This is a genomic window from Acidocella aminolytica 101 = DSM 11237, from assembly GCF_900129125.1.
Classification (GTDB): Bacteria; Pseudomonadota; Alphaproteobacteria; order Acetobacterales; family Acetobacteraceae; genus Acidocella; species Acidocella aminolytica.
Window position 1 is genome coordinate 1 of sequence record NZ_FQVJ01000001.1, and the last position, 115,343, is coordinate 115,343.

The following is a 115,343-nucleotide window of genomic DNA, read 5'->3' on the forward strand; positions in this document are numbered from 1 at the left end:
TTACAGTACAGCTTTCACCTGCAAGCCGAAGACCCATGCATTGGGGATATGGGTGTAGGAGAACGTGCCTGGATCCATCACATATTGCATATTCGGATGGATAGTCAGCCAGGGCGTGGCGCGGAAGCCATAGCCAAATTCAAGAACGCCTTCGCCTGTGGACAGGTTGGTTAAAGTCCCGTTTGACGCTGCTTCCTTCGCGTCCACGGCACGCTTGTTGAGAATGGCGCGGACATAGCCTAGATCGATAAAGTCATTCGGCCGTGAGGCGAAGGGGCCTTGCGCGATCAACCCGCCCAGCACGGAACCTTGGAACAATGCTGTGGTCGGATCGGAATAAGAGACCATGGCAATGGCAACCAACCCCCTCTTCGGTGTACCGAAATTCACCAGCATCTGATGGCCGATGGCATAAAAGCCATAGCGCCCGCTCTGCATGTCAGAGCTGTTGGTGACGGAAGCCGCATCGCTGGTATCGTAATAAGCGCCAACCTTGTACTCGCCAGGCAAGCCGCCCAGCGTCATCTTGTACCCGGCCTCAACGGGGATCAGCGCGCCGGTGGAGCCGGACATACTGATCTTCAGGCCATTATTCTTCTCGTAATAGCCGGGGTTCACATCATACACGCCGGTTTCGAGATAGAGAGATGGCACTGGCGTAATCTTGATCCGCCCGCCCCATTTTCCTGTGGGGTAATCCGACCAGCCGGAAGACGCTGGCAGGTTCTGCGCATGCGCGCAGAAGCCAACGTTCTGGAAGTCGCAGCCATCCTCGATCTCGCCAAAGTCGTTACCCATCGGCGCGAATCCCACCTTGGTGTTGACCACGCCATGGTCGAAATTCTGCTCATAAGAGAGCTCGGTGAGGCGTAGCGTTTCACCCGCGCCGTAAACTTCCTGCACCGCTAGACGGTTGCCGATGAAGTCCGACGAGACAGAGCGACCCTGACGCTGGTTGAAGGCAATATGCAGCGTTCCCCCCTGCAGCCCAAACAGTTTACCCATATCAAGGTTCACGCCAAAGCCAAGCTGCTGCGCATAGCCATTGCCCTGCCGCTTGCCGCCGGAAAAGGCGTCCGCAAAATTGCCGTCATAGAACCCTTTGAAGGTCAAACCGGCATCTTCAAGCTTCGTCCGACCGCCATTCCAGTTCCCCGTCATCGTCGGACGTGTCAGAAAACTGTCAATAAAAGAACTCTGCGCGTGGGCGTTGGTAGCGCAAATAGTGGCGCTGAATGAGAATGTTGTTAGGAAAAAAGCGCGAAGACGCTTCTGCGCGATTTTTGAGCGCATTTGAAAACCTTTCGTCCCTGTTGTTTTTGTCGGGGGCGGCCCAATATATTTTCCCGGCACGGCCGCCGCGTGCCGGAAAAAAGGCTTAGGCGCTATGCCTGAGCGTGATCGGCTTCAGTTCGCCGATTCCAAAAATCCAGGATAGTGCGCCTACCAGGGCAACCCCGCCGACGAAGATCAAGGCCCCGACAAAGGAGCCAGTATCCTGCACGATAAAGCCGATGACGATGGGAATGACGATACCGGAGAGGTTCGCTGCCGCGTTGAACAGTCCGCCTACAAGACCGAGCTTGCCTAAAGGAGAAATCTCCGACAGCACCGACCAGCCGGAAGAAGACATGGCTTGGCAGAAGAAGGCGAATGACAGAATGGCGATGACCATATTGTCAGACTTCACATAGTTGCAGGCGATGATTGTGGAAGCCCCAAGCAAGCCCATGATGACGGGCAGCTTACGCGCCACGCCGAGGCTTACACCACGATGCAGCAGCTTGTCGGACAGCCAGCCAGCGAACAGAATACCAAAGAAACCCGCAATGTAGGGCAGCGATGCAAAGAAACCGACCTTGATCCAGCCCATGTGACGCGCGGTCGCGAGATAGGTGGGGAACCAAGTGAGGAAGAAGATGAAGGTGGAGTAAACCGAGAACTGACCGATCAGCAGACCCCAGATCTGGCGGTGACGGAACAGCTCAGCCACATCGGCCCATTTGAATTTTTGACCCGACACGCCCTTGCCGGTGAGGCCACCGCCCGCGGCAATATGCTGCAATTCAGCTTGGCTGACGGACTTGCTCTCGTGTGGGTCACGGTATTTGGCGATCCAGATGGCGGCGATGATCAGGCCGGCGATACCGGTAACGATGAACAAAGAGGGCCAGCCAAAACTCTGGAGCAGCCAGAACAGGCCCGGGGTCAGGAACCCAAGACCGACATATTCAGCGGCGGTATAGATGCCAATGGCGCGCGCGCGTTCCTTACGGGGGAACCACATGCCAACAATATTGCTGTTTGCTGGGAAGCAGGGAGCTTCCGCAAGGCCGAGGCCAACGCGTAGCCCGATAAACCCGCCCACGGATGAGGCGAACGCCTGGCCCAGCGTGAACAAAGACCAGAAAGCCAAGGCCAGGAAATAGATGATACGGTTGCCAAAGCGGTCCAGCATGGCCCCGAGGGGTATCTGAGCCGCGAAATAGCTCCAGGAAAAGGCGGAGAACACGAAGCCCATCATCGCTGCGTCGATATGCATTTCGCTGCGAATGCTCGGGGCCGCAATGCCGATGATGGCTCGGTCCAGATAATTGACGAGCACGGCCAAACAGACCAGGCCCAGCATGAAGAAGCGCGTGCCACCGATGCGCGAGGCACCGGCGGCGCTGGCGCCTGTTGTGGTGATGTCTGACATGTTCAACTCCCTCTGTTTGAACAGTGTTTATAAGGTTGGACGTTGACGGCGGTGGGGTTAGACGCTGAAGCTGGTAAGCATACGCTCCGCATCAGGTTCCTGCCCGGTGAATAAGCGGAAAGCTTCCACGGCCTGAAACACGGCCATGCCGCCGCCATCGCTGACCCGACAGCCAAGGGCGCGGGCAGTTTGCACGAGGGCGGTTTCCAGCGGGAAATAAACAATCTCGGCCACCCACAGGTCGGGGCGCAGAAGAGTCGCGGGCAAGGGCAGGCCGGGATGAGCGGCCATGCCCATAGGCGTACAATTTACGAGGCCGGTGGCGCTTTGCATTGACAGTTCCGGCGTGTCGGCGGCCTCGATTTTCGCCGCGGGGAAAAGCGGCGCGTAGCGAGCGACCAGGCTTTCTGCGCGGGAGAGGTCAGTATCTATAAGAGTGAGTTTGGCCGCGCCGAGTTTCAGCAAAGCGTAAGCGACGGCACTGCCCGCGCCTCCGGCGCCGATTTGCACAGCATGGGCCATATCGGCGCCATTGAGACGGCGGTGAAAGTTTTCGGAAAAGCCAGACCAGTCGGTATTATGGCCGATGCGCCTTCCGTCGCGGAGCAGCACGGTGTTCACGGCGCCCAGGGCCTGTGCGTCGGCAGAGAGTTCGTTCAGCAGGGGAATAACGGCCTGTTTGCAGGGATGTGTAACATTCACTCCCGCATAGCCTGCGGCTTCGATGTCAGTCAGAAGCTTCGGCAGGTCGCTGACATTCAGATTCAGGGCGGAAAGGTCGAACAGATCATAACGGATATTTAGCCCTTGTGCCTTGCCTTCTGCCATCTGCATGCGCGGCGTGCGGGATGGGCCGATGCCTTCGCCAATCAAACCAAGGAGGATTTGGCCGTTGGTATGTGCGGGGGCAATGCCGGTGGGAGCCGGGGCGACATGATTCATGATAAGGACATTCCCTAACCAATGTGAGCACGCGGAACAGGCGCGCCGTGAAAACGAAACACTCCAAAAATACTTATGCAGGTGCCGGAGCCCGGTTTATTTTTGCTTCGTGAGTTAGTAACTAACCAAATAGAACATTTCAAGCATTTTTTTGCCGCGACTCTGTTCGGGACATGCGATATAATGCTGCTAAGGAGGGTATTCGCCGTGCATCCATTAAAAAAACTGCCTAAATCCATCGCTACGGTGTCACTGTCCGGTACATTGGCAGATAAGTTGGAAGCTGCTGCCGCTGTTGGATATGAGGGGGTGGAAATTTTTGAGGCGGACCTTCTAGCGTTTGATGGCACGCCGCGCGATGTGCGCAAGATGGTAGCCGATTTGGGGTTGGAGATTTTCATGTTCCAGCCCTTCCGAGATTTCGAGGGGCTGGGCCCCGCGCAATTTCAGCGCAATTTGGATAGGGCGGAGCGTAAATTCGATGTGATGGCGGAGTTGGGCACGGATTTACTGCTGCTTTGCTCCAATGTGCAGCCCCATGCGGAGGGCAACCCGGCACAGTTGACGGCCGAGTTGTCCGAACTGGCGCTGCGGGCTGCCAAGCGGGGGGTACGGATTGCGTATGAGGCGCTGGCCTGGGGGACGCATGTGAAATTTTGGCGGCAGGCGTGGGACCTAGTGCAGCGCGTCAGCCAGCCATCCTTCGGGTTGGCGCTCGATAGTTTTCATACCCTTTCGCTGGGAGATTCGTTGGCCGGGATCGAGCGCGTGCCGGGAGAGAAAATTTTCTTCATCCAGCTTGCGGACGCGCCGAAGCTTTCGTTGGATGTGCTCTCCTGGAGCCGCCATTACCGCAACTTCCCGGGCCAGGGGGATTTCGACGTGGCGGGCTTTACCCATGCGGCGTTGGCTGCGGGTTATAGCGGGCCGCTGAGCTTGGAGATTTTCAACGACAATTTCCGTGCCGGCCCCACTCGCCCGACGGCGCTGGATGGCTTGCGGTCGCTGATTTGGGTGGAAGCCGAGGCCGGGCGGACCGAACTGCCTGAACCGCCGGCACTGGGCGGGGTCGAGTTTGTCGAGTTCGCCGTGGATGCGCGGGCCGGTGCGGCGCTGGGGCGATATCTGGCAGCAATGGGCTTTGCTAGGGCAGGCAAGCATCGCTCCAAAGCGGTCGAACTGTACCGGCTGGGTGGGGTGAATATCGTGCTGAATGCGGAGCCGGATAGCGCGGCTTCTGAACATTTCGCACTGCATGGGCCGTCTGTGTGTGCGTTGGCGTTGAAGGTGAATGATGTGCCCCGCACCCTGGCACGCGCTCAGGCGCTGCTATGCCCAACATGGGCGGAGCGGACCGGCCCTGGTGAGCACCGCATCCCGGCTGTGCGGGAGCCGGATGGTACATTGCTTTATCTGGTGGATGAAGTGGCTTCCCAGCAGATGTGGGGGGCGGATTTTGATCTGGCAGCGCATGTGCCAGTGGCAGCCAGCGCGTTGCCGCGAATCGATCACATCGCCCAGGCGCTGAATCCAGGCTCCATGGACCGGTTTATTCTGTTTTATCGTACTTTGTTCAATTTGGTGCCGGAGCCGACAATAGAATATGCCGACCGATTTGGGCTTGTGCGCTCACGCACAATGAAAAACACCACTGGTAGTGTACGGATTCCGCTGAACATTTCCGAAAGCCCAGCGACAGAGACGGCGCGTTTTGTCGCAGCTGGGGCCGGGGCGGGGGTGCATCATATCGCCATTGCGACGCCGGACCTGAAAGTGGCGGCATCCCATTCTACCGAAGCTGGTATGGCCCCCGTGCCGATTCCCGCAAATTATTATGAGGATCTGGAGGCGCGCTTCGGGCTTGAAGATGAGCAACTGCGGGAGATGCGCCACCATGGCATTCTGTATGACCGGGATGCGGGGGGTGAATTCTTCCACGCTTATTTGCCGCATTTCCAGGGGCGCTTCTTTTTTGAACTGCTGGAGCGCCATGGCTACCAGGGCTACGGCGCGAATAATGCGCCCATCCGCTTGGCGGCGATGGCGCGCAAGCTCACCACCGCCTGATTATTCGGGAGTTGTCATCAAAAGCAGGATAGAATCCGCAATATATCGGCGCTGACGCTCCCGTGCGCGGGCGGCGCCGATATCAATACTATATAAAGTGCCGAACGTCGCGCGGTTGGAAACCCGGTAGAAGGAAAGGGCGCTGATCATCATATGCAGCTCCCGCGGCTCAATCTGCCGTTTGAACACACCGGTTTTGTAACCGCGCTCCAGAATATCGGTCAGCACCTCGATGGCGGGGCTGTTGGTCCGGCGCAGCAGCTCTGAATCGCGCACATGTTCGGCATTGTGGATGTTCTCGATCATCACCAGCCGAACGAATTCCGGGTGGGCCTCGTGATAGTCGAAATTGAATTCGATCAGCCGGCGCAAGGCTGTTTCAGGGTCGAGCTCATCGAGCTTCATATGCGCCTCGATCTGTCTTATCCCGCTATAAGAACGTTCAAGAACAGCGACGTAGAGCCCCTCCTTGCTGCCGAAATAATAATAGATCATCCGTTTGGTGGTATGCGTTCGAGCCGCGATGGCGTCCACGCGCGCGCCGGAGAGCCCGAATTTGGCGAATTCCTCTGCCGCGACGCGTAAGATGTCTTGTTTCGTGCGCTCAGGGTCGCGGGCGCGGGCAGGTGGAGTGGTCTCGGCCAGTTGGCTTACGTCTTCCATGTTTTACCTTGTTACTGAGGCTGGCTGCTTAAGGAGCATGACGGTTGGGGCCTTATGGCAATTCAAGGTTGTTGATATCGATCACCATCATGCCTGCGCGGCTGGCAGCTTCCAACCCCTGTGGACTATCTTCGAATACAAGGCAGCGATCAGGCGTGATATTGAGGCGTTTGGCTGCTTCAAGAAACAGGTCCGGGGCGGGTTTCGGGGTGGGAACGTCGTCAATGGTGACAATTTCATCAAATAAGTCAGCAAGGCCGGTAGCGGTGAGTGTGGCGTTGACAATGGCCGCGGGACCTGAGGAGGCCACAGCCAGCCGCCGCTGCCCATGATGCTGGCGGGCAATGGCGGTAACGGTGCCGATCTCCTGCAATGTGTGCAAATTGGTCAGCACGCTGTGGCGTAACAGCCTGATAACCTCATCGCGGGGCAAAGTTGTGCCGAAATGCGCGTCCACCTCATCCATGAGCAGATGTTCTGAAAGGCCGGTGCGTGGGCGGAACCAGTCCAGTTCTGGGGTGGCGTCAAAAGGGCGCAACGCATCCATCCACGCGCGGGCGTAGAGGGGCGGCGTGTCCACCAGCGTGCCGTCGCAATCGAAGATAAGGCCTTGGATGTGGTCGGGGATCAGCATGATGCCAGATGTGGAACATGGCAGGGTTGTTGCCAAGGCCGGGCGGTTAATTGCTTGCCTTCAGAAGGGGGATCGCTTAAAGGAACGCCATGGCAAATGCCTCTATCCTTGCTGGGCTGCTCCTTCGACTTATCCGCCCCTGAGCGATAAGTCCTTTTCGCGCGTGTTCTGAATGCCGCGCCCGCCGCTCAGGGGAATATATCCCGCTTTTACCTGAACAGGCCAGATTTTGGAGCAGTAACATGACGATCAATCATCCTAATTTCGGTAAGATGGACGAAAACCGTGTCGTCATCTTCGATACGACGCTGCGCGACGGCGAGCAGTCCCCCGGTTTCTCGATGAATTTGAACGAGAAGATCCGCATGGCGGAGGCGCTGGCGGCTTTGGGGGTGGATGTGCTGGAGGCGGGGTTTCCCATCGCTTCGCCCGGCGATTTCGAGAGCGTACAGCGCATTGCCGAGACGGTGAAGGGCCCGGTGATCACCGGCCTGTCCCGCTCCGCGCCGAACGACATTATCCGTGCAGGTGAGGCGATCCGCGCCGCTGAGCGCAAGCGTATCCATACCTTCATCTCCACCTCGCCGCTGCACATGAAGTATAAGCTGAAGATGGAGCCGGAGGTGGTGCTGGAGCACGTGACCAAATCCGTGACGCTGGCCCGTCAATATACTGATGACGTGGAATGGTCCGCCGAGGATGGCACCCGTACGGACATGGAGTTCCTGCTGCGCTGTGTGGAAGCCGCCATCAAGGCTGGTGCGACCACCATCAATATCCCTGACACGGTAGGTTATGCGGTGCCGGAGGATATGGAGCGGATTTTCTCGACCGTGCTGGAGAAGGTGCCGGGGGCTGACCAAGTTATCCTGTCCACCCATTGCCATAACGATCTGGGGTTGGCCGTGGCCAATGCTCTGGCGTCGCTGCGGGGCGGAGCGCGGCAGATTGAATGTACGATTAACGGCATTGGTGAGCGCGCGGGCAATGCCTCGCTGGAGGAGGTGGTGATGGCCATCCGCACCCGGCAGGACAACAACCCCTATATCAACGGCATTGAAACCACCCGACTGCTGCGGACGTCCAAGCTGCTGTCCACCATCACCGGCTTTGACGTGCAGCCGAACAAGGCGATCGTGGGCCGTAATGCCTTCGCCCATGAATCCGGCATTCATCAGGATGGTATGCTGAAGAACGCTGCCACCTATGAAATCATGACGCCGGAGAGTGTTGGTTGGCAGAAAACCTCCTTGGTGATGGGCAAGCATTCCGGCCGCGCCGCTTTCCGGGACAAGCTGAATGCACTCGGCTATGGCGATATCGGCGATAATGCGCTGAACGATGCCTTTACCCGCTTCAAGATTTTGGCCGATCGCAAGAAGGTTGTGTACGACGAGGATATTGTCGCGCTGGTGGATGACGAGGTGGTGCGCAGCCATGAAGCGATTAAGTTCGTGTCGTTGGAGGTGTGGGCTGGCTCGAAGGACAAGCCGCGCGCCGTGTTGGAACTGGAAGTGAATGGTGTCGTGAAAACTGCCGATGAGCGGGGCGACGGTCCGGTGGATGCCGCGTTCAACGCGATCCGCGCTATTTTCCCGCATACGGCGGAACTGCAGCTGTTCTCCGTGGGCGCGGTGACCGAGGGCACGGATGCCCAGGCCCGCTGCACTGTGCGTCTGGCCGAGGACGGTAAGAGTGTTGACGGGCAGGGGGCGGATACTGATACGATCGTAGCGGCCGTTCGGGCTTATATCCATGCGTTGAACAAGCTGGTGACCAAACGCACTCGCCACGCGCCTGAGGCCCTGAGCGCTTAAGTAAAAAATGTTCAAAACCGTCTTTTATAGCCAGTTTTGACGCGGCTTTGTAAATAAAAGACGATATTTTTTCACGCCCGGGCATGAGCATTCCGCTCTTGTGTCCGGGGGTTACAATGAATAGATACTGAGTCATCTCAAAGGGGTCGCACCGGTGCTTCGGGCCGGCGTGTCCCGCTGCAAAGGAGCGATTATATGAGCAAAGTCATTGGTATTGACCTCGGCACCACCAACTCGTGCGTGGCGGTGCTAGAGGGTAAGGATGTTCGCGTCATCGAGAACGCTGAGGGTGCGCGTACCACCCCGTCCATGGTCGCATTCGCCGATTCCGGTGAGCGTCTAGTCGGCCAGAGCGCCAAGCGGCAGGCCGTAACCAATCCGACCAACACGCTTTTCGCGGTGAAGCGTCTGATCGGCCGCCGCTATGATGACCCGACCGTGACCAAGGACAAGGGCCTCGTACCCTATGGCATCGTCAAGGGTGATAACGGAGATGCGTGGGTTGAGGCCAAGGGTGAGAAATACTCTCCCTCGCAGATTTCGTCTTACATCTTGACCAAGATGAAGGAGACGGCCGAGGCATATCTGGGCGAGACTGTGACCCAGGCGGTAATCACCGTGCCGGCTTACTTTAACGACGCCCAGCGCCAGGCGACCAAGGATGCTGGTAAGATTGCTGGTCTAGAAGTGCTGCGCATCATCAACGAGCCGACGGCAGCTGCCCTTGCCTATGGCATGGACAAGAAGAACGCTGGCACCATCGCAGTGTATGACCTTGGTGGCGGTACGTTCGACGTGTCCGTGCTCGAGCTGGGCGACGGCGTGTTCGAGGTGAAATCCACCAATGGCGATACCTTCCTGGGTGGTGAGGATTTCGACGCGCGCATCATCGACTACCTGGCTACCGAGTTCCAGAAAGATCAGGGCATCGACCTGCGTAAGGATAAGCTTGCCCTGCAGCGCCTGAAGGAAGCCGCGGAGAAGGCGAAGATCGAGCTGTCCTCGTCAAAAGAGACCGAGATCAACCTCCCCTTCATCACGGCCGACGCCTCCGGGCCGAAGCATCTAGTGCTGAAGCTCTCCCGCGCGAAGCTGGAAAGCCTGGTGGATGACCTGATCGAACGCACCTTGGCTCCGTGCCGGGCGGCGCTGAAGGATGCCGGTGTGACCGCCGGTGAAATCTCTGAAGTGATCCTGGTGGGCGGCATGACCCGCATGCCGAAGGTGATCGAGACGGTGAAGAGCTTCTTCGGCAAGGAGCCCGCCCGTAACGTGAACCCGGACGAGGTTGTGGCCATCGGCGCAGCCATTCAGGGCGGCGTGCTGAAGGGGGACGTGAAGGACGTTCTGCTGCTGGACGTGACCCCGCTCTCTCTGGGCATTGAGACACTGGGTGGAGTGTTCACCCGCCTGATCGATCGCAATACCACCATCCCGACCAAGAAGAGCCAGACTTTCTCCACTGCTGAGGACGGCCAAACGGCCGTGACCATCAAGGTCTTCCAGGGCGAGCGCGAGATGGCTGCGGACAACAAGCTGCTCGGCAATTTTGACCTGCAGGGCATTCCCTCCGCTCCGCGCGGTGTGCCGCAGATCGAGGTGACCTTCGATATCGACGCGAACGGCATTGTGTCCGTCTCCGCGAAGGACAAGGCGACCGGCAAGGAGCAGCAGATCCGCATCCAGGCTTCTGGTGGTCTGTCCGATGCCGATATTGAGCGCATGGTGAAGGATGCCGAAGCCAACGCGGCGGCTGACAAGGCGCGGCGTGAGGCGGTGGAAACCCGCAACCAGACCGAAAGCCTGATCAACCAGGTTGAGAAGGCGCTGAAGGAAGGGGGCGATAAGGTGGCCCCCGCGGACAAGGCGGAAGCCGAAGCCGCGATTACCGAAGCGAAGTCGGCTCTGGAACGTGGCGATGCGGAGGCGGTGAAGGCCGCGTCCGAGAAGCTGACCCAGGTGGCCATGAAGATCGGTGAGGCCATGTATAAGGCCCAAGGTGAGGCGGGGCCCGCCGAGTCTGGTGCCGAAAGCGCTGGTCCGAACGGCGAGAAAGTCGTGGACGCGGATTTCGAGGACGTTGACGACAAGAACAAATCCGCTTGAACCCGGGTTTGATCTGACAAGTAAAGGTCCCGGGGCGCTGCTCCGGGATTTTCCGTTTTAGCCGATTAGTAAGGATTGAAGCGCCGCCATGGCTAAACTTGACTATTACGCCGTGCTGATGGTTGAGCGTAGCGCCAGCGCCGATGAGTTGAAGAAAGCTTACCGCAAGCTGGCGATGCAGCATCACCCAGACCGCAATCCCGGTGATGCGAAGGCCGAGCAGAAGTTTAAGGAAATCAACGAGGCTTATGACGTCCTGAAGGACGAAGATAAGCGCGCCGCTTATGACCGTTATGGTCATGCTGCCTTTGAGAATGGCGGTATGGGGGGCGGTGGCGCCGGTTTCGGCGGCTTTGGCTTTGAAGGCGGCCTTGGCGATATTTTCGAGCAAATGTTCGGTGGCGGTGGTCGGCGTGGCGCGGAGCGTACTCAGACCGGTGCGGATATCAAGGCGGCTATCGAGATTGACCTGACCGAGGCATTTACCGGGACCAAGGCGAATGTGCGGGTGTCCACGCGCATGGCCTGTGATGCCTGTGGTGGCTCCGGCTCGGCGGATAAGAACGCTACGGCCGATAATTGCAGCACTTGCGGCGGCATAGGGCGCGTGCGGGCCCAGCAGGGCTTTTTTGTCGTGGAGCGGACCTGCCCGACCTGTGGCGGGGCAGGTCGCGTGGTGCGTAACCCTTGCCGCGTTTGCTCCGGCGTGGGGACGGTGCCCCGTGAGCGGACATTGGCGGTACAGATTCCAGCCGGTGTGGAAGATGGCACGCGCATCCGCCTTTCCGGTGAGGGAGAGGCCGGGCCGCGAGGGACGGCGCCGGGGGATCTTTACGTGCATGTCGCTATCCGGCCGCATCCGATCTTTCAGCGCGATGGTGCCAATATTTTCTGCCGGGTGCCGCTACGCATGGGCCAGGCGGCTTTGGGCGGTGAGGTAGAAGTGCCGTCTATCGACGGAACTGCAGCCAAGGTGAAGATTCCGGCTGGCACGCAGTCGGGCGATCAGTTCCGGTTGCGCGGCAAGGGTTTCTCAGTGCTGCGCTCCACCCAGCGGGGCGATATGTATATTCAGGTTGCGGTGGAGACGCCGCAGAACCTCACCAAACGCCAGCGTGAACTGCTTGAGGAGTTCGAGCAAGAAACGGCCGGACAGAGCGCCTCTAGCCCGGAACATGAGGGCTTTTTCGCCAAGGTGAAGGAGTTTCTGAAAAATGTGGCGGAGGGCTGAGTCTCCGTCTTTTTGCCGTAATACAAGGCTAGGCAGGATGAGCGCTACGAATTGTAATCCTGCCTGCAGATGCGTTGCCGCACCGGGAGGGGGGATCTAAATTCAGCGGTCTTTGATAACTTCTTGTCTGGAACAGGAGTTTTGAATGCTGAAGAAAATCACGGGGGTAGCCTTGCTGCCTTTGTTGGCATTGGGGGCATGTACGGCGGCTGTTCCATCGGGGCCTACCATTGTGGCGATGCCCGGCCCGGGAAAGAGCTGGGATCAATTTCAGGGGGATAATGCGGCTTGTAAGGCTTATGCGTCAGCGCAGATGCCCAATGCCGGACAGGTGGCGGTTGGCACACACAATAACTCCGTAGCGACCGCGGCGGCGGGGACGTTGATTGGCGCGGGCATTGGCGCGGCATTAGGCTCGTTGGCGGGCAATGTTGGGGCTGGCGCGGCTATAGGGGCGGGGGCTGGCCTGCTTGGCGGCGCGGCTGCGGCAGGTAATAATACCCAGGACACGGCGGATTCCCTCCAGGGCCGTTATGATGTGGCCTATGCGCAGTGCATGGTGGGACATGGTGAAACGATTCAACAGCCTGTGGCGCCGATTTATGTTGCGCCCCCAGCCTATTACGCTCCCCCGCCGCCCGTTTACTATTACGCCCCTTACTGAAGCGAAGACCGCTCAAGGCGGCTCTGTGACACTTGTAGCGGATGCGCATTTGGTGCCGCCGCTGGAGAAGTTGCGCCGCAACCCATGGGCTTGGGGCGCGGCGTTGCTTTTACACCTGCTGGTGATTGCCGCAGTGCTGCTGGTGCGGGTGAGGATGCCGCAGCAACAGCAGAGTCCTCCGGCTGTTTCCGTGGTATTTGATAATGGCGGCACCAGCGCGCAGAATACGGGGCTGAAGAAGGCTTTGCCAGGCCCACCGCAAACCGCTGAAGCCCCGCCGCCAGCGCCTCCTCCTTCGCCGCCGCAAAGGCAGGCACCAAGCGTTGCCCCAAAACCCGCCCCGCCGCCACCTGCTGCGCAAACAGCCACGCAGGACGAGGTTCAAGTGCCGGATATGCAGCTGTCCCAACTTCCCGCACCGCCACCCGCGCCGCCCGCCCGTCCTAGGCAGCACGCAGCAGCGTCCTCTTCCGCTGCGCAGCAGAAATATGTGTTTCTGAACGGGATGAGCTACGGCAGACCAGCATCGATGGCGTCCCCCGCGTCGAAAGTGCCGAAAGGAATGAATTTCTCACTCCCGACCTCGAACACTCAGGCGGCCACGGCCTCGGACTTGTCGATTAAAGGTAATGCCGGTGCGGATTGGGATGCAGCCTTAACGAAATGGGTGCAGGAACACGCCTATTATCCGCAAGCCGCTGCCGAGCAGGGGCAGGAGGGTACGGCCACCGTGGAGTTCACCGTGGACCGCAGTGGCCATGTGACGGGACTGCGGTTGCTGCAATCGGCCGGGTCGCCGTTCCTGGATCAGGCATGGGAGCAGCTTTTTAAGGACAATACGCTGCCGCCTTTCCCGCCCGACGCGAAAGATAACCATGTCACGGTGCGCTATACGGTCCATTACAAGCTGATCCGTTAAGGCTGGCGGCTTGCGCCGACTCGTTTATTCTGGCTCAACCGGTGGAATGGACGCGCATGTTTTCGGCATTACCCAGAGCTTAACCGGTAAGAGCTGGGTTTGGCGGCCAGGGCAGCACGAACGTCAGGGGGAGGGCTTGGCGCAGCAACTCGGTGTGCCTGACCTGATGGGACGGCTGCTGGCCGCGCGTGGTGTGACCGCTGATCACGCCGCAAATTTCCTCGACCCTACGCTGCGGGCCATGCTGCCTGACCCTTCCAGCATGGTGGACATGGATAGTGCCGCTGTCCGTTTGGCTGATGCTGTGATGCAGGGCGAAATGGTCGGGGTGTTTGGTGATTACGATGTGGATGGTGCCTGTTCCTCTGCTTTGATGATCACCTTGCTGCGTCAGCTTGGCTGCCCGGTGACGTATCATGTCCCGGACCGGTTGGCCGAGGGGTACGGCCCCAATGCCGAGGCGCTGCGCGCCATGGTGGAGCGTGGGGCGCGCTTGATCGTTTGCGTGGATTGCGGCACGGCCGCTCATAGTGCTTTTGCGCCGTTGCATAATGCGGTTGATATCGTTGTGCTGGACCATCACAAGTCCGAAGGGCCGCCGCCGCCTATTCGCGCCACGGTAAACCCCAACCGGTTGGATTGCCCATCGGGTCTGCGGCAGATTTGTGCGGCGGCGGTGGCGTTTTTAACTGCTGTGGCGTTGCTGCGCACATTGCGCCGTCGAGGCTTTTTTGCCGAACGGGTTGAGCCTGATTTGCGGGAGTTTTTAGACCTCGTGGCGCTGGCGACGGTTTGCGACGTCATGCCTTTGGTGGGGCTGAACCGAGCTTTTGTGATTCAAGGGCTTAAGGTCATGGCGCGCCGGGCACGGCCTGGTATTGCGGCGCTGTTGGATGTTACCAAGTTGACCGAGGCGCCAACCGCCATGAATTGCGGGTTTGCGCTGGGGCCGCGCATCAACGCATCGGGCCGTATTGCTGAAGCGGATATGGGTTTGCGGCTGCTATTGGCCGAGGATGAGGGCATCGCCTTTGAGCTCGCACAAACGCTGGATGCGGTGAATCGTCAGCGCCAGACCGTGGAAGCAGGGATTTCCAGCGATGCAATGGCCCGTGCCGAGGCTCAGGCGGCGGGCGGGCATGGTATTATTTTACTGGCACAGGAGGGCTGGCACCCAGGCGTTGTGGGGATTGTGGCCGGGCGGGTAAAAGAGCGCTTCAACCGCCCCGCGCTGGTTGCAGGCATTACCGATGGCATGGCCAAGGGGTCAGGACGCTCAGTTCCAGGGATTGACCTGGGGGCAGCGGTGATCGCGGCACGGCAGAGCGGCATCCTGGCAACCGGAGGCGGGCATGCCATGGCGGCGGGGTTTTCAGCCCCGGAGACAGCGCTTTCGACCTTCCATGAGTTTTTGAATGACCGATTGGCCAGCGCGGCCTTGCTGCCGCCCAGCGCTGAACTGGTGCTGGATGGCGTGCTGGGCGTGGCCGGGGCAGATGCCGGGCTGGCCCAGATGGTGTCGCGATTAGGGCCCTTTGGCAGTGGGAACGAGGAACCGCTTTTCGTTCTGCCACGCGCACGGGTCGTAAAGGCAGACCGCATTGGCAAGGATGGCAACACCATCCGCGTAATGGTTGAAGGCGAAGGCGGGGGGCGGTTGAAGGCGCTGCTATTCCGCGCCAAGGAAGGGCCACTGGCAGAGGCATTAAGCCGTGTCGGGGGAGCGCCGTTGCATCTGGCCGGGCACTTAAGGGCCGAATTTTGGCGGGGCAGGGTTTCGGCAGGTTTTTTCATCGCAGACGCGGCGCCCGCTTGACGTGGCGCTTCAGGCGTCGTACCAGGCGCTCCACCTTTAGTCCCCATCGTCTAGAGGCCTAGGACACCGCCCTCTCACGGCGGTAACAGGGGTTCGAATCCCCTTGGGGACGCCATTGGTTTTTCGTGATTTTTGGAAATTCTGACATCTTGGTAGTGGTCCGTTTGTACCACTATGAAAAACATCATGTAACTGATGCTGTCATCCTCCTCGAGTGAGTTACGACAATCAGAGGTCTCAGGCAGACGGCAAATCCACGATACTAGTGATGTAAGGGCAGCACATTCTGAAACCTTTGGCTCAAGAAGGAAGTGCTTAAGGCAGTGGCGGAGTTTGACTATCGTCGACACCTCCAGGCAATCATAAATTCCATATAGGGCGTTAATTGAAGGAGAGTTTTGTAAATAATACTTAGTACCTTAGTTTTATTGGCTCGTCAGGCTCATAACCTGAAGGTCTCTGGTTCAAATCCGGGTCCCGCAACCAGATCTTCCAATTAAACCAAGCATTTAAGGCCACCTTCGGGTGGCTTTTTGTGTTTCTGGGCCCTAGGGCGTCGCTAGGGCATTTTGACCGACAAAATAGAACCTGATGACGTATGGTCGCCGCGGGGCATCACCCCCGAGGCGCGGCTTCATTCCCACTAGGAGGGAAAATGGCAACCATCGATTTGCTGGGCGGCAAGGTCCAGATCTATCAGCGCGGCAATAGCCGGTTCTGGCAGGCCAGGGCCTCAGTCGGGGGCAAGCAGCGCCAGACCTCCACCAAACAAGAAAAGCAGGAACTGGCGGCCAAGGCGGCCGAGGACTGGTATCTGACCCTGCAGGGGAAGAAGCTGGCCGGGACGCTTGATGTTGGCGTGCTGTTCAAGGATGCGGCCAGGCAATTTCTAAAAGAGTACAGCGTCATCACAGAGGGCGAGCGTTCCGAGCAATGGAGCGCCTCTCATGAGGCCCGGCTGCGTTTGCATCTGCTCCCGTTCTTTGGCGAGACCCCGCTCAAGAAGATCAACCAGGGCAAGGCACAGGAATACCGGATGCACCGGATGACCAATTATGCCCAGCCCAATCCCCACGCGATGGGTAAAAATAAGCCGAAGTCGAAGCCGCCGGCGCGCAGCACTCTGCACGACGAGATCGTGACCTTGCGCATGGTGCTGAAGACGGCCATCCGCAATGAGTGGCTGGAATTTTTGCCGGATTTGTCGCCGCCATACCGGGGGCAAGCAAAAGTGTCACACCGGCCCTGGTTCAGCCCGGAGGAATATAAGAGGCTGTATGAGGCGGCCCGCGATTACGCCAAGGAGCCGTTCCATGATCATTTTAAGTGGAATGCCGAGCAGGTCTATGATCAGATTCTGTTCATGGCCAATACCGGGCTGCGGCCGGACGAGGTTTTTAACCTGGAGCACCGGGATGTAACCATTGCCCAGGACGATTCCAGTAGGGATGAGATCCTGGAGATTGAGGTCCGGGGCAAGCGTGGTGTTGGGCATTGTAAGAGCATGCCTGGTGCTGTCCGCGTGTATCGGCGGTTGTTGGCGCGGCCCAAGCCGGTCAGGGCGGAATCACGGCGGGAGCGTCAGCGCCGGCGCAAAGAGGGCAGGGAGGAGCCGCCGGCACCGGCAGTAGAATTGCCGCAGTCGACCGATCTGTTGTTCCCTGGCAATCACACAGAGATGTTCAATAATCTGCTGGAACGGACCAATCTAAAGGTTGACCGCGATGGCAAGCCGCGCACGGCATACAGTTTGCGTCACACTTATATCTGTATGCGGCAGCTGGAAGGGGCGGACATCTACCAGGTGGCCAAAAACTGCCGCACAAGTGTTGAGATGATCGAGAAGCACTACGGTGTCCATCTCAAGAATACCCTCGATGCCGCCGCCATCAATGTGCGGAAGCCCAAGTCCAAGCCGAAGGGGAAGGTCGGTGCGAAGCCCAAACCACCGGCGGAGGTTTGAGCCGGAGAAAACCAGGGTAGCAAGAACCGGTGGAACGCAATCCAGGCCGCTTGGCGGTCCGGTCAGAGCGCGCCCCTTGCGGGCGCGATCTGTGGGGCTCGGCCCCTCCCTGTAGTCAGAACAGGGGAAGCGCAACCGGTCGCAGGCAACCGGAAACTTTTTTATGTTCCGGGTCCGCCCCTCCCGTCACGATCCTTCGGGAAGCTCCGTACCGCCGTCAAGCAGGTATGCCGCCGCGACGACTAAGAGAAAATCTCAACCAACCCCGCTCCCAACAGCAGTCCTATGACGGCTGCTACAGTCATCATTAGGGGCGCATTGTAATCTGGGAGCCTCTGACTTTGCAGCTTGATGCGGCGGGAACGTATGCATTCCACTTCCTTGTCAAGCTCCGGGGATGAGTAGGGGGCCGAGACCATGCCCATAGTATAATTCCAATTCCCTTAGGGGTTGAGTCCATTTTGGGGGTTGATGTGATCGTGCCACTTGCGAATTTTAGGGGTTTGCCTCATATTTTGCCTTAAATCGGGATGATTTTAGGGGCAATTTCATGGGCGCAGTGCAATTCCTGACAGAGACGGCGGATCAGAGCGGTTTTGTGGCCGCTGACCAGTTGAGCGATCTGCTGCATATCACACGCGCTGAGTTGGCCGTGGCGGCGGGTTTGTCGCGTGACGCCATCGTCAAAACGGCGAGAGTCCGCACCCTGGCGACGCAGGCACGGCTCCGGGATGTCGTGGAGATTCTCAATCGCGTGCAGGGCTGGGCCGGCTCACCCCAGCAGGCGTTTGCCTGGTACCGTTCCCAGCCGCTTCCCTCCTTTGGTGACCAGACCGCCGAGGCTTTGGTAAAGGAAGGAAGAGCGGAAGCGGTCAAACGCTACCTCGACCGGATCGCGGTCGGTGGCTTCGCGTGAGGTTTCGAGGGACGGTCTATCGCGCGCATCATCCTCGCTGGGCATTTTCTCCGGTATCGGGCGAAGGCGCTGCCCGCTATGGCGGCAGATTTAACCCTGTCGGCGTGGCGGCGCTCTACACCTCGTTGCGGATGCCCACGGCCTGGCTGGAGGCGCAACAGGCTTTTCCGTTCAAGGCCCAGCCCATGACGTTGTGCGCCTATGACGTGGATTGCGACGATGTGCTGGATTTAACGGACCGGAATGTCTTGAATGAACGCTATGTGGCGCCGGACGATCTGGCCTGCGCATGGGAAGATATGGCCTCGCGCGGCCTTACCCCGCCGAGCTGGGACATCGCAAAGCACCTGCCAGCCGCAGGTGTCGCAGGAATTATTGTTCCGAGCTTTGCTGCAGGTGCCACGATAGATGACCGGAATCTCGTGTTCTGGAATTGGTCGGATGTCTTGCCTCATCGCGTCACGGTGATAGATGACGACCACCGGCTGCCCAAGGATGACCGATCATGGCAGTCGTAGATGGCATGTCATTGCGGTTCAGTACCATTGATGCCGGCCTGAATGGGGTGCCGAAAGCCGCACTTCCGCTGGCCAACCTCTGGACGTTCGAGCAAATCATGGGCGAGGATTTATGGTCTGGGTCATAGTTCCTAATCAGATATGAAGTGGCAAGCCCCCGATGACTGGTCCATTTCATATGTAGTTAATCCGGTGGTTGGGACTTCACCCCGTTTTTGGTCCGGGTTTCATGCGAATTTTCGGGTTGGATAAAGTTGCTCCGCAAAGGCGTTTGGCGTCAAGTTGCCAAGCGCCGAATGCGGCCGATGTTGGTTGTAGTCGATCCTCCAGTCATTGATCCTCTGCCGGGCGTCGGCCATCGATAGGAACCACGCGGTATTAAGGCACTCCTGCCGGATGCGGCTGTTGAACGCTTCAATGTAGGCGTTGTCGCTGGGCTTCCCTGGGCGGGAGAAGTCCAGTTCGATCTTGTTGAGATAGGCCCACTGGTCAAGCAATCGGCCAGCGAACTCTGGGCCGTTGTCAACGCGAATGCTCCGCGGTTTCCCCCTGAGCCGGATGATCCGGTCGAGCTCCTCCACGACCTGGTACGCCCGAAAATTTGTCTTCGCAGATGTCGCGAGAGCCTCTCTCGTATGGCAATCCACAATCGTCAAAATCCGGAACGGTTGGTCGTCAAAGAGCTTGTCCGACACAAAGTCCATCGCCCAGACATCGTTCATCGTACCGGGCTCTGCGCGCGCCAATCGGTAGCGGCACGCGCCGCCGCCTTAGGCTGCGGGTACGGATCGACAAGCCTTCTTCGCTGTAGAGCCGGTAGATGCGCTTATGGTTCACCGGCCAACCTTCCCGCCTGAGCAGGACATGGAGCCGGCGGTAGCCATAGCGAACCCGGCTCTCCGCCAAATCCTTCAACCGCAGCCGCAGCTCCACTGCCGGGTCACGCCGCGACCGGTAGCGATGAGAGGTCCGCCCAAAACCCATCGCGTCGCACGCCCGCCGTTCCGATATCGCGAAGACATCCTGATAATGCCGGACAACCTCGCGACGAGCAGCGGGCTTCACCACTTTTTTCGCAGGGCATCCTGCAGCATCGACTTGTCCAATGTCAGGTCGGCTACCAGCCGTTTCAGCTTCGCGTTCTCTTCCTCAAGCTGCTTTAGACGGCGAATCTCCGATATCCCCATCCCGGCATAGACCTTCTTCCAGCGATAAAACGTGGCATCCGACACGCCCATCTTGCGGCAAATCTCACCTACCGACGTGCCAGACTCAGCCTGCCTCAAGGCAAATGCTATCTGCTCTTCTGAAAATCGCTTCTTCGGCATCAGGGTTCTCCTCTCGTTCCAGAGAAAATACCCAAAAATTCGCGCTTCGAGTGGACCAATTTACCGGGTCAGGACCCACCTGATCGATGCGGTTTCGCCGATTGGGATGATTTGCAAGGTTCCTATTTACTTCGATTTATCGCTCAGACGTTTTGAAGATATCTATGTTCCCGTAGGCTGCCCTAGAAAAATTTTAAGAATTCCTGTCGACCGGCTGGCTCGTATGGTGGGCGCACAATGGATCGACGTCAGCCGCCCTGCGCGGGTGGTCGACGAAACGATAGAGATAGCACCTCGTGATTATATACTCGTATAGCAACGGGAATATAGTCGCCAGGAATGTGGTCGGTTGGCGGTCCCTCGAATCAAACGAGATCGAAACCAAGCGCTAAATCGGCATAGGACGGATGGCGCTGGCCTTGACGCTATTAAACCCGACCTGAATGCCAAAACGCGAAACTTTCGTATTATATGATCGAATACCCTCGGCATGGGGGCAGCAGCAGAATTTCTTAGCTAGCCCTTAAAATTCAAGCGGTCGCTTCTAATGACGAAAGGCAGCAAACCAGGGTATGACGGTTACGGTCAATAACCCGCCTTTGACGGCTGGATCGGCGTTCGCAATCGTTCGCGCTTGCTCTTGGTCGCGGTGTTAAATATCGCCATGCCGCCACTGTCATCAAGAAACGGGCCGCCCATGACAAGTTCTCCACTAGCGAAAAATCCGCTCATGTACTCAATATGCTTCATCACCGCAGGCTGATTTTGAAAACGAATCCCGGCCTACCAGAGCGGGCCAGGTTTATGGAATAGCACGAAATAGGTCGGTGGCGTTTCGTCAGCCATAGCAGCTCCCTCCATCCAACAGCTCCTCAACCCTTTCGTCGTATGCCACCATCGGTTGCCTTCCAGCGTTTCGATCGTCCCTACGCGCCCATGCCACGTTATTGAATCGGGCCTGCCTGTCGAAATGCAAAGGTCTTGATGAAATCATAGACCAGCTGGATGAAGGCCGAAGTTACCGTCGCGTAAGCTGCCTGTACACCATGGGCGAGTCATGGGCTTAAACGGGTGGTGTTTCAGTTCCATCCAAAGGCGACCATCCTTCAATTGACCATGTCGCCCAGGAGGCAGATTCCCGGCAGCTACGTGTTTAGCCGTAAATTGCAATAGACACTTTGTTACTCATATAATCCACTTACTGCCTTTTGTGTTTGAAAATCAAAGAACTGTGTAGATTTCAATAGCAGTTACATTGGATAAATGGTCTCGAGTCAACCAGTTGGAGCTGTTCGGGCCAAACCCGTACGAGATCTGTAGTAAAAGGTTGACGCCTGCACACCACAAATTCCACTAAAATCCCAACCTGCGAGACTCCGAACCCACGGCGACAATAACTTGGAACCGTTGAGCGACTTCGTTGGAATCGGCAGGTATCATCCGCATCATCCACCTGGCATGCCGGGTAATGGATGCGAGATTCAGGATATTTATATCACCTTCCGGAATATCCAAGGAGTATCCAACTCCCTCTGTGCCTCATAAACTGCAATGGTAACGTCCAACTCGAGCGTGATCGCGATCTCATCGAAGCCCTTGAGCAAACAGTCTTGCCTGAACGGCTCGATCTCAAACCTATACCAGTCAGATGGCGTGGCGATTGTGCATGTTTCTAGGTCGACAGTAATCGGCTGTTGTTCGGCGGCCCTGAGCAGGCAGTTGACCTGATCCTCCGATAGAGTAACGGTTAGTATGCCATTCCGGAACGCGTTGCCGGCGAAGATATCCGAGAAACTTGGCGCAATGATGACCCTGATGCCCATATCGATCATTGCCCAGGCGGCATGCTCGCGGCTGGATCCGCAGCCGAAGTTCTCGCCGGCGATGATAATCGGAGCATCTTTGAAGCGCGGGTCATTGAAGACATTACCTGGTTCGCTGCGGACCGTCTCAAAAGCGGCTTTTCCAAGCCCTTTCCGGCTAATCGTCTTGAGCCATTTTGCAGCGATTATGGTGTCAGTGTCGATGTTGGGGCGACCGAGTGGATAGGCGCGCCCTTCGATCCTGATGAACGGATCCATCAGATAGCTCCTACAGGACGAAAGGTACGAACGTCCGTGAGCCGGCCAGTGACTGCCGCTGCAGCAGCCATCGCCGGCGAGAGGAGATGAGTTCGTGCCCCTGGACCTTGTCGGCCAACGAAATTGCGGTTTGATGTTGAGGCACAGCGCTCACCTGCGGGCACTTTGTCTGGATTCATTGCCAGACACATGGAGCAGCCTGGTTCACGCCATTCAAAGCCCGCTTCGACAAAGATTTGATTTAGCCCTTCTGCTTCAGCTTGCCGCTTCACTTGACCAGATCCTGGAACTACAAGCGCTTGTTTGATCGTTGGCGCGATCCGCCGTCCGCGAGCAATGGCAGCAGCGGCCCGAAGATCCTCAATTCGGCCGTTGGTGCAACTACCAATGAAAACACGGTCCACCATTATATCCTGCATCCTCATGCCCGGCGTCAAACCCATATACGTGAGGGCATTTCTTGCGGCCGAGTGGTGCGCGGCATTTGGCAACTCGTCTGGGTTCGGCACACTCCCGGTGATGGGTACAACCTGATCGGGGCTGGTCCCCCATGTGACCAGAGGTGCTATGGCCTCAGCCGCAATCGTGATAACCTTGTCGTAACCTGCGCCATGATCTGTGACCAATGTCCGCCAACGTGCGACGGCTTGGTCCCAGTCGGCGCCTTGCGGGGCTCGCGGTCGTCCCTTCAGGTAGGCAAAGGTAGTTTCATCCGGCGCAACGAGGCCAGCACGGGCACCCGCTTCGATCGACATATTGCAGACTGTCAGCCGCCCCTCAATCGACATCTCTCGAAAAGTGGATCCGGTATACTCAATCACGTGGCCTGCGCCCCCGGATGCAGTCAGTTCGCCGACGATAGCAAGCGCCACGTCCTTTGGAGAGACGCCTAGCCCAAGCGTGCCGTCTATACGGACTTCGAGTGTTTTGAAGCGCTTCAGCCGCAATGTCTGGGTCGCCAATACGTGCTCGACCTCGGACGTGCCAATGCCAAAACCCAATGCGCCCAGCGCCCCGTGACTCGCGGTATGGCTGTCCCCGCAAACAAGGGTTGTACCCGGCAGCGTGAAACCCAATTCTGGACCGATCACATGGACGATACCCTGCTCTGGAGCAATGGCATCGATAAGCTCGATACCGAACTCAGCCGTGTTTTGATACAAAACCGATACTTGCTCTGCGGACTCTTGATCAGCGATCGGCAACCGGTACCCATCTGAACCGACGCGGGCAGTCGTCGGAAGATTATGGTCGGGCACAGCGAGGGTGAGTTCAGGGCGGCGTACCTTTCGGCCAGCAACCCGCAACCCTTCGAAAGCCTGAGGGCTTGTTACCTCATGTACAAGGTGACGGTCGATATAGAGCAGGCAGGTGCCGTCGTCATAGTGATGGATGACATGTTCATCCCAGATTTTTTCGTACAGGGTTCGTGGGATGTCAACTTTCGTCGTCATCATCGATTGTCACCTCAATGTCCCTAAATGATCTTTTCCGTCGCCTCGATTGTCCACTCTCATCCCGAATAACTCATGAGAATTTCGTTTTTTATGGGGAGCGCTTGACAGATCGTCTATTCATTTTCCGGCCACGCACTCCTCCATAAAGGCATCATGTGAGTTGGGCGAGGCTCGTCATGTCGAGGGGCGTATGCCGCCAAAGAGTGGCACCGCGAATTCAAACCAAACCTTGTCACCACCCGGTCGATTTCTTACAGCAAATTCGTGTTGATACTTAAGAACGATTGCGCCAAACGGAATATCATAACGAATCTGCGGGCCTATTCCGAACTCTTGTCCTCTGTTTCCATCGGCGGGAGCGGTGGGCCCAGTATCGTTGGTGAACTGCTTATAAGCGTAACCTTGTAGACCGATACTGAAATGGGGTGCCGATGGCCAAGCTTTGTAGCTAAGTCCATAGTCAAAATCGACATCATCACCGGAGTGGTAATGAGTTGAAGAGTTGGTTGTTTTGAACTCTGTAATAATACCCCCTGTTAGTTCCAAATTTTTTTCAATATTAAATGTAAAATCATAGTTTGGGGCAAATGTCCAATAGTTTAATCCCGTGTTGATGAGTGCATTTTTATTATAATCTCCTGTCGGTGCATAGAGATCTAATCCAAAATGCATAAAAATGCTATGAGATGCATTAGCATACCCAAAATAGTTTTGGAAACCCAGGTCGCCAACACCAAAGTCGTGACCATGGAGGCCATCCGCGCGGAGATCTAAATTTGCTACAGGAATGACCAATCCGCTAACGATATGGAATGGTCCGATAGCAGGCTTCCAAGTGTAGAGAAAGCGTGAGGCGTTGGCGAGTACCATCAGGTGAAATCTTGGTACTGCACTATGTCCGCTTCCATTATTATATTCGGGAGATTCCTGTAGCTCCGTATAGTTGAAATATTGAAGCATACCTGGCAGCGGGAAGTTGCCATTTGCTACCGTGCCAACTCCGATAGGATACTCTTGAGTCCCACCTTCAGTTGCGAATGCCGGCAATGCTGGCAGCATTGTCAGGGATATGATTAGAGGAAGTGTTTTCTTCATTTTATTCTCCCATAGCCAACTATATCAAGCGGGCTTTATTATTTTTTTGAGTTTTGGCTTCTAAAGATGACTCATATTCGCTCTGTGAGAATCGGATAGAATCAACCGGGGTAATGTCGATTGCATTGGTTTTCAAATAATCAAGATAATGCCTATTAATTCATGATAATAGGCGCATCGTCTTGAGGCTTCGCAATACCACTTCTGACACGCTTCATCATTGTGAAGATGGCTATAGCGGCTATAACAGCAGGCACACTACACATGAGAAAGGTTCTCGAAATTGGCATGTCGAATGAGAGCATTATTCCACCGATGATGGGGCCGATAATTGCGCCAACACGCCCGATTCCCAATGCCCAGCCGACTCCGGTGGATCGAATGGAGGTCGGGTAAAACTCCGCCACAAGCGCGTTCAATCCTGCCTGAGCACCTTGAACAACGAAACCAAGAACAGTCGTGATAATAATAATCGGCAAAAGACCTCTTGAATAGAAGAATGCAAGCAGAGTAACCAAAGCAATTGCCGCCAAAAATTCAACGAAAACGACTCTGTGGCTTCCAAATGCTCTCAATATCTGTCCGGTAACCAAACAGCCAGCTGCACCGCCGAGACTGAACGCCGTCGCTGCCGATATCCCAACTGATAGAGACAGACCGCCTTCATGTAATAGCGCTGGAAGCCAACTCATCACGAGATAAATGACTATGAGATTCATTAAATAAGGCACCCACAGCAACAATGTTCCGGTGGCCCGACCTTGCGTAAATAGGTACTTCACGGGTACCCCCTTTGCGAGGGTATGAGTTGATATAAAACGTTGGTCAGTTTGAAATGCCACGCCAGGTGCGATACGCCGCATTATTGCAAGCACTTGGCCGACGGGAGCCTGCTTCAAGAGCAAAAAACGCACGGATTCTGGAACAAGAGCAGCCAAGATTATTGTCAAGAGTATTGGCAAAATTCCGCCGATTTCAAAAATGCCTCTCCAACCGATCAAAGGGATTAACCAGTAGCTTAGTCCCCCTGCCAGGAGCGCGCCAACGGGAATGCCCGCGAATAGCCATGAGACTATTTTAGCCTGATATCGTAATGGAGAAAATTCCGTTGCATATGCTACGGCATTCGGCATGGCGGCTCCGAGCCCAAGACCGGCCAGGAAACGAAATCCAATGAGCGTTTCGAGAGAATGGGCGTCAGCGGCGGCAAGCGTAAACAAACCAAAAATTAGTGTCGCCGTGATTAATATGATGCGTCGCCCAATTTTATCAGCTATGGGCCCCAACAGCATGGCGCCAATCATCACCCCGATCAGCCCTGCCGAGAAGACAGAAGCGAAAAGTTCAACATGCAGGCCAAATGATCGTGAGATCGCTGGCACAAGAAAGCCCATGACCTGAGTGTCAAAGCCGTCGAGTACGGCAACGCACCCGCACAAAATGATCGTTCTAATTTGGAAACTGCTAAATCGTTCGTTGTCGATGATCTCGTTTATATCTTGGACGTGGCCTTGCATCTGCATGGAAAATACTCCCCTCCAATCCGGCACAGATTGCCTAGTGTCTGTGCCGTGCCAGAATCTCCGTCCGGCTATTAGGGCTGGCTAGTAGCCGCATCGAGCGCAACGAGTCAACAATTTTATCAATTTACGGTAAAAAATGTTTTCTGTTATAAGATTCGAGGAGACCTGACGCCCCGAATCCACCTTCCTCGCGGGAAAGGTTGGGTCTCCCGGCGGGTTATGACAGCCGTGCTACCAAGGGAATGACGAGGTCGAGACCGCCAGTACGCGTTGGGAATCGACGTCCCTTATCGTGAACAGACGGCATCACATATTATGATCTTCTCATGTAAAATCACGGGACTTTTGAAGGGAATGCTTCCGGGAACTTGATTGGATCATGAATTGAGGTTTCCGTTCGGCTCTTTGCACTCGGTCACAGCGGGGCATGATACCGGCGATATGCCTGAAAATACTAAACAATAATTCTTGTATAATGAGAAAAATTATATTATATGTCGGTTAACTTCGAACGAACCGAATGCAGGAGGAATAAATGGAGGATATTCAGCGTGGTGACATAATGGCTGATTTCCACGAGGAACTGGCTCAGGAGAGCCTTGCCCCCCTGTGGGAGGTCTTGAAAGCTCTGGTTCCGCGGGAACCCCGTCCTGTTGCAGCGCCTGCCCATTGGTCGTTTGACCTTTTGCGCAAATTTGCTCTTCAGGCTGGAAAGCTCATCACAGCGGAACAGGCGGAACGGCGGGTCATCGTTTTGGAAAATCCCGCGCTGCGTGGCCAATCGCAGATCACGACTTCACTTTATGCCGGCGTACAATTAATCCTGCCGGGTGAGGTGGCGCCGACGCACCGGCATACCGCGTCGGCACTTCGCCTGCTTCTTGAGGGGGAGGGAGGATATACGATTGTCGACGGCGAGCGTGTCGAAATGCACCCCGGTGACTTCATCATTACGCCGACTTGGAGTCTTCATGACCACGGTAGCGACAGCGACCAGCCCGTGATCTGGCTCGATGGGTTGGACGTGCCAATCGTCAAGCTGCTGAATGCCGGCTTCGCTGAAGATAGTGGCAATGGCCGTCAGACCGTGGTTCATCCGGAGGGCGACTCTCTCGCTCGCTACGGCAGTGGGCTCACGCCCGTCAATTATATTCCCAAAACGGCAGTCAGTCCGATCTTCTGGTATCCCTATGCACGCACGCGGGAGGCCTTGGAACGCATGCGGCAACGCGCCGAATGGGATCCTGCCGAGGGCTTGCGCCTAACCTTTACCGACCCCACGACAGGCGGATCGCCGATCCAGACGATGGCTGCCTTTATGCAACTTCTTCCAGCAGGTTTTTCCGGCAGCGAAGTCCGCTCGACCGACGGCGCCGTCTATAGCGTTGTAGAAGGTTCGGGCCGCGTGACCGTTGGGGATATCACATGGGAGGTGAAGCCTCGAGACATCTTCGTAGTGCCGGGCTGGGCGTGGCACCGCCTCGCCGCGGAAACCGATCTGATCCTCTTTAGCTTTTCCGACCGGCCTTTACAGCAGAAGCTCGGCTTCTGGCGCGAGCAGCGCGGCTGAGGTTTCTGCCGCAAAGAAACTATCGATCAAATACCTCGAGGAAATTCATAATGCGCCTATGCCTTTTCAACGACCATCGCCTAGGAGTTATCGAGGCGGATGGGGTTCACGATGTGACCACGGTCCTGAAAGCCTTGCCTGCCAAGGAGTATCCATTCCCACATTACGATTTACTCGTGGCGGCCCTCCCTGACCTCCGCCCCGCGATCGAAGAGGCGGTTCGGCAGTCTTCTCCAATTCCACTGGATGGGGTGCAGTTACTTAGCCCGGTTGCCAATCCCGGCAAGATCGTCGCGGCACCGGTGAATTACCGTAAGCATCTGGAAGAATCGATTGCCGAACCAGAGACTTTCTCGCGTGCCCACGTCCGCCAGATCCAGGAGACGGGCCTTTTTCTCAAGGCGACCAGTTCGTTGATCGGTGCATCCGAAGCCGTGCGTATCCGGCATCCTGAACGTAGGACTGACCACGAAGTCGAGCTCGCCGTGATCATCGGGCGCACGTGCGATCGCGTCAGCCGCGACCAGGCGCTCAGCTATGTCGCGGGCTATGCGATTGGCCTTGATATTACGGTCCGCGGCCCGGAGGAGCGCAGCCTGCGGAAATCCATTGACACCTACACCGTGCTTGGGCCGTGGCTGGTTACGAGCGACGAGATACCGGATCCGTCGGCATTAGCGTTCTCGCTGGATGTGAATGGCGAGGTTCGGCAATCGGCGAATACGCGCGATCTGATTCTCAGCGTTCCTGAACTGATCGAATTCGCATCTTCGTTCTACACATTGCTCCCCGGCGACATCCTTCTCACGGGAACGCCGGAGGGGGTGGGACCCATTCGGCCAGGCGATACGATGAACGCGCATATTGATTGCATCGGCGATATCAACGTTTCTGTGGTTGAGTGAGGGACATATGAGTATTTCAATGAAATCTCCCTTCCTGGTCGCGGGCGCGGGTATCGGCGGTCTAGCCGCGGCATTGGCGCTGGCGCGCAAGGGTATTCCGGTTGATGTCATTGAACAGGCAGCCGAAATCAAGGAGGTCGGTGCCGGCATCCAGTTCGGCCCGAATGGATTCCGCATGATGGACCGTCTCGGATTGCGGGACGCGGTGAATCACCTCGCCGTTTTTCCCGACGACTTGATCTTGATGGATGGCGTGTCTGCCGAAGAGATCACCAGAATCCACGTCGGGCAGGCGTTCAGGGATAAGTTCGGTTACCCCTATGCCTTGATCCACCGCGCGGATCTTCACTCTGTGCTTCTGAAGGCGGCCGAAGAATCGGGACTCGTGCGTGTTCACGCGGGACAATCTTTGGAGCGTTTTGAGGATGACGGTGAACGTGTCATTGTCGCGACAAGAGAAGGTCAGCGCTACGAGGGGCAGGCACTGATTGGAGCCGACGGGCTCTGGTCAAAGGTCCGCCAGGCGGTGATTGGAGACGGAAAGCCCCGTGTCTCGGGGCATATTGCCTATCGAGCTGTGCTTCCAATCGAGAAAGTGCCGGAGCAATATCGAAAGAATGCCATGATTCTCTGGGCTGGCCCCAAGAATCATCTCGTCCAATATCCGTTACGGGGTGGGGAGCTATTCAATCTCGTCGCCGTTTTCCACAGTGATCGCTACGACGAAGGATGGGATGCGGAAGGTGAGCGCGAGGAGCTCTTCAAGCGATTCGCGAACAACTGCGAGACCGTTAAGACACTTCTTGGGAAGATCGATACGTGGCGCATGTGGGTCCTGTGCGACCGTGATCCGATCGAAAAATGGAGTGATGGCAGGGTCACGCTGCTCGGTGATGCGGCGCACCCGATGCTACAATATCTTGCTCAAGGTGCATGCATGGCGATCGAGGATGGTGTGATCTTGGCAGACATGGTTATGTCTTCGGGTGGCGATCTTCCTTCAGCCTTCAATAACTATCAGGAAGCTCGCCACCTGCGGGCGGGCAGGTGCCAAGTGACCGCCCGCCTGTATGGTGAATTCTACCATGCCGACGGCGTCAAAGCGAAGCTTCGCACGCAGATGCTTTCAGGGCGCACCGCCGAGCAAGCGTACGAGAGTGTTAGCTGGCTCTACGACGGCCCTTGAGCCATTGGTCCAGTTGCAATGCGGCGCAGGTCACCAGTTACTTGCGCCGCGGTAAGCGGCATTTGCTTGGTTAAACGGTCCTGAAGTTCCTTACCGCAATCCCTCTCCTCGATAACTAGGCCCAGACTACCGATAACTGTGCCGTCGGGTCCGAATATCGCGGCGGCGAGCCCAAGCGCGCCGGAATCAAGTTCTGAGTGTGTTAGGCAAACCTCTGCATTCCGCATGAGCCTCAGTTGCCTTTTCAACGTCGGCCAATCGTGGCCCAGCCCGACGGCTCTGATATCCTCAAGATGTTCATCCTGATACGTGCGGACAATTCGTGCGGGGAGGTGGGCAAGGATGATCTTGGACGCCGCACCGCGGTGCAACGGCATCAGACGTCCACGCTCATAGCTGGTGGCTAGGACAGGTGTGTGGGCAGTCTCTTGATGAACACAGATCACCTGGCGCCGGTACAGCCGGCATAATAGGAAAGTTCCTGGAACCCCAATTTCCGCTGCCAAGCGCCGCATCGCGGGACTAGCCGCGCGGATCAGCGGATCACCGAGACGGGTTTGCCGGTCTAACTGTGTAATCGCCGGCCCCAACACGTATCGCCCAGCCGCAAAGCCAACGATCAAACCTGCGTCGCTGAGGCTCTTGAAGTATCGGTAGGCCGTGCTGACAGCAAGCCCAAGCTGGCTCGCGGCTTCTTCCACTGTCCACTCGGACCTTTCAGTCGTAAAGAGCGCGAAGATTGAGAGGAGCTTGTCGGTTGCACTCATAGGTGGCGTTTCATTTTTTAGAATGACGAGATGTGGTAGCCGCAACAAAGCGGCTGTCCGAGCCGGCAGTCAAGGGGGGTGACCAGAGCTTGGTTTTGGCCTGCCGGATATTTTGTACCAGCGTGATTGAGATAAAGCAGTCATGCGGCTTGGTCGAGATGAATTATGTTTGGCTGGATGGTTTGTGGCGCGGGCGGCCTGTATCCAAGTGCTGAATGTGGCCGCAGCGTATTGTAGTGGTTACGCCATAGCTCGATGAGGATTTGCGCCTCCCTCAGGCTGTAGAAGATTTCGCCGTTCAGTAGCTCATCGCGCAACTTGCTATTGAAACTCTCGCAATACCCGTTTTCCCATGGTGAGCCCGGCTCGATGTAAAGCGTCTGCGCTCCAACTTTGGCGAACCATTCCCGAACGACCTTCGATGTCATTTCCGCCCCATTGTCTGAACGAATATGCTCAGGCACGCCCCTAACCATCATCACCTTGGCCATCGTCTCCAGTACGCCAAGGCCGTTGATCCTGCGAGCAACACGAATGGCCAAACATTCCCGGGTGAATTCGTCGATCAGCGTCATCAGCCGCAGCTTACGGTCATCATGCGTCTGGGCTTCGACAAAGTCATAAGACCAGACATGGTTGCGCCGCTCCGACCGCAACCGGATGCAGGAGCCGTCATTCAGCCAGAGCCGGCCCCTGGGTTTCTGCTTCTGGGGAACCTTCAGCCCTTCCCGGCGCCAGATCCGCTGCACTCGGTCCGTGCCAACCTCCCATCCGGCAGCCCGTAGCAACGTTGTGATCCGCCTATAGCCGTATCGGCCGTAGTTGCCGGCCAGGGCGATGATGGCCTGTGTCAACTCATCCTCATCAGGGCGAAGCTGGGACACGTAACGTTGCGTGCCGCGGGGATGGTCCAGCAAGCGGCAAGCGTGACGCTCCGAGAGATCGTAGCTCTCCCGGATATTAGCCACCGCCTGCCGGCGCCGTTCAGGGCTTACAAGTTTCCCGCCGCAACGTCTTTAAGGATCTGCTTCTCAAGCGACAGATCCGCCACCAGACGTTTTAAGCGATTGTTTTCCTTCTCTAATTCCTTCAGACGCCGCGCCTGGTCCATATCCAGCCCACCGTACTCTTTCCGGTACCGGTAATAGCTCTTGTCAGAGATCCCAGCCTCTCGGCAGGCAGCTTGGATCGTCTTTCCCTGGCCGGTTTGCAACTCAATCTGCCGCAGCAGCACAATAATCTGCTCCGCGCTCATCCGTTTCGTCGGCATGCAAATGCCTCCTGTCTAAACCAGTTTGTCTCAATTCAACTGGTTCAAAAATCCCCAGGCAGGCCAACGGCAATCTTCTCATTTTCAAAAGTACCAGGTGGACCGGCACTCAGCCGAAACCGTTGAAACGAGACCACCGTATAGGCGCAAGCATATATAATCACCATATAAAATAAGCCACGGGAATCACTTGGCCCAAGCTACAAAGGCATTTTTATATTGCACATTGGCAGGATTACTTGAATGTTGTGTTTTAATTTTCCACGACTGGGAGCTTTTTTGTAGCCAAGGGCGACAAAAAACATATGCCGACCTATTAAGCCGGCCCAAATGAGTTCGCTTACAAACAGTGGCGCTTGGACCATCAGATATCCTTGCTCAGCCTGTTGAGTGAGCCAAGCCGACAGGCGACGCACGAAAAATTCGCTACCACTCTCGAAATGGGTCTTTGCAATGCTTGGCAAGGTTCGCCTCTCATCCATCGCCATCCGCACGATGTTTATGGCGATTGGGGAGAGAGCGGCGTTTGCCCAGCGATACAAAAACTCCTCTAGGATCGCAACGGCCTGCTCAGGACCTTCTACTGGACCATCAAGAAGGTCAGTAGCGTATGTTCTGATATGTTTGATTACTAGCTCGATGAGCGCTTCCTTACTTTTAACGAGGCTGTACAAGGTTCTCTTGGACATACTTGCCTCACGCGCGATCGCCGCCATACTGTGCGTGTCGAGCTCTTGCTTGACCAAGATTGCCTCAGTGGCCTGAATGACGCGCTTGAGCCCTTCCTCTGGATTTAGCATGGGCCTGCCACGGGCTACTTTCTTGGTACTCTGCATGTTGGTCCGGTGTAGGTCCCCCCGATCTGACGGCCGAGCATGCCGTCCATTGACGGATACTATATGACGCTCTTTCCCTACTGTGCAAAGGGCTAGATAAGGGCAAAGGAGGCAGACGTTGGCATAGCCATCAGGATAGCGTCATCAACTGATCGAACGCCTAGCATCGTTGAAGATTACGGCGTCACCGGTCCAGGAATGGACTCGTTCGCGCGCGCCTTGCGGGTGTCTTGAGTGGCGATCAAGCGACGCACTTGATGAACATATCGGCTCCGTGACGTGCGAGCGCCATTGTCGGCGCATTGGTATTGCCGCTAACGATGTTTGGCATGATGGATGCGTCGATTACGCGTAGCCCACTCACACCATTCACGCGCAAATGCGCATCGACCACTGCGCGATCGTCGCTCCCCATCCGGCAGGTACCCACCGGATGCCACATAGTGGTAACCACTTTCTTAATCCAGGCCGCCAGATCGTCATCCGACTGGAGTGCCGGGCCTGGAGCGATTTCCTCTTTGAGTAACGATTTCAGGGAAGGCTTCTGCACGACTTCGCGCATCGCCCGGATAGATTTGATCGCGGTCGAGAGATCGTAACTATCTCCCATGAAATTTGGATCGATCAAGGGCATCGAAGTTGGATCGCCATCGCTCAGGCGGATGCTGCCCCGACTCCTGGGCTGTAAGACTACGAGCTCGAACGTGATGCCCGGTTGCGTGCCGGTGGGCCGCAGGCCATCCTCAGAAACAATGGGCACGTGGTAGCACTGGATCGTCGGCAGCGCGGATAGGTTCTCGGGGTTCCAATAGGAGACCGTTTCGATGCCGCTGCCAGATGCCGGCCCGTCCTTCGTCAACGCGTAGCGCAAACCGGCTTTGACTGCGCCAAAGCCCTGTGCAGTATTCTGATAACCCAGTTTTTCCTTGCAGTAAGCTTTGAGGGGAACGATGGGATGATCCTGCAAGTTCAGGCCGACATCGGGAGCATCGTGAATGACCTGGATGCCATGTTTCTTCAGATGTTCTGCCGGGCCGATACCGGAGTGCATGAGGATTTTAGGAGTGTGAAGCGCGCCAGCAGAGAGAATTACCTGCTTTGCATGCACGAAAATGTTCTTGCCGCTCGCAGAATATTGGACACCCGTCGTTATGCCATTTTCTATGACGACCCGCTCGACTACGCATTTCACACGTACCTCAAGACGGCCACTCGCAAGAGCGGGACGCAGATGAGCATCGGCAGAACTGCACCGGCGACTCTTCCAAACAGTAGACTGCACCGGCGACACGCCGCTCTGTGATTCTCCATTATAGTCAGGGTTGTACGGCAACCCATACTCTTGGAATGCCTTCAGGCATCCCTGGTTCAATTCATTTATGTCCCTCGGCAATGAAACCTTTAGATACCCATCTACGCCGTGGTATTTGTTATGAAATGTGTCGCTGCATTCTTGGGCTATGAAGTGGGGGAGGAGGTCAGAGAACGACCATGCTCCAGTGTCGCCAACAGCGTCTTGCCACGCGTCATAGTCGCGAGCTTGGCCACGTACATAGGCCATCGCATTAATGGAACTGCCTCCACCAATAACTTTCCCGGACCGGTAACGGCGCACGGTACCATCGAGTTGTATCTGAGGCACCGTATTGTATGGCCACACATGCAGGTCATGCTCAAGAATCTTCGCGTATCCCGCAGGCAGGTGAATCAGCGGGTCAGAGTCGTTGCTGCCTGCTTCCAGCAGCAGAACCGATGCTTGCGTTTCTGTTGCAATTCGTCCAGCGACGACACAGCCTGCCGCGCCGCCTCCCACTACGATGACGTCATAGGTACTCTTTTCGGACTGGCTCATAAGTATCTCATATGTGATACGGCGTTTTGATCTGTGATGAATTTCTTGTCTGCTGATATGGTCTCTCTCTCACAAGGGATAGATCGGCGCATCGCTCTTGAGCGTCAGCCATTGCCATTGAGTGAACTCCTCCCAATTGGCTGGGCCACCGACGCTGCTGCCGTTGCCCGAGGCGCCAACGCCGCCAAAGGGGTTGATCACCTCGTCGTCCACGGTTTGGTCATTGATATGCAGGATGCCGGTATGTAGCCGTTCGCCGAGCTTCAGCGCGCGACCTACGTCACTGGAGATTACCGCCATTGATAGGCCGTATTCGGAATCGTTAGCTAGGTGGATGGCTTCCTCGTCCGTATCGAATGATGTGACAACGGCCACCGGGCCGAAGATTTCCTCGCGGAAAGCAGGATTGTCCGGACCAACGCCACTGAGTACAGTGGGTTCGAAGAACAGCTCGCGATAATGGCCGCCGGTTTCCAGCTTTGCCCCAGCGGCCTGTGCAGCCCGTACGAGCTGGTAAGCGTGGTCTCGCTGCTGAACGTTGATGAGGGGGCCCAGATCCACCTCCTCGGTGGCCGGGTCGCCTATGCGTAGGCTCTTAGCCTTGGCAACCAACCGTTCAAGCAGGCGCGGGTAGATGCTGCTCTGGACCAGCAGCCGGCCGGTGGCCATGCAGATTTGGCCTTGATGCAGGTAGATGCCCCAAGTGGCGCAAGCTAGCGCACGGTCCAGGTCGGCGTCGTCCAGCACGATCAGGGAATTCTTGCCGCCCAACTCCAGTGAAACCTTCTTGAGGTGGCGGCCGGCAGCCTCGCCCACCTTGCGGCCCGCGCCGGTGGAGCCCGTGAATGCGATCATGGCGACGTTCGGATCTGCCGTCAGTGCCGCGCCCGCCGCGCCATCTCCGGGCAACACATACAGCAGACCGGCGGGTAGACCAGCCAGTTCGAACAGGCGAGCGATCGAAAAACCGCCGCAAACCGCGGTGCGAGGATCGGGCTTGAGCACCACGGCGTTACCCAAAGCCAGCGCTGGCGCTACCGCACGGATAGCCAGATATAGCGGAAAGTTGAATGGCGCGATCACCCCGACCACGCCCAGCGGGCGGCGGCGAGCCAGACTGAGGCGGCCGGGCACTGAGGGCAGCACTTCGCCCGCGCTCTTGGAAGGTAGAGCCGAACTTTCGTGTAGCACCTTGGTCGACACGGCCACCTCGAAGCTGGCCTTGGCGCGCACTGAGCCGCTTTCGCGCACCAGCCATTCCGTTATCTCGCCGGCGTATTCCTCGGCCAAGCGGGCGGCCTTGCGTAACACGGCCGCCCGTTCCTCGTAAGGCAGTGCAGCCCATTCCACTTGATTTAGCCGTGCCTGCCGCGTCGATTCGGCAATTAGAGTTGGGTCGGCCATGCCGATCTGGCCTAGGGAACTTCCGGTGGCGGGTTCTGCCACCGTGCTAGGGGACAAATTGCCTTTGCGCCAGATACCAGTGAAAAGTTTCTCATGCCAGAGAGTGGTGTCAAGCAAGGGAGTAGAATTTTTTAATGCCATGATGTTTCCTGTTGTTTGAGCCTTTAACGGGCGGTTTTGATATCGCAAGTGATCTGCGGGACCACGGGATCAGCTTGAGTTGCCGTCCTTGCAGGCCGCATCGTCACCGTTAGAGTGCGTGCGACATTGTTCGCGCGTAAACCAGATCGAAACAGGTACGCAGTTTCCCATTCCTACTCTCCCGTACAAGGATCTCATCAAGCTCGAAGCTGCCAAGCCTTCTTGAATGTCGCCTGATGTAGGAAGTGTTTTTCGATAACAAGGTGCGAGGCAATCATCTGAACTCACCCTCCTTCGGTCAGTGGCGAGACTTCATAGTTGTAACCCGAGTTTCCCCAACGTCTGCTGCCCATCTAAAAGATGAGAGCAAACCAGTTGAAAACTTCTCTTTCTAGACATGTGGAGTACATCTCGCATGAACTCCGAAAATTACTCGGCGCGTATTGGGCAGGCACTCAGGTTGTCTTGCGTCCAGCAAAATCACATCGGTGCATATTAATATATTCATAGTAAATAGTAAACCGTATGGTACCGTAATTCTGGCGACTGTCACCTCATATCTTTTTCCCATAACCTGATCAATGAAGATAAGCCGCTAGGAATATATCTACCGCTTCCTCTGCGGCCGCTTTCCGGGTTTTCGCGTCGGGCCGCTTGTCGAGCCCCCATAGTTGGCGTCCTACCTGCCCGGCGGCGTCGCACAGCGACTGGAAGTTAAGGCCGGCCTTGCGTGGCTCCGCGCGCCGGAGGAACCCTTCATCCATAAACCGGTCGATTACGCCGCAAACCGACAGTAAGGTCAGGCGTGGGCCATTCTCATAAAATATCCGGACCAGTTGCGGATGACGCCCAGATTCTCCAATGATAAGGCGATGCACGGCCATGACCTCCGGGCGGGTCACGAGGTCGAGATAGGCGACGCCGAGACGGACGAGACTGGACCGGACGTCACTTTCTTCCCGGGATGCGTCGAGCGCGGCGATGCCACCTTCGCCAGCTTCCACCACAAATGCCTCGAACAGTGCCTCTTTGCCCGAGAAATACCCATAGAGCGTCGCCTTCGAAGCCCCCGCCTCTGCTGCGATCGCCTCCATCGTCACCGCGCCGAACCCCTGCGCAACAAATAATTTTCTCGCGGCCTCGACGAAGCTGAAACGGCGGGTTTCGGTTTTCCTGCGCATCCGTGGGAAGGTCTTTCTATCTGTCTGTTGGCTAAGCAGGTGGCAGCTGTCGTGGCCTGGTTGAACGGACAAACTCTTAAATAACTAAACGGTACTGTTCAAGAAGCTTGACGCCAGAAAGGCGTTGCCTTATCTAAACGGTATAGTTCAGTTAAAGGGGTTGGTCGTGACGATTTCGTGCTCGTCCCTTCGCAGCGGACAAAAGCCGGTTCAGAGTGCCAACTATGCAAAGTTCGGCCTGTCGAGCGAGGTCTACGCGGACGGCGAAGCGCTCGGCCTGAGCTTTGCTCTGCACATCGAGGCGGGAATCACGCACATCAACGACATTTCTCCCAACGAGGATCCGAACATCATGTTCGGCGGCGCGAAGAACGGCGGCATCGACCGCTTTAACAGCAACTGGATCATCGGCAACTGGCCGCCGGTCATTGGATCGGCATGCACAGGGACTTCGTGACGATCCCTTCTGATCCAAACCTACTAAGGAAAGGAGAACCCTCCCGTGAGCACCCAACCCAAAAAATGGATCCAGGCAGAAATCGAGTCACTCGATCCCGAAATCGATTATGTGCGGATTTGGCAGTTATCGAGCTGCTATGACTCAAGCGAGTTTATGTCGAATTTGATGTATGCGCTTACCTTCCCAAACTTTGTTGTGACCGAATGGGGCTCTACCGCAGTGTGGCGTGAGGACGGCGGCAAGGTGGTCGAGCGCGCGACCTCCCGAGTGGAGCAGACCCAGAGTACGAATAGCTTGTGGTGGTGGTACGGGCCGCACGACGAGCGCACCAAGAAGTCAGTCGACGGGATCAACCGCCTACATGCTTATTGGGCCAAGCAATATCCAGGCATGTTCTCGTACAATGACGACTACATCTATGTCTGCGCGTTCTCAGCTGTACTCTTGCACCGATTCCGGCTTCGTCTAGGGCTGCCTGGCGTCTCGGAGAAGGAAAAGATTGCCTCCCATAAGTTCTGGGGTGAGCTGTCCAAGCTGTTTCGATCTGAGAATGATATGCCGCTGCATGGCTATCCGGAGGATTTCGACGGGTGCCTTCGTTTTTGCGAGGAGTATGAAACCGCACCGAAGCCCAAACCGGAGCGGGGCAACCTGATCGCCTCGGCGATCTACGAACAGTTCGTGTTCCGTTACTTTCCCGAGGAACTGCACTGGCTTGGCCACCAGTTGATCCGAAGCCTCGCGCTGCCGACCACGCTGGAAACCATGCAGATCGATCCTCCGCTGCCCATGGCGAAAGAGATTCTGCCGAAATTGGTGGGCTTTATTCTCTGGTACAAGGACACCTACGAAGACGATCCGCCGCGTAGCTATATTGAGATGCGTGAAGCCATGAGTCAGGAACAGCGGCGGGCAGTCATGGATTCGATCCGCAAGCTGGACAAGCAGTTTCCCGCTCATTTTGCGTCCCTCTACAAGGACGATCCCAAGTTCGCGGGGTGCCCGTTCCATGCGGCGCTGCCGTCTTACGAGGGTGAAATCGAGTTCAAGCCATCAGTAACGGTTCGCGACATCGAGGCCGTCGTTTCAGGCGATGTCGGCGTCGCCAAAGCAGGCTGACCGGCATTTTTTGGTGGCCGGTTCGTCCGGTTGCTGCCTGCATTATCCGGCGGCGTCTTCCTTCAGTTCGGCCGACCGCGTTTTGAAATAGGGGGGAACATGGATAGTTCGGGCCAACGCAGCCGGCCAATGTCAAGAAAACGGTCCGTAAGACCCGCCAACTAGGTTGGCTTAAACAGCGACCGGAGGCACTCGTTCCAGAGACATTGTTCGAAAACGGCTCATCCGCCTCAATATTCCTGAGCGGTAGGACGAAACAGAATTTCGTTGATGTCAACGTCATCTGGTTGGCCAATGGCGAACGCCACGGCTCTTGCGAAGGAGGCCGCGGGGATTGCAATCTTGTAAAACGCTTTTGTAGTCTGCTGCGTCTCCGGATCGGTGATGCTATCCGGCAGCTCCGTCTCGACCGCTCCCGGTGAGATGATCGTCGTGCGGATGTTGTACGGTTTCACCTCCTGCCGCAAGCCCTCTGAAATGACTCGCACAGCATGCTTGGTCGCCGAATAGACCGTGCTGCCTTGACGTACTTTATGGCCCGCGACCGAAGCCACGTTGATGAAATGGCCCGATCGCTGGTGCTGCATATGTGGCAATGCCGCCGCGATCCCATAAAGCAGACCCTTGATGTTGACGTCGATCATCCTGTCCCAATCGTCGACCTTCAGCCGATCGAGCAACGAGTTTGGCATTAACCCGGCGTTGTTGATCATGACATCGATTTGGCCGAACCGTTCGACCGCGGCGCCGACGAGACCCTCGACATCTTCCCGTCGCGTGACATCGGTTACGCGCGCCAGCACGTCGCCTCCTGCCGCAGCCAATTCTTGCGCCAGATCTTCGATCCGATCCTTGCGGCGGGCACCGATAATCAGCTTTGCCCCCTTCGCAGCCAACAGCCGCGCCGTGGCTTCCCCAAGGCCGCTGCTTGCACCCGTGATCACGATGATCTTGCCTTTGATCTTGTCCGTAACGTCCATGCCATCACCTCACATCGTGCCGCTCCAATATCGTTGCCTTGCACGGAATTCTCAACCCCACGGTACAACAAAAAGTACTTTACTCACCCAGCCGTGAATGGATTCGATTCTGATTCTGGCGGTGTGGAGCCAATCGAAATTTTGAATTCAATCCTATATGGTGGCGCACATTTATGCGGTTAACCAAAAGTTGGGACACCAATATTACAAAGCTTGCTTTTTAGAGCCACCAACTGCTTAATCTATTTCTCCATTTATCGAATTGAGTGCGGCGCAGATGTGTTCCAGAACCTTGTACGCAACCTCGACTTCATGGTCGGTTAAACCTGAGAGCGAGTCGATCTGTACCTGGTCTACAATATTTCTGACTTGATTTGCTAGAGTCCGCCCTTTCCTGGTCAGGACTATCAATTTGGCCCTCCGATCAGACGCCTCTTCTTCCCGCCGTATCAAGCTCGCCTTCTCCAAATTATCCAGGAGACGAACGATCGATGAGCCGTCCAATGACATTGAGAATGCAAGATCCTTCTGCCGCATTGGTGCCGTCGCACGCAGCAAATGTATAAGGGGAAGCCAAGTTGCTTCTGTCAGCTTAAAGGGCAGAAGATAAGAATTGGCAGCACGGCGCCAAGTGCGTGTGGCAAGCCCCAACATACTCGCGAAGTTTTCACGATTTTTTTTCTTGGGCGGCATTTTTAGGGCAATCTTGATATCTGATGACGAACAACTAGATGTCATACAATCTATTTTTGTGCAATGGAGTTATGCGCATAAATTTGGTTCTAGTGCATCTGTCTTAGGTCAATATGTCAGCCGCATACCCGTTCATTCGGGCCTGCGGCAACATGCAACTCGGGAAGGGCTTGCCGAGCATGTCTTTTGTTGATTCAGTACTTGCATCTCCTCGGGCAAGACAAAAACTTTTTGATTCCTGCCCGGGGGATGGACGCCGCTGCCAAGAAAGGCGTGAGGATAGCCGCAAGTTCCATCCAACCCCCGCACCGATAGAAAGAGGGCAGCTTCTTAATGCCAACTGAAGTCGATTATCTGCTCCTCGGCGGCGGGCTTGCCAGCGCAACCGCGGCGGCAACCCTCCGGCTCGAAGGAGCCAAGGGGTCGATCATGATCCTGTCAAACGAGGAGCTGCCTCCTTACTATAGGCCGCCGCTGTCCAAGCAGTTCTTGCTTGGGGCCGCCACCGCGGAAATGCTCTCCATCTATTCGGACAGTTTTTACAAGGAACAAGAGATTGAGCTTGCCTTGAATGTGTCGGCCATCGCAGTTAACACGGAGACACGTCATGTGACTACGGATACATGCGGGGATATCCGGTATGGACAGCTTCTGATCGCGACCGGAGGCAGGCCAAAGCCGCTTGAAATTCCTGGCACTGACCTCAAGAGTATTCATTATTTACGGCGCAAGGCCGAATGTGAGGCTATCAGGCAAAATGCCCGTTCGGGAGCAAAGAGCGCCGTCGTCATAGGCGCCAGTTTTCTTGGCATGGAGATTGCGATGTCTCTTATCGCGCTGGGGCTCCATGTCACCCTCATCGAGGCCGACGATAAGGTGCTCAAGCACCTGGAATCGACAGATATCTCTGAATATTTCAAAGGACATGCCGAGAGCCAGGGAGCATCGGTCCTGCTACGCGATACACCCTTGGCGTTTCATGGCGAAGGCGGGCAGGTGCGCGAGGTCGAAACCGCATCCGGGCATCGGGTGCCATGCGATCTCGCCGTGATCAGCATCGGCGTCGTTCCCAACACGGAATTCCTCCAGGGAAGTGGCATTGTGCTGGACGAAGGTCTCGTAGTGGTCGACGAGTTGTTGAGATCAAATGTCGCGAATGTCTTTGCCGCTGGCGATGTAACCAGTTTTTATGATCCTGTCTTTGCCTTGCGCCGTCATATCGAGCATTGGGACAATGCCGTGAAACAGGGGCGCTTGGCGGCAAAAAACATGCTGGACCAGCGATTGCGTTACGACGAGGTATCGTACTTCTTTTGTGATGTTGGAGATATCAGCTTTAGCGTCCTGGGTGCTCCTGAGGAGGGCAACGAGCAGTTCAGCCGCGGCGCCCTCGACAAGAGATCTTTGGCGATATTCTATCTAAAAGACGGCGTGCCGCGCGCGCTGTTCTCCATAGGCCGGCCGGTTGAGGAAACACGGCATGCGGAAGATCTGATACGATATCGCGTCAATCTTGGCGACGTGCAAGACAGGCTGAGCGATCAGACTTTCAGTCTCGCCCAGATTCCAATAAGCACTGTGTTGATTCTACAAGGGGGCGGTGCGCTCGGCGCTTTCGAGTGGGGCGTGGTGAAGGCGCTAGAGGAAGAGCAGATTTTTCCTGACATCGTCGCCGGTGTGTCGATCGGCGCCCTGAATGGCGCCATCATTGCGGCTAATCCCCGCCACGCGACAGAGGCGCTGGAATCATTCTGGTCTGACCTCTCCGTCCGGACGCCATTCCTGCCGCCCGGGGAGGCCAGTCGCGCCATTACCTCGATGGAGATATTGATGTTCGGGGTGCCGAACTTTTTTAAGCCCCGTTGGCTTCAACCCTTTGCCAATCCGTCGCTGCTGCCGGCGGACTGGACCAGCTATTACGACACGGCGCCGATGAAGGAGCTGATCTCAAAATATGTCGATTTCCCGACGCTCAAGGCCAGTCCGGTCCGGCTTCTGGTCGGAGCGGTCAATGTCGCTACAGCGGAGCTTGAAATCTTCGACAGTTATGTCGACGATCTGACGCCTAACCATATTCTTGCCAGCGGCAGTCTGCCGCCGGGTTTTCCCTGGACCGTGATCGACGGCGAGGCTTACTGGGATGGCGGAATCGTAAGTAATTCGCCGCTCGATCTGGTTCTCGATCGGTGCGGCCCCGGCGGCAAGCATGTTTTTATCGTTGACCTGTTCGCAGGCCACAGAGACCTGCCTAAAAACATGATGGAAGTCATGTCCAGGCGCGATGAGATTTTTTATTCGGAACGAATCCGGAGCGACCGGCGACTGCGCGAAACTGTTGCTTCGTATCGCACACTGGTCAACCTGATCCTTGCGCAGGTTGACCCCTACAAACTCACCAAAATTCAACAACGTCCACTTTATATCGAGATGATGGGGGACGGAGCACTTGTGAATTTCACGAGATTCGTGCGGGAAAGCGCAAATGGAGAGCCGTCCTCCCGCGATTATGATTTTTCGGAGGAGTCGATCAGGCTTAATCAAGCGGCGGGCTACGCCCTTGCCAAGAAAACGCTCCACCACCCCGTAGGCAACGTAGAGGGGTTGACGGCGGCATCTCCTCTCCCGGTTCTATTACCCGTCCAGACCCGGCAAACCAGTCCGAGAAAACGGACTGGCCCCATGTAGGTCTTGAGAAAGGATGGATAGACTAGCCTATATTACCGCGATGGAGATATTGGACATATTCCCGTGAACAATCCGACCGGCCAGACGGCTTGTTGTATCGAATCACTGACGAGGAGCGACAAAATATGACCCGTGACGAAATTCTGAGCACACCGTCGATGCCCGCGTTCTCACCTAGTTATCCGTTCGGGCCATTTCATTTCGTTCGCCGCGAATATTTGATCATCACCTACGAGACCGACCCTGAGGTGATCAGAGAGGCTCTGCCTGAGCCGCTTGAACCGGCGCCGGGCAATCTCGCCTATTATGAGTGGATGAAGATGCCTGATTCCACTGGTTTTGGTTCCTATGAGGAGAGCGGCAGCGGCATACAGGCGCTCTGGCAAGGCGAGCCTTGTAATTTCTCCGTCCAGATGTATCTGGACGACGAACCGCCTATCACCGGAGGGCGGGAGATCTGGGGATTTCCGAAAAAATACGGCGTGCCGCGGCTGGATCTGGTCAAGGATACTCTGACGGGCACATTGCACTACGATGGAGAGCGTGTCGCCATGGGTACTATGCGCTACAAGATTAAGAGCCTCGCCGATAAGCTGGACGAGGTAAAGGCCGGCGTCGCCAAGCTGAACGTCAATCTGAAACTACTGCCGGATGTGGACGGTAAACCCAAGGTCGCGCAACTCGTCGGCTACAATCTCGAAGACATCCACATCCACGGCGCATGGGAGGGCACAGCGGATATACAATTGTTGCCGCATGCCAATTGTCGTGTGGCCGCCCTACCCGTGAAACGGGTCGTTGGCGGGCGTCATTTGGTCGTTGATCTCGTGCTGCCCTACGGCAAGGTGTTGCATGATTATCTCGCGGAACAGCAATAAGAGGATTTGAACATGGCGTTGAAGGGCAAGGTTGCACTGGTGACGGGGTCGACCAGCGGCATTGGGCTTGGCATCGCGCGTGCGCTGGCGGCGGAGGGTGCCGACATCATGCTGAACGGGTTCGGCGATGCGGGCGAGATCGAGGCGCTGCGCGCTGATCTGGCCAAGGAGTTTTCCGTGAAGGTCGAGTATGACGGCGCGGATCTGAGCAAGCCGGACCAGGTGGCGGCGATCGTTGCGAAGACGCAGAGTGACCTGGGCAGCCTGGATATTCTCGTCAACAATGCCGGCATCCAGTTCACCGCTCCGGTCGAGGAATTTCCCGAGGCGAAGTGGGAGGCGATCATCGCTATCAATCTCTCCGCCGTGTTCTACGGCATGAAGGCGGCGATTCCGGGGATGAAGGCGAAGGGCTGGGGGCGGATCATCAATATTGCCTCGGCGCATGGGTTGGTGGCGAGCCCGCACAAGGTGGCCTATGTGGCGGCCAAGCACGGCGTTGTGGGCGCGACCAAGGTGGCGGCGATCGAGACGGCGAATGACGGCATCACGGTGAACGCGATCTGCCCCGGCTGGGTGCTGACGCCGCTGGTGGAGAAGCAGCTTGAGGACCGGGCCAAGGAAGCGGGCACGGATGTGGAGACCGAGAAGAAGAAGATGCTGCAGGAGACGCAGCCGATGCTGAAATTCTCGACGCCGGAGGAGATCGGCGCGCTGGCTGTGTTTCTGTCCTCCGACGGGGCGGCGACGATCACCGGCGTGCCGCTGTCCATCGATGGCGGCTGGGTGGCGCATTAACCCCAACATCAAATATTTTTAAAACGGAGAGCAGACTATGACCCAAGAAAAAGAAAATGCCCTGGAGGGTGGCAGTACTCAGGTAAAATTCGGGCCTGAGGCCATCTTTCGTTTATGGACGAAGAATGTAGAGAAAATAGTCCGCATTAACGAGTTAACGGCGCGAACGATCATCGAAACAGCCACACGTCAGTTGGAGTTCAGTCAAGAACTATTACGGCAGGATTTGGCTGAAATACGGAAACTAACAGAAAAAGGTGTCTCGGTAAAACCCGCGGATCTGACTAAGATATATCTCGAGCATGCTTTACAAAGGGTCGAGAGTTTGGTTGTCGAGTCAAGTAATGTCGTGAATACCGCGGGGCAGCATTTCAATGGGTCTCTAAAGCTGATCCTTCATGACGTTCCATCTGAAAGCGAACCTAAATCATAGGCTGCAACGTATCCTAAGATCAACGAGATAGAAACGATATCGAAATAAATATGACGGCAAGAAACTGCGGGCTACTGGCCAGCCGTGCATCACGTGGTGAACACGGGCCTACTGGTATATCGTGCATGGCTTTGCTCGGTGGGCACAGACATTCCTTGGCTCACTCTACCATTTCTCGCACAATGCCGCTGCCATCATCGATGCCTTCATTGGTCGGCACCGCATCGCGTTGCGGTAGATCGGTAACCAGGTTAGTGAAACGCCGACCTCCGTTTGGATGGAGCTGTCCGCGGCGGACACCATTGAACGTTTGCTGATACCGTATGTTGAATATGTTTTGGAACGCCCTGACTTCCTTCCATTGTTTCACAGCCCGTCAATTGTTTCTCCCGAGCCTAACGGACGTGAAGATCTCATCCGCGTAATTCAATCGGTACTTGATGTACGGCTGCCACATGTCGCCTGGAAACAGAGGTAATTCTATGCAGTGATGTCGGATGTTGTTGCGGCAGGAACGATGCAGATGAGTTTTTAGGCTGCCCCGGCACGGGCGCATACTTGTCTGCGCGAGGTACTACGCGTGTTGACGGCGTACCCGCAGCTAATCGAGAGCGATATGGCCGATGAAAGAGCCGATTCTGGTATGTTTCGAGGAAAGGGGCGTGTTTAATGTCGGACAGTGGAGCGCAGTATCACGTCGTCGTCGTCGGGGGTGGTGTTGCGGGGCTGGAGATTGCTACAACACTTGGCCGCCGTTGGCGCCGGCAGCGCCCGCAAAATCAGGCAGTTCCAAAGGTTACGTTGATCGACAGTGATTCAGCTCATGTGTGGAAGCCCATGCTCCATACGATCGCTGCCGGAACAAGAGATATGGCAGCGCAACAGGTGACGTACGTGACGCAAGCCTATGATTCGGGTTTTATCTATCAACCTGGAGAGCTATGCGGTCTCGACCGAACGAAACACGAAGTGCTGCTAGCTCCACTCTACGCCGCGGATGGCCGGCTGCTCATTCCCGAGAGAAGGCTGGTATATCACAAGCTGATCCTAGCGGTCGGCAGCCAGGCAAATGATTTTGGCACGCTTGGCGTCGGCGAGCATTGCTGGATGATTGATTCCCGTCGCCAGGCTGACGCATTCAATCACGAGTTGCGAATTCATATGCTCCGAAGCCTGACCCAGGACCTGCCATTGGACATCGCCATCATCGGCGGTGGCGCGACCGGGGTCGAATTGGCCGCGGAACTGGTACAACTGGTTGAAGCCTCGGCCGCCTATGGAGCGCAAGGCATCGCGGAACGAATCACAGTGACCCTCATAGAGAGCGGCTCCAGGCTTCTAGCGGCGTTTCCCGAGGACATTTCGTCGGCAACGCGGCGCCGTCTGGAAGCTCTCGGCATCTGCGTCTTGACTGATACCAAGGTCAGCGCCGTGACGGCTGACGGCCTGGCGTTTGGCGATGGTAGGAAGATGAGGGCCTCGTTAAAGATTTGGGCCGCAGGGGTAAAAGCCCCTGAATTCCTGGCTCACCTCGATGGGTTGGAAACCAATCGATCCAACCAACTCGTTGTGTTGCCGTCGCTGCAAACCAGCCGCGATCCCGATATCTATGCCGTAGGTGACTGCTCGAGCCTTACCCTCCCAAAAACTTCCCGGCCGCTTCCGCCGACGGCACAGGTTGCCCATCAGCAGGCGCAGTATCTGATCCGCCACTTACCCCGAATCATCCAGCATCAAGAAGAACCTCCTCCATTTGCTTACCGCGACTTTGGCGCGCTGGTTTCTCTGAGCAACTATGACGCCTATGGGTCGCTCGGGAAATTCGGTTTGTTCAGAGGCCGGACCATTCGAGGACACCTGGCCCAGCTGAGCCATGTCATGCTCTATCGTAGCCATCAGGCGCGGCTTTATGGGGTTTGGCGTGGTAGTTTGGTGTGGCTGGTTGACTGCTTGAATGCACGCCTGCGGGCGAAGATTCGGTTGGATTAAATAATATGTCTGGCGTCGTGAGGTGAGAACAGCAAAAAAACGACTGTGGGCCAAGCGTAAGACGGAAGCACCTTAGGCGGCTTCCACCTGCATGGAATCACAGAATTCGACAAGACGGTCTGCGAGTCTCAGTGCCGCCTTGCTGGCATCGGGCGCGGCGACAAGCGCCACTTCGGTTTGGCCAATAGGGGAAAAACCGTCGCCTTCGGTCAATACGCGATGCTCCGGCAGAATGGCGATTTCGGAGAGAATCCCGAACCCAAGACCAGCCGCAGCCGCGGCTTGAATGCCGGTGAGGTTGGCGCTGGTATAGGCCATGTGCCAGGCGCGTCCTGCCGCTTCCAGCGCATGGATGGCGCGCTTGCGGTACAGGCAGCCGGGTGGAAACCCGATCAGCGGCACTGATGAGCAGGACAGATCGACGGGATGGTCCCGGCTCGTCACCCAATGGATGTTTTCGGGCCACACCGCGATGCCGCCAGCTTCACCGGCATCGCGCTTGAGCAGTGCGAGGTCGAGATCGCCGCGTTCAAGGTCTTGGCGGAGATAGAGGCTTTGATCGGCGCGAATATCGAGCCGTAGAGCGGGATGCGAGCGCGCGAAACCGGCGAGCAGCTGGGGTAGGCGGTAGGCTGCAAAATCCTCCGGGATGCCCAACCGGATGGCACCATCCTGGGCCGAACCGGTCAGCACGTCTCGGGCTTCCTCCGTGAGCAACAGAATGCGACGCGCATAGGAGAGCAACCGTTCGCCATCCTCCGTCAGCGTGACCTGCTTGCCGGTGCGGTTGAGCAACTGCTTGCCTAAGCCGTCCTCCAGCCGTCTGATTTGCTGGCTGACCGTTGATTGCGTGCGGTGAACACGTTCGCCCGCACGCGTGAACCCTCCGGCTTCCACTACGGAGACGAAGCTGCGCAAAAGCTCCAGATCAAGCATGGCATATTATCCATTTATCCACTGATGATGATTTGATCATTTAATTTCCAAATATCAAGAGGTCTCGCCATATCGGGGTGGCACAGGAGACTCACCATGTCCGCCTCATCCACCGGCACTATCGCACGTCCGGCCACCAGTTTTTTGCCGGTCACTATTACGGCCTTCTGCCTGCTGTGGAGCTTCGCTTTCGTCGCGGGGAAGGTGGGCGTCATGAACTGTCCGCCCCTCATTCTTCTTACGTCGCGGTTTTCGCTCGCGGGCATTTTGATCCTTGGCCTCTCCACCGGGTGGCGTGGCCTGTGGACATTGTCATGGCGCGATGTGTGGGTGTTCGCCCTGCTTGGAGTCGTGAACAACGCCCTTTACCTCGGCCTGGCCTATACCGGGCTGCGGTCGGTCTCGGCGGGCCTTGGCGGGTTGATCGTTAGCGCCAACCCGGTGTTCACGGCGATCCTGGCGGCCCTGCTTCTGGGCGAGCCGCTCACCTGGCGGAAAATTCTTGGCATGGCACTTGGTATCGGTGGCGTGGCCCTCATTGTCGCGCACCGGCTTTCGTCCGGAACCGACGGCCTGACCGGCATCCTCTTAACAGTCGCCGCGCTCGCCTCCATCGTGACCGGAACCGTCTTGTTCAAGCTGCTTGCCCCGAAAGGCAATCTCTGGATTGGAAATGGCGTACAGAATTTGGCGTCCGGTCTCGTGTTGCTGCCGTTCGCACTGGTTTTCACCGATGTGAACCAGATCAGGCCGGACATTCAACTCATCAGCGCCTTCGCCTATCTGGTGCTCGGCGGGTCGATTTTGGCGTCGCTGCTCTGGTTTCATTTGCTGGCGATTTGTGGCGCCTCGAAAGCGAGTTCGTTCCATTTCGCCATGCCGCCACTCAGCATGTTCTTCGCCTGGCTGGTACTTGGTGAGCACGTGGCGCCGCAGGATTTTCTGGGCATCATTCCCGTCGCGGCCGGCATCTATCTGGTCACACGTCCCGGCCGACAGATGATAAGACAAGGAGCCGCTCGATGACATGGCTGAAACTCACGTTGATTGGCGGGCCGACCGCGCTCATCGAGATTGGTGGCTTTCGGTTGCTCACTGACCCAACCTTTGACGCGCCGGGAGAATATTCTCTTCCGCATGTGACGCTCGTCAAAACGGCCAATCCTGCCGTAAGTGCCGATGCCATAGGAAACGTGGATGCCGTGCTGCTCAGCCATGACCAGCATGCAGACAATCTGGATCATGCTGGGCGGGACTTTCTGGCAACGGCAAATCGCACGCTGACGACTGTCACCGGTGCCGGCAGGCTCGGCGGGAACGCGGAAGGGTTAAAACCGTGGGACAGTGTGACGCTGACGAAGCCGGATGACAGCCAGCTCATCATCACCGCCACGCCCGCGCGCCACGGGCCGGCGGGGATCGAGCCGTTTGCCGGAGACGTGATTGGCTTCGTCCTGACCCTGGGGGATGACGACGAAGCATCCGTCTATATTACAGGCGATACCGTCTGGTATGAGGGTGTCGCCGAGGTGTCGCGGCGATTCAAACCGACGGTTGTCATGCCCTTCGCGGGCGCGGCGCAAACGCGCGGGCCATTCCATCTGACGATGAACGTCAATGACGTGATCGAGACCGCCGCGGCCTTTTCCGATGCGGTCATTGTCCCGTTACATTTCGATGGCTGGCGGCATTTCAGCCAGAGCGGGGAGGATATGGAAAGGTCCTTTGCTGCACTCGGTATTGGTTCCCGGCTGTTCATGCTCAAACCGGGCGTGCCTACGAAAATAGGGTTGTCGGTTTCAGGGAGACACGTCGAGAAAAACTCATGACCCCCCACTGCCAATGGGTTCGGTCACCTCAATATAAGAGGGTAGGGGACGTGATTTTAATACCCCGAAAAAGGAAACCGTGCTGTCGGATTTTTTGAAATCGGCCAGGCACGAAACCCACGATAATTCTGTTTCTGTCGGCGCGGGTGTCTGGCAAGTGATATTGCCATAATTGCACGGGATTAAAATATGTCCCTGCGCCAACACGACGGCATTATTTATTATTGGCGCGGCATTCAGACGGTGGTGGTCCAACCCGCTTGGAAGCGATCCACCTTTGATGTAGTTTTGTTTTGGAGGACGAACTGCGTGATCTGGTCGTCGCGGAGGCTGAAGTAGAAACTCAGGATCAGCGGATCGGGCAGACCGGCTTTCTCGTATCAGATCAATGGATCGGAACATTTCCCGGCCTCGATAATTGAGAGCTTGGGGGAGCTCCAATGCCTTTATTACAAGACGGCGAGCGGTTGTTTGCGGCGCGGGGACGGGTATGCCGCGTCGATTGCCGCCAGATCCTCCGTGGTCAGTTGAATGCGAGCGGCGGCGGCGTTTTCGCGGACATGCGGGAGGGAACCGGACTTCGGTATTGATATCGTCGCGCCGTCCCGGATGCTCCAGGCCAGGGCCACCTGCGCCGCTATTGCATTATGCCGTTTGCCGATTTCGGTGAGAGTTGGGTTGTGCAGCAGGCTGCCTGTATGCCCCAGCGGGGAGTAGGCCATGATCGACATCGAACGGGAGCGGCACCAGGGCAGTAGGTCGAACTCGATACTGCGCGTCTCCGGATTGTAGAGTATCTGGTTGGTCGCGCAGTTGCCGCCGCCGGGCAGTTGCGTGAGTGCCGCCATGTCATCGGTGTCGAAATTGGAGACACCCCAGGCGCCGATATGCCCGGCGTCACGCAGGCGCTCGAAGGCTTCCACGGTTTCAGCCAGAGGGTGGGGGCCGGGCCAATGCAGCAAGTAGAGGTCGATATGTTCAGTCTGCAGGCGGCGCAGGCTTTGCGTGCAGGCGCGGGGAAGCCCCATGGCGGAAGCGTTTTGCGGATGTACCTTGCTGACCAGGAATAGTTTATCGCGCCGCTCTGCGATGGCCTGGCCGACGATTTTTTCGGCGCCACCGTCGGCATAGGCTTCGGCGGTGTCGATCAGGGTCATGCCGAGCTCGATGCCTGTCTGCAGGGCGGTGACCTCCGCCTTCGCGCTGGCGGCGGTTTCGCCCATGTACCAGGTGCCTTGCCCTAGGGCGGGAACGCTTACACCGTTGGGCAATTTGACGTGCGGCATTGTCATGACGGGATCACCTTATTGTCAAATGACTACCAGCCGTGCAGGCGCCCGCCGCTGACATTCAGCACGCTGCCGCTTGTCCAGCTTCCGCCGCTGCCCGCGAGATAGAGGCAGGCGCGGGCGACCGGGTCCGGCCCGACGATCGGCAAAGGGTAATTGGCGACCTCGAAGGTAATTTCCTCCTCGATCATTGGTTCGCCTGTGCCGATGGAGCCGGGAGCGACCGCGTTCACCAGCACATTATGCTGCTCAAGCTGCTTGGCAAGGCCGATGACCATGCCGATGACGCCGGATTTCGCGGCGTTGTAGGCGCAGGAGGTGCTGGCTGAGCCGATCTTGGCCGACACTGAGCTGATCAGGATGATCCGCCCCTGCCGTTTTTCGATCATTTCCGGGATGACGGATTTGGCGCACCAGAAGGAGCCGTTCAGGTCGACATTGATGATGCGCTGCCAGTGCGAATCGTCGAGTTCCCAGGCCAGCCCGCGCGGAGCGTCGATGGCTGCGGCGTGGACGAGGATATCGACAGGGCCAAAGGCGGTGCGGGCAGCGTCCGTCATCGCCCGCACGGAGTCGGGATTAGAGATATCGACGGGTATGGCCTGGATCGAGGCACCGGTGGATTTGATGTCTTCGACCACAGCGCGGAGTGCCTGCTCGCGTATGTCAGCGGCGGAGACATGCGCGCCGGCGGCGGCGAAATGGCGGGCGACGCAACCGCCGATGCCACCGGCGACGCCAGTGACGATGACGTGCTTCCCGGCGAGGTCGGCCGATACGGTGCCGGGCGGAACCTGCGGCTGTGGAAACGGGCTGGATATCATGTCAGATTGCCTTTCTCGTTTGATTCAGCCAAGGTTTTTGGAAGAGGCTGCCCCATCCTGTGACTAGGTTGGTCGGGATGCCGGCGATGCGCAGGCTGCCCCAGACGGCCGTGGAGACCGTGTCGTAAACGGGGATGCCGTATTCCTGTTCCAGCGGCTCGGCCAGGTGCGCGGCGCGCAGGTTCGTGCAGATGACCGCGATCGCGTCAGGCTTGTGCAGGGCGACTTGTCGCGCGGCATCGAGGATCGTTGCGTCACCGACCTCGGCGAAGGAGAAATTCTCCTGCAGGCGGAAATGAACCTCTGACGCGCAGCGATAGCCTAACCCTTCGTATGTGCTGAGAATCCGGGCCTGAACATCGTCAGTGTACGGCGTAATCAAGCCGTAATTCCGCACGCCGGAGGCGGCAAAAACTTCATTGAGGGCGAGCATGGATGTTGTCGCCGGAATGCCGGTGGCAGCCTTGATACGGCGGCAGAGTGTCTCGTCGCGTTCAAGGCCGAGCCAGCCGGAGGAGGTGCCGTTCCAGGCGATGACATCGACGCGCGCCTCGGCCAGTCGCTCGACGGCCTGCATGATCACGTCTTCGTCGAACTGAGCCAGCATTTGCTCCTTGAGAGAAATCTCGACGACGCGGAAGCGTGAGAAATGCACGCTGACATGGGGTAGCCCGGCGACGATGCGGGTGCTCATGGGTTCGAGAACGGTGTTGGAGGACGGCGTAAGCATGCCGAGCCTGACATTGGAAGGCATAAGCAGAAGACCTTTTGTTGTGACGGGCGCTGAAAAATTTTAGAAGCGTGAGCTTTGGCGGTAATGCGGAACATGGTCCGCGGGGTTGAAATAATCCTTATAGAAGGCCCGGACATGGGGAAGGATGAGGTGCGCGAGGTTACGGCGCTCCAGTTCCTCCGCGTTGAGCGGGCGGCGCAGGCGGCCGGCAAGCTCGTGCAGCATCGCGCTTTGGTCGATACGAGTGAATTTCCCGTCCTGATAGAGGATTTCGCCTTCCACCATCACGGTATTCACCCCTTGCGTTTTGGCGCGTTGCAGCACGGCGTCTAGCACCGGGGTTTCCTCGTCGAGATAGGGGAAGCTGATTTGCGACCAGTTGATCATGACAAGGTCGGCCGCCATGCCGGGGGTGAGCGTGCCGATCTCTGACCCGTAAGGCGTGGTGAGGGCGCCGCCGGCCGTCGCCATGCGGAGTACTTGGCCCATGCCCGGCACGTCGTCCCCCATGCCAGGGGTACGGTGCGCGCGCAGTACCATGCGCATCTCCTGCAACATGTCCCGGTCGTCGTTGATGCCGGCTTCATCGATGCCGATGGCGACGTTGACGCCTTTTTCCTCCAGGCGGTTGAGAGGGGCGATGCCTGAGCGAAGGCGGAAGTTCGAGCTGCAATTATGGCATACATGCACGCCGTTACCGGCAAGGCACTCTATGTCACCCTCGCTCAGCCAGACGCCATGGCCAAGCGTAAGGCGGGAATTCAGCAGGCCGAATTTTGCCAGATAATCCACGGCCGTGCCGCCGCCCCGGCGCTTCGCATATTCTTTCTGGTAGGGGGTCTCCAGCAGATGCATGTGCATCGGCACGTCGTGCCGGGCGGAGGTTTCGGCCAGGAGTTCCAACGCCGCGTCGCTGCACCAATGCAGGTTGGCTGGCGCGAGTTGCAGGCGCACGCGGGATTTTCCGTGGTGCGTCTTACGCAACTGCTCGAAAAGCTGCACCAGATCGGCAGCGCCGAGTTGAAACCTGCCGAAATGGCGCTGAAGCGCCGGCTTGATGTCATCGGGAACGCTTGCGGTGAATGCGTCGTTGGGGCCGTAGACGAGGTGGTTCTGGTCGCGCAGTGCGTAGCAGTAGGAGACGCGCATGCCGATCGCCTCATAGCCGCGAATGACCTCGTTCGCGGCATGTTCGATCTTCGGTAAATCGCCCGGTACCCAGCCGTGGATATGCTGGACTGTCGTGACGCCGGAGGCGATCATCTCGAAGGCAGAATAGAGCGTGTCGAGGTAAGGATCGACCTCGCGCGTGACCATGCGCGTTGCGAACCATAGCTCCAACGGCATGTCGGGCGAGCCCAATTGCACAGGCGTCAACCCGACATGGTGATGCCCGTTGACGAAGCCTGGCATGACGACATGGTTGCCGGTGCCGATGACCGGCAGATTGGGGTACTTCGCCGCCAGCGCTACGAAATCACTGATTTCCTCAATGCGGCCGCCGCGTTGAAGGATTGCGCCATTCTCGATGATTTGCGCGGTGTGACGGCCGAGGGCGCGGGTGATGACGTATTTGCCGCGAATGATGGAACTGGTCATTGAGTGCTCCCCAGGGCAGCGCGAACGGTATGCAAGACTGAACTTCTCAATTTCAGAAACTCGGGCGACTCGCGTAGCTCTAGCAGACGATCGTCGCCAATCTGTGCTGTGACATCAATATCCTCTAGGATTGAGGCTGGGCGCTGGGAGAACACGATGATGCGGTCGGCGAGATAGACGGCCTCCTCGACATCATGTGTGACGAAGATGATCGTTTTGCGCTCTTCCTTCTGGATACGGCGAAGCTCCACCTGAAGCTGCTCGCGCCTTTGCGCATCGAGCGCGCCGAACGGTTCGTCCATGAGCAGAATCTCTGAACCAGCCGCCAGGGTGCGTGCGATGGCGACACGCTGACGCATGCCGCCCGAGATACGGTTGGGATAACTTGCTGCAAAATTCGATAATCCGACAAGCTCAAGATAGTGCTGGGCGCGGTCGCGCTTTTCCGTTTTCGTCAGGTCGTGCCGGAACCTCATGCCGAACGCAACATTCTCCTCCACGGTGAGCCAGGGGAAAGAGGAATAGGATTGGAAGACCATGCCGCGGCGGCTGTCCGGCTCGCCGATGGCTTCGCCTTGCAGCGCGATCATCCCCGTGCTCGCCGTTTCAAGTCCGCCGACCATGCGCATGAGCGTGGTTTTGCCGCAGCCCGAAGGGCCCAAGAATACCATGAACTGATGATGCGGGATGGTGAGGCTAAACGGCGGGGAAATGACATCGAGGTTACCAAATGTCTTGGTAATGTCATTGAACTGCAGGTACGGCATGGTCATGAATGCATGTATCCGAACATCTTTTTGTGAAGCCGGCGGAGGAGCTGGTCGGTGACGAGGCCTATGATGCCGATCATCACGACACCCGCCATGACCTGGGATGTCTCCATGAAGCGCCGAGCGGTCCAGATCACGAAGCCGAGTCCGCTATTGGAGGCGACGATCTCGGCGATGATGAGGTAGGTCCAGCACCAGCCGAGCGTGATGCGGAGATTGTCGACCAGGCTCGGCAGCATAGCACGGATGGCGACGAGGCGCAGAATTTCGAGAGGTTTGGCGCCTAATGTCGAGGCGATCTCGAAATATTCATGCGGCACGCGATCTGTGTCTTGCGCGACCATGAGGACGAGTTGGAAGAACGTACCGAGCCAGAGGAGGAAGATCTTCGTCTCCTCGCCGATGCCGAACCAGATGATACTGAGCGGTACGAGGGCGGGGACGGGAAGGTAGCGGATGAAGTCGATGACCGGCTCCAGACCGGCGCCGATTGGCCGATAGACGCTCATGGCGATGCCGATGGGCACGGCCATAATGGCGGAGAGAGCGAAAGCGACGGCGACCCTGGCGATGGAGACGCCCGTATTTGGCAGCAAGTTACCGTTCACGCTCATGTCCCACATTGTGGCTATGATGGTGCTGGGGGCGGGCAGGAAGATCGGATTGGTCCAGCCGAGATCGACGGTGATTTCCCACAGGATGAGCAGCGCCAGACATGTTGCGATAGCGATGCCATGCGCCACCCATGATGGTAGGGGGCGGCGAAGCGCGAGAAGACGGGGGCTGGTTTTTCGTCCTGGTTGTGCCATAGGAATGATCCCTCCATTATCGGCGAGGGGACGCCCTGTGTCAGCCATTACAATCGATGCTCCATGCTATGCGCTCCGTCTGTATTCATCGTTTGTCTTATGAAAGACCGAAGCCTTCGCGCAGCGCCTTTGTCACCAGCTCCTCATGGTCGCGGAGCATCCACTCCCCGATTTCCGCCCGGCTACCGCGCGCATCGGCAAGAACGCCGGAGGGCGGCACGAGAGTCTGGTCGAAGGGCAAGCGGTCATAGAGCGGGAACTTCGCCGGGCCATCCGTCGGGATGCGTTCTTGCCGAACGAGGTCCGGGCTGAGGGCGAGCATGAGGGAGGTTTCGAGCAGGCTTGCATGCTCCAGCTCGGTTCCGGGAAAGCCGTTTGGAAAAATGCGCGTCAGAGTCTCAGGGTATAGGAAATCGCCAAGTTCCAACCGGAGCAATACCATATCCGTAATGCCGTCGCGCTTGAGATCGCGCATGGCGAGGTTGAGGCCCTCGACGATCGGCCAGGCATTCTCGAAATGCCCGTTGATGAGGGCGATGCGGCGCGCACCGTGCTGGCCCAGGTCGCACACGATATCATGGATGACGAGGGCGAGCGTATGTGCATCGAGGCTGGTGGTACCGGGGAAAGCCTGGCCGCCGCCGGATTTGGGGTGCGACTTATAGCCATAGGCGATGGCCGGCGCGACGATGGCGCCGATGGCTGGTGCGACGCGCTGGCATATTGATCTGGGAATGACGACGTCTGTGCCGAGAGGGAGTTGCGGGCCGTGCTGCTCTGTTGACCCTACGGGGATGAGGATGGGGGCGCCAGCGGCGACCTTCTCCTTCCATTCCGGCCAGGTCATCTGATCCATCAGCATGCATTGAGTATCGGGCAATGAAAAGCTCCGCTGTTTCGCGATTCGCGTTATGAAGTGGTAGGTGGCAGTTTAAAGCACGAGGTAAACTTAATACGCAATTAGATATTATGAATTAAAATGGCATATTTTTAGATACTCGTGCCTTTTGTGATTAATATATAGTCGTATTATGTTTATTTTTGGGCATTATGGGTATTTTGGAGGCTTATGTGAGGATTAGAATGAGTGCGGAGTCGGCCTTGGACGAGGATCGGGATATGGAGTCCGGTACGGCTTCGCTGGGTCAGGTGACACCCGTCGTCAGGCTTTCCCTGCATGAGCAGATCGTGACCAAGGTGCGTGAGATGATTCAATTGGGGGAGTTGCCGCCAGGGGCGACGATCTCTGAAAATGATTTATGCGGCAGTCTTGGTATCTCCCGCACGCCGTTACGTGAGGCGTTGAAGGTGCTGGCATCGGAGAATCTTGTCCATCTCCGGCCGCATCGCGCGCCGCTCGTCAGTCCGGTTGATTCCGATGAGATCGCCGAGCTTTTCGAACTGCTCTCGATCCTTGAGCCGGCGGCGGGCGCGTTGGCGTGCCAGCGTGCATCCTCTTCTGAAATCAATCGCTTGCGCGATATGCACGAGCAGTTGATGGGGCACTATTATACGCGCGAGCGCACGCGCTATTTTAGCGACAATCAGGCGATTCATCATGAGATCGTCAGGCTCGCCGGGAACAAGGTAATGCTCGCCACGTACCAGTCTTTGCAGGGGCGCGTGTTGCGCGCGCGCTCCATGGCGAATCTCACGCAGGCGCGCTGGGCTGAGTCGAGCGCCGAACACGAAGCGCTGATTCGAGCTTTTTGCGAACATGATGATGCCGCCGTCAGCCGCCTACTCTACGAGCATACGAGGGAGACAGAAGCGGCGGTGCTGCGCGCGTTGAACACGTCAGAAACGGCGTAGACAAAAATTTGGCACGGAGCTTGCCTTAACGATTTTCGTCGACGCGGGTGAAACCGTGTTTCGAAATCGAAAGGCCAAGCTCAATGACGGAAGTTTCTTCCTTATCCTTCAGCCGATTTACCGTTGATCCACGCAAGCCCGTTATATGAAGCGGCTGGAAGGGCGGGTTGCCCTTGTCACCGGGGCGGCACGAACCGGCTCCATCGGTAGGGCGATCGCGTGGGAGCTTGCACAGGAAGGTGCATGCATCGCGGTCGCGGATTACCGGCGTGAAGATGAAGCACGCGGCTTTGCGGAGGAAATTGAAGAAGCTGGCGGAAAATCCTCAAACTTTGACGCCGATGTGACGAGCCCGGCGGCATGCGAGGCATTGGTGGCGCGGGTAGCAGCGCGGTTCGGGCGGCTGGACATATTGGTCAATAATGCAGGGCATTCTCGCCATCAGAAGCTTGAGGACATTACCGAAGCCGATTTTGATGAGATGATCGGACTGCATCTGCGGGGGCCATTTTTTCTGGCGCGTGCCGCCGCCGTGCATATGCGTGCGGCGGGCTGGGGACGCATCGTGAATATTTCTTCTGAGCAATCTTATGGTGGAGATCCGGAACTACCGCATTATACCGCCGCGAAGGCGGGATTGCGGACGATGACAAAATCTCTCGCACTGGCCTTAGCCCCTTGCATCGCCGTGAATACGGTGGCGCCGGGGCCGACCGCCACGGACCGTTTCAAGAACGGCCCGGAATATTTGGATGAATTCCGGGAGCGTATTCCGCTGAAACGCTGGGGGGCGCCGCGTGATGTCGCGCGTTCCGTGCTGTTTCTCGTGACCGATGATGGGGATGCATATACCGGCCAGACGCTTGACCCGAATTGCGGAACCGTCATGCCCTGATGAGCCTGCTTCACTTTTTATAACCTGTAAGGAAACAACATGAAGTTTCGTCGTATTCTGATGGCAACGAGTGCCGTGTTCCTCGCCGTGGCCGCGGCACTCCCCGCGAAAGCGGATGACACGATCCGCGTGTTATCCCCTGTGTGGTCCGGCTTCGCACCGGTCATGGTCGCGCAGGATCTGGGCTATTATAAGAAGGAGGGACTGAATGTCTCCGTGACGTTCGAGGATGACGTGCCGACGATCATGGCGGCGCTCAACCGGGGTGATATAGATATGGCGATGTTCACCGTCGGTGAATATCAGGATCTGCCGAAGGGCCTCACAGGCGGCACCATTATCGGGGAGGTTGATGAATCCCTTGGCGGCGACGGCACTGTTGCCGATGGCTCGATCAAAACAGCGGCGGACCTCAAGGGCAAGATTCTGGCTGAGTCGCCGACGCTGCCCGCGATGCTGCTGCTGCAGATGGATTTAAAAAAGGCTGGCCTTTCACTTAAGGATGTGCAGTTGCGTGAGTCCGAAGCGGGGGACGCCGTTGCGATCTTCTCGAACAAGGAAGTCGCGGCTGTCGCCACATCCGAGCCACAAATGTCTCAGACGGTGCAGCAGAACCCGCAACGCCACCCGCACATTATCAGTTCGTCGGCGGAGTATCCCGGCTATGTCGTGGACATCATTGAAGTCCGCACGGCGGATTTGAAGGCGCACCCGGAGAAATATGTGAAGCTACTCACAGGCATGTATCAGGCGACTGCCTATTTTGAGAAAGACCAGGCCGGGTTCGCTAAGCTTGCCGCACCGCATTACAGCCTTTCTACGACGGATTTCCTACAGAGCCTGAAGGGCGTACATTATATCGATTACCAGGATGCCGTGGCGGCGCTAGGTAAGCCGGGGAGCCCCGGTGCTCTCTACAACATTTTCAATACGATCATGGAGCTGAATCTGGAAAATGGCGCCGCCACCCAGAAGCTTTCTGCGGTCAGTTCTATTGATAATTCCATCATCGCCAAAGTAACCCCTGAGGCCGTCAAGCAATGAGTGAAGTCAAGACGATTGTCGTAACAGGTGCGGCCAGTGGAATTGGCCGTGCCGCCAGCCGCAAATTTTTGGCGGCCGGTCATAAGGTCATAGGGCTCGACATTAATACTGGTGAGGATGCCGTTGTTCCGTTGATTGCGGTCGATCTGCGTGACGAGGCATCGGTGAAGGCGGCCGTCGCGGAGGTAGTGGAACAGCTCGGTCATATCGATATTCTAGTCAATTGCGCGGGTACGGATGGCGAAGCGCCGCTGCCGGAACTCGACATCAACGATTTCGACCGCATATTCGGCGTTAACATCCGCGGTATGTTCCTCATGACACGCGAGACAATCAGGCATATTCCAAAAGGCGGGCGCATCATCAACGTTGCCTCCGAACTTGGTTTCCTGGGGCGGGCACAAATGTCCTGCTATTGTGCGACCAAAGGTGCGGTCATCGCGGCCACGCGCGCCTGGGCGCGGGAGTTTGCGCCCGGAATTCAGGTCAACGCGGTGGCGCCGGGGCCGACTAACACACCCTTGCTGCATTTTGATGCGATTCCTGAATCTCTCCGTCAGGAGGAGATGAGCAACCCGATGAAGAGGATCGGAGAGCCCGAGGAGGTCGCCGCGGCTATTATTTTTCTGGCAAGCCCGGAGGCGACGTTCATTACCGGGCAATGCATCAATGTGGATGGCGGGTCGGCAATGCACTGAGGTGCTGCCCTGAATTAAGCTCATGCCGAAGGTGATATTGTCATGAACGGGTTTGACACTGTGATAAGCGGTGGCCGGATATCCACCGCGTCGGACACATTCTTTGCCGATATAGGTATTAAGGATGGCTGCATCGCCGCGCTCGGTATGGAGCTTGGCGATGCAGCGGAGGTGATCGACGCGGCCGGGAAATGGGTGCTTCCCGGCGGCATCGACGGGCATGTGCATCTGTCCCAGCCATCGGGTGAGGGCATCGTGATGGCGGATGATTTCGAGACGGGTACAAGGTCGGCTGCGTTTGGCGGCAACACGACGATATTACCGTTCTGTCTGCAAGAAAAAGGACGTTCTCTGCACGAGGCATTGAAGGCGTACCATGCGAAGGCGGCGGGGAAATGCTATATCGATGTGGCGTTTCATCTGATTATCAGCGATGTAACGGAGACGCTGCTCGGGCAGGAATTGCCAGCTCTGGTCGAGGACGGTTACACCTCCTTCAAAATCTTCATGACATATGAAGGGTTGGCGCTTAGCGACCTGGAGATGCTCAAGGTCATGGAGACGGCGCGAAAATCCCGCGCGCTGGTTATGGTCCATGCGGAAAATTACGACGCTATCCGGTTTCTGACTGACAGGCTGGAGCAGTTGGGCAATACGGCGCCGAAGTTTCATGCGGCGTCCAGGCCGATCGCCGTGGAGAGGGAGGCAACCCATCGCGCCATCGCGCTGGCGGAAATTGCCGATGTGCCGGTGATGATTGTACATGTCTCCAACCGGGAGGCTATGAATGAGATTCTTCGCGCCCAGGGCAAAGGACTTAAAGTTTTTGGAGAAACCTGCCCGCAATATCTGTTCCTGACGGCGGATGATCTCGATGGCTTGAATATGGAAGGGGCCAAATATGTCTGCTCCCCGCCGCCCCGTGACCGCGCAAGCCAGCTTGCTTGTTGGGATGGGTTGGAGCGCGGCGTGTTTTCCATCTTTTCCTCGGACCATTGCCCGTTCCGGTATGACGACCCGAAGGGCAAGCTCGCGCTGCGCGGGCGTACCAGCTTCCGTTGGGTGCCGAATGGGATACCCGGCGTTGCCGCGCGTCTACCGCTGCTGTTTTCTGAAGGCGTGATGAAAGGCCGTATCGATATTCATCGGTTTGTCGCCGTGACTGCGACGAACCAAGCCAAGATGTACGGGTTGGCACCGCGCAAGGGTACGATTGCGATCGGGTCGGACGCCGACATCGCCATATGGGACCCCGAGCGGAAGGTCATGCTGACGCATGATCTGTTGCATGACGGGGCCGATTATACGCCTTACCAGGGTATGGAGATTACAGGCTGGCCGCAGCTTACCATGGTGCGTGGTCAAGTTGTGGTACGTGATGGGATTCTCGAAGGGCCGAAAGATCACGGCATGCACGTGGTCAGAGACCGCAGCGCATTCGTTTAATTACATTTTAATATCGAACATAAATTTCGACTTTCGTATTTTACAAAAATAACGGGCGTTTCCCAACAACAGGAGTGATGAATGAAAAAGATGAGACCAGGCTTTGCGCTGGCGGCGGGTGGCTCTCTTCTCGCTATGCACGGCGCGCTGGCGATGACGCCGCCGGCCTCGATTGATATTGACGGCGGCCCGCTGGGGCAGTTGGAATTTTCCGGCGGTGCAGACGGGTATTTTTATGCTCAGTCAGGCACGTCTGGCCGTGGCGAAGCCGGCAATAGCGCTGTTGGTGATAAGACCACGGGCGCGAACCTTGGCAATGCGCTGTTCAAATTACAGAAGACGACGGGAACGCTTCAATTTACGTTGGAGATTGGTCCCCAAGGTGGTGCGCCGTTTCTTGGTGTTGTGCCGGCCAAGGGGAGCATTACGGTCTACCGGGCAAGTCCGATTTATCTTGGTTATATAACGATTTCGCCGCCGGGCTCGCCGGTTACGCTTTCTGTCGGCCAGCTTAACTCTCTTGAAGGGTACGAGAGCGGGGAGGATTGGAACAACCCGAACCTGTTCACCAGCGCGCTGCTTTATGTCGAGAACGGGCAGAATGTCGGCGTTTCGGCGACATATACGCATGGCCCGCTGGCTGCGACGGTTCAATTTGGCGATGGCTGGGACACTCGGGTTTTCAACTTCCTGCAGGCGCTCGTCTCCTACAGCTTCGACAGTAATAATGTTTTAAGTCTCTATTATGGCGGCGAGCTTGGCCGTACCGGGCTGAACGCGCAGACCTATAATCAAAGCACTGTCGCGGGCTATGGTGCTTACCTCGTCAACTCGCAGACATTCGGTGCATATTACATATACACCAACGGCAATCTCAACCTGATTCCCGAAGTGCAGTATGTTTATGCCAAGCCGGACCAGGCGATCGGTATCGAGAAATATACAAGCACTTTCGGCGCTGCTGTGTTTGGCGACTATACGTTCGGCTCTTCGCCCTATTCGCTTGGCGGGATGGCTGAATATTTCACCTCCACCGGCGCGGGCCATTGGTTCATCGCGCCACATGCCGAAGGCTTCGGCCTCTCACTCACGCCGACATGGCAATATAAGGACCTCTTCGTCCGCGCCTCCGTCGGCTATATGCACCTGCTGAACAAAGGCACCTTCAGCCCGGATGATGGGAATGTCGCCTGGGGAACGGACGGGCGCAGCGCCAATCTGTTCCAAAGCGGCCTTGAGGCAGGAATTACCTTCTAGAATTTAAAACCAATCAAGAAACAAGCATGTCACGCGGCCACCATCTTCTCTCGCCTCAAGAAAAGGAAATTGTCATGTCGGAGTTGAATATGGCGCTCCCTGCGCAGGCGGGAGCCAAGCCTAATGAGCCGGTGAAGGAGTTCGGCCTTTGGTCGGCATTTACACTTGGTTTCTCAAATATCTCGCCGATTCTTGGTATTTATTCGGTCTTCTCCATCAGCCTCATGTCCGCGGGGCCGGCATTTTTGTGGTCTTTGCCGCTTGTTCTCGTCGGGCAGCTTCTCGTTGCTTGTGTGTTTGGCGAGTTGGTTTCCCGTTGGCCGTTCCAGGGGAGTGTCTATGCATGGGCGAGCCAGCTTGGCGGCGCGCGATACGGGTGGTTTGCGAATTGGGCCTATATATGGGGAATGGTGCTGTCACTCACCTTTTTGGCGCTGGCATCGGCGGGTTATCTGCTGAGTGCAATTGGCGTCAATGCCCCGTCCGAGATGTTCAGCATTGGCGTTGCATTGCTCGTTCTCGCGTTCGGTTCGTTTGCCAACATGGTTGCGGGACGTTTCCTTAAAACCCTGCTGACATTTACGCTGTGCTGCGAGTTGACGGCCTCTGCCGGTATCGGTACCGCGTTGCTTCTGTTCCATCATGTCAACCCATTCTCCATTCTGTTCAGCGGCGGTGGAACAAACCATGGTTCGACGGGCCATTGGCTGGTGGTCAACTTCACCGAGGTCGTCGCCTTCGCTGGTTATTCGATCTGCGGCTTTGAAATCGCCGGTTCGATCGCAGAGGAGGTCGTCGAGGCGCGGCGCGCGATTCCGAAGGCGATGATTCTGGCGTTGGCCGCGGTGGGCGGTCTCGTCATCTATGCGTGCACGGCCATCATTCTCGCTATTCCCAATTTCACCTCGGTGATGTCGGGCAATATCGCCGATCCTATCTCCTCTACCTTAATCAGCAGCTTTGGCCCGGCTGTCGGCAGGGCATCGCTCATCGTACTTGCTGTCGGCTTTACCTCCGGTATGATCGCGGTGCAGACTGCGCTAAGCCGTACCGTGTGGGCAACGGCGCGTGACAATATCATCCCCGGCGCTACATTTCTTGTGAAGCTTTCCGGGCAGGAGCACTTACCGCGCCGCGTGATTCTGCTGACGGCACTCATTTCCGGCGCTTTGCTTTTCATCAACACGACGAAGCTTTATTCCCTGCTTATCTCGTTTTCCAATGTTGGGTATTATATCTGCTACTCACTGCCGGTTTTGGGGCTCATTTATGCAAGGCGGCGGGGGGCCTGGGAGCCGGGGGCGTTCAGCTTGGGCCGGTGGAGCAATCCCGTCGCCTACGCGGCCGCCGCGTGGTTGATTCTTGAAGCCATAAACGAGGTCTGGCCGCGCCCCTTGTCGAATGTGTGGTATCTGAATTGGGGCGTGCTGATCATGCTGTGTATCCTTACCGTGGTAGGCCTCATCATTTGTACCAAGATGGTGAAGAATGATGCCTCACAACGCGAGCAATCCAAATTTGTAGTGAGTGATAGCATCTAACACACTTGTGTTAAAAACAAAGAAAGAGGTGCCGACTAGGCACCCCTTCCTTTGTGATCTTGCAAGTAATACCTGAGTCACGCAGTCTATCATGCGATTTACTGGAGCGTTTCTTCCCTTGCTTCGGCGCGCCCCATCGCGGCGGTAAGCCGCTCCTCTGGTGAAATCGGTGCAGATTCAAAGACTGAGACGACTTTGCCCCGCTCCACGGTCAAATTTAATGTTACCATTCGATCGGTTGCGATAAGCCTGTTGACTTGGGTCAATATTTCCTTGGCAAGAGATCGTTTCATGGCATGTTGTACGGCAAAGATCGCACGTATCTCTTGTGACGCGGCGCGATACACATCGAAACGCGGCGGCACGGAAGATCAACTCCGGACATTTGCGCTGTGCCGTGACGGACGGCATCGCGGAGTAGACGCCGAATTTGCGCGCTTCATAGCGAGCGGCGGCCACCACGCCACGAGCCTGTCCATAGCAGCAGATAGGTTCGGACGATGAAGACCCGGCTGTGGGATAGCTTGGTGTGCGCCACCTGCAGCTTGGTCCGCTCGTCGGCAATGACTGCCCAATCCTCCCTCCAGTCGAACTGGAAGGCTTCGTCAGCCGCAAAGACCAGCGGCACGAAGGTTCCGCAGCTACTGGTCTGCAACTCGCGCTGCCGTTCTCCCAGCAGCGAACAAACGCCGCCACCCGCCAGTAGGAGCCGTCGTAGCCCAAGACGACTAGGTCGGCGTGCATCTGCTTTGTCGTGCGCTTCTGCTTGTGCGACTTACCGGCCTTTTGCCGCAGCCATCCCGTCAGCCTCTCGGCAAATGGGTCCAGCTTGTTTGGCCGTCGGGAAGTTTGAACGGCGGCTCTACCGCATCCGACCGTAAATATTTGCGGATCGTGTTCCGGGACAATCCCGTCCGCCGTTCAATCTTGGCCTACCTGGGGATTTTTGAACCAGTTGAACTGAGACAAACTGGTTTAGACAGGAGGCATTTGCATGCCGACGAAACGGATGAGCGCGGAGCAGATTGTTGTTTTGCTCCGGCAGATTGAGTTGCAAACCGGCCTGGGCAAGACGATCCAAGCTGCCTGCCGAGAGGCTGGGATCTCTGACAAGAGCTATTACCGCTACCGGAAAGAGTACGGTGGGCTGGATATGGACCAGGCGCGGCGTCTGAAGGAATTAGAGAAGGAAAACAATCGCTTAAAACGTCTGGTGGCGGATCTGTCGCTTGAGAAGCAGATCCTCAAAGACGTCGCGGCGGGAAATTTGTAAGCCCTGAACGGCGCCGGCAGGCGGTGACCAATATCCGGGAGAGCTACGATCTCTCGGAGCGTCACGCCTGCCGCCTGCTGGACCATCCCCGCGGCACACAACGTTACGTGTCCCAGCTTCGCCCTGATGAGGATGAGTTGACACAGGCCATCATCGCCCTGGCCGGCAACTACGGCCGATACGGCTATAGGCGGATCACAGCGTTGCTACGGGCTGCCGGATGGGAGGTTGGCACGGACCGAGTGCAGCGGATCTGGCGCCGGGAAGGGCTGAAGGTTCCTCAGAAGCAGAAGCCCCGCGGCCGGCTCTGGCTGAATGACGGCTCCTGTACGCGCCGAAGAGATGCGGGAACGGTTCGGTCTATAAGGCGGGTTGATGACCAGCAGCGCGACGGCATGATTATGGTCATCATCGTGCTGACGCCGGTAACTCGCACGACCGTTGCCTTCGACCGATGTTTCTGTCCAAAAATTTAGCGGTTTTCGGAGCGGTCAAGGCTTACGGCCCGAAACGGCCAAAATGCACATGGTCCGTTTTGATAGTGACTCAGGGGACCTATTGCGTCATTCATAAAATTTAGTGGCCCGAACCTAAAGTTCTAGTGCGGCGGTAACGGACCGCAAATAAGCAGGGTCGAACTTCTTGTAGGTGCGACGCAATGTCACAGGGTCTGTTGCCACGAGGTCGGCAGCCTGGTCAATCGGGATACGGTCCATTGCGAGCCATGAAATTACGGAATGCTTGAGATGATGTGGCGTTGGCCTCCACGTCAAGCCAGCACGCTGACAAAGTCGTGCGAACGACCAGCGTAATCCATTTGGAACCGGCTTGCCATTGAACTCCACGACATAGTCGGACTGCCGGACCTTGTACGCTTCCTCCAAGACGATCCGCAAACTGTTATTCATCGGGACGACGGCGCGACGCTTAGCCGTCACCCGACGGCCCGGTTCCTGGAAATCGATCATCCCGGTGACAAAGTTCACCCGGTCCCATGTCAGCGCCAGGATCGAACCCTTCCTGGCCCCAGTGAATATGGCAAGCGAAAGGAACACTTTGACGTGGGGCGTGATACAGGCGGCAATGAGCGCCCGCGCCTCATCCTTCGTCAGGTAACGGTCGCGTGGCGAAGAGTCGCTCGGTGGCGTCAGGTTGGGAGGCAATGCAAGAAATCCATCCTTCCATGCCAGCCGCATGGCAGCCCTGAGAACATTGAACTCGCGCCTGAGGGTGCCCGTGGAGACCTTGCGCGGTACGTGCTTCGTTGGGTCAACCTTGCGATGCGGCCGTGTCATGCGCCCGGCCGCATATTTGTCCCACTGGGCTTGGTTGAGCTGGTCAACCCGCAAATGACCAAGATCACGACGGATTGCCCGCGCTGCTTCTTTGAGACGACCCACGGCCTCGACTTTATCTTCACGCGCGGTTTCATACCGATCGAGTGCCTGAGTAACCGTCAGTTGCCGTGGAGCACGATCTTGCTTTGCTTCAAAATCGGCTAGGAATTGTTTAGCACTTTGTTCATCCGCCGTGCCTGTCGCAATCCGGCGACGGGTTCCTCCGACCCAGAATTGGATGGACCAGCTTCCGCGGCGCCATTCAAGTCTGGGCTTTTCGGTCCGCGGGCGGGGCATTGTGGAAACTCCATATATTTTAGCAATTGGTTGTTTGAGATTCTGATGAGACCACCTGGCCGGTAACACTCCAAGCTCCCGCGCCGGATTGCCCGGTACAACGTTTCCGGATCGCAACTCAGCAGCTTGGCAGCTTGGTCGACCGTCATAAGAGGCGGGATAGTTGACAATGTGGAGGAGGAATCGCCACTCATGGTGATTCTCCAGAACCAATGATGGTATGCATTGATCCATGCATCTTACGCGCAAGATGATTTGATGCTTCTGGATCTCGACATTCGCGGAAGCACCGAGGTCCTTCCGTACGCTGCAGGCAACGGGGCGTATCATCCAGGTCTAGTTGCGTCGTCATCGTTATCATTTCACCAAGTATTGATCCTTGTTTTTCATTTTGGTGACGCAGTAGTGAAAGAAGCAAATTTTCGGTGTAAATTTTACGATTAAATACGTAATTAAGTGGCTGTTAGCTGGACATGAATCATCGACGTGCATCTGCAGCAAGGTACAAAATTGCTTGTTAGATTTTTGGCATTTGCATTGAGGACATGCTCCCGGCCGTGCCTCTCGATTTTGGAGAACTATCGTCCATCGGGCTAGACTGGTTTTCTTCAGGGGCCATACTTGTCGGCGGAACTAGGGTAGCTTTTGTTTCCTCGGCAGGTGTCTTGATTCCGTGCCATGCTGTTCTTGCATTGAGGACGTGCTCGCGGAACGCACGTACGCTGATACTCATCGAATTCAACCGCTTACGCCAGAGTCGCCGCAGCCCCACGAAAACCGCAGCGCCCAGGCCAGTAACCTGCGCTAAGCTCCGTCCTGCTGCTGCATGCAAACTATGCGGCAAGACGCCTTCATCGTATATTCGGCGGGTGTTCCTGCCCGTGGGTGAGGCGGCAATCCTTCCGCCAAGTTGTTTAACCGCGTCTAAGCCGCTCTCGGCTCCCTCGAAATCCGATCTCGCCAGATATAGGCGGATATCATGGCGGTGCCGGTCCAGGACATAACGCAATATTGGGCTGTCGAACTCAGGCGACACGAGCCCGATCACATGGTCGACCGTGGGAATAGGAACTGTTTCAGCTTCAGCAGTGATGGCATAACCAAGATCCAGATTCCGGCACTCGGATGGGTCGATCACGACCATACGGGGGGCTTTTATACCGCCGATTTCCAGAACGAAGCTTTTTTTGGGGTGATTCTGGCTTAAACCACGTAAGATTCCGACGGTCCCCGGTTGTATACCAAGCTCGATGCAGGCCTCACGAAACACGACCTGGTCACCCACCTTAAATTCAATCAGCGGAGGACCTAGCGGCTGGGCGTGATTCGAGCCATTTTCCAGCGCGGAACTATTCCACTTTGCTAGGACATTGCCAAGATACCCCTGCTTCGAGGCAAGTTCCGCCTGAATCGCCCGATTCAATTCTAAAGTAAGGCGCGGCGCAGCGGTAATTGCCACAACCGAACCCACCGTAGACGCGTCGACCCACACCTTTGCCGCCTGCTCAAGTGCTGCGGCCCGGTCCTCCACACAATAAAGAGCGTTCATATGGCCCAGAAGCCCCAGTGCCGGGCGGTACTGTTCATGTCTCGCGAGCCGCGCCGCGATCCGGTACACCGGGTTTGAATGGTGGCTTGTTTCGGTCAGATCGGCACCGCTCGGGCCCAACAGGTGGAGCATATGAAACGGCGAGGCGATAGCGGTTGTTCCCGCTTGTCCTTTGCTGGTCGATAGAAGCATGGTCGCGCCGCTTGGGGCTACGGTCTCAAGCAACTTTGCCGTGTCGCACACCGAAAGCAGGTGCGCCTGATCAACGATCAGCACGGAGCGATCATCGATGCAGGTTGTACCTTCGACCAACTGCCGCAGGAGCACTGGCATCGAGAATGCTACCCCGCCAATTCGGGCACCCAGCCTCCGCGCCGCCTGTGTCGTCGAGGAGACAGCAATTGGTCTATATCCTGATGCCAACCACGCACGACCCAACTCGGGCAACAACCGGTTATGTTCATCATTTTCCCTTGTCCGGATTAGCGTGCACAGGCGCCCGCCGTGGAGGATCTCATCCATCATTCTCTCGGTTTGGTCTGACACAAGCCCATGGTCGGGTGAAACAGTTCTCGCCGAGCGGCTGAGGCTATCCTCGCCCCATATTTCTATGGCGTATTTGAGGACTGAAAGCTCTGACGCGAGGGCCGTCTCACTTGTATATAATCCACCTTTAACCCCGGCCCGTGTCGTCAATGGGATGATGGCTCCGGATTCCTCCAATATACGAATCAGGCCAAAGGTCTCTCCTTTCGTAAGTTTTCCACCTGTCAGAGTCCGAATTTTTTTCGCGATATCGGCATAGCTGAGTGTCTGGTGGGCCTCCGCATCAAGTGCCGCCAAAATGAGCGATGGATCGCGGAAAAGGCTTTTAATACGATCTGCTTGCCATGAATCCCATGCGGTCAAACGCTCAAGTTCGTTGCTTTGCTCAGGGCGGCTATTGCCCCTTGCCGGTTGTAATTCTTCCTGCTCTTGCCCTTCGGTAGCCCTGCTCGCAGGAACTGTTTCACCGGTGAGCGGGGTTACAGGTAAAGGTGGAACTCGCAAGGTATCCAGACGATGCGAGCCGCGTTTCCTTGCCTGGCTGCCGCGAGGTCCGATTTTTGGCTGTGGCCGTAACTCATGGAGCCCCAGAGCTGCATAGCTTTTGCTCGATACGCGAGCATCCAACTCGTGCGCGATCATCGCTTCATTGAGCGCGTCTGCCCATGATTGACGCCAATACTTCAGGAGTTTCCGGTTATTCCAACTCCTGTCCTTGTTTCCCCAGACTTGGCCCGGTGGACAGTCCGTTCTGAGCTTCCGTGTCGTCAGAATAATATGCACGTGTGGCTGCCTCTCGCCGTCGGCGGCAAGAGAAACATGGATGCTAAAGTCGGCGACCATGCCAAGTGAAACAAGTTCCTTTTTGGTCCATGACTCGACAAGCTCGATAAGTTCTTCTGGTGACAAGAAGCGCGGAAGGCCGAGTTCAAGCTCGCGTGCGAACTGTGCGTCATATCTTACTTCCCGCGCTTCGACCGAGTTCCATAATTTCTCGTGGTCAAAAATCCAGCTCGGTGCACCAGCAGGCGCCATGATTCTTGTGCATATTACTTGCCCTTTCGTTCGGCGAGTCCAGGACACCCCGGTCGAGTAGTCGGACAGTTTCAAACCAGTACAGTAGGCTACCTTGCCAATGGCGGAGCGCGCCCCTCGTGCCCTCATTTTGCCACCCTTTGCTTTGCCGCGGCCACGTCCCAGGCCAATGACCTTTGCGTGAAAATGATAAAAGCTCATGGCAGGCCTCCATCGCGAGAAGTGCCGGCCAACGGCCCGAGGCCCGCAGGCGCACTGAACGCCCAAATTTCCACCGTTGTATAAGCGCGCAACTTTTTCGTTGCTGATACAACATATATAGCTCGGCACGCTGTTTGCGTGGCTGTTCGCATGGCCATTTGCGTCTTTCACTCGAAATCCAAATGATGAACTCAGGCGGCGACGTGCCTCCTTCTGCATTTCACTGACTTGCAGAGAAAGAAGCAAACACAGAGGATGAAATTATGAGTAAGAGAACCAAACGAGAACCAGCGACCGAGCTTGAACGCGCGGCGCAGGCGCTGCATGAGGCGCAGCAGAATCTTATTCGAAAGACAGGCGAGCTTGCTATCCGTCAACTCGGACAAAACATAAAGATGGCAGAGGTTGCTGGCGCCATCAAATACGCGCTGGATCATACGACGAAGGAGGAGAGGGTCGAACTGGGCGAGGAATGGTTTCGTGGTGGGACCTCAACCGCTGCGGGCCGCAATACGCGCGGCGACGGCGGCGATGCGGGCACGCAATCGCGCGCTGAAACACCTGAACATTTTACGAATCATAGCGCGGAACCGTGGGACGATCCGCATGGAAAACTGATCTAAATTCGGCTAAACACAAGGACTGTACCTACCGAGGCTTGCTCGGCCCAGCCTGGGTCTATCTAGACTTCGTTAACTTATGGGTCGCTGCACTTCAAAGTACAGTACCCCATAAGGCAGCCATATCGATTTCATAGTTGGTGACCCACCGTTTCAAATATTCAGCCTCGAGGCTAGGAGCTGGAATTTGTCTGCATTGTAGCTATACCTCGGCCAACCATGCTCAACATGGGATGGTAGCGGCGATCTTCGGACTTCACCTGGCCATCGTCGCCGTCAACGCTGTCTGCCCGATCGTAATCCCCATCGGCCTCTTGCCGACTGGCTGACGGATCATATTGCGTCGGTTCGTCACTCCTCCAATGCCAGCTATTCTATCCATGGATGATATATATGATGAGTTCCAGGACGCCATACCCGATAGCCCCGAGACATACGAGCAAGAACCAGACAGTTATCCCGCGGATGACGATGAAGATCGTGACGATGGCCCCAACGATCTGGGCAATCCGCTCCATGGCGTCCGGTGACGCCCAGGGATCGGTCCAGATCCGGATTTGATCCGCCAGGAAGTACGAGCACAGAACCGGCGTGACGAAGAAAAATAGGAGAAACAAATACCCGACACCCCGGTTTTCGGTGGCAAGGTCGGGGATATGCGGTGCAGGGAAAAACCGGTGGACCAGGACCGCGATGCCGATCAGCACGGCAATATAGGTAAGCATGGCAAGGTCGGACATGTGGTGCTCCTATGTGATTTGGGGTGAACGCAGGGGATGGAGCCGAGCCACTTGGGCTCGGCGGCCCAGGACACGGGGCGATCAAAGCGGTTTGCTTCGCCGGACTGGCCTAGGTGGAATGACGGGTGGGAGGAGGACGGCTCACTGCCATCCGGCGAGTTGGGCAGTGCCGCTATGGCTCAGTGTAGCGTCTCGCCCAGGTGCTCATTGTCGTACCGAGCCAGAATACCGAGGGCTTTCTCCAGCGTGATCCGGACTCTGCGGAGATCCCGCCGCTGGACGTAGGCGGCTTTGAGTTCTGCCAAGAAGAGCTCCGGCAAGGCAGGTATCTGGTCAGGTGCTATGCTCCGGCTCTTGGCGATGTCATCCAAGATGGCCCGGACGATGACATTGAACGCCGCTGGCTCGGGTGGGGCAATCTGAAACAGTTCGAGCCGAGAGAGGAGCGGCTCTGACAGCCCGTGCCGCGAGTTGGCCAAAAAGATCCAGGAGATGGCGCTTACATCAATCGGCCCGCCCAAAAACGGGTCGGTAAATTGCCTAGCGGACTCGGGTTCCAGCAGGCCGAGGATCGTATCCGTCAGCGTCCCGTTGGATTTGCTACCCCCGGCTTTTTCGATCTCATCGACGATCAGGACCGGATTGGCCCACCCAAGCCGCACCATCCGCTCGACCGGCCAGGACGGATGGGCAGTGGAGAAGCCATGGGCGGTCCCGGCAAAACGCCGGTTATCGGCATCACCAGCGACGGAGATGTATGAAGACTCCGCCCCCAGAGCTTTGGTCAGTTCCCGGGCAAAGCGTGTCTTGCCAATAGCGGGCGGACCGACGAGCAACATGGGCCGCAGGCGCAGAACCGCAGGCCCCTCGCTCCTGAGGGCGAAGGCAAAATCTCCCTGCAGCGCGTCGAGGATGGCGCCAAAATTCGGCATCGCCTCGCGGAGGCTGCCCAGGTCTCGGACCAACTCCTTGTACTGCGGCAGCTCGGTCAGTGGCATGGGGTGTTCCAGCGCGCGGAACTGTTCCGCGTACTTACGCTTGGCCTCATCGGCATGAGGCGACAGGTCGAGGAACCGCATCGGCTGCAGGGAGGGGGACTGCCGGAGGACGCCTCTCTGGCCATAAATCTCGTCCTGAAGCGCCTTCAGACCGGGATTTATGGTGTCATCGGCGGTATTCTGGCTCCGAGCGGCATCGGACGTCCCTGTGATCGCACCGGTTCCACGTCCAAAAACGTCTTCCAGGCTCGAAGCCTCCTCGGCCTTGCCAGCATTTCCGGCTTTTTCCGTGCCGGAAGGCTCCTCCTTTCCTGGAGAACCTTCCTCTTCCTGGCCGGAATGCCGTTCCTGCTTGCTGGAACTGTTTTCGCCGAGAGCACCAGGGGGAGAGCCTGACCCATTCCCACGGGGCCGTGAGTTCTCTGCCTCATCCTGGAGCTGCCCACTTGCCTCCCCTCTTTTCCCGTCCCTGCGCTTCTCGCCGTACCGGCCTGTCCTCATGCCACCGCCATGGCGCCGTCTCGTAGCGGCCGAGAGTTCCTCACCCGATGGCGGGGCGAGTTCAGAGAATAGCTTCTGGGCGGCCAGGACGAACTCGTCCCCGGGCAAAAACCCGGAATTGCGAGCGTGGACGATTTCCTCAAGCCAGGTCACCGAGGCGTTCATCCAGAAGGGAGGAGCGCTGGCGAAATCGATCTGGTTCTCCTCGGACCAGTTGCACAACGGAGGACCGGCAAGCCGCCGCAACCGGGTTGAGGTCGCCTCGAATAGATTGTGAACGCGGCGATCATAATGGTGAAGCAGTTCCTGATCGGCTTGAATCTCGACCAGCAGGGCGATCATTTCGACGCACGCCGCGATCGCGACCGTGCTGGCGTGGGACGTGATGGCGAGGCGCAGCGCCCCCAGGCGGATGAGCCGGGCATCGATGAGGACCGTGCTGTCTTGGGTGCTCTCCTGTCCCGCTCGTCCTGCTCGGCTCAGCCTCATCTCTGGGGTGTGAGAGGGGAGATTGGCGAGGGTTCGGGCAAACAGCCAGCAGGTTTCTCCCCGGCGGTGATACGAATTGAGCCCGTCAATGAGCTTGACCCAGTCATCGTGGCCAACCGGGTTCAGAAAAATCTCCTCGTGAACCACTCGGGGCTCGCCGGGGGCGCTTCCTTCGCCACCGCCTGTGCCGAAGATCGTGACCGGCAGCGCGATCGACTCCGCGTAATAGCGGCAGCACTGGTTCAGCGCCGACAGAAGCCTGTCGACACCTGCCTGGGTCAGCTTGTGCCGGAACCCAAGCGCGAGGGCTGGCAGCACGTCATGCGAAACAATTGGGTATGAGCTGCGGGCATTGGTACGATGGTCGTCGGCGCCAACAAATTTAAGGTCTTGTAGGATTGTATCATCAACCGAGGGCTCTTCGTCCGAGAACATGTCTGTCTCCATCTGTGATCGAGACAGGTCGCCATGGCGGGGACGGTACGGGCAAAGTTCGAGAGGAAACCCCCAAGGCGCCGGGCTTCGATCAGCATCTTGGCCTCCTGCAAGCAGTAGAAGCTTTTGCCATTGAAGCTGGTGTGAAAAGACCGAACGGCGGCTGGAAGCCCCATCCACTTGTGGCGTACCGGTGAAGTTCGATAGATTATCCCTAATAAGGGAGGAATTGTGATGCCCGCCAATTTTACCGCCTGCGAAGTCGCCGCCCTCGCCGCAGTCTCAGTGCGCGTCGTGGATAAGGCCATCGAGGAGAAGGCGCTCTCGGGCATCCGCAGGCCAGGTGTCCGCGGCCGGCGGATGCTTCCGCTCTACGCCATACCTTACGCCGCGATCGTGGCGAGGCTGCCGGTTACACTTTTGCTCACGGCCAAACGCAACCTTGCCCGGACGCTGGGCGAACTCCCGGTTGGACGGATGACAGCGGAGCGGCTGGAGATCGCACCGGCCGTGACGGTCGATGTTCCCGCGCTCGTCGGGCGTGATCTTGCCGAACGCGCGGAACGCTACGGGCAGTCAAGAGACGATCATATCGACGTAAACCCGGAATAATGGGAGGAACGCCGGTCCTACGAGGGACACGGATAACCGTTTACGCAGTGCGGGGCCGGCTCGATGGTGGCGACGGCGTCGAAGATATTCTCGCTGATTATCCAAACTTGGCGCGGGAGGTAGTGGAGACGGTGGCGCTCTATGCTCGTACCCACCCGTTCGTCGGCCGGCCGGGCGGGCGCGCCTGGGCAAAGGCCACTTGAAGCTGTTTATCGACGAATGTCTCTCATCCCAGCTCGCCCAGCATCTCAACGCTACGGGAATCCACGACGCGACACATCCACGAGATATTGGTCGCTTGGGCGATCCGGACCATGTTGTCCTCGTGCGCCGCATCGCCGAGGACCGGGTGATCGTGACCGAGAACGCAGTCGATTTTCGCAAGCTGGTTGCCCGGCAGGATATCCACCCTGGACTGATTGTTCTGCCTAGCGTTGGCAGGGCGTTATCTCTACAATTGTTCGCTGATGCTCTCACTTGGCTGGCCCCGCATAGCTAGGATAGTGACGTGATCGTGAATCACGTTCTCGAAGTAGCTGAGGCCGGCGACTTTAGCCTATTTCCCTTGCCTGCATGATTTCAGGCATTACCGTCTAGTTCGCGAAGGTAGAGCAGCCCATATAATGATAGATGATTGGTTCCCTGTTGCGGGAGAACCGGCTGGCGTCATAGGCATCAGCGATGTCCTGCGTCACGCGGCACTTTGCCGCGACCTGGGCTTCTTGGTTACGTGACGCTATAGCCATTATCGGCATACACTGGAACCCGAGGATATCGTCATCATGGCAGACCCCGCCGCGTATTAAAAGGACCATGGGGCGACTAGGCCATCAGCCATATCAAGCGCTTTTCGTAGTGGGCCATTTGTACCACTACGAAGTTGCACTTCGTGGTATCCTGCGGATTTCCAAGTAATCCATTGTTGTCCGAAGTCGCCCTAAATCATTCATGTTGTTTATTAGACTAGGCCCTCTCACGGCGGCAACGGGGGTTCGAATCCCCCTGGGGACGCCATTGATTTTCCTGTATATTTTCAGGTTATCTATAGGTGTTTATCCTTCCACACAGCATCTCTACATTTTACACGGTGAGAGACATGCCTGGATTACGTATAATCCTTCCTAAGATAATATAGTTGTTGATTTGCGCTGAGATTTGATGGGGTTGTTCACAGGCCCGCTGGCAACCGAGGGCGTGAGCGCTGCTTCCACCGCCACGGCTATTGGGTTCGCATCCGGCTCAGGTGAGATTTTGGCGGCGGAGCGGCATCCGCCCCCGGTGGTTGGATCGCCCAAACCTACGGCCTCCCGCATATTCTGGATCTGGCGATGGGAGGGTTAGTTTTTGGCTTCATCATTGCTCTATTCCTGACAGAGACCGCGTCGCGCTTCGCGAAATAGCCGACTCAGCCGGATGCTCTCCGGCTGTTAGTCCATGCCGCGATGAGCTGAACATCAGTTCAACCCCAGTCTACCCCACCAATTTCTTACGCAATATGTGTTTTTGAATTTTACCGGTTGAGGTCTTCGGCAGTTCATCAAAACTATAGCGCTTGGGAATTTTGAATCCAGCCAGATGCTCTCGGCAGAAGGTGGTCAACTCTTCTTCTGTCACACTCGCCCCATCCTTCACGGCAATCACCGCCATTGGCACCTCCCCCCATTTTGCATCTGGCATGGCGATTACGGCGGCCTCGCGTACAGAAGGGTGACGGTAGAGAACTTCCTCTACCTCCAACGAGGAGATATTCTCACCGCCGGAAATGATGATGTCCTTCGAACGGTCCTTGATCTCTACATAGCCATCCGGATGCATTACCCCCAAATCCCCGGTCAGGAACCAGCCATTCCGGAAAGCCTCGCGCGTGGCCTTTGGATTTTTAAGATACCCCTTCATCACCACATTCCCCTTGAAGGCCAGTTCACCGATGGTCTTGCCATCGGCCGGTACGGGGACGCCTTGCGTGTCCAGCACAGTTAGGTCCTCCTGGGTGATGCCAGGCACTCCTTGGCGCGCCATCAACCGTGCGCGGGTGGTTATGTCCAGTGTCTGCCAGTCCGCTTGAACTTCACAAATCGCCGATGGGCCATACACCTCCGTGAGGCCGTAAACATGCTGCACCTTGAAGCCGAGCCGCTCCGTGCCTTCAATAATCGCGCTTGGAGGTGCCGCGCCCGCGATGGCAACCGTTACAGGCTGATCCAATACACGCTTCACCCCTTCCGGTGCGTTAATCAGCATACCCAGCACAATGGGAGCACCGCACATATGGGTTACTTTGTGGCGCGCGATTTTCTCGAAGATCATCGCCGGGTCCACTTTGCGCATGCACACATGGGTGGCGCCCAGCGCCGTCACGGCCCAGCTATAGGTCCAGCCTGAGCAATGAAACATCGGCAGTGTCCAAAGATAGGCAGAATCCTGCGTCAGATTCACCATGAATGCCACAGCCAGCGCGCCGAGATACGCACCGCGATGATGATACACCACGCCCTTCGGGTTTCCCGTGGTGCCGGAGGTGTAATTCACCGCAATCGCCTCCCACTCATCAGCGGGCAGGCGCCAAGGGGCGGGCGCATGCGGGGCAATCCAGTCCTCATATTCCGGTGCGCCGAGCGTCAGGCTGGGCGGTGCCGCCTCGTCTGCGATTTCCACCAGAATCGGCTTGACCTTCAGCTCTGCAAGCGCGGCCTTGGCCTTCGGCGCCCATTCCCGGTCCACCAGAAATAATTTGGCCTCGGCATGTTCCAGAATAAACGCAATGGCGGCGGGGTCCAGCAGCGTATTGATCATGGAGATGACACAGCCCGCCAGTGGCACGGCGTAATGCGCCTCAAGCGGCACTGGTCCGTTAGGGGACAGCACCGCCACGGCCTCGCCGGGTTTTACTCCCGCTGCGGTAATAGCGCTGGCGAAACGGCGGATACGGTCCGTGAAGTGGGCGTAGCTATAGGTTCGGTCATGATGCGTCACCGCGATCTTGTCCGGGAAGATACGCTCCGCCCGGCGCAGGAAGCTGAGTGGAGAAAGCGGCACATAATTCGCCGGGTCGTGTCCCAGATCCATCTCGAAAATGCGGCTCATGCCATTTCTCCTTCATTATAGCTTGGTATTTTTTGGCGAATGGTTAGAACAAAGACGAAGGTAGGGCGGCCAGAGGCCCGGCTCCGGCTTTAACAGAAGCCGCCAATGCCCCTGCCTGCGGCAGCATGCGCGTTACAAAGAAGCGCGCAAGAACGGGTTTAGCCTCGCGTATCCCGGCATCTTCAGAGCCCGGCGCGGCCTTGGCTATGCCAACCCACATCCATCCAAAGCAGACTAGCGCGAACACCCGCAGATACTCGACCGATGCCGCGCCGATTTCCGCGCCATCGGCAGATACCGCCAAGAGATGTTCAGTCAACTCTCGTAGCAGCGCCAAAGCCTCCCGTACTGGCGTCACGATATCTTCCAGTCCCTCAACCTTACAAAGATCGGCCTCGATCCGGTGGAAAAAGCCGCGTACCACCGCGCCGCCATCCATCCCCAGCTTACGGCCTGCCAGGTCTAGGGCTTGCACGCCATTTGTGCCTTCATAAATCTGCGCGATACGCGCATCGCGCACAAACTGCTCCATGCCCCATTCACGCACATAGCCATGGCCGCCAAAGACCTGCTGCGCCATCACGGCTGATTCAAAGCCAAAATCGGTAAAGGCCGCCTTCACTACGGGGGTGAGTAAAGAAACCAGCTTGTCCGCCGCGTCCCGTGCTGCGGTGTCCTCATGATGGCGGGAGATATCAATTTGCATTGCCACCCAGATGGCCAGTGCACGGCCAGCCTCCACAAAGGCGCGGACGGAAAGCAGCATCCGTCGTACATCGGCATGTTCTATAATTGGTGCCGGATTCATGCCGCCAGACGGCGTCCGGCCTTGCAGCCTCTCTTTGGCATACGCGGCCGCCTTGCAATAAGCGGCATGGGCGATGCCAAGCCCCTGTAGCCCCACAAACAGCCGCTCGGTATTCATCATGGTGAACATCGCATTCAAGCCGCGATTCGGCACGCCCACCAGCCAACCGGTCGCGCCATCGTAATTCATCACGCAGGTAGGCTGGGCATGAATGCCCATTTTATGCTCCAGCGCCCCGACGGACAGGCTGTTGGGCGTCCCGTCCGGAAGAAATTTCGGCACCAGAAACAGCGAGATGCCTTTCACCCCCGCCGGCGCGTCCGGCAGCCGGGCCAGTACCAGATGAATGATGTTCCCGCCGAAATCATGGTCGCCGGAAGATATAAAGATTTTCGTGCCGGTGATGGCAAAAGCGCCTTCTGCCAGCGGCTCCGCCTTGGTGCGCAGGAGGCCGAGATCCGTCCCGGCGGCGGCTTCTGTCAGTGCCATCACGCCGGACCATTCACCGGAGACCATGCGCGGAAGATACGCTTGTTTCAGCGCCTCGCTGCCATGGGCGGTAAGCGCCTCCGCAGCGCCGCGTGTCAGACCGGGGAACAGCCCAAAAGACAGGTTGGCGCCGGAGACCATTTCATCCACCAGCACCTGCATTGTGTGCGGCAGGCCCTGGCCGCCAAATTCCGGCGTGGCCGAAAGGGCGCACCAGCCATTTTCCGCATAACGTCGGTACGCATTCGCAAAACCAGGTGCGGTGATAACTTTACCGTTTTCCATCCTACACCCCGCCGTATCTCCAGGTAGATTCAACGGCGCCAGCGTTTCCGCACTGAAGCGGCCGGCTTCTTCCAGCAGCGCCAGCGCCAAGCCGGAATCAAAACCTTGTTCCCTAAACAGCTTGGGCAGGTCCTCGAGGTCAAACATCGAGGTCAGCAAGAAACGCAGATCGTCAATCGGCGGGACGTAGCTCATCAGACTCGCTCTTTTTTCTTGGTGCGACATATGCGGCCGGGCTGGGCATTGGGGCTTTGCCCGTACGGCTCGTGTATTGTATCAAACAGTTGATACAGTCAATCTTAAATCTCATCTTGGCATGGTTTGCGCGGCGCGGGCCATCCGGGTTTTAATGGCGGCGGTGTATTAAGGAGGATCATGGCGGCGAAACTCAAACAGGCGGCACAACCCATACCCAGCACAGCGCCGGGGGAATTGAGCGCCCGCCACCTGGATGTGCTGGACGCCGCCGCTGCCTTATTCGCGGCGCGGGGCTATCATGCAACTTCCGTGCGCGATATCGGGGAGCGCGTGGGGCTGCTGGGCGGTTCGCTGTACCATTATATCAAGTCCAAGGAGAACCTGTTCGCCACGGTGCATGACCGGGCCTTAGCCAAGGCGGCGGCACGGATCAATGCGGCCGTCGCTCCGCTGACTGACCCGTGGGAGCGTTTGCGCGTCGCCAGCATCACGCTGGCGGAAATTCAGCTCGATCAGTTCTCCGCGACAACGCCACTAATGAATGATTTCCGTTTGTTGCCCCCCGGCCTGCAAGAGCGGCTGATCGAAACGCGAGACAGGTTCGAGGCGCTCTTTGATGGGCTGGTGCAAGACGTTCCCTTACCACCGGACGTTAACCGGAAGATTTATCGGTTGGCCTTGTTGACGCTGCTGAATAACCTTTCCAGTTGGTATAGACCCGGAAAAATGACTCCGGCGCAAATTGGTGACGAGGTGATGAAGATTTTCGCGTCCTGTCGCCTGCTCGAGGCATAAAAGAAGCCGCGCCATTTTATCTTGTCCCGGAATTATTTGTGGCGCGAGAGGCGTGGGCTCTGCTGTAAGTCGAGTAGCGGATAATACCTTCGCACTTGACGAACCCAGATAGGTAGCATGCTACTTATCGGCCTTCTAAATCAGTCTGCGGCGCCTCACCGTAGCCGCGAAGAAAGTTGGGAGACATCATGTAATTCCATATGAATGGTGTTCGGACCGGGAAGCCTGCTGCCTATCTAGCGCTGTCCGCACAGTAGGAAACGGATGCTGTTCGCGTTTTGATTATCGACTGCAGTTCCGCTGGGCAGACGTTCGCGGCACAGATGGCGGCCTTTCTCGTCTTCCGCACCGCATTGTTGAGCCAAGGACGGGCTTTCAGAATTTCCGCTTGTTATTTTGAACCCGCTGCGTGTGCATGATTTTTATCGTGAGTGGATCCGCCACGCGCCCGGCCGGATTGTGTCCAATTATGGTTTTCGTCTGGTTGATCTGACGCATCCCATGGGATGCGTTAGACTTCGTCACCGCCAAGCTGCAACCCGTGGATGCCCATCGCGATGACCGCGTGGAATTGATCAAGGCACGTCATGTGGTGGAGTGCGATGGCGCGCGCAGCCAAATACGTAGGACGACGGCCAGTGAATTGAGCGGCGAGTTAGCCAACCAAGTTTGGGGCGTCATCGATGTGCTTGCCTATACGGATTTCCCCGATATCAGGCCGACAGGCACGGTCCACTCGGCCAATGACGGCAATGTCCTAATCAAAGCGTACGGGCACCGGCGCGCACCAACATCTCACCCCTGGCTTTACAATAAGGATGCGGTTCTATTCTGCGCCGGTGATCCGGCTAGCGGATGCCAAGCCCATGCAATGCCTTGGGTCGAACGTGTGCAGGATGATTTTACCTCCTTTCTTTCCAGCGAGGAACGCGAGTTTGTTTTGAACATGCTCAAAAAATCACAGAGGCCGCCAATGAGCTGAGACGTGTACTGCAACTCTAAGAAAAGGGAAGGTGAATTTTAACCGCCTTCCCCTTTCATTTAGTTGGCCAGTGGGGGCTGCATGGGCCCAAAATTGTAAGCATCCATTCTCAAAATTGAATGCTCGATTGAGCTGTGCAGCCTTTGCGCCGGACCATCGCTTGCGCCCAGAGCGGTGAAGAGCGGCAGCAAATGCTCTTCGGTCGGGTGCTCGTCAGGAGCATAAGGGGCGAGCTTGCGGTAATTTAGCAAGGCCGCAATGTCGTTGTTGACGATGGCGGCATCCATCCAGTTGCTGAACGCGGTGACGTCGGCGCTCTCAGGGGCATTGACCGGCTGTCCTCGGAAGCGCCTGAGGTCGTGCGTGAAACTGCCGGAGCCGAGAATGAGCACCTCTTCATCGCGTAGCGGTGCTAGGGCTTGGCCAACTTGGTAAGCGTGGCCGGGGCCCTGGCTGGTCTGCACGGAGAGCTGAAGCGTGGGGATGTTTGCGTCTGGCCAAGCCAGCAGCAACGGAACCCAGGCGCCGTGGTCAAGACCGCGCGTTGTCTCCAGACCCGTGGCAAAACCGGCCTGCCCGAGCAGGGCGGCAATGCGTTCCGCCAGCACGGCATGGCCGGGCGCGGGGTAATGAAGCTCATAGAGCGCGCGCGGAAAGCCGAAAAAATCATGGATCGTTTGGTTCCGGGCGACTTTATTCACCATCGGCGCTGTTGTTTCCCAATGCGCGGAAACCACAAGGATGGCGCGTGGCCTGGGCAGGAGGGTGGACAAGCCGGTGAGGAACCTCCTCGCCGGCGTGTCCGTGAGGGCCAGCATGGGGGAACCATGGCTGACGAACAGGCTAGGAAGCTTCATGTGGCTTTCCTGCCTGGGGTCGGCAGCAAGGTGCAGGGGCCGTCGCCAATCAGCGCGAGTGCGATCAGCGCAATCGTCCAGAACGCCGGATATTCCCATCCACCGCCCTTCGCCGTGAAGAAGAAGCCGTTATGGATATGCACCATCACAATTGCGCCGATCAGATCCGGGGCGATCAGCAGCGCGGCCAAGCGAGGCCAGATGCCAAAGATCAGGGCGATAGCGGCGGCAAGCTCCCAGAGCATGACGAAAATCCCAAACCAGCCCGGCAGACCAAGACTGGCGAAGAAATGCTCTGTGCCAGTTGGGGTGAATACAAAGAATTTCAGCCCGTCATGGGCCAGGAACAAAATACCCAGCGAGAGGCGGAGCAGCAGGGCGCCGTATCCAGCGGTTTTTGTATCGATGTTTGATGTCATAAGTGGATCTCCTTTAGCGTCCAGATAGCCATGCAAAGAGGCTTGGTTAATTCCTGAAATTTGACTTATGGTTATGCGTTTTCGCATGGGGGTTGGGGTGGATTGGGATGATTTACGAAGTTTTCTGGCCATTGCACGTGAAGGCACGCTTTCAGCGGCTGCGCGGCGGCTGGGGGTACAGCAATCTACTATGGGGCGACGACTGGCGGCGCTCGAGGCTAAGGCGGGGGTGCGCCTGCTGGAGCGTACGCCGCATGGTTTTCGGTTAACGTCCGCAGGGGAGGCTGCCCGCACCGAGGTGGAGCGGATGGAAGATGCGGCCCAAGCGGCGGAGCGCGCCGTGAGCGGGCGGGATGCGCGCCTTGAAGGCATTGTACGGCTGACGACGGTGAGCGATTTCGCGTCGGGGATTTTGATGCAGGCCCTTGCGGATCTTGCCCAGCGGTATCCGGGTATCCTGGTTGAGCTGATTACCGATGACCGCACTTTATCTTTGGCAGCGCGGGAGGCGGATTTGGCTATCCGTTTAGCGCGGCCGAAGGGGCAATTACTGCTCGGGCGGCGGATTGGGGAGGTGTCCTTCGGGATTTATGCAAGTGCGGCGTATCTTGCCGAGCGGGATGCACAGGCTTTGCCGGGGGGCGATGGGGTGGGGCACCGGCTGATTCTCACCCGTGACGAAAATGGTTCTTACCCTGAAATAGATGCGCTGGCCGCCATGGCACCCAGGGCAGAGGTGGCATTGCGTACCGATAGCCGAGCCAGCCAACTTGCCGCGGCGCTGGCTGGGCTGGGCGTGGTGGTGTTAGGGCATCATGTCGCGGTGGATACGGATCTTGTGCGGCTGGATGCGCCGCCCTTACCGGCCCGCGAAATCTGGCTGGTGCAGCACGAGGATACGCGGAACGTGCCGCGCATCCGCGCCGTGGCAGAAGCGCTGGCCAACCGTATGCGCGCCGCCGCGCCGCTATTTTTAGGGCAGGAGTGAGGGGCCTGTTTTCTTTTTAGTCGCTTAAGACGGCTTTCAGAGTTGACCCCAGAGTTCCCAACCGGGACAAGACTAAAAATAAGACGCTACGGGGCCACCATGTGAGGCCAGGGTCAACATTTTGGGGAAGCTCATATATCGAGGATTTGAAAACAGATCGTGTGACATAAGAATTTTGAATTTTTCGAAAAATTCTTTATCATATGGCGTACTGCTCAAAGTTGAGCATTAAAATGCGTCGTGATCAAAGCATATTCAAGCTTTACATCAGACCAGCCCGCAACGTGCTGCTCAATCCAATCAAAGATAGAAAAATGCACAAACAGCTTGGCATCACGCGCGGCAAGGTCCTGCTCAGGATGTTCCAGTCGATAGTTGGAAGGGCAAGCTGAAAGGATAGACATACGCTTGGTATGAACCAAGGCCCCAAACTGAAATGGCAAATCACCAAATCGTCGAATATGCTCTAGGAAGATTGTTCCATTTTCAGTTAAAAACGAAAGATTTGTCAAGTCAGCGTCATATTATTGGCTTTAAATTTAAAGGTTCGTGGAGGCTGCGAGTCAGTCCAAGATTTTCATTGGGTGGCGCACCTCAAGATTTAGGAACATCAGCTTTTATACTGTGGCTTCATAAATCTTTGTATACCCGAACTGCGATTTTTCCGCCGCTTCCAGCGTGGCTGAACGATGCAGTTCCTTAAACATGGGAGTTTTAACCCACTTATCACCATTAACAAATCTAATATCGTCGCCACGCGCGGCTATAAGCTGGTATTACGAGCAGAGGCACAGTAGTCATTTAACTTGCGAATCGCGCGAATGCGGCCAGGAAAGCGCTGTTTATTTGTCGAGCCCTTCCCTGTGGCGTCTACTGCCCCCCCCTCGTCAACCGCGATAATTTTAAGCGATTTGATGCTTTGGCTCACGAGCGTATTCAGGCACCGATCAACTCAGGGAAAAATTTTGAAGCAGGGTAGCAAATCTGAAGCTTCAGTCTTAGATGTAGGTCTCCGGTCGCTTAGCGACGTGTTGTGCCCAACCAAACGTAAAAAACGATCTTCATAATCTCGGCAAAATCGAATGACTTCGATCGGCTTAATGTCTTGCAGATTAAGCTTCCCCGCAATATTCAGAGTTTTGTGCGGTGTCATGAGTTTTTTTGTGCTCCCCCCAGTCAAAAGAGCTAATGTCAACGTGAAGATATCCAATCGTATCAAATAGGCGTTTAGCTTCGTGTAGGGTGCTGACTAGGTGGACCCGGCCGTTTGCCTGTATGTTGCGGCACGAGGTTAGATCAGCCTGGAGTAGTGGGATGGCTTTCACCACGACAATACGTACAAGCGGCCTGCCGGTGAGCAAGCCGTGAATTCCCACTATCATTTAGTGGCGGAAAATTCTTGTTTGGTAGGCTGGTGGTGACGAATCTTGCCTGGCGCGGGCCGCGAGCCAATCGCTCACCCCTAGCGATCTCTCATTTTTCCTTAACCGTCTCCATCACCACGCTGGTGGAGGTACTTGCCACGAAGGGCAAGGCAGAGATTTTCTCTCCCAGCACATCGCGGTAACGGCGAATATCCGGCGTACGGATTTTCAGCAGATAATCGAACCGCCCCGCGATCATGTGGCATTCCTCCACCTCCTTTACCTTTTTCACGGCCGCGTTAAAGCTTTCTAGGGCGTCTTCCTGCGTGCTGGTCAGCTTCACTTCGGCAAAGGCAACATGGTCCAGGCCCAGCTTAGCGGGGTTCACAATGGCCCTGAACCCTTCAATAAACCCGGACTCCATCAGCCGTTTCAGCCTCGTCTGGCAGGGGGTTTTGGAAAGCCCAACGCGGCTGGCGAGGTCTGTAATCGACAAACGGCCTTCTTTTTCGAGCACATCTAGGATTTTTCGGTCGAAGCCGTCTAACTCACTATAGATTTCGTTTTTTTTGGTCATTTTTCCTAAAAAACACGTTATAAAAGGGGAAAATATATGATTTTTGCTTAATTTCAAGCGGGTTTGTGTGTGCTTGAACTGCTATGCTCAGGGCTGACGCGTATTTAGAGAGTTGTCTGCAATGGCTGTACCTCCTTTTGCTCATTTTGCCGTGCCTGTGCGCTCACAAAGCCCGTTGCGCCAGGCGATCACGCGGGCCTGCCGCTCTCCGGAGCCAGATTGCGTGCCGGCTCTACTGGATGCCGCGTATCTAACAGATGAGCAGCACGCCGCCATGGAGGCGACGGCCCGGCGGCTCGTGCAGGCTTTGCGGGGTAAATATAAAGGCACCGGCGTGGAAGGGTTGGTCCAGGAATACGCCCTTTCCAGCCAGGAGGGTGTAGCGCTGATGTGTCTAGCCGAGGCGCTGTTGCGGATTCCCGATGCCGATACGCGGGACGCGCTGATCCGCGATAAAATCTCGGAAGGTGACTGGAAGGCCCATCTCGGCGGTAAGCGCTCCTTGTTTGTCAACGCTGCTACCTGGGGACTGGTGGTCACTGGCAAACTCACCAGCACGGTGAATGACCGCAGCTTGAGCGCCGCCCTGACGCGTTTAATTGCCCGTTGCGGCGAGCCGGTTATCCGCCACGGCGTTGACCTGGCGATGCGGATGATGGGCGAGCAATTCGTGATGGGCCAGACGATCGAGGCAGCCCTGAGCCGTGCCCGTAAGCTGGAGGCACGGGGGTTCCGTTATTCTTACGACATGCTGGGCGAAGCCGCAGCCACGGCTGCGGATGCGGCGCGTTATTTCGCGGATTATGAGCGCGCCATCCACGCCATTGGCAAAGCGGCGGCCGGGCGAGGCGTTTATGAAGGACCCGGCATTTCCATCAAGCTGTCCGCTTTGCACCCACGCTATTGTCGCGCCCAGGCGGAGCGCGTGATGGCTGAGTTGCTGCCCCATGTGCGCAGCCTCGCCCAACTCGCCAAATCCTACGATATGGGCCTGAATATCGATGCCGAGGAAGCAGACCGGCTGGAACTGTCCCTGGATATTCTGGAGGAGCTGAGCTTCGACCCCGCGCTGAGTGGTTGGAACGGGTTGGGCTTCGTCGTGCAAGCCTATGGCAAACGCTGCCCTTTCGTCATCGACTATCTGATCGACCTTGCCCAGCGCGCCGGGCGGCGGTTGATGGTGCGGTTGGTAAAGGGCGCCTATTGGGACGCTGAAATCAAACGCGCCCAGCTCGACGGGTTGCCGGATTTCCCAGTATATACTCGCAAAATCTATACGGATGTCTCTTACATCGCCTGCGCGCGCAAGCTACTGGCCGCGCCGGAGGTCGTTTTCCCGCAATTCGCCACCCATAACGCGCAAACGTTGGCCAGCCTCTACCATCTCGCCGGGCCGGATTTCCGTCCTGGGCAATATGAGTTCCAATGCCTGCACGGTATGGGCGAGCCGCTTTATGATGAGGTCGTGGGACAGGAGACATTGGCCCGTCCCTGCCGGATTTACGCGCCGGTGGGCACGCATGAAACGCTGCTGGCCTATCTGGTCCGTCGCCTGCTGGAGAATGGCGCTAACTCCTCCTTCGTTAACCGCATTGCGGACCCCGCTGTGCCGGTGGACGCGCTGATCGCTGACCCAGCTAAAACCGTGGCGGCCATGGCGGTTATTGGCGAACCACACGGCAAAATCGCGCTGCCCAGGGCGCTTTATGGTGCCGTGCGTCCAAATTCAGAGGGCCTGGACCTTACTAGCGAGGCTACGCTCGCCCATCTGTCGGAGAATCTTGTCGCCACGGCCAAAACCAGTTGGCAAGCCACGCCGTTGCTAGCCGAAGGAGAAGCCACCGGGCCGGTCCAGCCAGTGCGCAACCCCGGTGATCATCGTGACAAGGTCGGCGGGGTCATGGAGCTGGATGCCAGCGAAGCCCCACGTGCTGCGCAACTGGCTGCTTCCTACGCCCCTATCTGGGCCGACACGCCCCCCGCGGAACGCGCCGCCAAGCTGGAAGCCGCAGCAGAGCTGATGCAGGCGCGGATGGAAATGCTGATGGGCCTCGCCATCCGCGAAGCAGGTAAAACCGCCGCGAACGCGGTGGGGGAGGTACGGGAGGCTATCGATTTTCTGCGCTATTATGCGGCCCAGGCCCGCCAGACATTAACTCCGGCGCAGACGCCGCTGGGGCTGGTTCTTTGCATCAGTCCTTGGAATTTCCCTCTCGCCATTTTCACCGGCCAGATCACGGCGGCTCTGGCGGCAGGGAATGTCGTCCTCGCCAAACCGGCTGAAACAACGCCGCTCATCGCCTATGAAGCCGTGAAGATTCTGCATGAGGCCGGTATTCCGCGCGGCGCGCTGCAATTCACCCCAGGTGGCGCGGCGTTGGGTGCCGCGCTGGTTGATGCGCCGGACGTCGCGGGTGTTATGTTCACCGGCTCAACTGAGGTCGCACGGCTTATCCAGGCCCAGCTTGCCAAGCGGCTGTCTCCGGATGGTCGGCCGATCCCACTGATCGCTGAGACCGGCGGGCAGAATGCGATGATTGTTGATTCCTCAGCTTTGGCGGAGCAGGTGGTAGCGGACGTTTTGGCCTCGGCGTTCGACAGTGCCGGGCAGCGCTGCTCCGCGCTGCGTGTGCTATGTTTGCAGGAGGATGTGGCCGAGCGCACCCTCACCATGCTGCGAGGCGCTTGCCGGGAATTGCGGATTGGCCGGACCGATCGCTTGTCAACGGATATCGGGCCGGTAATCACCGCTGCCGCCCAGGCCCAAATCACCGATCATATCGAGACTATGCGCGCAAAGGGCTGCAGGATCGATCAGATACCACTTCCGGAAGAGTGCGTGCACGGCACCTATGTTCCGCCCACGATCATCGAAATCGCTTCACTCTCCATGCTGGGGCGCGAGGTATTCGGCCCCGTTCTGCATGTTCTGCGCTATAAGCGGGACCAGATCGACGCGCTGATCGCCCAGATCAATGCCACCGGATATGGGCTGACATTCGGCCTGCATACGAGATTGGATGAAACTATCACCTATGTCACCAACCGGGTGAAGGCAGGTAATCTCTACATCAACCGTAATATCATCGGTGCGGTGGTGGGCGTGCAGCCTTTCGGTGGTCGCGGCTTGTCCGGCACCGGGCCAAAGGCGGGTGGGCCGCTTTATGTCAGACGGCTCACGAAAAACCCGCCTGGCTTAGATGGTCTGATCGGGACAGGGGAGACGCACATTCTGCGGGACTTTACCCTCTGGCTGGAAGAGCAGGGCGAACGTGGCGCGGCCGATTTCGCACGTACCTGCGGGCAGCGCTCGTTGCTCGGCCTGCGCCGTGAGCTGGATGGGCCGGTGGGCGAGCGCAATATTTATGAGGTCCATCCTCGCGGTCGGATCCTGCTGGCGCCGGAGACAAAGACAGGGCTGTACCGCCAACTCGCGGCTTCTCTGGCGGCGGGGAACATGGCGGTTATTGATGATACCCCGCAATGGCGGACGGCGCTGTCCAGCCTGCCTGCATCGGTCTCCGCCGCCGTTGTCTGGAGCCAGGACTGGGCGCAATCCCCCCCCCTCGCTGGCGCGCTGGTTGAGGGCGGCCCGACCCGGGTAGAGGCGCTAAACCAACGCCTTGCCGCGTTATCGGGGCCTTTGGTTCCGGTGCAAACTGGCCCGGATTATTGCCCGAACGGGCTGATCGAAGAGGTTTCCATTTCGGTTAATACAACTGCGGCAGGGGGCAATGCCAGCCTCATGGCGATCGGCTAAGCGGCTTGGTATGGAAAAGTGGTTCTTGGAATGAAAACGCTTTAGTTTATCTCTGGGTTTTTAAAGAATATAAGGGTTGGATTCAAAACACGGCATCCTGTTCATGTGATGCTTCTAAAGTAAGAGATGCATCTCCAAGCATGACAAATCGTGGCAAAGCGTGGATAAGTTACCGTGTGCGTTATTTGAGTCACGTATCCTCGATTGAGCAAACGGGAGGTTTGAATGTTGCGTAAGATTGGAACGAGCGTAGCGGCGTTGCTGGCTTTGGCGGTGCCGGGGGCAGCAGCTATGGCTGCGCCAAGCCCGATTAAGATTGGCGTGCAGGCGCCCATTACCGGTGCCTATGCCGTGGAAGGGCAGGGTATCGAAAAGGCCGTGAAGCTGCTTGCAGAGGAGCAAAACAGCAAGGGTGGTCTGCTCGGGCGCCAGATTGAAGTGAAGGTCTGTGATGATCAGGGCCAAGCTGCGCAGGCAGCCATCTGTGCCCGTCAGTTGGTGAATGATGGCGTGGTCGCCGTGATCGGCTCTTACACCAGTGGAGCGGCCCTGGCCGCCGAGCCGATTTACGCGCGCGCGAATGTTATCCAGACCTCGGACGGCACCAGCAACAAGCTGCTCGCCCGTGGTTACAAAACCTGGTTCGGCAACGCCGCGCCCAACAGCGCTGAAGCCAGATTCACCGCTGATTACATGGTGAATGTGCGCAAGTTCAAGCGTATTGCCGTGGTCACGGACCATTCCAGCTTCGCAACTGGACTTGCCGATGCGGTTGAAGCCAACATCAAGTCTGACCATGGCAACGTGATCGACAAAGCCTACATCAATGCTGGGTCGCAGAATTTTACCCCCGTGCTCACGCAGCTTAAATCGCTGAACCCGGATGCTGTTTACTTCTCCGGCTATTATAGTGATGGCGCGCTGATCAAGGCGCAGATGGCGCAGCTTGGCGTCAAGGCTGTGTTTGTCGGCGGTGATGCCAACCAGAATGTCGATTTCGGTAAAATCGCGGGCACTGCCGCAGCTGGTGCTATTATCATCAACGTGCCCGGCCCGGAACAGCTGCCTTATCCAGCGGCCAAGGCGTTTGTTGCAGCCTATCAGGCCAAATATAACCAGGCTCCGCCTTCAGTTTTCACTCTGACGAATGCTGACGGCATGCGCGCAGTATTGCAGGCCATTGAAAAAACCAACAGTGTAAACCCCGGTAAGCTGGAACATTATCTGCATAATATGAAGCAGTTTGACGGCCTCACCGGCTCCTTCGTCTGGAACGCGAAGGGCGAGCGCGTGGGCAGCCCGTTCACGGCGTTCGAGGTGCAGGCTGATGGCAGCTACAAGATTGTTTATCCGGCTGCTGGCTGAGTTTTGATTTGACGCGCTGAGGGGAGACAGGCGCCATGGGGACTTTTATTCAACAGATGTTCAACGGCCTCACGGTTGGCGGCATCTATGCGCTGATCGCGCTGGGCTATACGATGGTCTATGGCGTGATGCGGCTGATCAATTTCGCACATGGCGATTTGTGCATTCTCGGCGCGTTTGTTGGTTTAACCTTCATCACCTCTTTTGGCGGGGGCGGGCATCTTGGTGCCGCCATGGTGATCTTCGCTTTCGTCGCGGCGGTGCTGGTGGTGGCAGCGGCAGGTGTGTTGCTGGAACTTGCCGCCTACCGCCCCCTACGTAAAGCGGACAGGCTGGCGGCGGTGGTGTCTGCACTGGGCGCCTCCATGCTGATTGAAAATGGCATCATGCTGGTCTGGAGCCCCCAGGTCAGCGTGTTTCCTTCTGGCTTGCTGCCGACCACTACATATCATATCGCGGGCGCTTCCATCAGCTTCGTGCAGGTCATGATCATTGCCGTGTCCTTTGTTCTCATGGCGGCGCTGTATCTCTTCGTGAATCACACACGCTTTGGCACCGCCATCCGCGCCGCCGCCATCGACCAGGACGCTGCGCGGCTCATGGGCATCAACGTTAACCGCGTGATTGCGAGTGTGTTCGTCATCGGCCCGGCGCTGGGCGCGGTGGGTGGCTTGTTTGTCGGTATTTATTACCGTGAAGTCTATTTCACTATGGGCTGGACCTATGGGCTCTACGCCTTCATCGCGGCGATTCTTGGTGGTATCGGTAATATTCCGGGTGCTATGATTGGCGGTATTCTACTTGGCCTGTTCAACGCCTTCGCCGCTGGCTATTTGTCCAGCTCCTGGCAGGACGCCATCACCTTCGCCTTGCTGATCGGGATTCTTCTTGTCCGTCCGACGGGGATTCTGGGCGAGCGAGTGGCGGAGAAAGTGTAATGCAAAATCTCGCAACAAAATATGGCGGCGCGCTGCTCTGGATTGTGGGTCTCGGCCTGCCGCTGGCGCTGAACGATGCCTGGGTGGCGATTGCCGCCATGTTCGCCATTTACAGCGTTGTCGCCTTGTCTGAAGACATCATCCTTGGCCGTGGCGGCATGTTCGATATGGGGCATGCGGTTTATTTCGGTATCGGCGCTTACGTCACCGGCATTTTGAATGTGAATTACGGCTGGCCGATTTTCGCCACCATGCCTGTGGCGATGCTGCTGGCGGCGGCGGTGGGCGCCTTGCTGGCCGGGCCGCTGATCCGCTTGCGTGGGGATTATCTGCTGGTCGCCAGCATTGGCTTCAATGCCATCTTTGTTCTGGCGATGCAGAATAACCTACTTGGCCTCACCGGCGGGTCGGATGGTGTCGCGGGCCTTGATATTCCTCGTCTGTTTGGGTTTCAGTTGGCGAGCCAGAATAGCATGTTCTGGCTGGATTGGGTCGTGCTCGGCCTCGTGATTCTGCTGATGAATAATCTCGACCGTTCCGAGTTCGGCCGCACCTTGCGCTACCTGAAACAGGATGAGCTAGCTGCGACCATGATCGGTGTTGATCCCCGCAAGGCCAAAACACTGGCCTTTGCGCTGGGGGCCGCCGTTGCCGGGCTGGCGGGCACCTTGTTTGCGGTGCAGCTTTCAACGGTCAGCCCGTCCTCTTTTGTTTTCACCGAATCCGTCACGCTGTTTGCCATCGTCATCGTTGGCGGGCAGGGCTCCGTGCCGGGTGTGCTTCTGGGCACGGCGCTTATGTTTGTGCTGCCGGAAGTGTTTCGCGGGCTCGCGCAATACCGTTATCTTGTGTTCGGCTTCGCGATGATTCTGGTAATGGTTCTGCGGCCGCAAGGGCTTTGGCCTCGTCGGAGGGCCCGCGCATGACCGCTTTATTGGAATTGCGCAATCTTGGCATCCGTTTCGGTGGCCTGCGCGCGGTAAATGATCTTTCCTTCACCATCGAACCCGGGCAGATTGTGGCCCTCATCGGCCCCAACGGCGCCGGCAAAACAACCGCCTTCAACATGATCACCGGCGTTTATAAACCCACAGAAGGGCAGGTTCTGTTTGCAGGCCGGGACATGACCGGCAACCCGCCTTATCGCATCGCCGGCGCGGGCATCATGCGCACTTTCCAGACCATCCGGCTGTTCTCAGATATGTCGGTGCTGGAAAATGTGCGTGCCGGATGCCATTTGCGGGTGCGCCAAAGCTGGTGGCAAGGTCTGCTCGGCCTGCCCGTGCAGCGGCGTGAGGAAAAGGCGTTGACCGAGCGCGCGCATGAAATCCTGCACCGGCTCAACCTCGACCAGTTCGCGCATGAGCTTGCAGTCGCCTTGCCGTACGGCGTGCAAAGGCGCGTTGAACTCGCACGCACTTTGGCTGCGGACCCGAAGTTGATTATTCTTGACGAACCCGCCGCTGGTTTGAACGACAATGAATCAGCCGCGCTAAGCCAGTCGATCTTCAGCATCCGCGACAAAGGCATCACGATCCTGCTGGTTGAACACGACATGAACGTGGTGATGAACGTGGCCGACAAAATCGTGGTGATCAATTTCGGCGAAAAAATAGCCGAGGGCCTGCCGGATGAGATCCGCAACGACCCCCGCGTGATCGAAGCCTATCTGGGCCGTGACGATGAGGAGGAGATATCGTGAGTTTGCTCCAGGTTACTGATCTCCGCGTCAATTACGGCCAGATCGAAGCATTGAAAGGCGTTTCCCTGCACGTCAAAATTGGAGAAATCGTCGCCATTCTGGGGGCCAATGGCGCTGGCAAAACCACGCTTATGCGCACCTTGTCCGGTCTCCTCACCCCGCGTTCGGGCACCATTATGTTCGAGGGTACGGACATTACCCGGCTCGGCGCGGACAAGATCGTGCGCCATGGCATCGCCCAGTCGCCGGAGGGGCGGCGGGTGTTCGGCACGCTCACGGTCATGGAAAACCTGCGCCTTGGCGCGTTCACCCGTCCAGCGAATGAAATCCAGGAATCGCTCGACTTCGTCCTGGATATGTTTCCCCGCCTGCGTGACCGTCGCTCCCAACTGGCGGGCACCATGTCCGGCGGGGAGCAGCAGATGCTCGCCATTGGCCGCGCCTTGATGGCCAAACCCCGGCTCCTGCTGCTGGATGAACCAAGCCTGGGGCTGGCGCCGATCATCTTCCAGGGGATTTTCCGTACATTGCGTGAAATCGCCGATAGCGGCGTGACCATCCTGATCGTCGAGCAGAATGCCCGCAGCGTGCTCAAGTTGGCGGATCGCGGCTATGTGCTGGAAGTCGGCCGTTTTGTGCTGGAGGATACCGCGAAAGCCCTGCTGACCTCGCCAGAGGTTCAGGCCGCTTATCTCGGCGGGGCGGAGAAAAAGCCGCACTGACAGCGTCGCCGCTTATGGCGGCTTGACAGCCTGTCTCTGGGACGTGTCATGACCGTGACATGTTTCCAGGGGGCTAGCAATGAATGGACAGGCGTTGCCGGAAGCGGCGGCGGGTATAAATGTGCCGTCAGGCGCGGATTATGACGAACTAATTGGCCGCGTGGCGGACTCGCCACTTTATAACGAGGATCTGCGGCCCATCCGCCGGGAAGAACGCAGCTGGCACGGGCGGAATATTCTGGCCCTCTGGGTCAGCATTTCCATCGTGTTGACAACCTACACGCTGGCTTCGGGGCTAATCGAGGAAGGCATGACATGGCAGGAGGCGATTTTCACCATCGGCCTCGGCAATGTGATCGTGCTGATCCCGATGGTGCTGAACGCTTATGCGGGTGTAAAATACGGCATCCCTTTTCCTGTGTTCGTGCGCTCCTCTTTTGGCACGTCCGGCGCCAAGGTGGCGGCCATGGCGCGTGGGCTGGTGGCGTGTGGCTGGTTTGGCATCCAAACCTGGCTGGGGGCGCTCGCGCTCTCTCAAATTCTGGGTCGCCTTTTGCCCGCCTGGAGCAGCCTGCACGGCCATAATTTCATCGCGTTCGGAGTCTTTTGGGGCTTTGAAATGCTCATCATGGCGGGCGGCATCGAGGCCATCCGCGCTTTGCAGCGCTGGGCGGCACCGCTGCTCACGCTGGTGCTGCTGGCCTTGTTCGGCTGGGCGGTACATGCGGGGGGCGGGCTTTCGGCCCCGCTGGCCGCGTCCGAACAGTTGGCCCATGGAGGGCACAGCTTCGCTGAGCTGTTCTGGCCCAGCTTGGCCGCGAATATCGGCTATTGGGCAACGCTCAGCCTGAACATCCCCGATTTCACCCGCTATGCCACCAGCCAGAAGGCGCAGCTCTTCGGCCAGGGTGTCGGCCTGCCGATTGGCATGATGGCCACCAGCTTTGTCGGCATCTTTGTAACCGCCACCGCGTTCATGGTGTTTCACAAGGTTATCTGGAACCCCATCGACCTCGTGCCTTACATCACCAGCAGCAATGCCGTGCTGATTATCGCCATGCTGGCGGTCATGGTCGCGCAGCTCAGCATCAACATGGCCGCGAATGTGGTGTCCCCGGCCAATGATATCTCCAATCTCGCCCCGCACCTCATCAGCTTTCGCGGGGGCGTGGTGATTACCGGGTTGATCGGTATTCTGATGCAGCCTTGGTATCTCATCGGCAATGCAGCGGCTTATGTGTTCACCTGGCTCTCCGGCTACGGCTCCTTGCTGGGGGCTGTCGGGGCGGTGATGATTATTGATTACTGGCTGTTGCGCGGCCGGCGGCTTGAGCTTGAGGCGCTTTACGTTGAAGACGGCCTCTACCCGAAATGGAAGATCAACGCCTTTATCGCGGTACTGGTTGCCGTGGGGCCGATGCTGCCGGGCTTCCTCATCGCCGCCACCACACCGGGCGGCATCCCGGCGCACCCCAGTCTGCTTATAGCAATCTACAGCTTTGGCTGGATCTGGTCTTTCCCGGTCGCGGGCGGGCTGTATTACGTGCTGGAGCGCATGGCGGCGCGCCGCCTCGCCGTGGCGTAAAAGCTCAAGCGCCGCCCTGTGGAGCCATCCGGGGCGGCAACTATTCAAACACCCACTTTATCAAAAAGCGCCGACAATCAGCCCCCTTAGATAACGCCCCGCCCCAAACACCGCACGGCCGCATAGCTGGACTGGCGGTATCAGCGGGCGCGATCGTCAATGTCGAATTTTCCGTGAATATCGCTTACGGTTACGATATTCGTGGCGAAGTCAGCTGCGTGACAGGCGCGGCGGCGCCGCCCACTCGCCCGTCGCCCGCAATTTCGGATCAGCCCGGCGTCCGGCAGGTCATCCCCGCTGATTGGAGTGAACGTATTATCGAGGCATATGATCAGGAATTCCGCGAATGGGCGCGGGCGCCCAACAGGGAACCGCCAACGATGGGATGGCTACGCCTCCACCTTGGTTGCTGATGTGGCCTCGCGCGCGGTTGAAAGCGGTGCCCGCGAGATCATTCTGATGCGCGACAAGCCGACCCTTTATGCCTGACAAAAAACATCAGTAACTTTCCAATTTGGCGGTGTCTGATGCTGCCCGGCAAGTGCCCAGGAAGGCTGCTCCGTCCCGGTAATAGGTCTGCAGGCTTAAAAAATATCGGCTGCCACGGCGGGGCTGCTGCTCAGGGCGTGCGCCATGGAGGTCAAAGCGGATTTCAGCTCCGCGCGCGTCGTCGGTCCGCCCAGGCAGATACGCGCGGCTTCTGGTGGCGTCGTGCCGCGGGTGGTGAAGGCATCTGACGTCATGATGCCGATCCCAGCCGCCCGCATCTGCCCGGCAAAAGCCGCGCGGGTCCAGCCGTTGGGCAGAGTCATCCAAAGATTGAAGCTCAGCGGGTCCGCGCGGAACAGCCCGGCCGGCAGAATCTCCGCCGCTAGCTTTTGCCGCGCGGCAGACTCGGCGCGGATGAAGCGCAAAATGGAATCGCCGGTACCATCCGTAATCCAGCGCGTCGCCAGCGCGGCCGTCAAAGGTGAGGCCGTGACCGTCATGGCTCTTAGAATGGAGGCAAAATCCCACCCCGCCCGTACATCCGGCGCGATGACATAAGCAATCCGCAGCCCCGCCCCGAAGCATTTGGCCAGCCCGGCCACATGCCAAGTGAGCTCAGGGGCCAGCACCGCGAAGGGCGGTGGCGCGTGGGGTGGAATAAAGCCGTACGCGTCATCTTCAATAATCGCCAAGCGGTGCCGCCGGGCGATATCGGTCAATGCCTCCCGCCGTGCGGCGGGAATGGTCAGCGTTGTTGGGTTTTGCAAGGTCGGGTTCAAATAAAGGGCTTTTGCCGTTCCTCGCGCGCATATTTCAGCCAGAGCCTCGGGCAGAATACCGTGCTCATCCATCGGCAGCCCGTAAAACTGCACGCACTGTTGCGCGGCAATGGCACGGGCGCCAGGGTAAGTGATGGCCTCACACAAAATTGTCTCGCCAGGCTTGGCCAGCAGGCTGAAAATTGCGGTCAGAGAGGGGTGTGCGCCCGGTGTTACAAATAACCGCTCCTGAGACGCCGCCAACCCGCGCCGCCCCAACCAGCTTGACGCGGCATCCTTAGCCTCCGGCGATCCGCCAAAACTTTGATAATGCAGCAGCGGCGCCAAATTATGTGAGACTTCGATCAACCCTTCCTGCATCCGTTCGATCAGTGCTGGATCATCCGGGTCGGGCGGCAGGTTCATGGTAAGGTCAACCGGCGCTGCGCGCGGCGAAGGTTTGTCGGGCATCTTGCCGCGTCCCCTTACAAAAGAGCCGCGCCCCACGGTGGATTCAATCAAGCCTCGGCGTGCCGCCTCCGCGTAGCCTCGCGCGGCGGTGGTAAAATCCACCCCCAACGTCGCCGCCAGCCGCCGCTGGGTTGGCAACTTGTCGCCAGCCGCCAGCGTGCCATTGGCAATGGCCGCTGCGATCGCGTCCGCGATGGCGAGGTAGCGCGGCTTGCTGCTCTCAGAAATGCTGCTGGTCCAGTCAATCATGCAAAGTAGCCAGTCAATTCAGTAAAGCATCATGGGGCGTTCTATTGGCGCGAGCCTGTTCCAGCTAAAGAGATTTCGCGGCAGCCATCCCATAACCTGCCTGTGCAGGGGCCTGGGGCGCTTGAGGCGCCGGGAGGTCTGCGTCGCTTTGCTGACAAAAACGCGCCAGGGCGGCGTCCATGTCGTGCGCCAGCGTGTCGTCCGCGCAGGGCAGGCGCCAAATTGTTTCCGCGTCATCCCGCAGCGTAATTTTCAACACAACTTCCTGAAACCCGTTATCAACCAGGAAGTCCGGGCTGTGGCTGCCAATCATCTGGACCGGGTAAATCGCAGATTTCATGGTCCCGCCATTCGGTCTGGCCAGAAAAATGAGTCCTCTTTCCTGGTCGAACGCCAACCCACCACCGCGTGCGAAAAAGCTCTCATCCGGCGTGAACGGGCGCGGCGCGGCCGCTAGCGCGGTCTCGAACTGAAGATTTTTTCTTCTGGTAAGCTGTGTTTTGAGCCAAGCGGTGAGGGACATCCAGGCCCGGGTGGGCATGGCGGCAATGACGCAGAGAACCAAAGTCACCGTGATGAAAATCCAGTGAAAGGCAATGGCGGCCCAATAAAAACTCATGATAACCCCCGTAAATTGACTGCATTTTTGATAGCTGTCAATTCCACAAAAATATTGGATTTTTTCTTAAGCGAATTGTTGCTGAAAAAGCAAATCAATCCTCCTAGGCAAAAAACAGATGGAATTGATTGCATTCAATTCCAGTCAATCGAGGTGTCTTGCAACTCATTCTGAAATCAGATTGAATGCTGGCCTATTCAGTGCAATGATGTGTCGGTCTCCCTACATTATTTGTCGGATCCCGAGGCTAGTCATGATTTACAAGAGCAGGCGGCAAGCTGGCGAAGATGTTGCCCGTCATTTGACCGCACTGCGCGGCCAATCCCCCGTGATACTCGCTTTGCCAAGGGGCGGCGTGCCAGTGGGGGTGGAAATCGCCAAGGCGTTGAACGCACCGCTTGGCTTGGTGCTGGTGCGCAAAATTGGCGTGCCGGGGAATGAAGAATTTGCCCTGGGGGCGATTGCTGAAGCTGATCCGCCGGAGCTGGTGCTGAATGATGAGCTATTGGCAGCCTTCCGGGTGCCGCGAAGCTATATTGAGGCAGAAAAGGCAAAAGCGCTAAAGGAAATTCAACGCCGTCATGCCCTTTATCTAGGGAGCCGCCCGCCTTTGGCGCTTGAGGGGCGCCTTGTTGTTCTCACGGATGATGGCATCGCGACCGGCGCAACCGTTCTGGCGGCCTTGCGTGCCGTCCGGCGGCAGCACCCGGCCCGGCTTATACTCGCGGTGCCGCTTGCATCGCGTGAAGCCTTGAACCGGCTGGCGCATGAGGCGGATGAGGTGATCTGTCTGCACAAACCCGAGCCGCTTGGCTCCGTGGGAGCGTATTATCTGCAATTTCCTCAGCTTCAGGACCAAGAGGTCATCGCCTTGCTTGAAACGCCAAACGAACAACCTCCATAACCATCTTGCCCGGTGCCGTTGACGCATCTCAATGTACAGTGTGATCTCGGAAGCTAAGATGCGCCTTCATGATCGGGGGAGTGGCTATGAGCAATGGCTCCGCTTTTAGAACGTTTGATCGCGAACTTCATGCCGCGGAAGCGCATTTGACAGCGGGTTTGTCACCAGAGACGCTATTCGGAGCTTATATGGATTGGGCTGGGCATCTCATAAACCAGCCGGGCCGAAGAACCGCACTGCTGCTGGATTTTTTGCAGGATATGGCCATTCTCACCCAGCAAGCCATGGGGGTAACAACGGCCAACGCGCTGCAGCCGAACCCAGGTGACCGCCGGTTTAATCATCCTGGCTGGGCAAGCTATCCTTTTTCGCTTTTCGAGCAGGCTTTTTTGCGGGCCGAGCGTTGGTGGAGCGTGGCGACCACAGGCATACAAGGCGTCTCGCGTAGCCATGAGCGCATGGTGAGCTTCACCGCCAGACAGCTATTAGACATGATGGCGCCCTCCAATATCCCTTTTTTGAATCCTGAAGTGCTAGAAGCGACTTGGCAAAGCGAGGGGCGGAATTTGCTCCAGGGGTTCAGCAAATTCGTTGAGGACATGACCAAGCAGACCCGGGAGCTTCAGGCCAAGCTGCCCTTGCGGCCTGGGCGGGATGTTGCCGTTACGCCCGGTCAGGTGGTTCTGCGCAATGGCTTGATCGAGCTGATTCAGTACAGCCCGCTAACAGACAAGGTGTACCCCGAGCCTGTACTCATTGTGCCTGCTTGGATCATGAAATATTATATTCTTGATTTACAACCGCATGATTCACTGATCCGTTTTCTGGTGGAGCAGGGCTATACGGTTTTTTGCATTTCCTGGCTGAATCCCAGCCGCAAACAGCGGGAAGTGCATCTTGATGATTACCGAAAGCAAGGTGTCATGACCGCGATAGATGCCATTGCGGCGATTACAAAAGCCAGGAAAATTCACGCGGTGGGCTATTGCCTGGGCGGCACGTTGCTTTCAATCACTGCTGCAGCCATGGCCCGTGAACATGACGAACGCCTGGCCAGCCTGACGCTTCTGGCGGCCCAAACTGATTTTACGGAAGCCGGCGAATTGCAGCTTTTCATCAATGAGGCTCAACTCGCTTTTCTTGATGATCTAATGTGGAAAAGCGGATATCTCGACGCGTCTCAGATGGCGGGCGCGTTCCAGATGCTGCGTTCGGCCGATCTTATCTGGTCACGCATGGTCCGGCGCTATTATCTGGGGGTAGAGGACGAGCCAAATGACCTTACCTCCTGGAACATGGATGCAACCCGTATGCCTTATCGCATGCATTCCGAATATCTGTGGCATATGTTCCAGAATAATAATTTGGCGATGGGCCGCTTTCCGGCCGATGGCAAGCCGGTCTCGCTGAGTGATATCGATCTGCCACTATTCGTGGTAGGAACTGAAAGAGACCATATTGCACCGTGGCGCTCTGTTTATAAACTGCATCTTCTGAACCCTGGCAGTCTGACATTTGCTCTGGCATCTGGCGGGCACAATTCCGGCATTGTCAGCGAACCAGGTCGTGCAAACCGCAGTTATAAGATCCTGGAGCGCAAGAAGGGGGCGAAATATAGAGGCCCGGATGAATGGCTGCGGGTAGCCAAGCCCAGGGAGGGATCTTGGTGGCCGGAATGGACACGCTGGCTTGGGGCATGCTCCTCCGCGCCAAAATCCCCGCCACACATTGGCGATGAAGAAGCCGGTTATCCCCCGCTTTGCGCCGCGCCGGGAACCTATGTGATGCGGCGCTGAAATATTATTGATAACAGTCAAAGCGACTCCACCCTGTGGCAGATAAACTCAGTTTATCCACGGAAAGGAAGTTTTATGGCTCGCATTGCATTAATTACCGGGGGCGTTAGCGGCATTGGCGCGGCTACGGCAAAGCTCTTGAAAAATTCAGGCTATAGCGTTGTGGCGAACTATTTTGGAAACGATGCTGATGCAGCTTCTTTTCATAAGGAAACCGGTATCCCAGTTCATGCTTGGAATGTCGGAGATTTTGGGGGCACCCAGACCGCCATTGAGGCGGTGGAGAAAGAGCATGGCGCTATTGACATTCTTATCAATAATGCTGGGATCACGCATGATTCCAGCTTGCATAAAATGACTTACGAGCAATGGCGTACTGTTATCGATGTAGATTTAGGCGGGTGTTTTAACACATGCCGTGCGGTTATTGGCGGTATGCGGACGCGGGGCTTTGGCCGGATTGTAAATATCAGCTCAGTTAATGCTTTGTCCGGTCAGTTTGGGCAGACCAATTATTGCGCGGCCAAGGCCGGGATTATCGGTTTTACCAAGGCGTTGGCGCTGGAGGGCGCATCCCACGGTATCACTGCCAACGCGATTGCTCCCGGCTATACCGACACAGGAATGGTTGGTGCGGTGCCGGAGAAAATTCTGCAGGATATTGTGGCGCATGTGCCAGTCGGGCGCTTGGCAAAGCCGGAGGAAATCGCACGTGGGATTTTGTTCCTGGTTGATGATAAGGCTGAGTTTGTAACGGGCGTGACTCTTTCCATCAATGGTGGGAAATATATGCCCTGACCCTGCTGACGTAGCGGATCCCAAAGCAGGATCCGCTACGTTCCAATGCTTTATCCTTTGCTGTTGCTCGCTAGGTTTCGGATAATATTGGCGCGGCTGACGATACCAACCACGCGCCGCCCCTCCATAATGGGAACACGCTTGACATGGTGCTTATCTAGCAGCCCAGCCAATTCTTCCATTGTGGCGGTTGTGGGGGCGGTAATAACCTCGTGCGTCATAAGGTCTGTGGCGGTACGTTTGTTTTGGCTGATATAGTCGATAAATTCAGGCGCCAAACTCTCGCCTTCGGCCAGCATTTCCAACCACCATTCACGCCTTTTCTGCATCTCAGCGGTCACGGGCCGCACCAAATCTCCCTCGCTGACCATACCGAGCAGGTGGCCCTGCGCGTCGATCACCGGGACGGCACTGATTGCGTGTTTCACCAACAAAGCCGCAATTTGCGGGACGGGCGTGCTTGGCCCAACAGAGATCACATCACGGGTCATAATCTGGGCGGCGGTGGAGGGCATGACAGTTGTTCCTATAGCCTGATTTTATAGCTTTTCTATTATGCTATGGTCGAAAGAACCTTGATTTTGGTCAAACTATTATAGTCGGCGGCCAGATGGATCAAAACCCTAAATTCCGGTAATGTTTGACGAAAGTCATCGCTCTTTGGGGTCGAATTACAATATATTCATTGCAGATTCAGGTTAGGTAGCTTTCAAAATGATTCCACATCATAAGTTGCTAATTATCTTGTATGACGGCGAACATGCCCGCTTTATCCGCCCCAACGAGGCGAATGTTCTGCACACCGCCCGCACAATTGACTCTAAGGACGCGCATCATCGCTCAGCCGATTTGCGGAGCGACCGGCCCGGCGCGACTTTCCATAGCGATTCCACGGCCCACCACGCCCTCACCCCGCGTCATGACCCGCATGATATGGAGAAGGAAAGTTTTGTCCGTTTTATTGCGGAGGAATTGAAAGCGGTTCCCGGTGATTCATTTGACCGTCTGATTCTGGCGGCGCCTGCTTATGCTTTGAATATTATCAAGAGCGAACTTTCAGCCGACATTCTGGATAAGATGACGGGCATCATCTCTAAGGATCTGCTCAAGGTGCCTGATGATGAGTTGTGGGAGCATCTCAAGCCGTTTGTTCCTGCCGCCAACCCTGCACGATGGACGGGCAATAAGTCGCCGTGATGTTTGCCGTTATCGGCTGACGCATAATGTTTGGGCCGTAATAGCAGGCGCGATGCTTATCAAGCTTCCGAATGACCGGGGCTGGGGTCAAGCGTTGTTTCCCATTTCCATGCGGCCGGTAGCTCAGGATCGGACTGAGAAGAAGTAAAAGCATAGTCTAGAAAGCACTGGAACGAAAAGGCTGGTCCAACTAGTGGCTGAGAAAGATGCCCTCCAGATAGGGACCTCGGGCGTGTAAATTTTCTGGTTCCATGGCGACATTTTTTTGAAAATTTCAGGAGCAATGGGGCTGACGCGAATCAAATCGCGCTTAGAGCGCGGTGGAGCTTTAAGGCATCTCTGAATAAATCGCCTCGAATGGCAACGACGGCATTTCCTAAACTCTGTTTTTTGCGGGGGTGTTTGCATGCGTCAGTCGAGCTTTGCCGGAGTTGGCTTTGAGCGTTACGGCAAGACGACGCGGCGCGCGGTATTTTTGGCGGAGATGGGGCAGGTCATCCCCTGGGGCGATCTCCACGCGTTGATTGAGCCTGTGTACCCGAAGGCCGGGAGGGGCCGCCGGCCTGTTGGGCTTGAGCGTATGTTGCGCATTCACTTTCTCCAGCACTGGTTCAACCTGTCTGACCCCGCGGTTGAGGAAGCGCTTTACGAATCGGACTCGATGCACCGTTTTGTTGGCATTGACCTGGGTCAGGAGCCGGTCCCTGACGAGACGACGGTCTGCAAATTCCGTCACTTGCTTGAGGCGCACGATTTCGGGCGGGTGCTGTTTGAGCAGGTTCATGCGCACCTTGAAGCTCGCGGGATCAAGATATCCACGGGCACGATCATGGACGCGACGATTATCGCGGCACCATCTTCGACCAAGAATGCGTCTGGCCGGCGCGATCCGGAGATGCACCAGACCCGCAAAGGGCAGCAATGGTATTTCGGCATGAAGGCGCATGTGGGCGTGGACAGCAAAACCAAGATCATTCACGCGGTGGTGGCGACGGCGGCGAATGTGCATGACAGCGCAGTTCTGGGCGATCTGCTGCATGGAAAGGAAACCCGCGTCTGGGGCGACCAGGCTTATCGCGGCCAGCTCGATGTCGTTCGCGAACATGCGCCGCGCGCCAAGGACTTCACCAACCGGTGCTACCAGCATCGCGGCATGGTGGACGAGGCACAAAAGGCGCGAAACCGCACCAAGTCTCGGCTGCGGGCCAAGGTCGAGCGCTGTTTCGCGGTGATCAAGGGCGTGTTCGGGTTCACAAAGCTGCGTTATCGAGGGCTGGAGAAGAACGCCCAGCGCTTGTTTGTGGCCTGTTCGTTGGCCAACTTGTTCATGATCCGAAGACGGTTGATGCCCGCCTGATTGGCCAAGCCGCAAAAATGCGGCGGTTCAATGCCCTTAGAAGGAAACATAAAAAAGGCCGTCAGCCAAAGCGTCGCCAATGACGTCCCGCTAAACGAAGAAATTTCCCAGACCCAAAATCAAACCTTATTCAGAGATGCCTTAATTCTTCTGTAACGTACGAATTTGAAAAAATTTGTAACCGGGTTGCGGGGTGTTTTTGCAGATAAATTGGGGCTTGTTTGCAGCTTCCGGAAAAGGCGGCCGCGTTACGCGTATTATTTTTAACAAAAAGTTTCGGCGAGGTAAATCTGGCTGGATGGGCACGTTTGCCTCTGTTGTGCTTGCCATTTAGAAGGTGCTGCGTGCGCGTGGGATAGTGGTCAGGTTAGGGGTTTTGTCGTGATGACAGCAGAGGGCTGTGCGGCCGAGCAGCCATGAAGCGAAAGTTCTTAAAAGATCGCCTTTTTACAAGGCGTGTTTCTATTATCGGCGGAACGCAGGCGTTGGTTTTTGCCGCGATCACCGGACGGCTTTATGATCTGCAAGTGTGGCAATATCCACGCTACAGAAAAATGGCGCGGGATAATGCAACTCTGGAGCGTTTGGTGCCACCGGAACGCGGGTTGATTACCGACCATGCGGGCGTTGTGCTGGCTGGGAACGTCCAGCGTTGGCGGGCTATGCTGCTTTTATCCGATTGGACGGATGCGCCTGCTATATTGGCACGGTTTGAGAAAATTATCAGCCTGTCCGCCGCCGACCGGACCCGTTTGGCCAAGATATTCCGGGGGCGCCGTCGGTATTTGCCGATTTTGTTGAAGAATGATCTAAGCTGGAACGAGATGGCACAGCTTGAGGTCAACCGACCGTGGTTGCCCGGTGTCATTATTAATCATGGGTTTGAGCGCAGATATCCGCTGGGTAAGGATACGGCGCATACTGTCGGGTATGTGGTGCCACCACACGCCGCCGCCGCAAAGGCTGACCCGGTTTTGGATTTGCCGGGAGTGCGCGTGGGTGGTGCGGGGGTTGAGCAGGCGCATAATCAGACCTTGTTCGGCACGCCGGGGGTGACTGAACTGGAGGTGAATGATCGCGGCGCGGTGGTGCGTGTGTTGGGGCGCAGGGCGGAAATGTCTGGCAAAACCATCGCCTTGACGCTGGATGCGGGTTTGCAGCGCGAGGCGATGCGGATTTTGGATGGGCGGCCTGGGGCCTTAGTGATGATGGATGCCCGCAATGGAGCGGTGCGCGCGATGGTGAGTGCGCCGTCATTTGATCAGAGTTACTTTGATAATGGCGTGCCTGATCATGTCTGGACACGCTGGATGAAAGATCCGCAACATCCGCTAGTGGATCGGACGACGCAGGGGCTTTATGCGCCGGGTTCAACCTTTAAGCCGACCGTGGCTTTGGCGGCGTTGCGGTGCGAGGCGATTACGGCCAAGACGAAATTCTTTTGTTCTGGGCATCTGAAGATTGGTAACAGGATGTTCTTTTGCTGGCTGCGTAGCGGGCATGGGTGGATGGACGCGGCCTCCGCCTTGCAGCAGAGTTGCGATGTGTTTTTCTATCATGTCGCGATGCGTGTTGGCATTGATAAGATGGCGGCAATGGGAAACGAGCTGGGGCTTGTTGGCGCGCCCGCAATGGATTTTCCTAGTCTGGCCGGTGGTTTTTTGCCGACGTGCCATTGGGCGCATAAGCGGGGGCTGGAATGGACCGAGGGACGAACCGCGATTCAGGGGATTGGGCAAGGTTATTCGGTGCTCACACCGCTTAATCTGGCCATTATGGTGACGCGTGTTGCCACGGGACGAAAAATTGTACCGCATCTTGTCGGCGCGATTGATAATGAGCCGGTGAAGCTGAGGGCAGGCGAGGAATTGAACCTAGCCGAGAAGCATCTAGCGGTTGTGCGGCAAGGAATGAATGAGGTGGTGAATACGCCGCTTGGCACATCCTGGGGCGGGCGTTTGGATGTGCATGGGGCGCGCATGGCCGGCAAGACAGGCACGGCCCAGGTGATAAGTGAAAGTGCTGCGATGGAAGCGGCGAATTATGACGATTCCAAACTACCGTGGAAATACCGGCCGAATGCATTGTTTGTTGGCTATGCTCCGTTAGAGAAGCCAGCCTTCGCGGTGTCTGTGGTGATTGAGCATGGCGGGTTGCTGGACCCCGTGAAGGCCGCGCGGGATATGTTCGCTCGTGCCCTGACCAGTGATAAATTGCAGGCATAGAGGAAAAGATGGCAAAAGCTTTAGCGGTGATTGGGTTTACCGCCATTTTGGCGCTTCTGGCTTTCGCGTTTGTAAAGGCGCCCGACCGGTTCTCCGATAATGAAAACAGCGTGGAGAGTGGGACGGTTGTAGACCAGCCCGCGATCCAGAAGGATGAGGCACCGCCTGGGGCATAGTGCGTTATGTTGAGGGGGGGCGCCTGTCGTCACGCAGCACCACGTAAATTGCCGGAATAACCAGAACAGTCAGCAATGTCGAAGAGGCTAGCCCAAAGAACAAAGCTGTGGCAAGGCCTTGGAAGATGGGGTCCGACAGGATGGTGGCGGCGGAGATCATGGCGGCAATGGCGGTGAGCATGATTGGCTTGATGCGGATGGCGCCCGCTTCCAGCAGCACATCCCGCAAGGCGCGACCGCTGCCTTGGCGGTGACGGATGAAATCCACCAGCAGGATTGAATTCCGTACAATGATGCCCGCGAGTGCGATGAAGCCGATCATTGAGGTGGCTGTGAAATCGGCGTTCAGAAGCCAATGCCCCAGCATGATGCCGATGAGCGTAAGGGGGATGGGCACCAGGACCACCAAGGGCAGTTTGAAGGACCCAAACTGCGCTACAACCAGCACATAAATGCCGAGAATGGCGACGCCGAAGGCAATGCCCATATCCCGGAAAGTGACGTAGGTGATCTGCCATTCACCATCCCAGAGCAGAGAGGGTTTGGCTTCATCGCGCGGTTGGCTGAAGAAGCGAATTTCAGGTTTTGGCAGGTTTCCCCAGTTGGCATGGGCAATGGCTTTATCCACCGCAAGCATCCCATAGATGGGGGATTCGAATTTTCCGGTCATTTCGCCCATTACCATGTCGGCGAAATGACCGTCGCGGCGGTAGATTGTGCGGGAACCTTGAACAATTTTTGGCGTGACCAACTGGCCGAGTTCCACGATTTTACGCTCGCCGGGAAGGACGTTGGCAGGAACGGGTGTGGAGGCGACGGCGTTGTTCCAGGTCAGGCCGGTTTTGGGCAGGCCGATGGTGATTTCCAGCGGTAAGCGGCTCTCGCCGCGATAGGAATAGCCGATGCCCTGGGCGAGAAAGAGGTCTTTTATGGTGTCGTTCACGTCTGATTGCTGAACGCCGAAATATTCCAGCGCATCCTGGTTGGTGTGGAGCTGTAATTGCGGTGGCGGCTGGCCGAAGCTGTCATCGACATCAGTTATGAAAGGGATGGATTTGAAGATGGCTTTGACGTGTTCCGCTTCCTCACGGCGAATTTTGGCGTCGGGGCCGTAGATTTCAGCCAGCAGCGAAGCGATGACCGGCGGGCCGGGAGGGACTTCGACGACTTTGATCACGCCGTCTGGCGGCAGTTTGATGCCTTGGTTCAACTGGCGGCGCAGTTCGGCCGCGATGGCGTGGCTCTGGCGGGAACGGTCGTCCTTGTTGGTCAGGACGATGTGCAGTTCACCAAGTTCCGGGGCGGAGCGTGCGTAATAATGGCGAACGAGGCCGTTGAAGTCGAACGGTGCGGCGGTGCCCGCATAAAGCTGCATGGAGACGACGTCCTTGTTCCGCCCGGCAATGCGGGCGGCGGCCAGCAAGGTGCGTTCGGTATCTTCCAGTGAATTGCCAGGAGGAAGATTCAGTACGACGTCAAGCTCGGATTTGTTGTCGAATGGAAGGAGTTTTACCTTAACAATATCGAAATAAAAAAGCGAACAGGCGGTGATGGTGGCGATGCCGGTGGCCAACAAAAACAATAATGCCCGCTTGCGGGTGCGCAGCAAGGGGGAGGCAATGCGGACATAAAACCGCCCCATCGGGCCAAGGCCGGACGGGTGCTGGGGGGCTGCCTTGCCGCCGGAGACTTTCATCATTGTCCAGGGGGCGATGATCATGGCGACGAAGAAGGAGAACGCCATGGCGGCGGAGGCCACGGCCGGGATGGGCGACATGTAAGGCCCCATCAGGCCGCTGACGAACAGCATGGGCAGCAAGGCGGTGATGACGGTGAGGGTGGCGACGATGGTGGGGTTGCCGACCTCGGCCACGGCCTCAATGGCGGCCTGCATACGGGGGCGCCCGTCATTCATTGCCCAATGGCGGGTGATGTTCTCAATAACGACGATGGCGTCATCAACTAGAATACCAATGGCGAAGATCAGCGCGAAGAGCGAAACGCGGTTGATGGTGTAGCCCATCATTTCGGCGGAGAAGAGGGTCAGCAGGATGGTGGTGGGGATCACCACCGCCGTGACCGCGGCCTCACGCCAGCCAAGCGTGAAGCCGATCAGCAGCACGATGGAAATGGTGGCGAGAGCGAGATGGAATAGCAGCTCATTGGCCTTTTGGGTCGCGGTTTGGCCGTAATTGCGGGTGACCTGCACGCTGATATCGCCGGGGATAAGCTGGCCTTGCAGCATCTTCACCTGGGCCAGAACCGCATCGGCGACATTGACCGCATTTGAGCCTGAGATTTTGGCTATGGCCAGGGTGACGGCGGGGGTATGAATCCAGCCTTTCGCGCTTTTATTGAAGGCCCAGACGCGTTCCTCCTTGGGAGCGGGGGCAAAGACCACCTTGGCCACGTCGCGGACATAAACCGGGCGATTATCGCGCGTGGTGACCAGCAACAGGCCGATATCAGGGATGCCGGAAAGGTTGCCGCCAGCCTGCACGGTTTGCATCTGCTCGTTATTACGGACCATGGCGGCGGAGAAGCTCTGATTGGCCTCTTTTATCCGCGCCACGAGCTGTTGCAGCGTGACGCCGTACAGCATGAGCTTTTCAGGATCCGGCTCAACGCGGATTTGCTCGGGGTTTTCGCCGGAGATGTAGGTCAGACCAACATCGGGAACTTTAATGAGTTCTCCTTGAAGTTTCTGGGCAAGATCGGTCAGGGCCCCGGCGTTCCAGTAAGAGGCCGCGTTCTGCTTGGGGGTCAGGGTCAAGGTGAGGATGGCGACGTCGTCAATGCCGCGCCCGACGATGAGAGGCGGAGGGATGCCGATGGGGATGCGGTTTAGATTGTCGCGGATTTTGTCGTTGACCAGCAGCACCGCCTTGTCCTCGTTGGTGCCGACAACGAAGCGCGCCGTGACCAGGACGTGATTATCCTGTGTGGAGGAATAAATATGCTCGATTCCGGGAATGGAGCGCAGTACGACTTCTAGCGGTTTGGTTACCAACTCCGTGGCGTCCGAGGCTTTCAGGCCATCTGTGTTGACGATGATATCCACCATCGGCACATGGATTTGCGGGTCTTCCTCGCGTGGGATGGTGGCGAGCGCGATAAGCCCGGCCATGAGTGCCGCGATAAGAAAAAGCGGGGTAAGCGGCGAATTGATGAAGCGCTTGGTGAGAGCGCCGGAAATGCCGAGTTTCATGGCGCGCTTCCCGGCGGCAGCAGTACATCGCCAGGGGTGAGACCGGAGAGAATTTCAACGCCATTCGGCAAAGAGGGGGTGGGTTGCGGGGCGCCGCGTTGAATGGGGATGGCGATGGCGCCGGTCTTGGTTTTCAGGTCCGCGTAATCCAGGCCGAAGCGTGTATCTATGAAGGTCTCGGGGATGACGATACCCGGCCGCGACCCGGCATAAATCCAAACCTGCACGCGCGCGCCGACAAAATAACTGCCCGTGTCTGGGGCTGAGGCGTCCGCGATGACCCGGCCATTGGTGATTTGCGGATAGATCAGCGTGATTTTGCCAAAGGCGGCGTGCCCGTTTTCATCGATGCGGACCGGGTCACCGACATGTAGGAAGGTTGCGTGATATTCAGGAACATCCAGCCTAAGAACGTAGTTTTTCTCCGCAATGGTGGCCACGCTATCGCCTGGGAGAACTACGCTACCCTCGGTGACCGGTGTGGTGAGAACGCGGCCGGAGATGGGGGCCAGCACGGCGCCTTCATTGATGTGCTGGGTGAGCGTGTCCCGGGCGGCGATTTTGGCTTTCAGCGTGCTTTGCGCGACGGACAGTTCCGTCTGCGCCTGATCATAGATCGAGCGGGAAATCGCGCCGCTATGAACCAAGGTCTGCGCGCGGACGAAATCGATATTTGCTTGAGCCAGCCTGGCCTGGGCGGCGGAGATGTCAGCCTCAAGCGCTTTGAGCTGTTGTGCCAGTACGGGGTTGGTCACCATGGCGATCTGCTGTCCGGCGGTGACTTCATCGCCATCCTGCACCAAAAAACTGATGAGCGTGCCGCCGATGCGGGTACGGGCGGAAACGACATTCGCGGCTTCAACGGTCGCGAAAACTGCCTTTTGGTCAGCGATGGTGGTTTTGGTGACGGTGAAGCTGGACTGCGCTTGGGCTGAGACAGAGACAAACAGGAAAATCAGCACCCAACGAAAGACAGGCATGGCGGCGACTCCATGTATTAAGAGGGCTTGATGCGATTGCGGTATGCCCATCGGGTTTGAAAAATGGCTATTATATCAAATGGATACATGACGCGCTTCCTGAAGGTTTAAGCAGACGGGGAGGTGAGGCCCGCTTTGTGGAACGGGAATGGATGGCATGAATATCCATGAAAATCTGTGATTTTCTCGCTTGACAGGGTGAGTTGACCCAGGGCTTTCTAGTTTATTTCGTGATTGCGAATATACGAAATAACGGATATAAAACAAGATAAAAGTCCTGAGGAATTAAAATGTCTGAGGTCGTGATTTTGGGGGCTGGGCTTGGTGGAACGCTGATGGCGTATGAGATGCGCGCCAAGGCGCGTCAGGAAGACCGCATAACGCTCATAAGCGCCTCAGCGGTTTACCAGTTTTACCCGTCGAACCCTTGGGTTGCGGTGGGCTGGCGGCGGCGCCGTGAGATTGAAGTTGATTTGACGAGCGTGATGGAACGTAAAAAAATCCGGTTCGTCACGGAATCAGCGAGGCGGGTGCATCCGGCCGAAAATCAGGTTGAATTGCAAAGCGGTGAACGGGTTGGGTATGATTATCTGATTATCGCCACGGGGCCAGAATTGGCTTTTGATGAAATTCCAGGGCTTGGACCAGCGGGCTATACGCAGTCAATTTGCGAAACGGGCGATGCTGAGTTGGCTTATGGCGCGTTTGAGCGGTTTTGTGACAATCCTGGTCCTGTTGTGATTGGCGCGGCGCAGGGAGCGTCTTGTTTTGGCCCGGCCTATGAGTTGGCTTTTATTCTCGATTCAGAACTGAAGAAGAGGAAGTTGCGGCATAAGGTGCCGATGGTTTTTGTAACGCCGGAACCATATGTGGGGCATTTGGGGCTGGATGGCGTGGGGGATACGAAAGGGCTTTTGGAAGCGGAGTTGCGCGACCGGTATATCAAATGGATTACCAACGTGCGGGTGAAGGAGGTGTCTGACGGGCGTATGGTGGTGGAGGAATTGAATGAGGATGCCAGTCTGAAGGCCGCCCATGATCTGCCTTTTGCTTTCTCCATGATCATGCCGCCCTTCCGGGGGGTGAAGGCCGTGTTTGGCATTGAAGGCCTGACGAACACGCGCGGGTTTATTCTGGCTGACGAATATCAGCGCAATCCGACTTATCAGAATATTTTTTCGATTGGTGTATGCGTGGCAATTCCGCCGGTTGGTCAAACGCCGGTGCCGGTGGGGGTACCGAAAACTGGCTTTATGATTGAGTCGATGGTGACGGCAACAGCGCATAATCTGGGCGCACTGTTGCGTGGGGGAGAGGTTAGCCAGAGACCGACATGGAATGCCGTCTGCCTGGCCGATTTTGGCGACGGAGGTGTGGCTTTTGTAGCACAGCCGGAGCTACCGCCCCGCGACATGAACTGGGCGATGCAAGGTAAATGGGTGCATTATGCGAAAATTGGATTTGAAAAATATTTTTTGCGCAAGATTAAAGCGGGTGAGAGTGAGTCACCCTATGAACATTATCTCCTGAAAGCGCTGGGTATTCATAAGCTCAAAGGCGAGGAGTAGTGGACTGTAGAACGCGGGAAATGCCTTTGTTTTCGCTGTGCTGACCCAACTACAGTGCAAAAGCACATCTTTTGGTATAATATCTTAATCAAAATACGCATTCGTCTGCTTTTTTTAAAGGCGAATTCCTGTTGACGTTTATTATTTTCAACCCTTACTGTTGATCCGCCAACGTGAGGGGAACATGCATAAAACAAAACGGCCCGTAATTGGGCTGATGACCGACATGCGGGAACTGGGCAGCATGCCCTTTCAGGTTGTTGGGGATAAGTACGCTCAGGCGGTGGCGGCGTTCGCGGATGGCGTGCCTTTGGCGATTCTGAGTTCAAGCACAGGGAATGATATCGCCGGGCTGATTGAGACGTTCGATGGCTTTATGTTCACGGGCAGCCCGTCCAACTTGCGCCCGCATCTCTATGGCGCTGCTGGTGAGGGGGTGGGGCCATTTGATGATGCACGTGACGCGCTGGCTTTGCCGCTGATCCAGGCCGCGCTGGCTGAGCAGGTTCCGTGCCTCTTTATTTGCCGTGGGTTGCAAGAATTGAACGTCGCGCGGGGCGGCACGTTGCATATTGAACTGCCGGAGGCCGACCGCCATCATTCACCGGAAGATGTGTCTTACGAGGAGCGTTACGCCCCTTTGCATGATGTAGTGCTGCGTGAAGGTTCACGAATGGTCGAGATATTCGGCGAGGCGCGTTTTGCAGTGAATTCTCTGCATTATCAAGCTCTTGATAAGATTGGCGAAGGGTTGGCCGTTGAAGGCCGTGCGCCGGATGGTGTGCCCGAGGTGGTCATGGTTCAAGACCATCCTTTCGCGGTTGGGGTACAATGGCATCCTGAATATCGCCCGGACCTACATCCGGCCAACCGCGCCCTGTTTCATAATTTCGGCCTGGCTGCGCGTGCCCGCCGGACCAGCAATATCTGATTTAAATTGGAGGAGCGCATGTCTCATAATCTACAATTTTATATTGACGGCGCCTGGGTTGACCCCATAACCCCGCGCACGCTTGATGTGATCAACCCCGCCACGGAAACGGCTTTTGCGCAGATTTCCATTGGCTCAGCGGCTGATGTTGACCTGGCTGTCGCGGCTGCGCGCCGTGCTTTTGAAAGCTTCAGCCAGACCAGCCGTGAGGAACGGCTGGCGTTGCTGCGACGGATCCAGGACGTTTACATGAAGCGCTATGATGACGTTGCCGAGGCTATCCGGCTGGAGCTGGGCGCGCCGGTGACGTTGGCGCGGGAGTCGCAGGCGGCGATCGGGGCCGGGCATATTGGCCAGATCATCAAGGTGTTGGAAGACTTTGAATTCGACCACATGCAGGGAACCACGCTGATCACCCGTGAGGCGATGGGCGTGGTGGGCATGATTACGCCCTGGAACTGGCCGATGAACCAAATTACCTGCAAGGTGTGCCCGGCTTTGGCGGCGGGCTGCACCATGGTGCTGAAGCCGTCTGAGATCGCGCCGATGGATGCGATTGTGTTTGCCGAGATCATGCATGAGGCGGGCGTGCCTAAAGGCGTATTCAATCTGGTGCAGGGGCTGGGCGCGGAAGTAGGGGCGGCGATTTCATCGCATCCTGATATTGATATGATTTCCTTTACCGGCTCCACCCGCGCGGGGGCGCTTATTTCCAAAGCTGCGGCGGATACGGTGAAGAAGGTGCATCTCGAACTGGGGGGTAAGTCTCCGAACATCATTCTGGATGACGCGGACATCTCCAAATCCGTGGCTTCTGGGATTGTTGATGTCATGCAGAATACCGGACAGTCCTGTAATGCGCCGACGCGTATGTTCGTGCCGCGCCAGTTCCGTGATGTGGCATTGAGCACGGCAAAGGAGGCGGCTGAGGCAACCACGGTTGGCGACCCGGCGAGCCCGGATATTTATATGGGCCCCGTGATCAGCGACCTGCAATTC

99 protein-coding genes, 1 tRNA gene and 4 pseudogenes (1 of these 104 running past the window's edge) are annotated in these 115,343 nt (G+C 57.1%); 59 read left to right on the forward strand and 45 right to left on the reverse strand.

All coding sequences use genetic code 11. From position 1 onward, the window contains the following. The 3 genes from BUB54_RS00005 to BUB54_RS00015 all read right to left on the reverse strand — a co-directional run bounded on the left by BUB54_RS00005 (nucleotide 1) and on the right by BUB54_RS00015 (nucleotide 3,640). Entirely contained in the window at nucleotides 1–1,161 is a 1,161-nt protein-coding gene (locus BUB54_RS00005; protein ID WP_048880517.1) for a carbohydrate porin, read from the reverse strand. Nucleotides 1,162–1,378: 217 nt separating this feature from the next. Next, entirely contained in the window at nucleotides 1,379–2,698 is a 1,320-nt protein-coding gene (locus BUB54_RS00010; protein ID WP_048878971.1) for an MFS transporter, read from the reverse strand. A 57-nt stretch (nucleotides 2,699–2,755) separates the two neighbouring features. After that, complete coding sequence (locus BUB54_RS00015) at nucleotides 2,756–3,640, reverse strand: shikimate dehydrogenase (protein ID WP_048878970.1); 885 nt, start codon at nucleotides 3,638–3,640, stop codon at nucleotides 2,756–2,758. 207 nt (nucleotides 3,641–3,847) lie between these two features. Here BUB54_RS00015 and BUB54_RS00020 point away from each other — a divergent pair, with 207 nt between their 5' ends. Next, the gene (locus BUB54_RS00020; RefSeq protein WP_277813456.1) at nucleotides 3,848–5,707 is read left to right on the forward strand and encodes a bifunctional sugar phosphate isomerase/epimerase/4-hydroxyphenylpyruvate dioxygenase family protein; all 1,860 of its coding nucleotides are present in this window, start codon (nucleotides 3,848–3,850) and stop codon (nucleotides 5,705–5,707) included. On the opposite strand, the gene BUB54_RS00025 is transcribed toward BUB54_RS00020, so the two are convergent. Both BUB54_RS00025 and BUB54_RS00030 read right to left on the reverse strand, forming a co-directional pair. Beyond that, on the reverse strand, nucleotides 5,708–6,370 hold the full coding sequence (locus BUB54_RS00025) for a TetR family transcriptional regulator (RefSeq protein ID WP_048878969.1): 663 nt from the start codon (nucleotides 6,368–6,370) through the stop codon (nucleotides 5,708–5,710). It abuts the gene before it with no gap. A gap of 52 nt (nucleotides 6,371–6,422) precedes the next feature. Then, the gene (locus BUB54_RS00030; protein ID WP_175556445.1) at nucleotides 6,423–7,004 is read right to left on the reverse strand and encodes an HAD family hydrolase; all 582 of its coding nucleotides are present in this window, start codon (nucleotides 7,002–7,004) and stop codon (nucleotides 6,423–6,425) included. Nucleotides 7,005–7,246: 242 nt separating this feature from the next. Between BUB54_RS00030 and BUB54_RS00035 the strand changes: the two genes are divergently transcribed. The 11 genes from BUB54_RS00035 to BUB54_RS20605 all read left to right on the forward strand — a co-directional run bounded on the left by BUB54_RS00035 (nucleotide 7,247) and on the right by BUB54_RS20605 (nucleotide 19,082). After that, nucleotides 7,247–8,821 (forward strand): 2-isopropylmalate synthase, encoded by a 1,575-nt coding sequence (locus tag BUB54_RS00035; RefSeq protein ID WP_048878968.1) that lies wholly within the window; start codon nucleotides 7,247–7,249, stop codon nucleotides 8,819–8,821. 195 nt (nucleotides 8,822–9,016) lie between these two features. After that, on the forward strand, nucleotides 9,017–10,927 hold the full coding sequence (gene dnaK / locus BUB54_RS00040) for a molecular chaperone DnaK (protein WP_048878967.1): 1,911 nt from the start codon (nucleotides 9,017–9,019) through the stop codon (nucleotides 10,925–10,927). Nucleotides 10,928–11,015: 88 nt separating this feature from the next. After that, nucleotides 11,016–12,158, forward strand: coding sequence for a molecular chaperone DnaJ (dnaJ, locus tag BUB54_RS00045; RefSeq protein WP_048878966.1), 1,143 nt, complete (start codon nucleotides 11,016–11,018; stop codon nucleotides 12,156–12,158). A 145-nt stretch (nucleotides 12,159–12,303) separates the two neighbouring features. Continuing rightward, nucleotides 12,304–12,822, forward strand: a complete 519-nt coding sequence (locus tag BUB54_RS00050) for a glycine zipper family protein (protein ID WP_048878965.1) — start codon at nucleotides 12,304–12,306, stop codon at nucleotides 12,820–12,822. A 25-nt stretch (nucleotides 12,823–12,847) separates the two neighbouring features. Beyond that, the gene (locus BUB54_RS21740; protein ID WP_048878964.1) at nucleotides 12,848–13,741 is read left to right on the forward strand and encodes an energy transducer TonB; all 894 of its coding nucleotides are present in this window, start codon (nucleotides 12,848–12,850) and stop codon (nucleotides 13,739–13,741) included. 46 nt (nucleotides 13,742–13,787) lie between these two features. Next, nucleotides 13,788–15,557 (forward strand): single-stranded-DNA-specific exonuclease RecJ, encoded by a 1,770-nt coding sequence (gene recJ, locus BUB54_RS00060; protein ID WP_048878963.1) that lies wholly within the window; start codon nucleotides 13,788–13,790, stop codon nucleotides 15,555–15,557. A gap of 39 nt (nucleotides 15,558–15,596) precedes the next feature. Next, nucleotides 15,597–15,672, forward strand: a tRNA-Glu gene (locus BUB54_RS00065). 540 nt (nucleotides 15,673–16,212) lie between these two features. Further along, nucleotides 16,213–17,520 (forward strand): site-specific integrase, encoded by a 1,308-nt coding sequence (locus BUB54_RS00070; RefSeq protein WP_048878962.1) that lies wholly within the window; start codon nucleotides 16,213–16,215, stop codon nucleotides 17,518–17,520. 550 nt (nucleotides 17,521–18,070) lie between these two features. Further along, nucleotides 18,071–18,436, forward strand: a complete 366-nt coding sequence (locus BUB54_RS00080) for an antitoxin Xre/MbcA/ParS toxin-binding domain-containing protein (protein ID WP_048878960.1) — start codon at nucleotides 18,071–18,073, stop codon at nucleotides 18,434–18,436. After that, nucleotides 18,433–18,954 (forward strand): RES family NAD+ phosphorylase, encoded by a 522-nt coding sequence (locus BUB54_RS00085; RefSeq protein WP_073210998.1) that lies wholly within the window; start codon nucleotides 18,433–18,435, stop codon nucleotides 18,952–18,954. Before BUB54_RS00080 ends, BUB54_RS00085 begins: the two co-directional genes overlap by 4 nt. Then, nucleotides 18,942–19,082: a hypothetical protein gene (locus BUB54_RS20605; protein ID WP_158320110.1), complete on the forward strand. Its 141-nt coding sequence runs from the start codon at nucleotides 18,942–18,944 to the stop codon at nucleotides 19,080–19,082. Before BUB54_RS00085 ends, BUB54_RS20605 begins: the two co-directional genes overlap by 13 nt. Nucleotides 19,083–19,181: 99 nt before the next feature. Here the strand turns inward: BUB54_RS20605 and BUB54_RS00090 are convergent. The 6 genes and pseudogenes from BUB54_RS00090 to BUB54_RS00115 form a co-directional block, all read right to left on the reverse strand. Beyond that, nucleotides 19,182–20,282 (reverse strand): annotated as a pseudogene (locus tag BUB54_RS00090) (IS3 family transposase). A 585-nt stretch (nucleotides 20,283–20,867) separates the two neighbouring features. Then, the gene (locus tag BUB54_RS20610; protein ID WP_158320109.1) at nucleotides 20,868–21,032 is read right to left on the reverse strand and encodes a YciI family protein; all 165 of its coding nucleotides are present in this window, start codon (nucleotides 21,030–21,032) and stop codon (nucleotides 20,868–20,870) included. A gap of 740 nt (nucleotides 21,033–21,772) precedes the next feature. After that, complete coding sequence (gene leuD, locus BUB54_RS00100; RefSeq protein WP_048878957.1) at nucleotides 21,773–22,363, reverse strand: 3-isopropylmalate dehydratase small subunit; 591 nt, start codon at nucleotides 22,361–22,363, stop codon at nucleotides 21,773–21,775. After that, nucleotides 22,363–23,820 (reverse strand): 3-isopropylmalate dehydratase large subunit, encoded by a 1,458-nt coding sequence (leuC, locus tag BUB54_RS00105; RefSeq protein WP_456303987.1) that lies wholly within the window; start codon nucleotides 23,818–23,820, stop codon nucleotides 22,363–22,365. Before leuC ends, leuD begins: the two co-directional genes overlap by 1 nt. Nucleotides 23,821–23,994: 174 nt before the next feature. After that, nucleotides 23,995–24,915, reverse strand: a complete 921-nt coding sequence (locus BUB54_RS00110; RefSeq protein WP_073211001.1) for a SphA family protein — start codon at nucleotides 24,913–24,915, stop codon at nucleotides 23,995–23,997. Between the two features lie 155 nt (nucleotides 24,916–25,070). After that, the gene (locus BUB54_RS00115; RefSeq protein ID WP_048878955.1) at nucleotides 25,071–26,438 is read right to left on the reverse strand and encodes an MFS transporter; all 1,368 of its coding nucleotides are present in this window, start codon (nucleotides 26,436–26,438) and stop codon (nucleotides 25,071–25,073) included. 535 nt (nucleotides 26,439–26,973) lie between these two features. Here BUB54_RS00115 and gtdA point away from each other — a divergent pair. From gtdA to BUB54_RS00130, 3 genes are all read left to right on the forward strand, one after another. After that, complete coding sequence (gene gtdA / locus BUB54_RS00120; protein ID WP_048878954.1) at nucleotides 26,974–28,008, forward strand: gentisate 1,2-dioxygenase; 1,035 nt, start codon at nucleotides 26,974–26,976, stop codon at nucleotides 28,006–28,008. Nucleotides 28,009–28,121: 113 nt separating this feature from the next. Next, nucleotides 28,122–28,913 (forward strand): fumarylacetoacetate hydrolase family protein, encoded by a 792-nt coding sequence (locus BUB54_RS00125; RefSeq protein WP_241869378.1) that lies wholly within the window; start codon nucleotides 28,122–28,124, stop codon nucleotides 28,911–28,913. A gap of 7 nt (nucleotides 28,914–28,920) precedes the next feature. Next, entirely contained in the window at nucleotides 28,921–30,099 is a 1,179-nt protein-coding gene (locus tag BUB54_RS00130; protein ID WP_048878952.1) for a 3-hydroxybenzoate 6-monooxygenase, read from the forward strand. On the opposite strand, the gene BUB54_RS00135 is transcribed toward BUB54_RS00130, so the two are convergent. From BUB54_RS00135 to BUB54_RS00165, 6 genes are all read right to left on the reverse strand, one after another. Beyond that, on the reverse strand, nucleotides 30,084–30,866 hold the full coding sequence (locus BUB54_RS00135) for an IclR family transcriptional regulator (RefSeq protein WP_052948362.1): 783 nt from the start codon (nucleotides 30,864–30,866) through the stop codon (nucleotides 30,084–30,086). The two genes, BUB54_RS00130 and BUB54_RS00135, sit on opposite strands and share 16 nt — an antisense overlap. Before the next feature lie 140 nt (nucleotides 30,867–31,006). Continuing rightward, a protein-coding gene (locus tag BUB54_RS00140) for an IS3 family transposase (RefSeq protein WP_139284729.1) occupies nucleotides 31,007–32,136 on the reverse strand; the annotation gives its coding sequence in 2 pieces (ribosomal slippage) (nucleotides 31,007–31,872 and nucleotides 31,872–32,136; 1,131 coding nt in all). A gap of 200 nt (nucleotides 32,137–32,336) precedes the next feature. Further along, complete coding sequence (locus tag BUB54_RS00150) at nucleotides 32,337–32,972, reverse strand: TetR/AcrR family transcriptional regulator (protein WP_082075643.1); 636 nt, start codon at nucleotides 32,970–32,972, stop codon at nucleotides 32,337–32,339. Between the two features lie 241 nt (nucleotides 32,973–33,213). Further along, nucleotides 33,214–34,824: a GMC family oxidoreductase gene (locus tag BUB54_RS00155; RefSeq protein WP_048878770.1), complete on the reverse strand. Its 1,611-nt coding sequence runs from the start codon at nucleotides 34,822–34,824 to the stop codon at nucleotides 33,214–33,216. 69 nt (nucleotides 34,825–34,893) lie between these two features. Further along, on the reverse strand, nucleotides 34,894–36,369 hold the full coding sequence (locus tag BUB54_RS00160) for a benzaldehyde dehydrogenase (protein WP_048878769.1): 1,476 nt from the start codon (nucleotides 36,367–36,369) through the stop codon (nucleotides 34,894–34,896). 578 nt (nucleotides 36,370–36,947) lie between these two features. Then, on the reverse strand, nucleotides 36,948–37,550 hold the full coding sequence (locus tag BUB54_RS00165) for a TetR/AcrR family transcriptional regulator (protein ID WP_048878768.1): 603 nt from the start codon (nucleotides 37,548–37,550) through the stop codon (nucleotides 36,948–36,950). Nucleotides 37,551–37,716: 166 nt separating this feature from the next. Here BUB54_RS00165 and BUB54_RS00170 point away from each other — a divergent pair, with 166 nt between their 5' ends. Beyond that, entirely contained in the window at nucleotides 37,717–38,007 is a 291-nt protein-coding gene (locus tag BUB54_RS00170) for an aldehyde dehydrogenase family protein (RefSeq protein ID WP_158320103.1), read from the forward strand. 45 nt (nucleotides 38,008–38,052) lie between these two features. Next, a complete protein-coding gene (locus BUB54_RS00175) occupies nucleotides 38,053–39,129 on the forward strand; it encodes a hypothetical protein (RefSeq protein ID WP_073211039.1) in 1,077 nt (358 codons plus the stop codon). A 230-nt stretch (nucleotides 39,130–39,359) separates the two neighbouring features. On the opposite strand, the gene BUB54_RS00180 is transcribed toward BUB54_RS00175, so the two are convergent. Both BUB54_RS00180 and BUB54_RS00185 read right to left on the reverse strand, forming a co-directional pair. Further along, entirely contained in the window at nucleotides 39,360–40,109 is a 750-nt protein-coding gene (locus tag BUB54_RS00180) for an SDR family oxidoreductase (protein ID WP_048878766.1), read from the reverse strand. Nucleotides 40,110–40,346: 237 nt separating this feature from the next. Continuing rightward, nucleotides 40,347–40,802 (reverse strand): MarR family winged helix-turn-helix transcriptional regulator, encoded by a 456-nt coding sequence (locus BUB54_RS00185; RefSeq protein WP_048878765.1) that lies wholly within the window; start codon nucleotides 40,800–40,802, stop codon nucleotides 40,347–40,349. Nucleotides 40,803–41,135: 333 nt separating this feature from the next. Here BUB54_RS00185 and BUB54_RS00190 point away from each other — a divergent pair, with 333 nt between their 5' ends. The 5 genes from BUB54_RS00190 to BUB54_RS00215 all read left to right on the forward strand — a co-directional run bounded on the left by BUB54_RS00190 (nucleotide 41,136) and on the right by BUB54_RS00215 (nucleotide 47,585). Beyond that, on the forward strand, nucleotides 41,136–43,487 hold the full coding sequence (locus tag BUB54_RS00190; RefSeq protein ID WP_073211042.1) for an FAD-dependent oxidoreductase: 2,352 nt from the start codon (nucleotides 41,136–41,138) through the stop codon (nucleotides 43,485–43,487). A 125-nt stretch (nucleotides 43,488–43,612) separates the two neighbouring features. After that, nucleotides 43,613–44,365: an acetoacetate decarboxylase gene (locus tag BUB54_RS00195; protein ID WP_048878764.1), complete on the forward strand. Its 753-nt coding sequence runs from the start codon at nucleotides 43,613–43,615 to the stop codon at nucleotides 44,363–44,365. A 12-nt stretch (nucleotides 44,366–44,377) separates the two neighbouring features. Next, complete coding sequence (locus BUB54_RS00200; protein ID WP_048878763.1) at nucleotides 44,378–45,163, forward strand: 3-hydroxybutyrate dehydrogenase; 786 nt, start codon at nucleotides 44,378–44,380, stop codon at nucleotides 45,161–45,163. A 37-nt stretch (nucleotides 45,164–45,200) separates the two neighbouring features. After that, on the forward strand, nucleotides 45,201–45,596 hold the full coding sequence (locus BUB54_RS00205; protein ID WP_048878762.1) for a hypothetical protein: 396 nt from the start codon (nucleotides 45,201–45,203) through the stop codon (nucleotides 45,594–45,596). Nucleotides 45,597–46,265: 669 nt separating this feature from the next. Beyond that, nucleotides 46,266–47,585, forward strand: a complete 1,320-nt coding sequence (locus BUB54_RS00215; RefSeq protein ID WP_048878761.1) for an NAD(P)/FAD-dependent oxidoreductase — start codon at nucleotides 46,266–46,268, stop codon at nucleotides 47,583–47,585. A 72-nt stretch (nucleotides 47,586–47,657) separates the two neighbouring features. Here the strand turns inward: BUB54_RS00215 and BUB54_RS00220 are convergent, their stop codons facing one another. Next, a complete protein-coding gene (locus BUB54_RS00220) occupies nucleotides 47,658–48,521 on the reverse strand; it encodes a LysR substrate-binding domain-containing protein (protein ID WP_048878760.1) in 864 nt (287 codons plus the stop codon). 96 nt (nucleotides 48,522–48,617) lie between these two features. Between BUB54_RS00220 and BUB54_RS00225 the strand changes: the two genes are divergently transcribed. The 3 genes from BUB54_RS00225 (at nucleotide 48,618) to BUB54_RS21745 (ending at nucleotide 50,772) form a co-directional block, all read left to right on the forward strand. Continuing rightward, nucleotides 48,618–49,547: a DMT family transporter gene (locus tag BUB54_RS00225; protein WP_048878759.1), complete on the forward strand. Its 930-nt coding sequence runs from the start codon at nucleotides 48,618–48,620 to the stop codon at nucleotides 49,545–49,547. Then, complete coding sequence (locus BUB54_RS00230) at nucleotides 49,544–50,350, forward strand: MBL fold metallo-hydrolase (RefSeq protein ID WP_048878758.1); 807 nt, start codon at nucleotides 49,544–49,546, stop codon at nucleotides 50,348–50,350. Before BUB54_RS00225 ends, BUB54_RS00230 begins: the two co-directional genes overlap by 4 nt. Nucleotides 50,351–50,643: 293 nt before the next feature. Beyond that, nucleotides 50,644–50,772, forward strand: coding sequence for a hypothetical protein (locus BUB54_RS21745; RefSeq protein ID WP_264798140.1), 129 nt, complete (start codon nucleotides 50,644–50,646; stop codon nucleotides 50,770–50,772). A 27-nt stretch (nucleotides 50,773–50,799) separates the two neighbouring features. Here BUB54_RS21745 and BUB54_RS00235 read toward each other — a convergent pair whose 3' ends face one another. From BUB54_RS00235 to BUB54_RS00265, 7 genes are read right to left on the reverse strand one after another with little or no spacing between them, the layout of a single operon-like run. After that, nucleotides 50,800–51,642 carry an aldo/keto reductase gene (locus BUB54_RS00235; protein ID WP_306309134.1) on the reverse strand — a complete coding sequence of 281 codons (843 nt, stop codon included), beginning with the start codon at nucleotides 51,640–51,642 and terminating at the stop codon, nucleotides 50,800–50,802. Nucleotides 51,643–51,668: 26 nt separating this feature from the next. Next, complete coding sequence (locus BUB54_RS00240) at nucleotides 51,669–52,463, reverse strand: SDR family NAD(P)-dependent oxidoreductase (RefSeq protein WP_048878757.1); 795 nt, start codon at nucleotides 52,461–52,463, stop codon at nucleotides 51,669–51,671. A 1-nt stretch (nucleotide 52,464) separates the two neighbouring features. Beyond that, nucleotides 52,465–53,217 carry a maleate cis-trans isomerase family protein gene (locus BUB54_RS00245; RefSeq protein WP_048878756.1) on the reverse strand — a complete coding sequence of 251 codons (753 nt, stop codon included), beginning with the start codon at nucleotides 53,215–53,217 and terminating at the stop codon, nucleotides 52,465–52,467. A 39-nt stretch (nucleotides 53,218–53,256) separates the two neighbouring features. After that, nucleotides 53,257–54,795, reverse strand: a complete 1,539-nt coding sequence (locus BUB54_RS00250) for an amidohydrolase family protein (protein WP_048878755.1) — start codon at nucleotides 54,793–54,795, stop codon at nucleotides 53,257–53,259. Further along, complete coding sequence (locus BUB54_RS00255) at nucleotides 54,792–55,568, reverse strand: ABC transporter ATP-binding protein (protein WP_048878754.1); 777 nt, start codon at nucleotides 55,566–55,568, stop codon at nucleotides 54,792–54,794. Before BUB54_RS00255 ends, BUB54_RS00250 begins: the two co-directional genes overlap by 4 nt. Continuing rightward, nucleotides 55,565–56,422, reverse strand: coding sequence for an ABC transporter permease (locus tag BUB54_RS00260; RefSeq protein WP_052948355.1), 858 nt, complete (start codon nucleotides 56,420–56,422; stop codon nucleotides 55,565–55,567). Before BUB54_RS00260 ends, BUB54_RS00255 begins: the two co-directional genes overlap by 4 nt. Nucleotides 56,423–56,471: 49 nt before the next feature. Continuing rightward, nucleotides 56,472–57,236: a creatininase gene (locus tag BUB54_RS00265; protein WP_048878753.1), complete on the reverse strand. Its 765-nt coding sequence runs from the start codon at nucleotides 57,234–57,236 to the stop codon at nucleotides 56,472–56,474. Nucleotides 57,237–57,475: 239 nt separating this feature from the next. Here BUB54_RS00265 and BUB54_RS00270 point away from each other — a divergent pair, with 239 nt between their 5' ends. The 7 genes from BUB54_RS00270 to BUB54_RS00300 all read left to right on the forward strand — a co-directional run bounded on the left by BUB54_RS00270 (nucleotide 57,476) and on the right by BUB54_RS00300 (nucleotide 65,067). Then, nucleotides 57,476–58,186 (forward strand): GntR family transcriptional regulator, encoded by a 711-nt coding sequence (locus BUB54_RS00270; RefSeq protein WP_158320102.1) that lies wholly within the window; start codon nucleotides 57,476–57,478, stop codon nucleotides 58,184–58,186. 145 nt (nucleotides 58,187–58,331) lie between these two features. Next, a complete protein-coding gene (locus tag BUB54_RS00275) occupies nucleotides 58,332–59,081 on the forward strand; it encodes an SDR family NAD(P)-dependent oxidoreductase (protein WP_048878752.1) in 750 nt (249 codons plus the stop codon). A gap of 39 nt (nucleotides 59,082–59,120) precedes the next feature. Next, on the forward strand, nucleotides 59,121–60,125 hold the full coding sequence (locus BUB54_RS00280; protein ID WP_048878751.1) for an ABC transporter substrate-binding protein: 1,005 nt from the start codon (nucleotides 59,121–59,123) through the stop codon (nucleotides 60,123–60,125). Then, on the forward strand, nucleotides 60,122–60,823 hold the full coding sequence (locus tag BUB54_RS00285; protein ID WP_048878750.1) for an SDR family NAD(P)-dependent oxidoreductase: 702 nt from the start codon (nucleotides 60,122–60,124) through the stop codon (nucleotides 60,821–60,823). The genes BUB54_RS00280 and BUB54_RS00285 overlap by 4 nt, the downstream gene beginning before the upstream one ends. 42 nt (nucleotides 60,824–60,865) lie before the next feature. Next, entirely contained in the window at nucleotides 60,866–62,269 is a 1,404-nt protein-coding gene (gene hydA / locus BUB54_RS00290) for a dihydropyrimidinase (RefSeq protein ID WP_048878749.1), read from the forward strand. Between the two features lie 81 nt (nucleotides 62,270–62,350). Beyond that, entirely contained in the window at nucleotides 62,351–63,526 is a 1,176-nt protein-coding gene (locus tag BUB54_RS00295) for an outer membrane beta-barrel protein (RefSeq protein WP_048878748.1), read from the forward strand. A gap of 74 nt (nucleotides 63,527–63,600) precedes the next feature. Next, on the forward strand, nucleotides 63,601–65,067 hold the full coding sequence (locus BUB54_RS00300; RefSeq protein WP_048878747.1) for an APC family permease: 1,467 nt from the start codon (nucleotides 63,601–63,603) through the stop codon (nucleotides 65,065–65,067). Between the two features lie 177 nt (nucleotides 65,068–65,244). Here the strand turns inward: BUB54_RS00300 and BUB54_RS21970 are convergent, their stop codons facing one another. Then, the gene (locus BUB54_RS21970; protein ID WP_373318341.1) at nucleotides 65,245–65,529 is read right to left on the reverse strand and encodes a Y-family DNA polymerase; all 285 of its coding nucleotides are present in this window, start codon (nucleotides 65,527–65,529) and stop codon (nucleotides 65,245–65,247) included. A gap of 19 nt (nucleotides 65,530–65,548) precedes the next feature. Then, a pseudogene (locus tag BUB54_RS20110) lies at nucleotides 65,549–65,993 on the reverse strand (IS21 family transposase); the annotation flags it as partial. Between the two features lie 68 nt (nucleotides 65,994–66,061). Between BUB54_RS20110 and BUB54_RS21360 the strand changes: the two are divergent. After that, nucleotides 66,062–66,759: pseudogene (locus tag BUB54_RS21360) on the forward strand (IS3 family transposase); the annotation flags it as partial. A 171-nt stretch (nucleotides 66,760–66,930) separates the two neighbouring features. Here BUB54_RS21360 and BUB54_RS00325 read toward each other — a convergent pair. The 3 genes and pseudogenes from BUB54_RS00325 to BUB54_RS00335 form a co-directional block, all read right to left on the reverse strand. Continuing rightward, on the reverse strand, nucleotides 66,931–67,974 hold the full coding sequence (locus BUB54_RS00325) for a tyrosine-type recombinase/integrase (protein WP_048880428.1): 1,044 nt from the start codon (nucleotides 67,972–67,974) through the stop codon (nucleotides 66,931–66,933). A 20-nt stretch (nucleotides 67,975–67,994) separates the two neighbouring features. Further along, a pseudogene (locus tag BUB54_RS21975) lies at nucleotides 67,995–68,168 on the reverse strand (helix-turn-helix domain-containing protein); the annotation flags it as partial. A gap of 323 nt (nucleotides 68,169–68,491) precedes the next feature. Beyond that, nucleotides 68,492–71,551: a MobA/MobL family protein gene (locus tag BUB54_RS00335; RefSeq protein WP_139284731.1), complete on the reverse strand. Its 3,060-nt coding sequence runs from the start codon at nucleotides 71,549–71,551 to the stop codon at nucleotides 68,492–68,494. Between the two features lie 17 nt (nucleotides 71,552–71,568). Between BUB54_RS00335 and BUB54_RS00340 the strand changes: the two genes are divergently transcribed. Further along, nucleotides 71,569–71,928 carry a hypothetical protein gene (locus BUB54_RS00340; RefSeq protein WP_048880426.1) on the forward strand — a complete coding sequence of 120 codons (360 nt, stop codon included), beginning with the start codon at nucleotides 71,569–71,571 and terminating at the stop codon, nucleotides 71,926–71,928. Nucleotides 71,929–72,299: 371 nt separating this feature from the next. Here BUB54_RS00340 and BUB54_RS00345 read toward each other — a convergent pair whose 3' ends face one another. Together BUB54_RS00345 and BUB54_RS00350 are read right to left on the reverse strand one after the other, a co-directional pair. After that, complete coding sequence (locus BUB54_RS00345; RefSeq protein ID WP_048880425.1) at nucleotides 72,300–72,665, reverse strand: hypothetical protein; 366 nt, start codon at nucleotides 72,663–72,665, stop codon at nucleotides 72,300–72,302. Between the two features lie 179 nt (nucleotides 72,666–72,844). Next, nucleotides 72,845–75,088 carry an AAA family ATPase gene (locus BUB54_RS00350; protein WP_073211058.1) on the reverse strand — a complete coding sequence of 748 codons (2,244 nt, stop codon included), beginning with the start codon at nucleotides 75,086–75,088 and terminating at the stop codon, nucleotides 72,845–72,847. Nucleotides 75,089–75,102: 14 nt separating this feature from the next. Here BUB54_RS00350 and BUB54_RS20115 point away from each other — a divergent pair, with 14 nt between their 5' ends. Genes BUB54_RS20115 through BUB54_RS00365 form a run of 4 tightly spaced genes read left to right on the forward strand, consistent with a single transcriptional unit; the run spans nucleotide 75,103 to nucleotide 76,199 of the window. Next, nucleotides 75,103–75,285 carry a hypothetical protein gene (locus tag BUB54_RS20115; protein WP_139284732.1) on the forward strand — a complete coding sequence of 61 codons (183 nt, stop codon included), beginning with the start codon at nucleotides 75,103–75,105 and terminating at the stop codon, nucleotides 75,283–75,285. Nucleotides 75,286–75,322: 37 nt separating this feature from the next. Then, entirely contained in the window at nucleotides 75,323–75,700 is a 378-nt protein-coding gene (locus tag BUB54_RS00355) for a hypothetical protein (RefSeq protein ID WP_048880423.1), read from the forward strand. 47 nt (nucleotides 75,701–75,747) lie between these two features. Further along, nucleotides 75,748–75,903 carry a DUF433 domain-containing protein gene (locus BUB54_RS00360; protein ID WP_241869474.1) on the forward strand — a complete coding sequence of 52 codons (156 nt, stop codon included), beginning with the start codon at nucleotides 75,748–75,750 and terminating at the stop codon, nucleotides 75,901–75,903. Further along, nucleotides 75,900–76,199 (forward strand): DUF5615 family PIN-like protein, encoded by a 300-nt coding sequence (locus BUB54_RS00365; RefSeq protein WP_048880422.1) that lies wholly within the window; start codon nucleotides 75,900–75,902, stop codon nucleotides 76,197–76,199. The genes BUB54_RS00360 and BUB54_RS00365 overlap by 4 nt, the downstream gene beginning before the upstream one ends. A 971-nt stretch (nucleotides 76,200–77,170) precedes the next feature. Here the strand turns inward: BUB54_RS00365 and BUB54_RS00380 are convergent. Continuing rightward, nucleotides 77,171–78,784, reverse strand: coding sequence for an AMP-binding protein (locus BUB54_RS00380; RefSeq protein ID WP_048880241.1), 1,614 nt, complete (start codon nucleotides 78,782–78,784; stop codon nucleotides 77,171–77,173). Nucleotides 78,785–78,827: 43 nt separating this feature from the next. Continuing rightward, nucleotides 78,828–80,561 carry an acyl-CoA dehydrogenase C-terminal domain-containing protein gene (locus BUB54_RS00385; protein ID WP_241869462.1) on the reverse strand — a complete coding sequence of 578 codons (1,734 nt, stop codon included), beginning with the start codon at nucleotides 80,559–80,561 and terminating at the stop codon, nucleotides 78,828–78,830. Nucleotides 80,562–80,741: 180 nt separating this feature from the next. Between BUB54_RS00385 and BUB54_RS00390 the strand changes: the two genes are divergently transcribed. Both BUB54_RS00390 and BUB54_RS00395 read left to right on the forward strand, forming a co-directional pair. Then, nucleotides 80,742–81,359, forward strand: a complete 618-nt coding sequence (locus BUB54_RS00390; protein ID WP_082075774.1) for a TetR/AcrR family transcriptional regulator — start codon at nucleotides 80,742–80,744, stop codon at nucleotides 81,357–81,359. A gap of 541 nt (nucleotides 81,360–81,900) precedes the next feature. After that, nucleotides 81,901–82,341 (forward strand): FAD-dependent monooxygenase, encoded by a 441-nt coding sequence (locus tag BUB54_RS00395; RefSeq protein ID WP_048880240.1) that lies wholly within the window; start codon nucleotides 81,901–81,903, stop codon nucleotides 82,339–82,341. A gap of 59 nt (nucleotides 82,342–82,400) precedes the next feature. Here the strand turns inward: BUB54_RS00395 and BUB54_RS00400 are convergent, their stop codons facing one another. Next, nucleotides 82,401–83,198: a DODA-type extradiol aromatic ring-opening family dioxygenase gene (locus tag BUB54_RS00400; protein WP_048880239.1), complete on the reverse strand. Its 798-nt coding sequence runs from the start codon at nucleotides 83,196–83,198 to the stop codon at nucleotides 82,401–82,403. Continuing rightward, entirely contained in the window at nucleotides 83,195–83,617 is a 423-nt protein-coding gene (locus tag BUB54_RS00405; RefSeq protein ID WP_048880238.1) for a DoxX family protein, read from the reverse strand. The genes BUB54_RS00400 and BUB54_RS00405 overlap by 4 nt, the downstream gene beginning before the upstream one ends. Nucleotides 83,618–83,684: 67 nt before the next feature. On the opposite strand from BUB54_RS00405, the gene BUB54_RS00410 reads away from it, so the two are divergent. After that, nucleotides 83,685–84,605, forward strand: coding sequence for a LysR family transcriptional regulator (locus BUB54_RS00410; RefSeq protein ID WP_241869460.1), 921 nt, complete (start codon nucleotides 83,685–83,687; stop codon nucleotides 84,603–84,605). 215 nt (nucleotides 84,606–84,820) lie between these two features. Here BUB54_RS00410 and BUB54_RS00415 read toward each other — a convergent pair whose 3' ends face one another. Both BUB54_RS00415 and BUB54_RS00420 read right to left on the reverse strand, forming a co-directional pair. Beyond that, complete coding sequence (locus BUB54_RS00415; protein ID WP_139284734.1) at nucleotides 84,821–85,117, reverse strand: hypothetical protein; 297 nt, start codon at nucleotides 85,115–85,117, stop codon at nucleotides 84,821–84,823. Nucleotides 85,118–86,078: 961 nt separating this feature from the next. Next, nucleotides 86,079–86,546 carry an Lrp/AsnC family transcriptional regulator gene (locus BUB54_RS00420; RefSeq protein ID WP_048880236.1) on the reverse strand — a complete coding sequence of 156 codons (468 nt, stop codon included), beginning with the start codon at nucleotides 86,544–86,546 and terminating at the stop codon, nucleotides 86,079–86,081. Between the two features lie 121 nt (nucleotides 86,547–86,667). On the opposite strand from BUB54_RS00420, the gene putA reads away from it, so the two are divergent. The 8 genes from putA to BUB54_RS20620 all read left to right on the forward strand — a co-directional run bounded on the left by putA (nucleotide 86,668) and on the right by BUB54_RS20620 (nucleotide 97,107). Beyond that, entirely contained in the window at nucleotides 86,668–90,306 is a 3,639-nt protein-coding gene (gene putA / locus BUB54_RS00425; RefSeq protein ID WP_048880235.1) for a trifunctional transcriptional regulator/proline dehydrogenase/L-glutamate gamma-semialdehyde dehydrogenase, read from the forward strand. 225 nt (nucleotides 90,307–90,531) lie between these two features. Then, entirely contained in the window at nucleotides 90,532–91,671 is a 1,140-nt protein-coding gene (locus tag BUB54_RS00430; protein WP_048880234.1) for a branched-chain amino acid ABC transporter substrate-binding protein, read from the forward strand. A 35-nt stretch (nucleotides 91,672–91,706) separates the two neighbouring features. Continuing rightward, complete coding sequence (locus BUB54_RS00435; protein ID WP_048880233.1) at nucleotides 91,707–92,609, forward strand: branched-chain amino acid ABC transporter permease; 903 nt, start codon at nucleotides 91,707–91,709, stop codon at nucleotides 92,607–92,609. After that, entirely contained in the window at nucleotides 92,609–93,535 is a 927-nt protein-coding gene (locus BUB54_RS00440) for a branched-chain amino acid ABC transporter permease (protein WP_048880232.1), read from the forward strand. The genes BUB54_RS00435 and BUB54_RS00440 overlap by 1 nt, the downstream gene beginning before the upstream one ends. After that, nucleotides 93,532–94,311 carry an ABC transporter ATP-binding protein gene (locus BUB54_RS00445; protein WP_048880231.1) on the forward strand — a complete coding sequence of 260 codons (780 nt, stop codon included), beginning with the start codon at nucleotides 93,532–93,534 and terminating at the stop codon, nucleotides 94,309–94,311. Before BUB54_RS00440 ends, BUB54_RS00445 begins: the two co-directional genes overlap by 4 nt. Continuing rightward, nucleotides 94,308–95,033 (forward strand): ABC transporter ATP-binding protein, encoded by a 726-nt coding sequence (locus BUB54_RS00450; RefSeq protein WP_048880230.1) that lies wholly within the window; start codon nucleotides 94,308–94,310, stop codon nucleotides 95,031–95,033. The genes BUB54_RS00445 and BUB54_RS00450 overlap by 4 nt, the downstream gene beginning before the upstream one ends. A gap of 79 nt (nucleotides 95,034–95,112) precedes the next feature. Then, a complete protein-coding gene (locus tag BUB54_RS00455) occupies nucleotides 95,113–96,618 on the forward strand; it encodes an NCS1 family nucleobase:cation symporter-1 (protein WP_052948445.1) in 1,506 nt (501 codons plus the stop codon). Nucleotides 96,619–96,945: 327 nt separating this feature from the next. Further along, nucleotides 96,946–97,107: a hypothetical protein gene (locus BUB54_RS20620; protein WP_158320167.1), complete on the forward strand. Its 162-nt coding sequence runs from the start codon at nucleotides 96,946–96,948 to the stop codon at nucleotides 97,105–97,107. 95 nt (nucleotides 97,108–97,202) lie between these two features. Here the strand turns inward: BUB54_RS20620 and BUB54_RS00460 are convergent, their stop codons facing one another. Both BUB54_RS00460 and BUB54_RS00465 read right to left on the reverse strand, forming a co-directional pair. Further along, nucleotides 97,203–98,585, reverse strand: coding sequence for an aminotransferase-like domain-containing protein (locus BUB54_RS00460; RefSeq protein WP_048880229.1), 1,383 nt, complete (start codon nucleotides 98,583–98,585; stop codon nucleotides 97,203–97,205). A gap of 64 nt (nucleotides 98,586–98,649) precedes the next feature. Further along, the gene (locus BUB54_RS00465; protein ID WP_048880228.1) at nucleotides 98,650–99,204 is read right to left on the reverse strand and encodes a hypothetical protein; all 555 of its coding nucleotides are present in this window, start codon (nucleotides 99,202–99,204) and stop codon (nucleotides 98,650–98,652) included. A 253-nt stretch (nucleotides 99,205–99,457) separates the two neighbouring features. Here BUB54_RS00465 and BUB54_RS00470 point away from each other — a divergent pair, with 253 nt between their 5' ends. From BUB54_RS00470 to phbB, 3 genes are all read left to right on the forward strand, one after another. After that, the gene (locus BUB54_RS00470) at nucleotides 99,458–100,108 is read left to right on the forward strand and encodes a phosphoribosyltransferase (RefSeq protein ID WP_048880227.1); all 651 of its coding nucleotides are present in this window, start codon (nucleotides 99,458–99,460) and stop codon (nucleotides 100,106–100,108) included. Between the two features lie 86 nt (nucleotides 100,109–100,194). Continuing rightward, the gene (locus tag BUB54_RS00475) at nucleotides 100,195–101,904 is read left to right on the forward strand and encodes a PHA/PHB synthase family protein (protein WP_052948444.1); all 1,710 of its coding nucleotides are present in this window, start codon (nucleotides 100,195–100,197) and stop codon (nucleotides 101,902–101,904) included. Between the two features lie 75 nt (nucleotides 101,905–101,979). Then, nucleotides 101,980–102,702, forward strand: coding sequence for an acetoacetyl-CoA reductase (phbB, locus tag BUB54_RS00480; RefSeq protein ID WP_048880225.1), 723 nt, complete (start codon nucleotides 101,980–101,982; stop codon nucleotides 102,700–102,702). A 50-nt stretch (nucleotides 102,703–102,752) separates the two neighbouring features. Here the strand turns inward: phbB and BUB54_RS00485 are convergent, their stop codons facing one another. Continuing rightward, nucleotides 102,753–103,217, reverse strand: coding sequence for a CBS domain-containing protein (locus BUB54_RS00485; RefSeq protein WP_048880224.1), 465 nt, complete (start codon nucleotides 103,215–103,217; stop codon nucleotides 102,753–102,755). A gap of 199 nt (nucleotides 103,218–103,416) precedes the next feature. Between BUB54_RS00485 and BUB54_RS00490 the strand changes: the two genes are divergently transcribed. The 4 genes from BUB54_RS00490 (at nucleotide 103,417) to BUB54_RS20625 (ending at nucleotide 107,657) form a co-directional block, all read left to right on the forward strand. Then, nucleotides 103,417–103,899 carry a host attachment family protein gene (locus BUB54_RS00490; protein ID WP_073211067.1) on the forward strand — a complete coding sequence of 161 codons (483 nt, stop codon included), beginning with the start codon at nucleotides 103,417–103,419 and terminating at the stop codon, nucleotides 103,897–103,899. A 406-nt stretch (nucleotides 103,900–104,305) separates the two neighbouring features. Next, nucleotides 104,306–105,256 (forward strand): IS5 family transposase, encoded by a 951-nt coding sequence (locus tag BUB54_RS00495; protein ID WP_073211069.1) that lies wholly within the window; start codon nucleotides 104,306–104,308, stop codon nucleotides 105,254–105,256. A gap of 416 nt (nucleotides 105,257–105,672) precedes the next feature. Further along, nucleotides 105,673–107,481 carry a penicillin-binding protein 2 gene (mrdA, locus tag BUB54_RS00500; protein WP_052948384.1) on the forward strand — a complete coding sequence of 603 codons (1,809 nt, stop codon included), beginning with the start codon at nucleotides 105,673–105,675 and terminating at the stop codon, nucleotides 107,479–107,481. A gap of 8 nt (nucleotides 107,482–107,489) precedes the next feature. After that, complete coding sequence (locus BUB54_RS20625) at nucleotides 107,490–107,657, forward strand: hypothetical protein (RefSeq protein WP_158320120.1); 168 nt, start codon at nucleotides 107,490–107,492, stop codon at nucleotides 107,655–107,657. A gap of 4 nt (nucleotides 107,658–107,661) precedes the next feature. Here BUB54_RS20625 and BUB54_RS00505 read toward each other — a convergent pair whose 3' ends face one another. Together BUB54_RS00505 and BUB54_RS00510 are read right to left on the reverse strand one after the other, a co-directional pair. Further along, nucleotides 107,662–110,865, reverse strand: coding sequence for an efflux RND transporter permease subunit (locus BUB54_RS00505; RefSeq protein WP_048879266.1), 3,204 nt, complete (start codon nucleotides 110,863–110,865; stop codon nucleotides 107,662–107,664). Continuing rightward, the gene (locus BUB54_RS00510) at nucleotides 110,862–111,845 is read right to left on the reverse strand and encodes an efflux RND transporter periplasmic adaptor subunit (protein ID WP_048879265.1); all 984 of its coding nucleotides are present in this window, start codon (nucleotides 111,843–111,845) and stop codon (nucleotides 110,862–110,864) included. The genes BUB54_RS00505 and BUB54_RS00510 overlap by 4 nt, the downstream gene beginning before the upstream one ends. A 290-nt stretch (nucleotides 111,846–112,135) precedes the next feature. On the opposite strand from BUB54_RS00510, the gene BUB54_RS00515 reads away from it, so the two are divergent. From BUB54_RS00515 to BUB54_RS00525, 3 genes are all read left to right on the forward strand, one after another. Beyond that, a complete protein-coding gene (locus tag BUB54_RS00515; RefSeq protein WP_048879264.1) occupies nucleotides 112,136–113,413 on the forward strand; it encodes an NAD(P)/FAD-dependent oxidoreductase in 1,278 nt (425 codons plus the stop codon). A gap of 184 nt (nucleotides 113,414–113,597) precedes the next feature. Beyond that, nucleotides 113,598–114,344 carry a gamma-glutamyl-gamma-aminobutyrate hydrolase family protein gene (locus BUB54_RS00520; protein WP_048879263.1) on the forward strand — a complete coding sequence of 249 codons (747 nt, stop codon included), beginning with the start codon at nucleotides 113,598–113,600 and terminating at the stop codon, nucleotides 114,342–114,344. An 18-nt stretch (nucleotides 114,345–114,362) separates the two neighbouring features. Then, nucleotides 114,363–115,343: the 5' portion of an aldehyde dehydrogenase family protein gene (locus tag BUB54_RS00525; protein ID WP_048879262.1), read on the forward strand. 447 nt of this gene lie beyond the right edge of the window; 981 of the gene's 1,428 nt are visible here — the first part of the coding sequence; the start codon lies at nucleotides 114,363–114,365; its stop codon lies off the right edge, out of view.

Excerpts from the sequence above, each read along its gene's own strand:
- BUB54_RS00005 (WP_048880517.1), bottom strand. The coding sequence starts at position 1,161 with ATGACGGGGAACTGGAATGGCGGTCGGACGAAGCTTGAAGATGCCGGT.
- BUB54_RS00010 (WP_048878971.1), bottom strand. The coding sequence starts at position 2,698 with ATGTCAGACATCACCACAACAGGCGCCAGCGCCGCCGGTGCCTCGCGC.
- BUB54_RS00015 (WP_048878970.1), bottom strand. The coding sequence starts at position 3,640 with ATGAATCATGTCGCCCCGGCTCCCACCGGCATTGCCCCCGCACATACC.
- BUB54_RS00025 (WP_048878969.1), bottom strand. The coding sequence starts at position 6,370 with ATGGAAGACGTAAGCCAACTGGCCGAGACCACTCCACCTGCCCGCGCC.
- BUB54_RS00030 (WP_175556445.1), bottom strand. The coding sequence starts at position 7,004 with ATGCTGATCCCCGACCACATCCAAGGCCTTATCTTCGATTGCGACGGC.
- BUB54_RS00035 (WP_048878968.1), top strand. The coding sequence starts at position 7,247 with ATGACGATCAATCATCCTAATTTCGGTAAGATGGACGAAAACCGTGTC.
- dnaK (WP_048878967.1), top strand. The coding sequence starts at position 9,017 with ATGAGCAAAGTCATTGGTATTGACCTCGGCACCACCAACTCGTGCGTG.
- dnaJ (WP_048878966.1), top strand. The coding sequence starts at position 11,016 with ATGGCTAAACTTGACTATTACGCCGTGCTGATGGTTGAGCGTAGCGCC.
- BUB54_RS00050 (WP_048878965.1), top strand. The coding sequence starts at position 12,304 with ATGCTGAAGAAAATCACGGGGGTAGCCTTGCTGCCTTTGTTGGCATTG.
- recJ (WP_048878963.1), top strand. The coding sequence starts at position 13,788 with ATGGACGCGCATGTTTTCGGCATTACCCAGAGCTTAACCGGTAAGAGC.
- BUB54_RS00070 (WP_048878962.1), top strand. The coding sequence starts at position 16,213 with ATGGCAACCATCGATTTGCTGGGCGGCAAGGTCCAGATCTATCAGCGC.
- BUB54_RS00080 (WP_048878960.1), top strand. The coding sequence starts at position 18,071 with ATGGGCGCAGTGCAATTCCTGACAGAGACGGCGGATCAGAGCGGTTTT.
- BUB54_RS20605 (WP_158320110.1), top strand. The coding sequence starts at position 18,942 with ATGGCAGTCGTAGATGGCATGTCATTGCGGTTCAGTACCATTGATGCC.
- BUB54_RS20610 (WP_158320109.1), bottom strand. The coding sequence starts at position 21,032 with ATGAAGCATATTGAGTACATGAGCGGATTTTTCGCTAGTGGAGAACTT.
- leuD (WP_048878957.1), bottom strand. The coding sequence starts at position 22,363 with ATGGATCCGTTCATCAGGATCGAAGGGCGCGCCTATCCACTCGGTCGC.
- leuC (WP_456303987.1), bottom strand. The coding sequence starts at position 23,820 with ATGATGACGACGAAAGTTGACATCCCACGAACCCTGTACGAAAAAATC.
- BUB54_RS00110 (WP_073211001.1), bottom strand. The coding sequence starts at position 24,915 with ATGAAGAAAACACTTCCTCTAATCATATCCCTGACAATGCTGCCAGCA.
- BUB54_RS00115 (WP_048878955.1), bottom strand. The coding sequence starts at position 26,438 with ATGCAGATGCAAGGCCACGTCCAAGATATAAACGAGATCATCGACAAC.
- gtdA (WP_048878954.1), top strand. The coding sequence starts at position 26,974 with ATGGAGGATATTCAGCGTGGTGACATAATGGCTGATTTCCACGAGGAA.
- BUB54_RS00130 (WP_048878952.1), top strand. The coding sequence starts at position 28,921 with ATGAGTATTTCAATGAAATCTCCCTTCCTGGTCGCGGGCGCGGGTATC.
- BUB54_RS00135 (WP_052948362.1), bottom strand. The coding sequence starts at position 30,866 with ATGAGTGCAACCGACAAGCTCCTCTCAATCTTCGCGCTCTTTACGACT.
- BUB54_RS00150 (WP_082075643.1), bottom strand. The coding sequence starts at position 32,972 with ATGCAGAGTACCAAGAAAGTAGCCCGTGGCAGGCCCATGCTAAATCCA.
- BUB54_RS00155 (WP_048878770.1), bottom strand. The coding sequence starts at position 34,824 with ATGAGCCAGTCCGAAAAGAGTACCTATGACGTCATCGTAGTGGGAGGC.
- BUB54_RS00160 (WP_048878769.1), bottom strand. The coding sequence starts at position 36,369 with ATGGCATTAAAAAATTCTACTCCCTTGCTTGACACCACTCTCTGGCAT.
- BUB54_RS00165 (WP_048878768.1), bottom strand. The coding sequence starts at position 37,550 with ATGCGCAGGAAAACCGAAACCCGCCGTTTCAGCTTCGTCGAGGCCGCG.
- BUB54_RS00180 (WP_048878766.1), bottom strand. The coding sequence starts at position 40,109 with ATGGACGTTACGGACAAGATCAAAGGCAAGATCATCGTGATCACGGGT.
- BUB54_RS00185 (WP_048878765.1), bottom strand. The coding sequence starts at position 40,802 with ATGCCGCCCAAGAAAAAAAATCGTGAAAACTTCGCGAGTATGTTGGGG.
- BUB54_RS00190 (WP_073211042.1), top strand. The coding sequence starts at position 41,136 with ATGCCAACTGAAGTCGATTATCTGCTCCTCGGCGGCGGGCTTGCCAGC.
- BUB54_RS00195 (WP_048878764.1), top strand. The coding sequence starts at position 43,613 with ATGACCCGTGACGAAATTCTGAGCACACCGTCGATGCCCGCGTTCTCA.
- BUB54_RS00200 (WP_048878763.1), top strand. The coding sequence starts at position 44,378 with ATGGCGTTGAAGGGCAAGGTTGCACTGGTGACGGGGTCGACCAGCGGC.
- BUB54_RS00205 (WP_048878762.1), top strand. The coding sequence starts at position 45,201 with ATGACCCAAGAAAAAGAAAATGCCCTGGAGGGTGGCAGTACTCAGGTA.
- BUB54_RS00215 (WP_048878761.1), top strand. The coding sequence starts at position 46,266 with ATGTCGGACAGTGGAGCGCAGTATCACGTCGTCGTCGTCGGGGGTGGT.
- BUB54_RS00220 (WP_048878760.1), bottom strand. The coding sequence starts at position 48,521 with ATGCTTGATCTGGAGCTTTTGCGCAGCTTCGTCTCCGTAGTGGAAGCC.
- BUB54_RS00225 (WP_048878759.1), top strand. The coding sequence starts at position 48,618 with ATGTCCGCCTCATCCACCGGCACTATCGCACGTCCGGCCACCAGTTTT.
- BUB54_RS00230 (WP_048878758.1), top strand. The coding sequence starts at position 49,544 with ATGACATGGCTGAAACTCACGTTGATTGGCGGGCCGACCGCGCTCATC.
- BUB54_RS00235 (WP_306309134.1), bottom strand. The coding sequence starts at position 51,642 with ATGACAATGCCGCACGTCAAATTGCCCAACGGTGTAAGCGTTCCCGCC.
- BUB54_RS00240 (WP_048878757.1), bottom strand. The coding sequence starts at position 52,463 with ATGATATCCAGCCCGTTTCCACAGCCGCAGGTTCCGCCCGGCACCGTA.
- BUB54_RS00245 (WP_048878756.1), bottom strand. The coding sequence starts at position 53,217 with ATGCCTTCCAATGTCAGGCTCGGCATGCTTACGCCGTCCTCCAACACC.
- BUB54_RS00250 (WP_048878755.1), bottom strand. The coding sequence starts at position 54,795 with ATGACCAGTTCCATCATTCGCGGCAAATACGTCATCACCCGCGCCCTC.
- BUB54_RS00255 (WP_048878754.1), bottom strand. The coding sequence starts at position 55,568 with ATGACCATGCCGTACCTGCAGTTCAATGACATTACCAAGACATTTGGT.
- BUB54_RS00260 (WP_052948355.1), bottom strand. The coding sequence starts at position 56,422 with ATGGCTGACACAGGGCGTCCCCTCGCCGATAATGGAGGGATCATTCCT.
- BUB54_RS00265 (WP_048878753.1), bottom strand. The coding sequence starts at position 57,236 with ATGCTGATGGATCAGATGACCTGGCCGGAATGGAAGGAGAAGGTCGCC.
- BUB54_RS00275 (WP_048878752.1), top strand. The coding sequence starts at position 58,332 with ATGAAGCGGCTGGAAGGGCGGGTTGCCCTTGTCACCGGGGCGGCACGA.
- BUB54_RS00280 (WP_048878751.1), top strand. The coding sequence starts at position 59,121 with ATGAAGTTTCGTCGTATTCTGATGGCAACGAGTGCCGTGTTCCTCGCC.
- BUB54_RS00285 (WP_048878750.1), top strand. The coding sequence starts at position 60,122 with ATGAGTGAAGTCAAGACGATTGTCGTAACAGGTGCGGCCAGTGGAATT.
- hydA (WP_048878749.1), top strand. The coding sequence starts at position 60,866 with ATGAACGGGTTTGACACTGTGATAAGCGGTGGCCGGATATCCACCGCG.
- BUB54_RS00295 (WP_048878748.1), top strand. The coding sequence starts at position 62,351 with ATGAAAAAGATGAGACCAGGCTTTGCGCTGGCGGCGGGTGGCTCTCTT.
- BUB54_RS00300 (WP_048878747.1), top strand. The coding sequence starts at position 63,601 with ATGTCGGAGTTGAATATGGCGCTCCCTGCGCAGGCGGGAGCCAAGCCT.
- BUB54_RS00325 (WP_048880428.1), bottom strand. The coding sequence starts at position 67,974 with ATGCCCCGCCCGCGGACCGAAAAGCCCAGACTTGAATGGCGCCGCGGA.
- BUB54_RS00340 (WP_048880426.1), top strand. The coding sequence starts at position 71,569 with ATGAGTAAGAGAACCAAACGAGAACCAGCGACCGAGCTTGAACGCGCG.
- BUB54_RS00345 (WP_048880425.1), bottom strand. The coding sequence starts at position 72,665 with ATGTCCGACCTTGCCATGCTTACCTATATTGCCGTGCTGATCGGCATC.
- BUB54_RS00350 (WP_073211058.1), bottom strand. The coding sequence starts at position 75,088 with ATGTTCTCGGACGAAGAGCCCTCGGTTGATGATACAATCCTACAAGAC.
- BUB54_RS00355 (WP_048880423.1), top strand. The coding sequence starts at position 75,323 with ATGCCCGCCAATTTTACCGCCTGCGAAGTCGCCGCCCTCGCCGCAGTC.
- BUB54_RS00380 (WP_048880241.1), bottom strand. The coding sequence starts at position 78,784 with ATGAGCCGCATTTTCGAGATGGATCTGGGACACGACCCGGCGAATTAT.
- BUB54_RS00385 (WP_241869462.1), bottom strand. The coding sequence starts at position 80,561 with ATGAGCTACGTCCCGCCGATTGACGATCTGCGTTTCTTGCTGACCTCG.
- BUB54_RS00390 (WP_082075774.1), top strand. The coding sequence starts at position 80,742 with ATGGCGGCGAAACTCAAACAGGCGGCACAACCCATACCCAGCACAGCG.
- BUB54_RS00400 (WP_048880239.1), bottom strand. The coding sequence starts at position 83,198 with ATGAAGCTTCCTAGCCTGTTCGTCAGCCATGGTTCCCCCATGCTGGCC.
- BUB54_RS00405 (WP_048880238.1), bottom strand. The coding sequence starts at position 83,617 with ATGACATCAAACATCGATACAAAAACCGCTGGATACGGCGCCCTGCTG.
- BUB54_RS00410 (WP_241869460.1), top strand. The coding sequence starts at position 83,685 with ATGGTTATGCGTTTTCGCATGGGGGTTGGGGTGGATTGGGATGATTTA.
- BUB54_RS00420 (WP_048880236.1), bottom strand. The coding sequence starts at position 86,546 with ATGACCAAAAAAAACGAAATCTATAGTGAGTTAGACGGCTTCGACCGA.
- putA (WP_048880235.1), top strand. The coding sequence starts at position 86,668 with ATGGCTGTACCTCCTTTTGCTCATTTTGCCGTGCCTGTGCGCTCACAA.
- BUB54_RS00430 (WP_048880234.1), top strand. The coding sequence starts at position 90,532 with ATGTTGCGTAAGATTGGAACGAGCGTAGCGGCGTTGCTGGCTTTGGCG.
- BUB54_RS00435 (WP_048880233.1), top strand. The coding sequence starts at position 91,707 with ATGGGGACTTTTATTCAACAGATGTTCAACGGCCTCACGGTTGGCGGC.
- BUB54_RS00440 (WP_048880232.1), top strand. The coding sequence starts at position 92,609 with ATGCAAAATCTCGCAACAAAATATGGCGGCGCGCTGCTCTGGATTGTG.
- BUB54_RS00445 (WP_048880231.1), top strand. The coding sequence starts at position 93,532 with ATGACCGCTTTATTGGAATTGCGCAATCTTGGCATCCGTTTCGGTGGC.
- BUB54_RS00455 (WP_052948445.1), top strand. The coding sequence starts at position 95,113 with ATGAATGGACAGGCGTTGCCGGAAGCGGCGGCGGGTATAAATGTGCCG.
- BUB54_RS20620 (WP_158320167.1), top strand. The coding sequence starts at position 96,946 with ATGATCAGGAATTCCGCGAATGGGCGCGGGCGCCCAACAGGGAACCGC.
- BUB54_RS00460 (WP_048880229.1), bottom strand. The coding sequence starts at position 98,585 with ATGATTGACTGGACCAGCAGCATTTCTGAGAGCAGCAAGCCGCGCTAC.
- BUB54_RS00465 (WP_048880228.1), bottom strand. The coding sequence starts at position 99,204 with ATGAGTTTTTATTGGGCCGCCATTGCCTTTCACTGGATTTTCATCACG.
- BUB54_RS00470 (WP_048880227.1), top strand. The coding sequence starts at position 99,458 with ATGATTTACAAGAGCAGGCGGCAAGCTGGCGAAGATGTTGCCCGTCAT.
- BUB54_RS00475 (WP_052948444.1), top strand. The coding sequence starts at position 100,195 with ATGAGCAATGGCTCCGCTTTTAGAACGTTTGATCGCGAACTTCATGCC.
- phbB (WP_048880225.1), top strand. The coding sequence starts at position 101,980 with ATGGCTCGCATTGCATTAATTACCGGGGGCGTTAGCGGCATTGGCGCG.
- BUB54_RS00485 (WP_048880224.1), bottom strand. The coding sequence starts at position 103,217 with ATGCCCTCCACCGCCGCCCAGATTATGACCCGTGATGTGATCTCTGTT.
- BUB54_RS00490 (WP_073211067.1), top strand. The coding sequence starts at position 103,417 with ATGATTCCACATCATAAGTTGCTAATTATCTTGTATGACGGCGAACAT.
- BUB54_RS00495 (WP_073211069.1), top strand. The coding sequence starts at position 104,306 with ATGCGTCAGTCGAGCTTTGCCGGAGTTGGCTTTGAGCGTTACGGCAAG.
- mrdA (WP_052948384.1), top strand. The coding sequence starts at position 105,673 with ATGAAGCGAAAGTTCTTAAAAGATCGCCTTTTTACAAGGCGTGTTTCT.
- BUB54_RS20625 (WP_158320120.1), top strand. The coding sequence starts at position 107,490 with ATGGCAAAAGCTTTAGCGGTGATTGGGTTTACCGCCATTTTGGCGCTT.
- BUB54_RS00505 (WP_048879266.1), bottom strand. The coding sequence starts at position 110,865 with ATGAAACTCGGCATTTCCGGCGCTCTCACCAAGCGCTTCATCAATTCG.
- BUB54_RS00510 (WP_048879265.1), bottom strand. The coding sequence starts at position 111,845 with ATGCCTGTCTTTCGTTGGGTGCTGATTTTCCTGTTTGTCTCTGTCTCA.
- BUB54_RS00515 (WP_048879264.1), top strand. The coding sequence starts at position 112,136 with ATGTCTGAGGTCGTGATTTTGGGGGCTGGGCTTGGTGGAACGCTGATG.
- BUB54_RS00520 (WP_048879263.1), top strand. The coding sequence starts at position 113,598 with ATGCATAAAACAAAACGGCCCGTAATTGGGCTGATGACCGACATGCGG.